This window comes from Marinobacterium nitratireducens (assembly GCF_014645375.1).
GTDB lineage: Bacteria > Pseudomonadota > Gammaproteobacteria > Pseudomonadales > Balneatricaceae > Marinobacterium_A > Marinobacterium_A nitratireducens.
On sequence record NZ_BMLT01000004.1, the window covers coordinates 171,134 to 286,476 of the forward strand.

Genomic DNA, 115,343 nt, shown 5'->3' on the forward strand with positions numbered 1-115,343 from the left:
GGAACCAGCGCGAAGTTGCGGGCGAACAGCGCCAACTCCAGGGTACCGTTCTGATGCCCCTCCGGTATCGCGGACGAGTTGGTCGAGTGGATCTTCACCTCGACGCCGACCTGACGCCACAGCTGCTCGAGAACCGCCGCCACCAGCGGCAGCTCGGGCCGGTCCGGGTAGGTGGTGAGCTCGAGCGAGAAACGTTCCCCATCGCGGGTCAGGATGCCGTCCTCGCCCGCTTTCCAGCCCAGCTCCTCGAGCAGCGCCCTGGCCGCCTTCGGGTCGTGGGCAGGCGCGGCGGCATCGGCATCGTGCCAGAGCGGCACGCTCGGCGGCAGCAGCTGATTCGCCGTGGCTTCGTAGCGCAGCACCGCAGCCGACAGACCGTCGCGGTCAATGGCCAGGCTCAGAGCCTGCCGGGCCCGGCTGTCGGCCAGATAGGGATGGGCGGCGTTCAGCTTGACGATCAGCGAACGCGGTATCGGCGCCGACAGCACCTCGACGGCGGTGCCGGCGGCGAGTCGCGCACTGCTGGCCGGATCGAGATTGAAGACAAGATCCGCATCACCGCTCTCGGCCAGCAGCGCCCGGCTCTCGGCGCGCCCCACCGCCCGGTAGCTGGCACGGCCGATACGGGCCGGCGCGCCCCAGTAGCCGTCGAAGCGCTCGACTTCGAGGCTCAACGGCGGTGTCAGCGACGTCAGACGATAGGGGCCGGTGCCGATCAGCTCCCGCACCCGGCCGTCATCGTCGTAGGACGCCGGTGCCAGTATCTGCGCGCGATACTCCGACAGGAACGCCGGCAGTACCGCCAGCGGCTCGAAAAGACGCACCACCACCGCACCGCCGGCAGCTTCGATCGACCGGATCGGCGCCTTTTCGAGCAAGCCGGGCTTGGTTCGTGCCACACGCAGTGCCCTCACCGCGGCTTCGGCGGTCAGAGCGCTGCCGTCGTGAAAGCGTACATCCGGACGGATCGGGAAGGTCCAGACCAGGCCGTCCGCCGAGACCGTCCAGTTCAAAGCCAGCCCCGGCCGCAAACGGCCGTCGAGGCCGGCGTCGATCAGGGTTTCCGCGACTCCCATGCGCTGAAACACCGTACCGGACAATACCGGATCCGGTCCCTTGATCTCGAAAGGCGCCACCACTGCAAGCCTGCGTTCAGAGGCCTGTGCAGCGCCGGCCAACACCAGACAGGCAGCGAGCGCTGCAACTAACTTTTTCATCAACTGTGTCCCGGTTCATGATGTTATGTCATAACAATCTCAATAGATTATATGTAATAACATAACACTTCAAGCCGCTCGGCAGGCCGCAATAACCGACCGCGGGCACGTACGATAGCCCTGCGGTTCCAGCCGGCTCCGTTACGGCGTCATCGCGGCCCTGCGAAACGACAGCAACCGAAAGCGCGTGCTACACTCCCGGCCTTTGTCAGCAGGAGAGAATCGGGAAAATGAAACTGGTCTCGTTCAACACCAACGGAATACGTGCCCGTCTGCACCAGCTCGAGGCGCTGATCGCGACTCAGCAGCCGGACGTCATCGGCATCCAGGAGACCAAGGTCAGCGACGGCGAGTTTCCCGTCGAGGCTATCGAGGCGATGGGCTACCACGTCGAGTATCACGGCCAGAAGGGTCATTACGGCGTCTGCCTGATGTCGAAGCAACCGCCCTCGATGCTGCAAAAGGGCTTTGCCGACGATGACGACGACGCCCAGAAGCGCCTGATCATCGGCCGCTACCCGACCGCCGACGGCCGCCAGATCACCGTCATCAACGGCTACTTCCCGCAGGGCGAGAATATCACCCACCCGACCAAGTTCCCGGCCAAGCGCAAGTTCTACGCCGACCTGCTGACCCACCTGCAGACCCGGTGCGATCCGACGGACCTGCTGGTGGTGATGGGCGACCTGAACATCTCGCCGGAAGATATCGATATCGGCATCGGCGAGCCCAACCGCAAGCGCTGGCTGCGCGACGGCAAGACCAGCTTCCAGCCCGAGGAGCGCGAATGGCTGCAGCGCCTCAAGGACTGGGGCCTGCAGGACAGCTACCGGGTACTGCGGCCGAACGACGACGAACACTTCAGCTGGTTCGACTACCGCAGCCGCGGCTTCGAGCGCGAACCCAAGCGCGGCCTGCGCATCGACACCATCCTCGCCACGGCCCCGCTGTGCGAGCTGTGCTCCGACGTCGGCATCGACTACGACGTCCGCGGCATGGAAAAACCGTCGGACCACGCGCCGGTCTGGGCGACGTTCGACGTTTGAGGTCACGGCTGAGGGGTAACGCTCTTGCAGGTTGGTCTAGCGCCGAAGGCGCGTAACCCAACACCGAAGGGGATTCGGGAACGTACATCGGCAACCGATACCCATCGATCTGAACTGCGATCGATATGATGGGGCCGCGATGCCCGAACGCCGCGTAGGCGGTTTGCCCGTGCCGCTGCATCGCTTGTCCCATCCTACCTGCGATCGATTTGACGGGTTACGCGATGCCCATGAACGGTGCCAAAGGTTCCGGCAAGAGCCATTGCATCGCTAGACCCATCCTCCAGTCATGGATACGGTCAAGGGCAGTTGCCGCGTGACAACTCACCCCTTCACCGGGCTGACGAAGCCCGGCGGCTTGACCACCAGCACGTCGCAGGCGATTTCGTCCAGCACCCGCTCGACGGTACTGCCGAGCAGCAGGCGATCGACGAAGCCCCGCGCCACTGACCCCATTACCATGACGTCGATCCCGTGCTCTTCGGCAAAGCGCGGCAGCGTCTGATGACTTTCGCCCTTGAGCAGGTGCACCTGCTCGCCTTCGGGATCCAGGACAGGCCCCAGCAGCCGGTTCAGCGCTTCGGTATGCTGTTGCGTCACCTTCTGCTTCAGCGCTTCGAAGTCGGTGACCACATGCTCGTCGAAGATCGCCGACTGCGGCAGCGTGTGATAACTGTGCACCGCGTGCAGCCGTCCGTCGGTCAGCTCGCGCAGCCAGGCGGCATGCTTGAGCAGTTCACGATCCAATTCGCCCGGCGCCTCGCCATCGTGGAAGGGGTCAACGCAGGCGGCGATGCGCGGCTGCTCATGCCACCGGTGCGCCTTGACCAGCAGTAACGGAAAGCCGCAGTCGCGCAGCAGCTGCCAGTCGTGATGCGCCAGCAGGTAGTGCCCCAGGCGACTGTGCCGGCCGACCTGATGTATCACCAGATCCGGCTCGTAGCGGATTGCCTTGCGAATGACCCCTTCGGCGTGATGCCGTTCCCAGGCCACATCGACCCCGACCTCGAATCCGCGCCCGACCAGCGTCTCGGCAATGGTGTCCAGCCGCGCCTCGATATGACGCAGGTATGCATGCTGGGCGTGCAGGCCGGCCTCGTGGTCGAACAGCCAGGCATTGCGCAGCGTCAGATTGAAACAGCAGCAGAACAGCTCGACCGCGGCGCCCGTGCGTTCGGCCAGCCAGGATGCCTTCTCCAGCGCCTGGTCGTTGCCGTGCTCCTCTTCGAGGTTGACAAGAATCTTGCGTAGCGGCTTCATACTGTCTCCACTGAGCTACAGTTGTTCCCGGTTTAGTGCCGCCTGCAGCGGCGGCGGGCCCCTCCGGCAGAACAGCTTCTCCGGCAGGAACGCCAAGTTCAGCAGGCTACCTGAGCGGGCCTGGGGCGGCGAAATACCCGGCTTTATAGATTATAAATAACCGGTTCGAACCGGTTTTGAGCGCCGCCCCAGCATCGCAGGCATAACCCCGACAGCCCGTTTAAGGATAGAACGCCCGTGCCCATAGATCTTGTTCGAATACTGATCGCGCCGCTGCTGCTGCTCGCCGGCGCCGGCCTGGTATTCGGACGCCTGACGACCCTGGCTCCCGACCTGCAGCTGCTGCTGGCGGCGTTGCCCTATCTGCTCGGCGCAACCAACCTGCTGCTGGCGTACCTGTACAACCAGAGCCGGGCCATGCTGTCGGCGCTCAACCTGCTGGCGGGCTATGCACTGATACAGCAATGCCTGCAGAGCCCGCTGGCGGAGCCGGACAACTTCGTGCTGTTCAGCCTGCTGTCGCTGCTGCTGCCATTCAACCAGCTGCTGTTCTGTCTCGCGCCCGAACGCGGGCTGCGTAACCGCCGGGCGCTGGCGATGAAGTTACTGCCCCTCGCGCCGTTCGCGCTTCTCGGGCTGCTGTGGCAGCAGCACTGGCTGGCGCCCTGGCTGTACCAGCTGCCGGCCCCCCTGCACGAACTTGCCGTCGAGGCGCGCTACCTGAGCACCGCAAGCGCCTGGTTTTGCGCCGTCGCGCTGCTGCTTGGCGCCCTGGTACTGCACTTTCGCCGCACCCATGCCGACGGCGCTATGCTCGGCGTCCTGCTGACGCTGCCGGCGCTGTTTTTCTGGTTCGACCAGCCACTGATATCACCACTGCTGTTCAGCACGATGCAGCTGGTGCTGGTGCAGGCGCTGGTGTTTCACTCCCACCAGCTCGCCTTCGTCGACGAGCTCACCGGCATCCCGGCGCGGCGCGCCCTGCAGGAACAGCTGCGCAGTCTGGGAAGGCGCTACACTATCGCGATGATGGATATCGACCACTTCAAGCGCTTCAACGACCGTTACGGCCACGACGCCGGCGATCAGGTGCTGCGTCTCGTCGCCTCGAAACTGCGCGAGGTCAGTGGCGGCGGCAGGGTCTTCCGCTACGGCGGCGAAGAGTTCACGGTGCTGTTCCGGGGCAAAAGCGAGGAAGACGCCCTGCCCCACCTCGAGCAGTTGCGCGAGGCGATCGCCGGCTATCCGCTGCAGATTCGCAGGAGCGACCGCCCCGACGATGTCGACGCGGGCCGCAGGCAACGCAGCTCCGGAGCCTCCGGCAAACCCGTGCAGGTGACGATCAGCATAGGGCTGTGCGAGCGCGGCCCGACGCACTCCGACCCCGATGCGGTTCTGCAGCAGGCAGACAAGGCGCTTTACGCCGCCAAGAAAGCCGGCCGCAACCGCACCGTGCCCAGCCGCCGGCTGCGCCAGCGCAGCCGGCGGGGCCAGTCCGACTTCGCATGAACAAAATTCACTCAACGGTTGTTTCCGGCAGCCGCTAAACTGTTGTCCGCCTTTACGGAGAGCAGCCCATGGAAATCAAGCCCAATTTCGGCCAGCAAGTCTCTGAGCTGGCGCGTTCGGACCGCAACGGCGGCATCGGCAAGACCGTATCGGCTGCGGCCCGCGACGGCAAAGTCCTGAAGGACAAGGCCATTCTCGATGCTTCCCTGAACGTCAGCATCAGCACCGGCAACCGTTCCCTCGAACTGGTCTACCGCGCCGCGGTCGACAAGCTCAACGAGCTGCTGGCCGACGACCTCGGGCCCGATGCGCTGCAATATGCCATCGACAATGGCCTCGACGTCAGCCCCGAAGCCACCGCCGGTCGCATTCTGTCGATGTCCACCGCCTTCCTGCCGGCGTATCTGGAACAGCACCCGGAGCTCGGCGAAGACGAGGGCCGCGCCCGCTTCATCGACCTGATTCGCGGCGGAATCGAGCAGGGCTTCTCGGAGGCACGCGATATTCTGCAGGGTCTTGGCGTGCTCGAAGGCGACATCGCCGCCAATATCGACACCACCTGGGAGCTGGTGCAGCAGGGACTCGACGACTATCTCGGCCACGCCGATGAGGCTTCGGACCCGTTCTGAAACAAGCGCAAATTGCGGGCGGCGGCGCCCTGCTTTAGAATCGGGATATACCCCCACGCTTTAGCAGGAGACTCCCTTGTCGCAACAGGCGTCCGCCCAGGAGCAGTCGACACCGTCGCTGGCCGAGATGAAAAGCAATGCCGCAGAAGCCGCCAGGCTGATGCGCGCCCTGAGCAACGAGAACCGGCTGCTGATTCTGTGCTACCTGCAGGGTCAGGAAATGTCGGTGGGAGAACTGAACCGCAGCCTCGATCTGAGCCAGTCGGCGCTGTCGCAGCACCTGGCGGTCCTGCGTAATGACGGCCTGGTGCAGACCCGTCGCGAGTCCCAGACCATCTTCTATTCGCTGCGCGGCGACCGCGCCACCCGAGTCATTGAAACTCTGCACTCGCTGTATTGCCCCGACGCCTGACATCGTGATCCGCCAGGCGGCGACCCAATCGAGGCGGCATAATCCTGGCGCCAGCGCCGCTTGCGGCGGCTACCCCTGCCAGCCGAAACGCGTCAGCGGTATTCGTCCCCGCACGAAGCCGATGCCTTCGTCCTCCAGACGCTCGCGCTGCATTTGCGCGCCCGGCGAGTCCGCCGGCAGCGACAGCTCGCCACGGGCATTGACGACCCGGTGCCAGGGCAGACGCGAGCCCTCCGGGAGCCGGCTCAGCACCCGCCCCACCATCCGCGCCCGGCGCGGCAGTCCGGCAAGTTCCGCCACCGTGCCGTAAGTGCACACCCGCCCCGGCGGGATCCCCGCGACCACCTGCCAGATCCGCTCGGCGTCGGACAGCTGCGCGGGTTCCGCTGTCACGAAACCCGGTCGTCCAGTTGCAGTGGCGCCGGCGCCTGCACAGGCCTCAGCATATCGATATGCAGGATACCGTCCTCGTCATAAGGCTCGGACTCGGCAATGAAGCCGTGCTGACCATAGAAGCGCTCGAGGTGCGCCTGTGCCGCCAGCGCCAGCGGTACGCCGGGCCAGTGGCAGCGACAGAAGCGCAGAATCTCCTCCACCAGGCGGTGGCCGGCACCGTCGCCGCGGGCCGAAGCCTCGACCAGAATGCGCCCGACCCGGATACGCCCCTGCTGAGGCGGAAACACCCTCGCGCAGGCCACCAGCCCGTCTTCTCCCCACCCCAGCAGATGATGCGCCTGAGGATCCAGGCCGTCGACGTCGGCATAGGCGCACTCCTGTTCCACCACGAATACCTGGGCACGCAGGCGCAGCAGCGCGTAAAGGGCGTCCACGCCCAGGTGTTCGAACGGGTACCATTCAAGTCTCATTGCGGCCTCACTGCTGCAGGCGGTACATCTGCCATTCTTCGGTCGGTTCATTGAGCATCATTTTCATGTCGACGACGTCTTCCTCCGGGTTGTAGGCGGTCTTGAATCCAAGCTTACGCGCCAGTGCCTGCATGCCTCTGTTGCTGGACAGGGTCGAGCCGTACAACTGCAGAGTGCCACGCTTGCGGCAATAGTCAACGATGCGCTGCATCAGGATGACCCCCAGCCCCTCCCCCTGCAGGTCGTCGCGAATCACGATCGAGAATTCGCTGCGCACGTTATCCGGGTCCGTGACCGCACGCACGACGCCCAAGGTTTCGTCTCCGGGCAGGCCATCGAGCCTCGGCGCCGAAACGATAAAGGCCATTTCGCGGTCGTAGTCGATCTGGGTCCAGGTGGCCAGTTCCTGATGCGTCGGCACGCCGCGGCTGTAGAAGTAGCGCAGGCGGATGGAATCGGGACTGAGGTGCTGATACAGGTCCAGGTGCGCCGGCTCGTCCTCGCCGCGGATCGGCCTGACCACCGCCGGCCGGCCGGAACCTTTCAACCGGATCGATTCGGTAAGATAGGCCGGATAGGGCGATATCGACAGACTCACCGGCGCTCCGAGCGATACCGACACATCGACCGCCAGCAGCCCCCGCTTGTTGAGCAGCAGCGGATTGATTTCCAGACAGGCCAGTTCCGGCAGATCCACCACCATCTCCGACAGGCGGATCAGCAGCTCGCACAGCTGATCGACGTCGCGTTCCACCTGGTAGCTGTTTTCGCGAATGATGTCGTAGACCCGGGAGCGCCGCACCAGGGCCTGCGCCAGCGCCAGATTCAGCGGCGGCAGCATCAGCTGACGGTCCGCCAACATGTCGACGGCATAGCCGCCGGCACCGAACAGCAGCAGCGGGCCGAACGTCGGGTCGCGGGTCACGCCGACATTGATCTGCAGCGACTGAAATCCGCGTTTCATCTGCTGCACGACAAACCCCAGCACCTCGTCGTCGCTGAAGCGCTCCCGCACCCGGTATTCGAGGCGGGTGGTGGCGTGCTTGACCTCGTTGATGGAGTACAGGTCCAGTGCAAGGTCACGCCAGCGCTGACGCACCTTGTCGTCGTAGCTGAACGGGTAAACGTTCTCGCAATGCAGCGCCCGAACCGCCACCGAGCCACCAAGGCGTTTGGCGATATCCACCACCCCCTCGACGGTATCGGCATAGTAGGAATGGGCAACCGGAATATCGTACAGATCCAGTAACTCGCAGGCCTCGGCATGATAGAGAAAATTGCGCCCCTCGCCGCGTGCCGTCGCCACAAGCTCCCGGGCCCGAACGTGATTCTGGCTGTTCTGCTCCATGTAGGGGGCCGGCGTCTGGCGCATCACCTCCTGATTGCGGCGGTACTCCACCATCTGCATGAAAGCGTCGACGGCCTCCTCCGGGGTGACGAAAGTCGCGATCCCGGCGGCGTTGAAGCGGTTGCGCGCCTCGATGGCGGTAGCCCGCCCCATCCAGCTGGTGAGCACATTGCGCGCGGTACGGCGCGCGACCTCGATTACCGCCTCCGCGGTCTCGGCACCGAACGCCATCTGCGTGGGCGCGTGTATCACCAGTACCGCATCGACGCCCGGGTCCTTGGACACCAGACTCAGCGCCTCGGCAAAGCGCTCCGGCGTGGCATCGGCATTCAGATCCACGGGATTACGCTGGTTCCAGTAGCCCGGCAACAGAGACAGCAGGGCTTCCCGTGTCGCGTCACTGAATTCGGCCAGTTGCCCCTGACGTTTGAGCAGGCGGTCGGTCGCCAGGGCATTGGGACCCATGCCGTTGCACAGGATCGCCAGCCGCTCTCCCCGCAACGGTTTCATTCGCGACAGGGTTTCCAGGGCGTTGTACAGCTCGTCGGAGGTTTCAACCCTCAGCACGCCGGCACGACGCAGCGCAGCGTCATAGACCCTGTCCTCGTCATCGACGCCGGGGGCCAGCTGCAGCTTGTGCTGGTCGTCCTGGACGATGTCGGACTTGAGCACCAGCACCAGCTTGTTGCGCGACGCCGCCCGCACTGCCGAGAGAAAGTCCCGCGCCCGCCCGGTCATGCGATCCATCTGCAACAGGATGGCATGGGTATAGGGGTCCTGGGCCAGGTAGTCGATGACCGCCGGAATCCCGACGTCGACACTGTCGCCCAGGGTCAGGAAGTGCGAAAAACCGATCTCCTGCCCATTGGCCCAGTCGATCATGGCGGTCCCGATCAGCCCCGACTGACCAATGTAAGCGACCTTGCCCTTGCGGATATTGACGTGCGCGTAGCTGGCATTCATGCGCGAGCCCGGCACCAGCAGGCCCATGCAGTCCGGACCGAGGATACGAATGCCGTAGGGGCGGGCTGCATCGAGCACTTCTTCGTGCAGCGAGCGCTCTTCCCTGCTGTTGCGGATCGACAGACCGCCGGTCAGTATCAGCGCCGCCTTGACCATGTTGGCCCCCAGCTTGCGGATGATATCGGCCACACTGCCGGGCGGCGAACAGATGATCGCGAGGTCGGGCATCTGCGGCAACTCGCTCACGCTCTTGACGCAGGGTACGCCCCGCACCTGGCCATACCCCTGGGAGTTGACGGCGATCAGCTGCCCCTCGAATCCGCCTTCCCGCAGATTCTGCAGCACCGCGCCCCCCATGCTGTCGGCACGGTCGGACGCGCCGAAGACGGCGATGGACGCAGGTTTGAAAAAACGCCTCAGGTATTTTGTCGACACTCGGCAATCCTGTTGTGTTTGAAGCCGATAACGCAGCCAGTCCCGCTGGCTGGCTAACAGTCTAGGCGATTTCGCAGCTGCGTCATTGTTTTGCGTCAGTGACTCAACTTGCGTGGTCTCTTCCCCTACAATGCCGGCAAAGAGGGATATTTCACAATCACCAAAAGGATCCAAGCATGCGCCTGCCCATCGTACTGATTCTGTTTGCCCTGCTGGCCGGCTGTGCCGGCGCTCCGCCACCGGCGCCCGTTCCGGAGCCGGTCAAGCCGACGCCCCCGGCGCCGTCGGAGCCGGTCGAGACCCGCGAAACCCGGGTCATCCCCGAGCCTGCCAACCCGACGTTGCCGTCGACCGTGGCGGACGATGCAACCCTGGCCAACGCCTTTCTCCAGACCTACCGTGAACAGTCGCTTTACAATGGCCGCCACCCGCTGCAGCTGAGCTACGACTATCGTTTCGTCGAGAACCGCTGGTCGCCCCGCCAGGACCGCCTGATAATGCTGTTCGAAAACGCCCAAGGCGACAGCGGATTCGTCGCCTGGAGCCTCAACGGCGACGCCTCCGCCACCTCATTGCGACTGGAAGACTCGCAGCTTGGCCGCCGCTTCGCGCTGATTCTGCGCCCGGCGCGACTCTGCTTCGCCGTCGACGCGGCCCGGGCACCGGCCTGGATCGGCGGCCGCTGGGTGTACGATCAGCAGCGCCCCGGCACCTTCGAGTGCAACGGCCTGACCAACCGGTCGGCATTCAAACCGGGGACGCGCCTGCCGGGGCTGATGGGCGTCTACTTCCGCGAGGGCGATGTGGTGCTGCTCTACGACACCCGCGAACAGCGCGACCTGGCCGCAGGCATACTGGCCCAGCTGTTCCCCAATCTGGTGTTCAATCCCTGAACGAAGATTTTTCAGTTTGACGGCCCGCGACGCTGTCCCGGTTCTGTTAAAGCGGCAAGAATCGGGAACTGAACCATAATAGGGAAGGAATCGGGATGAAGACCCCGGCGGGGTCTCACCCGGGACGCCGTTGCGGTGCCCGCTGCAACCCGCACGGGCCTGCGCTTGAGTGGAACTTCAGCTGTGTCGAGATCACTGTCATGAGCAAAAAACATAACAGCCAGGACCTGACCGACGATGACGACGTACTGGACTGGGACTCTGAACCGGCCGTCGAAGACGACGACAGCCCGCCCCAGCAGGAAATTCATCCGGCCGCCCGCAGGCGCATCGAGCGCCTGATGGAGGAACGGGCGCTCAGGCGTCAGATCGAGGATGTCTTCGACGACGACTACCTGGACTACTGACCCGCCCTCGCTGTCGCAGGGCTCCACACTCCGGGTCGCTCAGGCCGGTCTTTGCCAGGTCTGGGCGGCGCGGGCCTTCCTGGCGGCATCGCCCTTCAGCAGATAGATATGTTCGGCGGTGAACTCGAAACAGCAGTCGCATGCCTGGCAGACATAGAGCTCACCTTCGGCGCCATGGCCTGTGCTGACAAGATTGTGATGTGGCCTGGTGACGAAGGCCGAGCCGATCAGCTCCCGGCAATGCTTGCAAATCCCTTCCAAAACCCTGCTCCAACGTACGGCAAAAACCGCAAATTCTATCCCGACGAAGGCAATCCCCAAAGCCGCTTAAGCAGAAAAATTTTCATACCCGGCCGGCGCCTTCGAAAATATCGTCGAAGACCTGAAAATTCACTTTACCGCAGACAAAAAGCTGCTATATATTCGCCGAAAAGCGGCGTTGCCGGGCTGTCAAGTCCTTTTCACCCGCACTGTTTTCGACCGGCAGCCTGTCCCCGGCTGCCAGATGACACAACCCGAGATGTGAGAAAAGAGCCGATGGGCACCAAGATTCGTGTCGATCAAGTCCCGATGGACGATATCGAGAACTGGGACGAAGATTACGAGGAGCAGGACGCCAGCCCCCGTGGCAAGAAGGCCAGCTACAACAGCAAGAAAAGACGCCAGATAGAAGAGCGCATGGAAGAACGCCTGCTGGCGCGCCAGCTCAGCAGCGGCTACGACGACAACTGGTTCGACTGAGGCCGGCGGCCGGGCGCCGGCCGGGCGCCCGTCTGTAAAGCACGTGGCAAAAGCGGCACATAAACAGCATTTTTTCTCCCCGCTGCTGCACAACCGGCCGGCTGCGGCTACTATTGGAAGGCACGATCGCAGTTCGCGGCGCAATCGGGTCTCTCTCCAGCACATGCCCTTCAACTGTGCCGCGAAGATCGTGCTGCCCCCCCCCCGCCCGGCCGCGGACTCGCACCGTTCCCCCGCTTGACGTAGAATCCGCTCTCTTCAAATCGCTTCCGGAAGTGCCATGGAACTGAAACAGATCGAGATCCGTGCCATCAGCCGCGCCGCAGGCGACCGTCGCCAGCTGGACCCGACCGACGCCGCCGCCCAGCAGCTGTTCGAAGCCGTCAGCGGCAGCTTTGGGCGACGTTCCGCCCTCACCCACGGCGCCTTCAGCGAAGATACCCTGCAGGAGCATCCCTTCGCCGGTGCCCTGCTGGCGCTGACCGGCGATATCGACAACGCCGATCTCACAGGACTCGCCGACGCGGCGCTTGCCAGCCTGCTTAACGCCGCAGAGCCGGAACAGCCCGCCGACGAGCATGACAGCCAGCTGGTGTGCCTGCTGTATCAGAGCGACCGCTATCACTACCTGCTGCTGGCGCTGCTGGAGCACGAGCCCAGGCTGGCGCTGGACGAGTCGCTGCAACCGGTGGAAACGCGGGTACTGGCGGCGGAGCGTCTGGTGCAGGCGCTACGGGTCAACCTGACGCGCCTCGAACGCGGCCAGGACAGCTATCTCAGCTTCGTCCCGGGCAAGCGCGGCGGCAGCCCGGGCCAGGACTTCCCCGGCGCTTTCGGCTGCAGCGAGGCCGTGCCGGCCAGCCACTGTACCCGCGAACTGATCCGCGCGACCCGCGACTTCTGCAATCAGCACGCCATCCAGGAACGCAAGGATGAAGTGGTCGAGGATGTGGTCAGCTACCTCGAACGCAAGCGCGAGGACAAGCAGCACGCCTCACTTAACGAGATCGAGCGACTCTTCGACGCCTATATCCCGCCGCCGCAGGCCGAAACCGAGGGCGCGACCTTCGGCCAGTTCGCCAACACCGAGCCCTACCAGGTGACCCAGGAGTTCCAGCCCCACAGCGGCACCCTGCGCGCCCTGGCCAAGGTCAAGACCAAGTCCGACAACTGGCAGCTGGACTTTGCCCGCCGATCCCTCGGCACCAAGGACTCGGACCGGGACATCCTGTTTGACGAGGACGGCCAGACCCTGACCCTGCGCCGCCTGCCGACCCGCGTCATCCAGACCATCCGCGACGCCCTCGAGCAGGACTGAGCCTTCCGCTCGTCTGCCAGCCGATGCGGTCGCCGGCGGTTTGCGCCGGCGACCGCCTTTTGCGCAACACCTTTCCCCGCCGATAGACCCAAAGGGACCTGTTCGCAGGTTCCCTGATCGTTTTTACCTCAAAGCAATATTTTGCCTTTGGTAACAACAACTTCACGAAAAACTGGCAAAAACGGCAGCACCCGGTGCTTTTGCGCGCTGAATTTCGCTATGTTATTTTGAACACGAAATAAAAACGACCTGGACGAACGCAGTGGAATCCGATTGCGGCAACCTCCAACAACCCGCCAGGAAGGCGCCCCCTCTTTCCTCGACGCCCGTCTGGGTACCCTTCTAATCAAATCGACGAGAACCGATCCCAATGTGTGGTATCTGCGGTGAAATCCGTTTTGACCGAACTCCGGCCGATTTGACGGCCGTCTCCCGAATGAACGACAGCCTGGCCCCGCGTGGCCCCGATGGCACCGGCCTGTTCCAGATGAACAACCTGGCCGTCGGCCACCGGCGCCTCAAGATCATCGATCTCAGCGAGCACGCGCAGCAGCCGATGGTGGACAACGACCTCGAGCTCGGCATCGTGTTCAACGGCTGCATTTACAACTACCGTGCGCTGCGCAGCGAACTCGAAGGGCTCGGCTACCGCTTTTTCTCCCACGGTGACACCGAGGTCATACTCAAGGCCTTCCACGCCTGGGACAGCGACTGCGTGCACCGTCTCCAGGGCATGTTCGCCTTCACCGTCTGGCATCGCGACAGCGGCCGCGTGGTCATGGCCCGCGACCGCCTCGGGATCAAGCCGCTGTACTACAGCGAACAGGGACCGCGCCTGCGTTTCGCCTCGACTCTCCCGGCACTGCTCGCCGGCGGCGATGTCGACAAGACCCTGGACCCGGTGGCGCTTCACCACTACTTCAGCTTCCACGCCGTGGTGCCGGCCCCCCACACCATCCTTGCCGGTGTGCGCAAACTGGCCCCTGCGAGCATCCGCGAATATGACGCCCAGGGCCGCGCCAGCGAACGACGTTACTGGCAGCCCGATTACAGCCGCCGGGACGAAGACCGGAACCTCGGCTTCGAGGACTGGAAAGAACGCGTGCTCGACCAGCTGCGACTGTCGGTGAAGCGCCGTCTCGAGGCCGACGTTCCGGTCGGCGTACTGCTCTCCGGCGGGCTCGACTCCAGCCTCATCGTCGGTCTGCTCGCCGAGCAGGGCCAGAAGGGACTCAACACCTTTTCGGTCGGCTTCGAAACCGTCGGCGCCGAGATCGGCGACGAGTTCAAGTATTCCGATCTGATCGCCGAACACTTCGCCACCGAGCACCACCAGTTGTTCGTCGACAGCGCCCGTCTGCTGCCGTCGCTGCAGGACTGCGTCCGCAGCATGAGCGAGCCGATGGTCAGCCACGACGTCATCGGTTTCTACCTGCTGTCGCAGAAAGTCGCCGAGCACGTCAAGGTGGTGCAGAGCGGCCAGGGCGCCGACGAGGTATTCGGCGGCTATCACTGGTATCCGCCGCTGGCGCAGAGTCAGGATCCGGTGTCCGATTACGCACGCGTGTTCTGCGACCGCGACCACGCGGAGATGGCCAGACTGCTGGCGCCCGAGTGGCTCGGCGAAGACTACAGCCGCGCGCTGATCGAGGCCCACTTCGCGCAACCCGGCGCCGACACCCCGATCGACAAGGCGTTGCGGCTCGACAGCCACATCATGCTGGTCGACGACCCGGTCAAACGGGTCGACAACATGACCATGTCCTGGGGACTGGAAGCCCGCGTGCCCTTCCTCGATCATGAACTTGTAGAGCTCGCCGCGCGCATCCCGCCCGAGCACAAGGTCCGGGAAGACGGCAAGTACGTGCTCAAGGAGGCCGCACGCGCGGTCATCCCGAACGGGGTTATCGACCGTCCCAAGGGCTATTTCCCGGTACCGGCGCTAAAGTATATCCGCGGCGAGTATCTCGAGTTCGTGCAACAGATCCTCGGCCAGGGCGCTGCCCGCGACCGCGGCCTGGTCAGGCCCGAGTACCTGCAGACGCTGCTCAAGGCACCGGAAGACCATATCACGCCGCTGCGAGGCTCGAAGCTCTGGCAGGTGTCGCTGCTCGAGTTCTGGCTGCAGACCCACGGCATCTGAGGCAAACGCCCATGACCCAGGAACACCCACACCCCATGACGCTGGACAAGACCGATCCCGTCCGCGACGCCGTGCCCCACGACAATGTCGCCATCGACTGCGGCTGGGGGCGCCTGCTGTTCGCGCACACCTTCGAAACCGCCGATCAGCTGCTCGAGGCCATGCGCCAGGAGGCGCCGGGCAAGCGCGATATCGCCATGTACGTCACCGATCCCCATATCATGATGGCGCTGGCGCCCCAGGAGCTGTTCCTCGACCCGTCCCATGCCTTCCGCCTCGATCTCGACCGCTACCGGCCGGCGTCATCGGCTCACCCGGGATTCGTGACCCGCAAGGTCGCCAGCGCCGAGGACGCCGAAGAGGTGCACAACCTGTACCGACGCCGGCAGATGGTGCCGCCGTCACCGGAGTTCGTGCTGGCGAGCCTCGAGCGCGAGGATATCTGCTACTTCGTCGCCGAAGACGAGCACTCCGGTCGCATTATCGGCGCCGTCACCGGCGTCGATCACGTACCCGCTTTCGACGACCCCGCCAGAGGTTCCAGCCTGTGGGCGCTGGCGGTCGACGCCCAGGCCGAGTATCCCGGCGTGGGCGAGACGCTGACGCGCCAGCTGGCCGAGCACTTTCGCGCCCTGGGGCGCCACTACCTCGATCTCTCGGTGATGCACGACAACGGCAACGCCATACGCCTTTACAAGAAACTCGGCTTTCGCCGCATCGACACCTTCGCCATCAAGTACAAGAACGCCTTCAACGAGCCGCTGTTCATCGGCGAGCCGCCGGAAGAGGCGCTCAATCCCTATGCCAAGCTGATCGTGCGCGAAGCCCAGCGGCGCGGCATCGGCGTGCGGGTGATCGATGCCGCCGAGGGCTATTTCGAACTGCACCTGGGGGGACGCAGCCTGGTGTGCCGCGAGTCGCTGAGTCAGCTGACCCATGCGGTGGCGATGAGCCGCTGCGACAACAAGACCGTAACCCACCGCATCCTGCGACAGGCAGGCCTCAGGGTACCGGATCAGCTGCTGCTCAAAGCCGGGGACGAGGCGCCCGCCGACGACTTTCTGACCCGCTACGGCTCGGTGGTGGTGAAGCCGGTGCGCGGTGAACAGGGCCAGGGCATCAGCGTCGATATCCGCCAGCACCAGGCGTTGCACGATGCCATCGCGGCGGCGCGCCACTACTGCGACGATGTCATTCTGGAACAGTTCGTCGACGGCCAGGACCTGCGCATCATCGTCATCGACTTCAAGGTGGTCGCGGCGGCGGTACGCCGTCCCCCGGTGGTGACCGGCACCGGCGCCGACAGCATCCGTGCGCTGATCGACAAACAGAGTCGCCGGCGCCAGGCCGCCACCGGCGGCGAAAGCCGGATTCCGCTGGACGGCGAAACCCTGCGCTGTATCGAGGAAGCCGGCTACGGCCTCGACGACATCCTGCCCTATGGCGAGAAACTGCAGGTTCGGCGCACCGCCAACCTGCATACCGGCGGCACCATCCACGACGTTACCGCGAAGCTGCACCCCGAATTGCGCGAGGCCGCGGTGCGTGCCGCCGAAGCGATCGACATTCCGGTCACCGGGCTGGACTTCCTGGTACCGGACGTCACCGCGCCCGACTACGTCATCATCGAAGCCAACGAGCGGCCGGGGCTCGCCAACCACGAGCCGCAGCCCACCGCCGAGCGCTTCATCGACCTGTTGTTTCCGCAAACCGCTGCGAGGTCTTGAAATGGAACCATTGAAGATCGATCAGGAATACGTACTGGAAGTACTGCTGCGCCTGCTGCACACCCCGTCTCCCAGCGGCTATACCGACCGCGCCGTTCACCTGGTGTGCGAAGAGCTGGAAAAAATGGGGGTGGAGATGGAGATCACCCGACGCGGCGCCATTCGCGCATCGCTGCCGGGCGAAGCCAAGAGCCCGGACCGGGCGCTGGTGGCCCATATCGACACCCTGGGCGCCATGGTCAAGGGTCTCAAGACAAACGGCCGTCTCGAGGTGGTGCCGGTCGGGCACTGGAATGCCCGCTTCGCCGAAGGCGCCCGCTGCACCATCTTTTCCGACGACCGGCAGTTCCGTGGCACCCTGCTGCCGCTCAAGGCCTCCGGGCACACCTTCGGACCCGAGATCGACAGCCAGCCCTGCAGCTGGGACCACATCGAGGTGCGCCTCGACGAGATCTCCTATCGCCTCGACGATCTGCTCCATCTCGGTATCCACGTCGGCGACTTCATTGCCATCGACTCCGGTACCGAGATCACACCGAACGGCTTCATCAACTCGCGCCACCTCGACGACAAGGCCGGTGCAGCGGTGCTGCTGGGCGCCATCCGCGCAATCAAGCAGAGCGGCGTCACCCTGCCGGTGGATGTGCACCCGCTATTCACCATATCCGAGGAAATCGGCAGCGGCGCCTCGGCGGCGCTGCACCAGGACGTCGCCGAGATGCTCACCATCGATAACGGCACCACGGCACCGGGCCAGAATTCAAGCGAGTTCGGCGTCACCATCGCCATGGCGGACATGGTCGGTCCCTTCGACTACCACCTGACCCACCGCCTGATCCAGCTGTGCAAGGAGTTCGGCATCCCGCACCAGCGCGACATCTTCCGCTATTACCGCTCCGACAGTGCCGCCGCCATCGAGGCCGGCAATGACCTGCGGACCTCGCTGGTCACCTTTGGGATAGACGCCTCGCATGGCTGGGAACGCATCCACTGGGACGCCCTGGAATCCCTCGGCAGTCTGCTGACGGTGTACATGCAGAGCCCGCCGCTGTTCCCGCGTGACCGCCAGGACATGGGCCCGCGCACCGGCTTCCCGACCCTGCCGGCCTGAGCCCCGACGGACAACACCGAAAGGCCCGGCGCAGGGTACCGGTAAGCGCAGCGCACCAATATTCCGGTGCGCTTCGCTTCGTAGGGCAACCTGAGCGCAGCGAAGCGTGCCGCGATAGCCAATCCGGTGCAGCTCGCTCCGCTCGGTGCACCCTACGGTCGGAATCGCGGCCCGGTTGGTTATTGCAGAGGTGTCGGCGGGTCCGAAGGCACCCCGGGCACCAGCATCGGCGCGGCATCGAGGCCTTCCGCATCCATCATCTCGGCGATACGCTGCAGTGACGACAGCAGCATCAGCTGCTCCCAGCGCTGCAGCCGGGCGAAACGCTCGACGAAGGTGTCCTGCAACAGCGGCGGTGCGGTCGAGAGTATCGCCACCGCATCGTGGGTTGCCCGCACATTGACGCGACGGCGGTCGTTATCGCAACGCTCGCGAAGCACCAGCCCGCGCTGCTCCAGCCGCTTGAGAATATCGGTAATGGTGGCCTGGCTGAGGCTGACCCGGCGCGCCAGGGCGCCGGCGGTGAGCCCGTTGGACTCGATCACCGCCTTGAGCACCTGCGCCTGGGGACCGGTGAGGCCGTATTCGCTGGCGAGGCGCCGCGAGTGCATGTCGACGGCCCGGATAATCCGGCGCAACGCCACCAGCACCTCGTCGTTATGATCTGATTTTCGACTCATGGGGCTCGCATCTTTCCGGTTGCGTAACCGCTTCGCTGTCGGTTTGCGCTGAACAGGGAGTGAAGTCCGGGAGCCAAGGCACCCTACGCACTATATTAGTGCATTTTCAGGCTCCGTTCGACAGCGCCCGCTGTCGCAGGCGGCGTATCCTGGAGGCCGTCGGCGGATGACTGCGCAACAGCGCCGGAGCTGTCCCGAAGTCGTTCCGCGGCACCAGGAAGGCCCACCAGCGCCGCCCGGAGCCTTCGAGCTTCTGCAGCGCCCGGGCCAGGGCTTCGGGGTCGCCGGTCAGCTCGCTGGCATCGAGGTCGGCGCGATACTCGCGCGAGCGCGACAGCGCAAGCTGCAACAGGAAGCTGAACAGCGGCGCCATGATCAGCAGCGCAACGCCGACAAAGGAGATCGACACCAGGCCGAACAGCCAAAGCGGTATACACAATAAGAGCGCCAGCTGCGCCGACAGCGCAACGAGCTGGGTCAGGCGCGTGAAGGTATCGGCCAAGGCCATCAGGCGGACGTCCTGGTTGCGGATATGACTGACCTCGTGGGCCAGCACCCCGGAGAGTTCCGGATAATCGAGCAGACGAAACAGCCCGTCGCTCAGGGCGATCGACGCGGGTTCGCCTTCACCGCCGACGGTAAAGGCATTGGGCGCGGGATCCGGCAGCCAATACAGCCGCGGCGCCTCCGGCAAGCCGGCCCGCTCGGCCAGCCGGGCCACCAGCAGGTTCAGCTCCGGCGCCGAGCCCGGATGCAACGGTCGCGCGCCCGCGCCTTTCAAAACCCAGGCGGACGGTACCCGGGGGGCAAAGGCAAGCACCAGCAGTACCGAGAGCAGGGTCAGCCACCAGGCCGCCTCGCCCAGCAGCAACCAGGCGCAGAGCGCCAGAATCAACGACATTCCCAGCAGCAGTACCAGCGTTTGCAGCCGGTTGTGCCAGCGTTGTAATTTCAGGCTTCGGCAGGACACGCAACACTCCGCTTTGGGTCACAGAACTTCCTTCTATGACTGCAGCGGAGCCCGGGGGTTGCATCCGACTGGCGATACCGCCCTATTTGCCTGCCGAACGCTCGACCTGCAACTCGCGCTGGCGCTGCTTCATCGCCTTGCGCTCGATGATGGCTTTGGCGGCATCGTTTCCGAGGTGCGCCTCGCCCCTTTCGCGCGCCAGGCGAACCTGCAGTTCGCGCTGCTCGAAACGCTGACGTTGCTCCTCGGTGAGCTTGTCGAAGCAGTGCGGGCAACTGACGCCCTGCATGTACTTATCGCTCGCCTTGTCGTCTTCGGTGATCGGCATGCGGCAGGCGTGGCACTGATCGTAGCTGCCCTTCTCGAGCGCATGATTGACCGAAACGCGGTTGTCGAACACGAAGCACTCGCCCTGCCACAGGGACTCTTCCTGCGGCACCTCCTCGAGGTATTTGAGAATGCCGCCTTCGAGGTGGTAGACCTCGTCGAAGCCCTGCTCCTTGAGGTAGGCGGTCGACTTTTCGCAGCGAATGCCGCCGGTGCAGAACATCGCCACCTTGCGGTGCCGGGCCGGATCGAGCTGCTCCTTTACATAGTCCGGGAACTCGCGGAAGGTCTCGGTTTGCGGGTTGACCGCGTTCCTGAAGGTACCGATCTGCACCTCGTAATCGTTACGGGTATCGACCAGCAGCACCTCGGGATCCGAGATCAGATCGTTCCAGTCACGGGGCTTGACGTAGGTGCCGACCACCTGGCGCGGGTCGATGCCCTCGACGCCCATGGTGACAATCTCCTTCTTGAGCTTCACCTTGGTGCGGTAGAACGGCATCTCGTCGGTGAGGGACTCCTTCCAGGACAGCTCCGCCAGCCGGCTGTCGGAGCGTAGCCACGCCAGCAGGCGGTCGATCGCTTCGCGGCTGCCGGCCACGGTGCCATTGATGCCCTCGCGGGCCAGCAGCAGGGTGCCGCGCACGCCCTCGGCTTCCATCAACTCGAGCAGCGGCTGGCGAATCGCCTCGAAGTCGTCGAGGCTGACAAACTTGTACAGTGCACAAACAACGGTCTGGGTCATTTCGAATCCAATTTGCGGTCCGGGTCGCAAACCCGGAGCAGGTTGAACGGGCCGCGGATTATAGCAGAAAGAGTCCGGCGTGGGTTTAGCGGGCAAGGAACGTGATTGTCTCCCCAAAGCGGTGAACTTTTGTACGCCGATGCAATCTACCAATACGGATCAGCAATATCCTGGCGAGGGCGTTGCTGGTTCGGCCCAGCCGACGCCCCCGGTGCCTGTGGGACGTCGGCTGCCCTTCCCAGCCACGATCACTCCAAAGCCCCCCGCTTCTTCGATGCGCCCCAAATGATAACGGTATAATACCGGTCTCTGGTCGCCCGTGCCGCCGATCTGCTATGCTTGCTTGCTTTCTTCAACCCTTATTGATCGATGCCGCCGCCATGAGCAAGTACTGGAGCGATGCCATCCGGGAACTGGTTCCCTACGTCCCGGGTGAACAGCCAAAGGATCAGCAGTTTATCAAACTGAACACCAACGAAAGCCCCTACCCGCCGTCGCCCAAGGCGGTCGAGGCGCTGCAGGGCTTCGATACCGACCGGCTGCGGCTGTACCCGGATCCGGACGCCAGCAGGCTCAAGCAGGCGCTGGCGGACTACTACGGCGTCGAGCGCAACTGCGTGTTCGTCGGCAACGGTTCCGACGAAGTGCTGGCGCACACCTTCATGGCCTTCTTCCGCCAGCCGCAGCCGCTGCTGATGCCCGAGATCAGCTACAGCTTCTATGACGTCTACTGCAACCTCTACGCCGTGGAGCCCCGCCATATTCCGCTGCGCGAGGATTTTCGCATCGCGCTCGAGGATTACGCCCAGCCCAACGGCGGCATCATTTTCGCGAACCCCAACGCCCCCACCGGCCGCGCGGTTTCACTGCAGGAGATCGAGCAGCTGCTGCAGCGCAATACCGAATCGCTGGTCGTGGTCGACGAAGCCTATGTCGACTTCGGCGCCGAGAGCGCGGTCGCGCTCACCAGCACCTACGACAATGTCCTGGTGGTGCAGACCTTCTCCAAGTCCCGCTCCCTGGCCGGACTGCGCATCGGTTTCGCCATCGGCCACCCCGACCTGATCGAGGGGCTGGAACGGGTCAAGAACAGCTTCAACTCCTACCCGCTCGACATGCTGGCCATCAGCGCGGGCGTTGCGGCGATTGAGGACGACGTCTATTTCCGCGAAACCCGTGACCGCATCGTCGCCACCCGCGAGTGGACAGCCGGCGAGCTGGCGGCTCTGGGATTCCGCGTGCTGCCGTCCTGCACCAACTTCCTGTTCGCCAGCCATCGCTATATCGAGGCGGCTGAGCTGATGGGCTACCTGCGCACCCGAGGCCTGCTGGTGCGGCACTTCAGCCGGCCGCAGATCGACAACTATCTGCGTATCAGCATCGGTACCGATGACGAAATGCGCCGGCTGGTCGAGACTCTCGAAGAGCATCCGGAGATCGTCCGGCTCTGAGACGACGCATTGACCGCTCAGTCATACGGCGGGCCTGTGCGTTGCAGGCCGCCGTCACGCCCGAGCTCGAAACGATCGAAGTCCGCAGCCAGGTACAGCGTACCCTCATAAACGTCGCGGGCTTCGCGCTCCAGGCATTCCAGGGGTAGTCCGCGCCGCCCGCCGTGCTGGTAGCGCGGGCTGAAGTGGGTCAGGATCAGGTTGGGAACCTCGGCGGCCGCGGCAAATCCGGCCACTGCCCGGGCGCTGCTGTGCATCGGTTCCGGGCCGATACGGGCCAGGGTGTCGGCGTCGTAGGTCGCTTCGTGTACCAGCAGGTCGGCCCCGCGACAGGCCCCGGCCAGCAGTTCGGGCCGGTCGTTGTCGCCGCCGACGACCAGGCACCGCGCCCGCCACGACGGCTCGGTGTAATCCGCCGCGACGGCCCGGCTGCCGTCCGGGAGCGTCACCGCCTCACCACGCTGCAAAGCGCCCCACAGGGGTCCACGCGGTATGCCATCACGCTCCAGCCGCTGCTGGAGCAGATGTCGCGGCACGCCGCGCTCGAGGAAGCGAAAGCCGTAACTCGGCACGCGGTGAGACAGCGGCCAGGGAGTCGCGCTGGGTCCGGGAAGAGCCGCGCTCGGACTGCGCCGCGTCCTGCTCCCGCATCACCAGCAACCAGCCGGGCGCCGCGGCCGCGACGCGCAATTCGACTGTACGGGCTTGCCGCAGACCCAGCGGGCGCCACGCCGGCAGCCGCTCCGGCTGCAGTTCCAGCAACAGCGTCTGGGGTTTCGACTCGGTCTGGGCGCGATCCATGGCCACGCCGATCGCGCGGGCCATATCCGCCGGGAAAAGCCCCGACAGTGCCTGACCGGTCAGCCCCTCCGGCTGCAACCAGCCGAGTGCACCGCGGGTGCAGCGCAGGATGTGCTGCTGCGCGTTGACGAACAATACCGCCTGATCAAGGGTTGCCAGCAGTGCGTTTAGCTGAAGTGAGTCCTGCCCGTGCCGTTCCGTCATCAATCGCTCCTGTTTCCGGCAGCCCGCCGGTGATAGACACATCGACGGCCTATAGTAACCCCAAGGGTTGAATGGTGAAACAGCGATGTCTCACCATTGGCGACGGACCGTTGCGCCTTCGCGCCTCCCTTCCGGGCAGAACTGAAAGCCGTCAGACCACGTAGTACTTCAGCGGCGGAAAGCCGTTGAACTCGATGGAGCTGTAGCTGGTGGTGTAGGCGCCGGTCGAGAACCAGTAGAGACGGTCGCCGCTTTGCAGCGACAGCGGCAGGCTGTAGCGATAGTTCTCGTACATGATATCGACGCTGTCGCAGGTCGGCCCGGCCAGTATCACCTCCTCGCGGTCGGTATCATCGTCACGGTCGGTGGCCAGCGGATACTTGATCGCCTCGTCGAGGGTTTCGATCAGCCCGTTGAACTTGCCGACATCGCTGTAGACCCAGCGCTCCAGCGCCGACGACGACTTGCGCGAGATCAGCACCACTTCCGACACCAGCACGCCGGCATCCCCCACCAGCGAGCGTCCCGGCTCGAGAATGATTTCCAGCGCTTCGTCCCCGAAGTCCTCATGCAGGAAGCGGGTGATTTCCTCGACGTAGGTTTCGAACTCGTTGGTCTTCTGCAGGTAGCTGGCCGGGAAGCCGCCGCCCATGTTGATCATCCTCATGCGGATACCGAACTCCTGCTGCAGACGGTCGAAGATCACCTTGACCTTGGCGATGGCACCGTCCCAGACATCGATATCGCGCTGCTGGGAACCGACATGGAAGGAAATCCCGTAAGGCTCGAGCCCCAGCTCCCGGGCCAGCACCGCCAGCTCCACCGCCATTTCAGGATTGCAGCCGAACTTGCGCGACAGCGGCCAGTCCGCCCCCTCCGACCCTTCGGTCAGCACCCGGATATAGATCCGCGCTCCCGGTGCCTCGGCGGCAATGTTGCGAAGATCGGCCTCGGAGTCGGTGGCGAACAGCGTGACCCCCTTGTCGTGAAAGTAGCGGATGTCACGCGCCTTCTTGATGGTGTTGCCGAAGCTGATACGATCGCTGCCGACGCCGTGTCGCAGTACCTTGTCCAGCTCGTAGGTCGAGGCGATGTCGAATTTCGAGCCGAGCTCTGCCAGCAGCGCAATGACCTCGTCCGCCGGGTTCGCCTTGACGGCGTAATACACCTGGGCATAGGTGAAGCCCTGAACCAGCTGCAGGTACTTCTGGCGGATATTCTCGAGGTCGATGACGAGAAACGGCGTATCCTGGGTGTCGGCCAGCTTCTTCACCCGCTGCCACTGTTCGGGAGAGATATGTTCAGGGAGTTTCATTGCGTGCGGCACCTCGTAAAAATCGGAGGGTTGGTATGCAGGAAGCGCACTCGGGGGTGCGCTATAGCGAAGAACCCGCAGTGATCGGCTCAGTGCGGGTTCTTCAGCGAAATTGGCGCGGAGTATAGAGCAATGAGGTCAGGGCGCAATGCTTTTCGTCCCGAGATGAAAATGTTCGCTGCGATCCCCGGCACCCTCAGAGTTCGCCGCCATGGGCGACGATTTTTTCGATTTCCGCGAAGGTCTTGGCTTCGTACATGACCTCGAAACTGACCTTCAGCAGACGCGAGATGTCGCTTGCCGAAATCACGCCACGCACCCGCTTGACGCCCGCGTAGCTCTCGTCGATCACCACCACGTGCTGTTCGCCGGAGCCCTGCATGGTCAGCATCACATCGCCGATGGTGGCATTGGCCACCTGGTCGTACGTCAACGCCTGAATCCCGGCTCGCGCGGTCATGATGTGGCGCACCTGCACGTCAGCCCTGCCGATACCCTGCTGCTGGGCACAGGCCAGCACTTTGGCCCCGGCGATATCCCGGGCCGTGATGACGCCGGAGAAATGGCCCTGATCGTCGACGACGAACAGCATCCGCACGTGCTGGCTTTTCATCCACTCGAGGGCGGTGTCGACCTGCCAGCCCTGCGGCACCGTCACCGGCGCCGATTCGGTGAAGTCGGTCATCACCGTCAGCGCCGGACTGCGCAGCGTAGCCGGCGGCCTGACCTGGGATGGCGCCAGCAGGTGATCGACCCCGGCGACCTCCTGCAAATGCAGGTGACGAAATTCTTGAAACATGGGTGCTCTCTCTTTCTTTTATCGTTCTTAGCCTCCAAGGATAACGGCTTTGCAACGGGATTTCAGCCCGGCGCCGGCGACCACTGCGGCAGCATAAAACGCCCCTGACTCAGCAACCGTGCCTGGCCCTCGACCTCGACGTATTCGACACCTCCTTCCCCGATCCGGACTTCCGTCTCGATCAGGCTGGGCCGGCCCATTTCCACCCCCTGCTCGATCCGCATCCGGTAGCGCCCCTGCGCGGCGGCATCGAGCGCCAGCATGCCGGCCAGCGCCGATGCCGCCGCGCCCGTCGCCGGGTCCTCGGGAATACCGAAGCCGGGTCCGAACATCCGCGCCCGCACCCGACCGTCCGCGGGAGTGCGGCAGTACAGGTAAAGGTCCTGCGCCGCCTCGCCTGCGAGCTTCTGACGCCAGAGTGATGCATCAAGCCGGGCGTGGGCGAGGCTCTCCAGATCCACCACCTCCAGCATTTGAAACGGCGTGCCGCAGGAGGCGACGCGCGGAGCACCCGTCAGCTGTGAGGTCGCCAGCCCGACCAGGGCTGCGGCCTGGTCCTGACCGAGCGAGCTGGCGCTGACCTGTGGCGGACGCGCGGTGCGAAAGCGGGCGGCGGCTTCATCGCCCTCACCCCGCAGGGTCACGGCCACGTCCCCGACCCGCTGCGTCAGTATCAGTTCGCTGGCTACCGGCGGCTGCAGGCGGCCCAGATGCTTGAGCAACAGTGCGGTTCCGACCGTCGGATGGCCGGCAAAGGGTATTTCGCCGGCAGGCGTGAAGATGCGTACATCGAAGCGGTTGTCCTGCCCCGCTCCGGTAACGAACACCGTTTCCGACAGGTTCAGTTCGCGGGCCAGCTGCGCCATCAGCGCCTCCGGCACTGCGGCGGCATCGGGAAACACCGCCAGAGGATTGCCGGCGAACGGCCTGTCGGTAAAAACGTCCAGCGTGTAGTAATCGAGCGTGGGCATAACACCTCCCCGGCGGGGCCGCGACGCCGCCCCGCGCTACCGGTTTGCTTTCAGAGCCGCCAGAAAGGCTTGTCGCCTTCACGAATCGCATCGGCGCGGCTGATGCCGATGTCCTTGAGCATGTGATCGTCCAGCGTCAGCAGATCCAGGCGTGAGCGGCGTCGCGCAAGGGCACGGCGCAGCGCATCACGGAAACGGCGTAACAATTCGATTATCAGCATGACATCATCCTCCCAGGGTTGATGCCTGTCAGATTACGCCCGCCTGAAAAACCGCTACAGATTCAAATTGAAATATTTTTACCATGACAGATTTGCCATTTCGACAACTGTACTGCCAAAATTAACCTAATCTGTACTGAATCCTGAAACTGTATTGGATATCTGTAATGAAACTCTATGAGCAGGTCGCCGACGAGCTGCGTCAGCGCATCGACCGGGGCTACTATCGCTGCGGCGATCGCCTGCCGTCGATCCGGTCACTGAGCCGCGAGCACGGAATCAGCATCGCCACGGTGCAGGAAGCCTACCGGCTGCTGGAGGACCAGGGACTGGCCGAAGCAAGGCCAAAGTCCGGCTACTACGTCAGGCCGCGCCCGGCAACGCCGGCCATGCCGGCGATCAGCCGGCCGGCGCAACGGCCGCTGGAGGTCTCGCAGTGGGAACAGGTGCTGGACCTGCTGTGCGCCAGCGAGCAACCCGGTATTCTGGCCCTGGGACGCGGCATGCCGGATATCGACGCACCGTCGCTCAAGCCGCTTCAGCGCGCCCTCGCCAGCGGCCCGGGCACAAGCGGTCACCGTGGCCTGGCCTACGACAGCCTGCGCGGCTCGCAGGAGCTGCGTCAGCAGGTCGCACGCCTGGGCGTCGATTCGGGCTGCCGGCTGCACCCGGATGACATTGTCGTCACCACCGGCTGCCAGGAGGCGCTGTCGATCAGCCTGCGCGCCGTCACCCGTCCCGGAGACGTGGTCGCGGTCGACTCGCCGAGCTTCTACGGTACCATGCAGGCGATCAAGGCGTTCGGGCTCAAGGCCATGGAAATCCCGACCGACCCGGTGACGGGTATCAGCCTGGACGCGCTGGAGCTGGCGCTGGAGAAATGGCCGATCCGGGTGATCCAGATAACGCCGACCTGCAACAACCCGCTCGGTTACACCATGCCCGACGACCACCGCAGGCAGCTGCTGTCACTGGCGCAGCGCTTCGACGTCGCCATCATCGAGGACGATATCTACGGCGATCTCAGCTATGCATTCCCGCGCCCGCGCACCATCAAGTCGTTCGACAGCGACGGCCGGGTACTGCTGTGCAGCTCCTTTTCCAAGACCCTGGCGCCGGGCCTTCGGGTCGGCTGGGTCGCGCCGGGGCGCTACGGCGAGCAGGTGCTGCACATGAAATACGTCGGCACCGCCGCCTGCGCCACCCTGCCGCAGCTGGCGGTGGCGGACTTCATCGCCGAGGGGCACTACGAGCGCCACCTGCGCCGCATGCGCGCCCAGTACCAGCAGTCCCGTGACCAGATGATTGCCTGGGTCGAGCGCCACTTTCCCGCCGGGACCCGCATCAGCTACCCCCAGGGCGGCTTCCTGCTGTGGGCCGAACTGCCGGGCGACGCCGACAGCATTCGTCTCAACGAGCGTTTGCTGGCGCAGGGCATCAGAATCGGTCCGGGACCGCTGTTCTCGGCCTCGGGCAAGTACCGCAACTGCCTGCGCCTGAATTATTCGGACAAGCCGGACGCACGCATCGAGGCGGCGGTGCGAAAAGTCGGCGAAGAAGCCACCCGCATGCTACTCGAACTCAACCGGGTGGCGTAAAAGCAGATACCCGTGAACAGTTCACTGTGGAGCCATTACGGGTTACGGGTTACGGGTTACGGGTTACGGGTTACGGGTTACGGGTTACGGGTTACGGGTAGAATTGTAGGATGGGTCAAGCGATGCTATGGCACGGGGTATACCGGCTATCCCGGCGCCCGGGCATCGTGGACCCATCATATCGATCGTAGTGCAGATCGATTGGTCTCGGTTGGCAACGTGCCGCTTGGTTGAGGTTGGCGCAGACCGTATTCGGAGCTGTGCGGACCCTGGTGAAGCGATAATGATGTACCGAGGAAGCCGAAGCTGCTGATGGGTTACGCCGCCGTTGCAGGTTGCTCCAGCCGTTAGCTTTGTGCTTTTGGCGGCTAGACCCATCCTACGGGCCTAGCCACTGATCATATGCGTCAGCAGCGCGCGCAGCTTGCCGGGGCGCACCGGCTTGGCCAGTACCGGCAGACCGCGATCGCGAAACCTTCGCAGCGTTTCGGCGGAGCGGTCGGCGGTGATCATCGCCGCCGCCAGACCCTCTCCATAGCGCTGGCGCAGCGCCTCCACCACCTCGAGCCCGGAGCGATCCCAGTCGAGCTGATAGTCCGCCAGCACCAGATCGGGCGGGTCACCGTCCCCGGCGGCCACGGCAAGGGCGCCGCCCAGATCCCGCGCCACCCGCGCCTCGCAGCCCCACTGCTGCAGCAGGGCCTGCATGCTGATCAGTACGCTCTCGTCGTTATCGACCACCAGCACCCGGCAGCCGCAGAGTTCGTCGCCGGCCACGACAGGCGCCGGCGCGGCGGCTTCAACGCTTTCCCCACGCCCCGCCAGCGGCACCTCGACCGCGAACATGGAGCCCCTGCCCGGCCGCGATGCCACCGTCACCGGATGCTCGAGCACCCGCGCGATGCGGTCGACGATAGCAAGCCCGAGCCCCACGCCGCGGCGCTCGCCCGGGTGGTGATCCGGCAGCTGGCGGAACTCCTGAAAGATTTCTTCGAGCTTGTCCTCGGCGATGCCGTCGCCGCTGTCCCAGACCTGCAGGCTGAGGCGTTCGCCGCGACGGCGCACGCCCAGCAGCACGCCGCCCGAGCGGGTGTAACGCAGCGCATTGCTCAACAGGTTGCGCAACAGCCGCGTCAGCAGTCGGCTGTCGCTGCGAATCAGCAGCCCGGCCGGGCAGTAAAGACGCAGCCGCAGCCCCTCGCTGGCTGCCACCGGCTGCAGCTCGTCGGCAAGCGGCGCCAGTACCGCCTGCAAGCCGAATACCGACAGGTCCGGTCGCACCGCGTTCTGATCCAGCTTGGAGATGTCCAGCAGGTCGGTGAGCAGCTCTTCGGCGCCCTCGAGCGCGAGGTGAATGCGATCGGCCAGATAGCCATCCCGCCCCGGCAGCTGGCGCTCGCGCAGTGTCGACACCAGCAGCCGCGCCGCATTCAGCGGCTGTAGCAGGTCGTGGCTGGCGGCGGCCAGATACTTGTCCTTGCTGCGATTGGCCGCCTCGGCCGCGTCGCGGGCATCGCGCAGCTGGGCGTTGAGTTCGAGCAACTCTTCGGTGCGCTGCGCCACGCGCTGCTCGAGCTCGGCATTGAGCCGCTGCAGGTGCTCGCGGGCGCGCTTGCGTTCGGTCACGTCGGCGACGAAAACCTCGACCAGTTCACGATCCGACTCGCACTTGAGCAGCATCGACATTGCCACATCGACCGCGCCGCCGTCCCGGCGTCTGAGGCGGGTTTCGAAGGCGGTCAGCTGGCGCCGCTCGCGCAGCCGCTGCCGGACGTGCTCGAAGTCGTCCGGGTCGATGAACAGATCCCGCAGCGAACTGAGCCGGTCGAGGCACTCGGCCGGACCGTCATAGCCGAGAATGGCGGCGATGGCGGGATTGGCGGCGAGAATGCCGCCGTCGAGATCGGCCTGAAAAATGCCGTGCAGGGCATTCTCGAACAGCCATTTGTAGCGGTTGCGCTCCTCCTCGAGTTCGGCGACCTTGCGTTCCAGTTCCGGGTAGTAGCTCTTGCGGGCCGACTGACGGCCCAGCCCGATCAGATCCTCGAAGGTCGCCGCCGACTGCTCAGAGGGCTTCTTCATACATGACCTCGACGTCCCGCTTCGACGACTTGCGCGGGTTGGTGAGGATACAGGGGTCCTTGATCGCTTTTTCCGACAGCGACGGGATATCGGTACGGTGAACGCCGAACATGCCCAGCGACTCCTTCAGCCCCACCTCCTGCTTGAGCCCGACCACGCGCTGCATCAGGCGCTTGCGGATCTCGCTGCTGTTCAGGCCGCGCACGTCGATGCCGAGGGTTTCCGCGACCACCTTGAACTTGTCGCTGGTCTCGCGGTAATTGAAGTCGATGACGTGCTCCAGCAGCATGGCGTTGCAGAGCCCGTGGGGCAAATCGAGATAACCGCCCAGGCTGTGGGACATGGCGTGCACCGCGCCGAGGATGGCGTTGGAGAACGCCAGCCCCGCCTTCATGCTGCCGAGCATGACCTGCTCGCGCAACTGCAGGTCGTCCGGGTGCCGGATCAGGTCGGCGAGGTTGCCGTTGATCAGCCGGATGGCATCGAGGGCGTGCATGTCGGTCATGGGCCCGGAGCCGGTGGAGACGAAGGCCTCGATCGCATGCACCAGGGCGTCGACGCCGGTACAGGCGGTGAGGAAGTTGTCCATGGTGCTGGTGGTTTCGGGATCGATCAGCGAAACGTCCGGCACCACCGACTTGCTGACGATGGAAATCTTCACCCGCTCGCTTTCGTCGTTGATGATCGCGAACTGGGACACGTCGGCCGAGGTGCCGGCCGTGGTCGGGATCAGGATCAGCGGAGGAATGGGCAGCTGCAGGGTATCGACACCCTCGAACTCGAGTATGTGACGCCCGTGAGTGCTGACGATGCCGATGCCCTTGGCGCAGTCCATCGGGCTGCCCCCGCCGACCGCGACGATCAGGTTGCAGCCTTCGGCCGCGTAGAGCTCGGCGCCTTTCATCACCTGGGCCGCGCGCGGGTTGGGCGATACGTCGGTGAAGACCACGTAGTCGATCTGCGCCTCGCGCAGACTCTGTTCGACGTCGGCCACCCAGCCGGCGCGCTGTACCCCGGGATCCGAGACCAGCAGCACCTTGCGGGCGCCGAAGGTGCGGGCATAGTTGGCGACCGCCTTGCGGGCACCGCTGCCGAACAGTATTTCCGGCGCAACGAACTTGCGCAGATTGGACAGCTCGTGACTCATGGACCTTCCTTCTTATTATGACGTCCGTAGCGGCCGGCACTCCCGCCAGCGGAAGCACTGGCGGCGACGGCCTGACAGGAGCCATTATAACCGGGCGGCCACGGCCGCACAGTATGGCAGGGAAGGTATCCTACGAAGGTATTACTGTGGCTTGCGCGCAGCGACCGGGTGACGGCGTCGCCCGGTTAGCGGCTTTCCTGCTTCTGCTGGCAGCTCAGGCACAGGGGGGATTCGGGACGCACGCGCAGCCGCGCGAACGGAATCTCGGCGTCGCAGCTGCTGCAGTAGCCGAAGTCCTCGTCACCCTCGGCAATCCGGCGCAAGGCGATATGCACCTGCCGCAGGCGCCGTTCGCAGGCGGAGAGGTTGGCCTTGGCCATGCTGTTCTGCTGCAGCGCATCGCTGCGCTCGCTGGTGTCGTACTGCTTGCGCTCGCCGCTGCCGGACTCCAGCACTTCGCGCAGTCCTTCGATTTCTTCGTTCAGATCACGCTGAAGCTTGCGCAGAGCCTGCTCGACCTGCTGCAGATGTTCGTCCTGTAGGTTCTGTTCCATGGTGAAACTCTCTGTTGCGTAACGGGTGCCACCCGCCGTATTCGAAAAAAAACAAAAAAAAGGCGGGCCCGTCGGGCCCGCCTGGTGATGTCACAGTCGTGGCTTAACGGTCTGTCCGCCCGAGCGTCTGCTCTGAGGTGATACCCTCCTGCCGTGCCGGAGCGAACGCAGCGAAGGGGCGCTGCGCTCGGCCACACAGTTGCAGTCGGGACGCGTTGATGGTTCGTTGGATACCGGACATCATTGTCAAAATCATCGGGAATGTTGAGGTGTTACTCTGGCGAGTGTCACCCATTTCTCGCCCAATTACCAGATACCCGCAGCAAAGATTTTTCATAACGATCGCCGCACCCGAGGATCTCCGGCAAGGCCGTTTCCAGACCTGCCGCGCAGATCGAAAAAGCCGCGGACGGCGAACCGTCCGCGGCTTGTCGGGCGAAGCCGGTAACGCGATTACTGGCTGAGTTCGAGCAGCAGCTTGTTGAGGCGCGCCACATAGGCGGCCGGATCGTCGAGCTGCCCGCCAGCGGAAAGGCCCGCCTGATCGAAGATCACCAGCGCCAGCTCACCGAAACGATCCTCGTCGACTTCGTTGTCGAGCTTGCGGATCAGCGGGTGCTGCGGATTGATCTCGAACGTCGGCTTGGACTCCGGCACCGGCTGACCGGCCGCTTCCATGATGCGACGCATCTGCGCGCCCATATCGTAGCTGCCCAGCACCAGGCAGGCCGGGGAATCGGTCAGGCGGTGGGTGATGCGCACATCCGATACCTTGTCGCCCAGCGTGGTCTTGAGACGCTCGACCAGGCCCTCGAATTCCTTCGCGGTCTCTTCCTGGGCTTTCTTTTCCTCTTCGTTCTCGACCTCGCCGAGGTCCAGCTCGCCCTTGGTCACATCCTGGAACGACTTGCCGTCGTAGTCGAACAGGTGGCTCATCATCCACTCGTCGACGCGATCGGTCAGCAGCAGCACCTCGATGCCCTTCTTGCGGAAGATTTCCAGGTGCGGGCTGTTCTTGGCGGTGTTGTAGGAATCGGCGACGACGTAGTAGATCTTGCCCTGGCCTTCCTGCATGCGACCGATATAGTCGTCCAGGCTGACGGTCTGCTCGGCGTTGCCGGTGTGGGTCGAGGCGAAACGCAGCAGCTTGAGCACCTTTTCACGGTTGCCCTGATCTTCCGCCGGGCCTTCCTTGAGCACCTCGCCGAATTCCTTCCACACCGCCTGGTATTTCTCGGCGTCGTTCTTGGCCAGCTTGGTGAGCATGTCGAGGGCGCGCTTGGTCAGGGCCGCGCGCAGCTTGTCGACCTGCGGATCCTTCTGCAGGATCTCGCGCGAGACGTTCAGCGACAGGTTGTTGGAATCGACCACGCCCTTGATGAAGCGCAGGTACAGCGGCAGGAATTCGTCCGCCTGATCCATGATGAAGACACGCTGGATGTAGAGTTTCAGGCCCCGCGGCGCTTCGCGGTTCCACAGATCGAACGGTGCTTTCTCCGGCAGATACAGCAGCGAGGTGTATTCGAGGTTGCCCTCGACCTTGCTGTGGTTCCAGCTCAGCGGATCGCTGAAGTCGTGCGAGATGTGCTTGTAGAACTCGCGGTACTCGTCATCGCTGATTTCGTTCTTGGCGCGGCTCCAGAGCGCGGTGGCGCTGTTGACGGTCTCGTCCTGCGGCTCCGCCTTGGCCTTCTCCTCGCCCTCTTCGCCTTCGAACTCTTCCGCGTCTTTCTGCATGACCACCGGCAGCGCGATATGGTCGGAATACTTGCGCACCAGCGAACGCAGGCGCCAGCCGTTGGCGAACTCCTCTTCACCTTCTTTCAGGTGCAGCACGATACGGGTGCCGCGCTCGGGCTTGTCCAGGGTGGCGATGGTGAATTCCCCCTCGCCCGCCGAGGACCAGTGCACACCCTCGGCCGCCGGCAGGCCGGCACGACGGGTGAAGACATCGACCCGGTCGGCGACGATGAACGCCGAGTAGAAACCGACGCCGAACTGACCGATCAGCTGGCTGTCCTTCTGCTGATCGCCGGTCAGCTGCGACAGGAAGCTGGAGGTGCCGGACTTGGCGATGGTGCCCAGGTGGTCGACGACATCCTGGCGGCTCATGCCGATGCCGTTGTCTTCGATGGTGACGGTCTTCGCTTCTTCGTCGAAGCTGACGCGGATCTTGAGATCACCGTCGTTCTCGTAGAGGTCGGCGTGGGACAGCGCCTCGAAACGCAGCTTTTCCGCCGCATCGGAGGCGTTGGAAATCAGCTCGCGCAGGAAGATTTCCTTGTTCGAATACAGAGAGTGAATCATCAGGTGCAGCAGCTGCTTCACCTCTGTCTGAAAACCGAGAGTCTCTTTCTGGGTTTCGATGCTCATGGATTGCTAGGCCCTTGTTCTGCAACAGTTTCGGGGTAAAAAAAGCGTTGAAACAGAAGATGGGGCCGGCGTCGGGGAATTCAACCCCCCGACAACAGGAACCTGAAATCAGTGCGCGTCGTCAGCCTCGGCGCTCAGCATCAGCGAGTTGAGGGTCGAGGATGAAAACTCGCGCCGGTACAGCACGTAGACCACGGTGGTCGAGGCCAGCATGAACAGCCCGGGATGGATGAACCAGCCCAGCACCGCGAGACAGAAATAATAGGTGCGCAGACCGATATTGAAGTTGTTGGCCGCCAGTGAGGTCATCTTGGCGATACGGGCGGCGTGCGCCTCGAGGCGCTGGTCGGAAAAGGCCTCGCCCGGCAGCGGCGCACCGCCGACCATCACCGAGACGAAGCCGTACTGGCGCAGGCTCCAGGTGAACTTGAAGAAGGCATAGACGAACAGCACCAGCAGCAGCAGCAGCTTGAATTCCCACTCCCCCGCCCCGGTGGGATAGGCGAAGGGAATTTCGGACACGATGCTGATCGCCTTGTCCTTGGCGCTGAGCAGCGTCATCAGACCGGCCAGAATCAGCATGGTGGTGGAAGCGAAAAAGGCCACGGTGCGCTCGAGGTTGGCGATGGCGCTGGTGTCCGGAATGCGGTTCTCGCGCATCAGCATGTGTCGCATCCATTCCAGCCGGTACAGGTGCATCACGCTGGCAAGACAGGCGGTGGTCTTGCTCTTGACCCGCGAGTAGTACATGTAGCCGCGAAAACAGACCACGAACCAAACCATCGCCACCAGATGCGGCCAGTGGTCCATGACGAATCCCTGTACCATCGATTGCGTCCCTCTAGACCGGAAAGGCCGCTATTGTAGTGGAGATGAGCCGTAGGAGCGACGCCCCGTCGCGAATGCCGAAGGTGCCAACCCTATTCGCCGCGAGGCACGGCTCCTCCGCGTTTCAGGACGAACAGGTCAGACAGATGGCGCCGGCCCAGTCCGGCGGCTCGCCGGCGAAGCGCTCGAACTCCGGCAGCTCGTCAAAGGGCCGGCGCAGCAGCGTCAGCAGCGCGTTGACCGGCGAGAAGTCGCCCTGATGCGCGGCACGTATCGCCTCCTCGGCCATATAGTTGCGCAGCAGGTACTTCGGGTTGACGCCGCGCATCCGCGCCCGACGCTGCGCGAAGTCGACAGTTTCCCGTGAAAGCCGCTCGCGGTACTGCAGCAGCCAGTCGGTAAGGCGCGACGGATCCGGCCACAGCTCCATCAGCACGGCGATCGAGGCATCACCGCCGTCGAAGTCGCACAGGCGACGGAAAAAGCGCGTCATATCGATGCGCTGCTCGGCGAGCAGGGATTTGAGACTGTCCACCAGCGCGGCATCCCCTGCCTCGACCTGTGCCAGGCCTAGACGGTCGCGAAAGCGTGCCAGCTCATGGCTTTCGTAGAGCGAGGTGAAACGCTGCAGCTCGGCCTCCAGCGCTTCACGCTCGACCAGCGGCAGCAGCGCCTGGCCGAGGCACGCCAGATTCCAGAGAACGACCCCGGGCTGGCCTCGGAAGACATAGCGCCCTTCGTGGTCGTTCTGATTGCTGACATAGTCCGGGCGGTACTGGTCGAGGAAGGTGTAGGGACCGTAGTCGAAGGTTTCCCCGAGCAGCGACATGTTGTCGGTGTTCAGCACGCCATGCACGAAGCCGTAGGCCTGCCACCGCGCCACCAGTGCGGCGGTGGTGTCGATCACCCGGGCGAACATCGCCCGGTAGGGGTTCTCTTCGCCGGCCAGATCCGGAAAGTAACGCTCGATGCAGTAGTCCGCCAGCAGCCTTAGGTCGTCATGCATGTTGCGATAGTAGAAGTGCTCGAAATGGCCGAAGCGAATATGACAGCGACTGACCCGCAGCAGCATGGCGCAGGGCTCCATGCCCTCGCGCATGGTGTAGTCGTCGCTGCCCACCAGGCAGAGACCGCGGGTGGTGGCGATTCCCAGCCCGTGCATCGCCTCTCCGGCCAGGTACTCCCGAATACTGGAGCGCAGTACCGCGCGACCGTCGCCGAAGCGGGAAAAGGCAGTTTTGCCGGCCCCCTTCAGATGCAGATCCCAGCGCTCGCCGGCATCGTTCACCACCTCTCCGAGCAGCAGCCCGCGGCCGTCGCCTAGGGCCGGATTGTAGACGCCGAACTGGTGCCCGGTGTATTTCATCGCCAGCGGCTCGCTTCCGGGCAGCAGCTCACTGCCGCCGAAGTAGCGCGCCAGCGCCTCGGGCTGCACGGCGCAGGGATCGAGGTCGAGCAGCGCCGCCACCTCCGGATTGAAGCTGATCAGGTGCGCCCCTTTCAGCGCGCGGGGCTCGACCCGCTGGTAGAAATGCTCCGGCAGACGGGTATAGCTGTTGTCGAAGTTGAGGGATTCCAGGGTACGCATGGGAGACTCGCTCGGGTACGGGTTGAACAACCCCTATACCCTAGCATTTTAATCAACTATAGACAGCAGTCTGCAGTGGTAAGTGGTAAGTCACCGCCAGGGATGGTGGCTGTGCTGGCAACGCAGGAGCGGTTGTCAGTAGGTAAGTGGTAAGTGGTAAGTGGTAAGTGGTAAGTGGTAAGTGGTAAACGATATGATAGCCGGCTTACGACTCACGACTTACCACTTACCCATGTACTTCGACCTCAAGGATCTTTTTTGGCTCAGCCTGATCGTGCTGATCGGGCTGCACTGGTGGCAGGGACAGCGGGTCAAGGAAGTCGCGCTGCGCGCTACCCGCCGCCACTGCGAGGAACTGGACCTGCAGCTGCTCGACGACAGCATCGGCCTGCGTGCCATCTGGCTGAAGCGGGACGCCTCCGGCCGCCTGCGCTGGTGGCGGTCGTACAACTTCGAGTTCACCTCCAGCGGCGACGACCGCTACCGTGGCCGTGTCGTCACGCTCGGCGATCGGGTAGAATCCATACTGGTACCACCGCACCGCATCTGACCTCACTTCCGTTACGGTTTCAGTCCTCACCATGCAGATTTCCGAGCCCGGCCAGCGCCAGTACGGCGATGGCGACACATCATTTCTCGCCGCCGGCGGCGAGGCCGGCATCGCCCGTCTGGCGGATGCCTTTTACGACCAGATGGAGCGTTTGCCGGAGGCAGCGGCCATTCGCGCCATGCACCCGGAGGACCTCAGCGAGTCCCGCGACAAGCTGAGCCGCTTTCTCTGCGGCTGGCTCGGGGGCCCGCGCCGCTATCGCGAAAAATACGGGCCGATCAGCATTCCGGCGGCCCACGCCCATCTGGCCATCGGCAGCAGCGAGCGCGACGCCTGGCTGCTGTGCATGCGCAGGGCCCTCGAGCAGCAGCCCTGGCCCCAGGACTTCAGGGATTACCTGCTGCGGGCGCTCAGCGTCCCGGCCGAGCGGTGCCGCAATCGTGAATGAAACGACCGCCGGCCGCCGCGGACCGTCGCTGCGCCGGCACTGGCCGACCGGCAGCCTCGCCGGATGGCTGTTACTGTTCACCGCTCTTTTTTCACTGCTCAGTGCCCTGACCGGCCTGGTGCCGGCGCTCGTGCCCGGCGTGCTGGCCTGGGCTGCCGGAGCGCTGCTGTTTCGCCGCATATCCAGACTGCAGCGGGTACAGGTCGGCGTGATGCTTGCCGTCGGCCTCAGCGGCCTTATGGCCGCCGGATTCGAGGGAGATGGTCAGAATTTCGTCCTGAACGCCGTCGGCGGCAGCCAGAACCTGATTGCGATGCTGGTCGCGGTGGGTTTCCTGCGTCTGATCGCCGAAGCCGACAACAGCCTGACGCGCGCGTTGCCCCGGGGCCGCAGGGCGCTGTGGCAAACCCTGCTGGGTACCCATCTGTTCGGCGCCGCCATCAACTTTTCCGCGCTGACCATTATCGGCGACCGGCTGCACGCCGCACGCCCACTGCAGCAGGCGCAGGCGCTGGTGCTGTCGCGCGGATTCGGGCTGGCCTCGCTCTGGTCACCGATGTTCATCGCCATGGGTCTGGCGCTGACGCTCGCCCCCAGCGCCGGCCTGTTGCCGGTCAGCCTCGGCGGCCTTGCAGTGGCCGTGCCGGCCGTACTGCTGACGGGCCTGTTACTCGGACATAACGGCAAGAGCGATACCTTCGCCGGCTACCCGATGCGTAGCGATGCCCTGAAGCTGCCGCTACTGCTGGTAGCAATCGTGCTGACCGGGCATTTGCTGGCCCCGGGGCTTGCGATCACGACGCTGATTACCCTGAGTGCGCTTTCGCTGCCACTGCTGGCGCTGTCAAAACGCCAGGGCGTCGAAGCGGCCGGGAACCGCTACCGCCGGCATATCGAGCTCGCGTTGCCCGGGATGGCCGGCGAACTGCTGCTGTTCCTCGCGGCCGGCGTGCTCACCGCCGGCATCGCGGCCTGGGTCGAGATCAGTGGATTCGAGTTGCACCTGGCGCACTTCGGCGCCACCGAGGCGGCGGGGCTGGTCGCGCTGAGCGGCATCGCCGCCGTCATAGGCGTGCACCCGCTGATTACGCTCAGCAGCTGCGCCGGCATGCTGCTGCCGGTCGCCGACAGCCCGGAGCTGCTGGCGCTGGCCTGCCTGATGAGCTGGTCGCTCGGCGTGATCGTATCGCCCTGCTCCGGCATGCACCTGGCCATGCAGGGACGTTTCAGTATCAGCGGCTATCGGTTGATGGCGTGGAACTGGCGCTTCTGCCTGCTGCTGTTCGTGCTCGACGTCGCGGTACTGCAGCTGTTCGAGCGCTTGCTGTAACGGAGCGCCTCAGTCGTCCCAGTCGATAGAGTCGTTTATCAGCTGCAGGCGCCTGCCGGGATCTTCGCAGGCCAGCAGCTCCTGCTTGTCGTCGGCGCTGAATGGCAGCCAGTCGGCAAGGCGGAAGCCCAGGCTGACCGCGTTGCAGATTTCCTCTTCGCCGGCCAGCGGCTTGAGCGCCGGATGCTTGAGCATCTCGCGCAGCAGCATCTGCAGCGGCTCGAAACGCGGCGGCACCGCTTCGGCCTGCTCGTCCGCCAGCCAGTCGCAGCGCCCCATCAGCAGGTTGTCCGCCTCGGCCTGCACCTCGCCGATCCGCACTCTGCGCAACCCCTGCACCACGATCCCGAGCCGGTCGTTGGGCAGCGGACTGAAGTCGACGATTTCGCCGTAACCGCCGACATCGTAAAACGGTGTCTGACCGTCGACGGCCTCTTCATCCTGCCGGGTCTGCACGATCACGAAACCCTGTCCCTGCTTGAAGGCATCGGAGACCATGCGCAGATAGCGTGGCTCGAATATCTGCAGCGGCATGCGGGTGCCGGGGAAAAGCACAACAGGCAGCGGAAACAGTGGCAGGCTGACCATGGGGTTCTCCGAATAGGCCGGGACGTCAACTATCAACATAGCGCAGCCAGATCCGGCTGCAATTGCGCGCAAAGCGCACGCGGACACTGACCCGGTACGCAGCAGGGGCAGGAACGGTTCGCTACCCCTGTGACCTGGTGTACCGACAGACGGTACAAGCGGAGAAACCATCAGCCCGTTATGAAGCGCGATGCATTGGCACTTCACCACCCAGCAGGCTGACATTGATCCTGTCGATGATGTCGTCGCTGTGCTGGTTGATAAAGAAATGCCCGCCGTCGTAAAGACGAATCCCGTCAGTTTCCACAAAGAGCTCGCGCCAGGCCAGCAGCTCGTCCCGCGTGACCAGGGTGTCCGCGTTCCCACCGAGAATCAGCAGACGCGACGAGAGTGGCGACTCGAACCTGCCTGCATAGCTCTCGACCAGTTTGAAGTCGGCCTTGAGGATCGGCAGAACAAAGGCCATCAGCTCCTCGTTCTCCAGCACCTGCCGGGGCACCCCGGACAGCTCGCGGATCTTCTCTTTGAAGAGAGCATCCGGCAGCCTGTGAACGGGAGCACCGCGCCGCGGCAGGCAGGGCGAGCCGCTGCCGGAGGCGACAAACAGCTCCGGCAGCGGCAACTGTTCGCGCTGCAGTCGCTTCGCCAGCTCGTAGGCGATCTTGCCGCCCATGCTGTGGCCAAAGAACGCGAACGGCTTGTCGAGCCGGGAGAGCATGTTGCCGAACAGCTCGTCCACCAGCAGGTCCATCCGGGCAAAGGGCCGCTCCCGGGCACGCTGACCGCGCCCCGGAAGCTGCACGATGACCAGCTCCAGCTGCGGATCCAGCCGGGACAGCCAGGGCAGATAGGCATTGATATCCCCGCCGGCGAAGGGGAAGCAGATCAAGCGGGCCCTCGCGGCCGGTCGGGCCTCGGGCGTGACGAAGAGCGAAGCGCTGCTCATGTTACTGCGCCTCCATTGCCACTGCGCCACGACCTTGCTGGCGGGGCTTCAGCAGCAACAGAATCGCGGGCATGAAGAAGAGATCGAACAGCAGGGCAACGAAAATCGTCAGCGCCGCCATCGTGCCCATCCACGCATTGATCTGGAAACCGGAGAACGCCAGGCACAGGAAACCGGCCGCCAGCGACAGCGTCATCGTCACCAGGCCCGGCCCGACCGATTCGAAGGTGGCGCGCACCGCCTCTGCGCTGCTCGCCCCCCTGTCCCGCCGCATGCGCACGAAACCGCAGAGCATGTGGATGGTCGCATCCACCACGACACCGAAGGTCACGGAGGCCACCGTCGCCACCGCCATGCCCACTTCGCCGTTGATCAGCGCCCAGATGCCGAGCGTTGCCAGACAGGGAATGAAGTTGGCGAAAGTGCCGATCAGGCTCAGCGCCAGCGAACGGAAAGCGACCAGGAAAATGACCCAGACCACCAGCACGCCCATGGCGATGCCCTGCAGCATTTCCTGAATATTGCGGTTGCCGATATGGGCGAAGAGCAGCGATGTTCCGGTGGCCCTGGCCGATGCGGCGACCAGCGTCGTATTGTCCGCCGCCCAGGCTTCGGCGCGCGCCTGCAGATCGGTCATGTCCCGGGTGGAGATATCGTTGAGGCTGACCGAAAGCCGACTGTAGCGCTTGTCGGCCGTGAGCTGATTGCGCAGGTCCGTACCGAACGGCAGCGACATCTCGTACAGGGCCAGGTACTGCGCCGCCAGATCGCGATTGCCCGGCAAGGCATAGGCATTGGCGTCGCCGCCCTGCATGGCCCGGTTTACCGTTTTCATGATGTCGGGCAGCCCGTGCACATGCGTCACGCCCGGCTGCTGCCGCAGCCAGCCTGCGAAGGCGTCCACCTCCTGCAGGTACTGCGGCGTCGCGATGCCGCCCTCCTCGCGGGAGTCGAGCGAAAACTCGAGGATATAAAAGCCGCCAAGATCTTCGTTCATGCGGTCTGTGGCTTCCCGAAAGCTGAAACTCTGATCGAAGTAACGCACGTAACGGTCATCCAGCACATTGGTGAATGCCAGCGAGCAGAGCACGACGGCGACGGCGCTGATGCCGGCCAGCAGGCGCCGCGGATTCGCCAGCACGATGCGGGCCACAGCGCCACTGAAGCGCTCTGCCGGCACGGAGCTGTCCTTGCCGCGCCAGGGCAGCACACAGAGCAGCGCAGGAAAGAAGCTCACGGACAGGAACCAGGCCATGAGCGAACCGATCGCAACGATGATACCGAGGTGGGCGAAAGGCGGTACGGCGCTGAAGGAGAGCGTCAGGAAGCCGATCGACGTGGTAAGGGTGGTCAAGGTGACCGGCCACCAGCATTCGAGCAGCGCCATTTTGACGGCCTCCGGCCGGCCGAGGCCACTGCGGCGGTGACGCATCATGCCGGCACAGATATGGATACAATCACAGGTCGCCAGGGTGAGAATGATATTGGGTGCGATAACGCTCGGCGAGGACAACGGGATTCCCAGCATCGCGGAGAGACCGAGCGCGCACAGCGTGCTCAGCATGATCACCAGGAAGGTCGCAACCGCACCGACGACCGAGCGCAACGCCACCACGATGATCAGCAGCAGTATCACCAGCATAATGGGCAGCAACACCGAGCTGTCGTAGGTGCTCGCCTCGACAAAGGCGTGATCCAGCGCCACCGAGCCCGACAGCCCCAGCTCCAGGTCCGGGTACTGCAGCGCAAACCGATCGAGAGTTTTCTGACCCGCCGCCATGGCCACTTCAGACTGAGCCGAAGCGGTATCGGCCTGGAAGCTGAACTGCACCACCACCAGACCCAGAGTGCCATCCCGCGACAGCAGGCGGTCGATCAACAGCGGCTCCAGTACCGAGTCCGCTTTCAGCTGGCGCGCCTGCGCCGCCGTCAGGGAATCGCCGGAGCGTGCCAGGTGGTCGATCTCGATGTCGTCGCCAACCGCGCGGACCCGCTGAAAGTTGGTCACCGAGTCGACTCGTTTGACATCCGGCAGCGCCCAGGCGGCGTCGGTGATTTCATTGATCGCGTTCAGGCGTTCGGGGGTAAACAGATCCCCCTCCCGGGCCTTGACCACGTAGATCAGGTTGTCATCCCGGCCGTATAGCTGTTCAAACCTCTCCAGTTGCTGCAGCTCGGGATTGTCGTCGGCGAAGAACACCCGGTTGTCGCTGCGAAATGTCAGCTGCGACATGCCGGCCATAAGCAGAGCCGCCAACACCATGGAACCGATCAGCACCTTGACCGGATTCGCGGTGACAAAGGTGAGGTACCGCTCGACAAACCCTTTCACCGCTCCCAAACCGCAACGCTCCCGGCGGCCCGTGCGCAAACTACCCATCGCAAAATCTCCCTGACTGATCAGGCCGCTTGGCAGGCTCCGGATGAGCGCGTCAGCTGTTGTATTCAGCCAACGGTATCGCCCGGGCGTCCGCGCGACCCGCCTTTTTCACTTACGCCTGCCGGAAAGCCGGCTCAAAAATACCAGGCCCAACTGAGCCTGGCGCGCTGATCGTTTTCGTAACCCTGCAATGCCCTGTCCCCGTCGACGGACAGCGGCGCCAGCAGCTGCAGCTCGAGGGTCTGCTGCCGCCCGATTCGTCGCGACGCGCGAATATCGACCAGATTGGAATGAAACTCCAGGTCATGGGTCAGGCGCACGTCGAGCAAAGAGTCATAGACATCGTTGCGGTTATATCGGGCGCCGATATAGATATCCCGTTGAAACGGCGTCAACGCAGCCTGATCGCCGCGCCCGTCGTAATACCCCTCCAGGTACAGCGTGATCGAGTCGAAGCCGTCGGTCAGCTGATTGAAGGTCGTCTCGGAGCCAATGCCGGCGCCGGCGAAATCGTCCGAGTCGGCACTGCGATAGATCACCTCGCCCTTGAGCACGCTGTCGCCGATCACGTACGACAATTCAACGCCCGTCTGAGCGATGCGCTCGTACACCTCATCGAAGCCGACCAGCCCCTCCGGGCCGGTGACCGGCCGGTATATGGGCTCCCTGGCATGGCCATCGAAGTAGGACAGCGCCAGGTCGAAGTCGCCCAACCGGTGCTGCCCCCTCAACGCGACGCCGCTGCGACCCTGCCCTGCCTCGAACTCGGTGTCCCGGACCGGGACGGGCAGGTTTCGCAGGCGGTCTTCACCCTCGGCAATGCGCCGCTCGCGGCTGTAGGGCAGCACCAAAGCGGACAGCACCCAGTCGCTGTAGCGGGTCGTGGCGGTCACGCCCGGCTGCCCCAGCTTGGCGTCACCCTGGTAGTCCTCCACCAGATCACGCTGGTTGACGATATCCACCGGGTTCCAGGCCTCGAGCACACTCCAGTTTTCCTGCACCACGCCGGCCTTGAAGTCGGTACCGGCCACCCGGAAGCGCAGCAGGCTTTCCCTGATATCGCCGAACAGCCGGTCTCGCGCGTAGGGATTGACCCGGCCGTTGGCGCTAAAATCGAACCGCAGGTCCCTGGACAGGCGGGCTGTCCAGTCGATACTGGCCGACAGGCTCGGCTGCAGCCGACTGTCGTTCTGATCGCCGAACAGCGGAGCGTCCGGGTAGGCAGCGACATCCAGCGCCAGGTTCCCTCGAGGCCCGCCCGCGCCGGCATTCATCGAGAGCAACAGTGCTGCGGTCTGCAGCACTGTTGCGGCAACGCCTAATCTCATCGAGACCAGTACTCCAGGCGGGTATCGGTCAGATCAGCTTCGCTCAGGCCCGTTTTGAAGCGGTAATCTTCCCAGACGATTTCCGAGTGCGAGCCGTCTCGCATATTGGTCATGACCATGCGGCCCGGACGCCAATGCTTGTTTTCGTACTCTTCGTAATCGAAAAACTCGAGTTTTTTCAGCTCGCGGCCCTGGCGGTCAAAGTAGACGATTCGCACCGGCTGCCAGATGCGCGGATCGATGGTCTCGACGAGCTTCTGATAACCCGAGTGTTCGTATTTGGGAATGTTGGCGATGGTGTGGCAGGTGGTTGCCGGCTCGCCGCAGGGCTCATCCTGGATGAACTTGTAGTCGTAGTTGGAGAGTTCCCAGGTGGCGATATCCTCGTAGGAGAACTCGGACCCTGCAAAGGAGCCAGTTTTGTCCCGCGAGGCCAGCCGCTTGGAGCGATTGGTCGCCGGCAGGTAGATCCACTGATCGTCCGGCGCGTTGGGGTGGGTGTAGGTCAGGGATACGAAGCCGGCCAGGTCGCGCGGCTGTGAAAATACCACCAGACGCTTGTCGCCATCGTCTCGCAGCTCCAGGGTGTTCATCTCGAACACCCGCGAGGCGCTCACGCCACCGGGGCGGTTGACGGTCATTTTCCCGACCACGACATAGTCTTCAAAACCCGCGTCATTGCGATCGACGCTCTGGGCGATTTCGCGACCGCGCTCATCGGAGACCATGGCCGGCGTATTGGCCAGGGCGATATTCGCGGCCATCAGCGAGACAACCGTCAGGGGAAGATACCGGGCTTTTAACATGTCGATCTCCTTAATTGGTTTTATCTGAACCGGCGATTTCAGTGGCAATGAGCCGTAACATTCGGGCCATCATCTCCTGCGTGTGATCGGCACTGATAAAGCAGCGCAGGCGGGCCGCCTCGCGCGGCACCACCGGGTGCATGACGGCATGGGAGATAAAGCGCTGCTCGAGCAGCGAGGACATCAGATGCAGCGCCTTGTCGTCGTCGATCATCAGCGGCACGATGGGTACGCCGGGCACGCTGGTGCGGCAATCCAGGCCCTCGGCCTCGGCCAGCTGCTTGAAGGTGCGCGCATTGTTCTGCAGACGCTGGACGCGCTCGGGCTCGGCTCTGGCAATTTCCACAGCGGCCAGCGCCGCCGCGGTGTTCGCCGGGCTGATCCCGGTGCTGTAGAGCAGCAGACCGGGACAGAAGTGATGCAGCAATTCGATCAATTCCCGGGAGCCGGCCAGAAAGCCCCCGCAACTGGCAAAACTTTTCGACAACGTGCCAACGATGAGCTCCACCTCGGAGGTGGGCACGCCAAAATGCTCGCAGACGCCACGACCGGTTGCGCCAACGGTGCCGCAGGAGTGGGCTTCGTCGATCATCAGCCAGGCGCCGAACTCCTTTTTCAGCTCGATCAGGCGAGGCAGGTCGACCAGGTCGCCATCCATGCTGTAGGCGCCCTCGACCAGGATGACCGTCTTGCGATGCTGCTTGCGATTCTCGCCGAGCAGGCGCTTGAGCGCGCCCATATCATTGTGCGGGAATGCGATGCGCCGCGCCCCTGACATGACGGCCCCCATGACACCACTGTTGTGCATGTACTCGTCGTGCAGGATCAGGTCGCGCTTGTCGAGCAGATAGCCCACCGCGGAGACGTTGGTGCTGTACCCCCCCACCCCGACCGTGGCGGCTTCAAAGCCGGTGAAATCAGCCAGCGCACGCTCGAGCTCCCGGTGCAGCTCGCACTCCCCGCCCACCATGCGGGCGGCGCCGGCATGGGTACCGTACCGATGAATGGCGGCGCATGCCGCCTCTTTAACGCGTTCGTCGTTGGAAAGGCCGAGATAGTTGTAGTTGGAGAAGGTGACATACTCCTCCTGTTCGATCTCCAGCACCCCGGAGACGGTGCCGCTGCGGGGTAGAAAGTAGGGGTTACGCAGCGTCGAACCGTTGCCGTAGAGCGAGTGAATGCGCTCGAGCATTGCATGCTCGGGGTAATCCCGGGCCTGCAACGGCGCGTGCTCCTGGGCCGGCGAGGCATCGGGAGTCTGAATTTTTGCCCGGATCTGGTTGAGCAAACTGTCCATGGATGACATCTGTGTGGTCACGGGAATAAGGTCCATTTAAACGATGAATCAAGGCGCTGCGAGTCCCGGTTTTCGCAAGGTCCGGCGATGGCGGTCCCGGTCGGTGCAGCTGGGCACCGACCGGAACCCGGCAGGCAGCGGATACGCTTGTTGATGCTGTGAACTGGGTTCGGGCTAGGCTGCGGTGATCTCGGCAAAGGCCTTGTCGACCAGAGCGTTGATCGTCGCGTGCCCCAGCAGCTCGACAACCGAGTAGCCGATGCCGATGGCCTGATCGAGATTGATCTGGATCTCGGTGGACATCAGCGAGTCGACGCCGAACGCATCGAACGCGAGGTCCGGCTTGAGCCGCTCGGGCGAAGTTTTCAGAACCATGGCGATCACGTCCGCGATCAGGTTCTGCAACACCGCCCTGCCCTCCGCCTCGGAGCTGGATTTCACCGCCTGGTGCAGCTGCGCGACCAGCGAAGCGTCGCCATTAGCGGCATCGCGGCTCTCAGCCACCAGCTTGCTGAATGCCGGCGAGTCGCCGCCCACGGTTTCGTACGCGGCCCAGCGTTCCCAGGCGATCTGCTCGGCGATGGCCACCTGTGTCTGGCCCTGCACCAGGGCTCGCCCCAGGCCCCGCAGTGCGGTGCCGACGTGCAGTGGCGCCAGACCGATCTGCGTCAGATGCTGACCGATACGGGCGTCCTCTTCGAGCATGCCAACAGCGGCAATGGCGCCAAAGTTCACGCTCAGCGCCGGCAGCCCCCGGGTCCGCCGCAGGTGCGCCAGACCATCCAGGAAGCCGTTGGCGGCGCAGTAGTTGGCCTGGCGGCTGTTGCCCACCAGGTTGGCGATGGACGAGAACAGCACGAAATGCTCCAGCTCCACCGACAGCGATTCCAGCGCCCGGTGCAGGCTAAGCGCACCGCCCGCTTTCACCGCCATCACTCGCGCCAGCGACTCGGGCGGCATATCCACCAGCAGCTGATCGTCCAGCACCCCGGCGGCGTGGAATACGCCCTTCAGCGGCGCGGCGTCACGACAGAGGGACCGAATAAGCTCCGCCACCGCATCGGCCCGGGCCATATCGACCGCGTGGGTGCTGACGCTGGCGCCGGCCTGCTCCAGGTCGCGAATCAACAGGTCGGCACCGGGCGTAGCGCCGCCGCGGCGGCTCACCAGCGCGATATGGCCCGCGCCATGCGCTGCCAGCCAGCGCGCCACCTCGGCGCCCAGGCCGCCAAAGCCGCCGGTAATCAGGTAGCTGCCATCGGCCGAAAAAGCCGGCAAATCCGGCCCCATGGCCGAGAAAGGCGCCTGCCCGGCGCAGAGCAGCAGTTCCTGCCACCCACCCGGGTCCGACTCTGCCGCGCCCTGCTCGAGCAGCGCCTGCAGGCCCCACTCGGTGGTCTTCGGCAGCCGGCCCTCGCTCGCCTCTCGGATAATGTCCTCCAGAGCCCTGGCATAGGCTTGCGACTTCCTGAGGCCGGACAAGTCGGTGACCGCCCTGACCAGGCCGCCACAGTGCGACGGCAGGGCGAATGGCTGCGGCTCCGGGCTCAGGTCGACCAGTTGCCCTTCGTGCGCCAGGCTGCTGAAACCGAGGCTTCGGCTCCACTGAGCCAGCGGACCTGCGATCAGATCGAAGCGCTGCGCGGCGGCGGCATCGAACTGATCGAATCGGGTTACGCGCGCCCCGGCCCGCTCGAAGCGCCGGCCGAGCGCGCCGCCCAGGGCGCTGTCATCCACCAGCACCTCGGCGCCTGCCATCGCGGCACAGGCGTGCTCGAGCAGCAACGCCTGTACCTCGACGATGGCGTGGCTGGCCTGAAGGGCCTCCGGAGCGGCCGCGGCTGCCGACACCAGCAGCGCCTCGGACTCCGATACCACCTGCCGGGAGTCGAGACGGTAAGGCAGAACCCCTGCGACGCGCTCGCCGACGCTGAACCGGGTCGCGCCGGCGCCACACTCGAGCACGGTCGCGCAAACGGCCATCATCGTCTCGTTGCCGTGCTGGCGGGCCAGCCGGTCGATGCGGATGCGGTATTCGCTCACACCCAGGCGCGGGCTGGCCGTCATCACACGGGCGCTGATTTCGTTGCCCGCAACCGCCAGGCTGACCGGGGTCGCAGAGACGTCGTCGACCAGCACCGTGCTGGCGGACTCGAGCACCTTGGACCGGACCAGCTCGACCGCATAGCGGCGGCTGTCGCGAATGGCGACCTCATCGATCCTGGCCGCATTGATGATCTCGACGAACAGGCTTTGCGCCTGGGCCATGGTCTCGTCGGCCGAGACCCGGTCGATATCGATAATGACGATATCCTGCGCCTCCAGCTCGTTGCGGGCGACACGGGCGAAGCCGGCGATGGCGGTTTGCCCGGGTATGACCTGATCGCCTTCGACCACCGTCGACGACAACCGCGTGACCACGCGCAGCTTGCCGTTGCAGCCGGCGCCATTGAGGCCCTGCAGCAGCGTCAGCAGTTCAGCGGCGTTGCCCTGCCCGGTCGGGTCCCAGTCAGGCTCGAGGCCCGACCACGCGATGTAGGCGATATGCGAGGCCGACGCCAGTACCGAAGGATCCTGCAGGTCCTCCATGGCGTAGCGCTGACACGGAATGCCGACCGAAGCGCCTACCTCGAGCAGGACATCGGCCAGCGGCTCCATCGGGCCTGCGATGATGGCCAGGGCGGTCACATTCGGGTCGACGCTTTCAAGCGCCGGCTGCTCGTTCCAGCGTCGCTGGTAGTCGCCCTTCGGGAAACGGTCGGGTTCGCAGGCGCCGCGTAACGCCGCATAGGTAAGGCGCTTCACCATCGCGAACACCGCACCGCTCTCGTCGGCCAGTTCAAAATCGACCACGATCTGCGCCGCGCTCTTTTCCACGATACTGACCTTGCAGAGCATCCGTTCGGGTGCGGTATCGAATACCTGCAGTGCGTCGATCGACACCGGCAGGTAAGCGCCGTCGGCGGGCTCCAGCAACGCGATCGCCGACTGGAAGCAGCCATCCAGCAGCGACGGATGCAGGACATACATCGAGCTGTCCTCGCCCGCCGTCTCGGGACGCTCCAGCAGCACCAGCGCTTCGCCCTGCGCCCGGTCGCGCTTGAGGCCGACGATCGACTGGAAGGCAGGGCCGTATTGCAGCGACAGCTCACCCAGTTCCCGGTACAGCCGGGCGGCATCGACCGCTTCGCCGTCGAAGTCCTCGAAAGCGCGCTCACCGAGCTGCGCAACCGCCTTGATCCTTAGCGGAAACAGCTGCGCCCGCGCATGCACCACCGCGTCGCGCTCCGACAGGCTGTCGCTGGCCAGCAGTTTGGCCTCGCTGGTGAATTCGTCGAAGATGACGTTGAGGTTTAGCGCGCGCTCCCGGTCGAGAATCAGCGCCTCCAGAATGTCGATATTGCGCAGGCTCCAGCCACTGCGTGCATCCAGTTGCGGCCAGCGTTCCCGCGCCGACTCGCACAAGGCCTCGAGAAAGCCTGCAGCCGGCATGATGGCGACACCGTCCACCTTGTGGTCGTCGAGGTAGTTGAGCCGGCTCAGATTGAGATCGGCACCGTCGTGGCCGTACAGCGGATCGAGCTGCTCGCGAGTCCGGTCGCTCGCCTGCCACAGGGACTCGCGCCACAAGGGCTTGCGCTGCCACGGGTATGCGGGCAGATTGACCAGGCGACCGCCGCCTTCGCGGCTCTGCCAGTCGAGGCCGCCGCCCGCCGTATAGATATCGGCCACCGCCTGCTGCACCGAGAGGCCTTCGGGCTTGTTCATCCAGAGCGTGGCGACTTCCCGTGCATCGGCGCCCTCCTCCTGGAACACCTCCTCGATTGCGCGGCGCAGTACCGGGTGCGGGCCGATCTCGACAAAGGTCGTGTAGCCGTCGGCCAGCATGCTGCGAATCGCCGCGGCGAAATGGACAGGCTCGCGCACGTTGTCGCACCAGTATTCGGCATCGAAGCGACGGGCCTCTGCCGCGTCACCCACAGTGCCGCCGGTCACGGTCGAATACAGCGCAGTGCGGGCACACGCCGGGGCCAGCATCGCCAGCTGCCTGCGCAGTTCGGGCTTGAGCTGTTCCATTACCGGGCTGTGATAGGGCACCGCCACATCGAGCATACGGGCAAAGAGGCTTTGCTCGGTTGCGGACGCCAGGATAGCGTCCAGGCAGGCGGCATCGCCGGCAACGGTGACACTGGCCGGCGAATTGATTGCCGCCAGCGAAACCTTGCCCGCGTAAGGCGCGATCAGCTCGGTGGCAGCGGCCTCCCCGACGCCCAGCGCCAGCATTTTGCCCTGCCCGGCCGTGGTCGCCTGAATACGGCTGCGCTGGCAGCTCACCAGCAGGGTTTCTTCAAGGGTCAGCATGCCCGACGCCCAGGCCGAGGCCACCTCGCCAACCGAGTGACCGACCACCGCATCGGGGGTTACCCCTTCGGCCGCCAGCACCGCGGTCAGGCCCAGCTGGACCATCAGGTTGGCCGGCTGAGCATACTCGGTACGCTTGATTTCGGAGTGTTCCTCGTCCTTGAGCATTTCCTCGAGGATGGAGAATCCGGCGATTTTGCTGAATACCGCGTCAGCGTCCTGCAGCGTGCGGCGAAAGACCTCATTGTGCTCGTAGAGCTCGCGCCCCATTCCGTGCCACTGCGGCCCCATTCCGGTGTAAACGAAGGCAATACGCTTGTCGGCGGAGCTCGCGCGCACGTTCTGGGAAGCCCCCGGCGGCAGCTCGCCATCGAGGTACTGCTGCAACGCCGCTCGCAGCGACTGCCTGGAATCACCCCAGACCGCCAGGCGGTGCGACAGCTGGGCACGCCTGTTAGAGGCGGTGAAGAGAACGTCGTCCAGCGCAACCTCGTCCGAGGCCAGCAGAGCCACGAACTGCGAGGCCCGGGCCCGCAAGGCGTCGGCATCGCGCGCGGAAACCGGCAGCAACCGCTGGCCTTCGCGCAGGACGCCCTTCTCACCGTCGCGGGTGTTAAATTCAGGCCGACCGGACAGGATGAGGTGCGCATTGGTGCCGCCATAGCCAAAGGAGTTGATGGCGATCCTGGCCGACTGACCGTCGGCCACCAGGGGCACCGGCGAGCGCGGCAGGAAAATACGTTCCGGTATCGCGGGGTTGACGGTTTCCAGCCCCGCGACCGGCGGTACCCTATTGTTGCGCAACATCATCACGGACTTGATGACACTGGCAATGCCGGCGGCGGCTTCGAGGTGCCCGATACTGGCCTTGACCGAACCGACACAGCAGTCGTTGTCACGCCCGTAAACCTCGGCGATCGCCCTGGTCTCGAGCGGATCGCCCACCCCTGTACCGGTGCCATGCGCCTCGACATAGTTGACCTCGGCAGCATCGCAGCCACTGGTCGACAACACCTTTTTCATGAGGTCGCGCTGTGCGCTGGGATTAGGCACGGTGATGCCGCTGGTGCGACCATCCTGATTGACGCCGACGCCCTCCACCACCGCCAGAACGGAATCGCCGTCACGCTCCGCGGCGGCCAGGCTCTTCAGCACCACTACACCGCCGCCTTCGCCGCGACCGTAGCCGTCGGCACGGGAGTCGAAACTCTTGGAGCGGCCATCTTTGGCCAGGAAGCGGCCTTTCGACATGGCGATGGTGTACTCAGGACGCAGCATGAAATTGACACCACCCACCAGCGCCGCTTCACACTGGCCGGATTCAATCGACGAGACCGCCTGAGCAAAGGCCACCAGCGATGAGGAGCAGGCGGTATCCAGCGAGAAGCTGGGGCCATGGAAGTCGAATGCGTAGGAAATTCGGTTGGACAGCATGGTGAGAGTGGCGCCGGCAGCGCTATGGGAAGCAATGGTGTCCCTGGCGCCCGCACCCAGTTGGTTGAGCAGATGGTCGACGGTGAAACCGCCGACAAAGACCCCGGTATCAGAACCGGCCATCTGCTCCGGATCGAGCCCGGCGGACTCCAGCGCCTCCCAGCTCAGCTCCAGGAGCATCCGTTGCTGCGGGTCGAGGAATTCCACTTCACGTGGCGAAAGGTTGAAGAATTCAGCATCGAAGCCACGGTAGTCGTAGTCGTGCAGGAAGTGGCCAGACTCGACATACGCCTTGCCCGCGGAGTCGCTGGCGTTGCTGAATTTTTCCAGAGACCAGCGATCCATGGGGACCTTGCTGGCATAGTTTCTCCCGGAAAGGAGGTTTTTAAAGAACAGCTCTGGATTGTTAGATCCGCCTGGAAATTTACACGCAGCGCCAACAACCGCGACTTTGACTTGCTCATAATCGCTAGTAGCGCCATCAGCATTTTCCATGACCGAACTCCTTTCACCTAAAGTTTTTATCCATAGAGGCCGCCACTTCTGACGGCCAATTCTGAGCGCAACAACTCAACCCGACAGCTGTCATCGGGGAGCCAAAAGGATCCCCCGCGACGGCCGGAATGGAAGCGCTTATTGCATAGCTGAATATTACCGAAATGCCCGAAAGGCATTATTCAGACACACAGGAAAACGGCAAAAAGCGTATAGCCGTCAGTCGATATCAAGACAGCGCAACATTAAATCGCCAGACAAGAACGCCCACACACGCTTTAGATGACCTATAGCGATAGCTTGAATTCCTGCTGCACGATAACGTTCACATATTGCGCTTTGGTGACATGAAAATCGAAATTTTCATTCTGATTGATACCTTCCCTGGTTATTCTTCTATTACACAAAAATTACATAAAGCTCCGTCTTATGCTGTTCCGCAACCCGCATGTAGCGCTAGTCCACAGCCCTCTAAAGGGCGCATTTCGCAATTTTCCGAAACAGCACAGAAGCCTGCGTATTATTCAAACCCCGGGGAATCTATCGCATCCACAAACATCTTTCAAACATTTGTTTTATATTAAGCATCCCTAATCAAGTGCGCCCAACGGACCTATAATCCAATGGGCGCCAGGCTATCACTTTAAATGTCTCCACACAGCGACAATTAAGAGAATGCGAATATTATTGAGCCGCGCCGACCGATAGAACATCCGGTGGAAGGTTTTCAAGGAGTATCCTGGTTGGCCCGGTACCAGTCGAGGGTTTCCCTGATCGCTATTTCATGGGGTGTGCTATCGTTGCCGAATCGGTCTTCGTATTTGCTGTGATCGACGATGTACTGCTGATCCCACTCGTACATCATCTCCTTCATCTCTTTCAGCATGGGATTGAACAGCCCCAGGAAGGAGACCATATGCTTTCCCGCAGCCCGCACCCTGACCGGCCTCTGCAGCTGCTCTTCGACAAGTGAAACCAGCTGCCGCGTGCTGACAGTCGGCGGGTTGGCGACATGCCACACCTGGCCAAAGGCATCGTCCTGGTCGCTCAGCCTGACCAATGCTCTGGCAAAGTCCTTTATGTAGGTATAGGTATGCGGCAGATCAACATTGCCCAGCAAATTAGCCGGCTTACCGGACAGCGCTGCCTTGAAAAACATATCGCCAAAGGCGGAATTGGTGACCAGTGGACCATAAAAATCAGATCCCCTTGCAATTACGACCTTCAAGTCGGCCTCGCTCAACAGCATCTCTGCCATTCTCGCCCGCACTTTTCCCTTGCGGGCTGTCGCTCTGCTGGGAAGCGACTCTGTTATCGGCAAGCCACCGGTATCACCATAACCATAGAGATTATCGGCATAAACCAATTTGCAGCCTGCCCGTTTCGCTCCCTCCAGAATTCCTCTGGTCAGTGACGGAAATTTCTCAGGCCACTGCGTATAAGGTGGCATTGCACAATGAAACACGACATCCGCGCCTTTGCAGATCTGATAAACCTTTTCGGAATCGCTGGCATCTGCGGCCATGAACTCGACCTGACCTGAAATCTCATGGGCAATTTTTCCGCTGCGACTCACGACCGCGACCTGCTTGCTTTGCTCAACCAGCATTTGAGCAACCCATAGTCCTAGTGGACCTGCACCGAAAACGATATTTCTTTGATTTTTCATGGATATCCTTGTAGTTGAAACCAGAGAAGCACTATCAGGCAAAGACCCTTTAAAGTAAGCGCGAGTCAATAAAGAATACAGAAGGTGACAGCCGCCATTATTTCAGCATCGCTAAAAAATCGAAAGTCGGCTATATCCCGAAAACGCGATTTTTCCGATGCAGCACACCGGAATCCTGGCACAGGATCGCCGATGAACTCGCGGTAAGCGTTCGTTTCATAATGATAGGAGCAGTTTTATGAAAGCGGACTATCGCGCCGCCGACCGGTAGAATCACCTGCCGCCGACGCGGGCCTACGACAGGCCTGCAAACGCAGGCCCCGGCCCGACAAGCGCCCTCAGGCTTCCAGCCATTTATACATGACCAGGGCGTCGACATAGCCCCTGGCGGGATGACGGAAGGCCTTCGGCAGCCGGCCGACGGTGGCGAATCCAAGCCGTGACCAGAGCCGCACCGCGCCCTCGTTGCTCGACGCCACGAAGTTGAACTGCATGGCCTTGTAACCGAGATCACGGGCGACCTGCTGCGAGTGTTCGCACATCGCGCTGGCAAGCCCCCTTCCTCTGGCCGATGACGCCACCATGTAGCCGCAATTGCAGACATGATCGCCCGGGCCTGCCTGATTGGTCTTGATGTAATAGGTGCCGAGAATCTGACCGCCCTCTTCGGCCACGAAGGTCTTTCGGGGCGACTCGATCCAGAGCGCCCGGGCGGCCTCCTTCCCGATATCGCGCGGGTAGGCGTAGGTATCGCCGGCTCTGGCAATCTCGTGAAAGATCGGCCAGATGCGGTCGAAGTCTTTCGGCGTGGCTTCGCGAATATTCATGGCATCCGGTAAGCGTAAGTTGGATGGGGGAAACATCGCGAGTTTAGTACAGGGAGAGGGCCTGACTGAAGAGAACCGGGCAATGCCCGCGTGTACGGAGCGCGGCGACGCCGGCCGCTGTCGCCGGCGCGTTTTCGCCCCTTGCATGTCGGAACCAGACAATTCCGGGGATCAAACCGGCCCTAGAATAGCGGACCTTTTAAGCTGATTATCTGGAGCTGACATGTCCGATTTCATCACCGTTCTGCGCGAAACCTGCCCGACTCCGGTCGTAGACGCCACCAAGTGGACGCGCATCGGCGGCGACCCGCACACCGTGAACCTCAACGCCTACGTTTCCAACGACGGCAGCAAGATCATGGGTACCTGGATCTGCACTCCCGGGAAGTTCGAAGTGAACTACGACAAGTGGGAATTCTGCCACTTCCTCGATGGCTACTGCATCATCACCCCGGAAGGCGAGGAACCCAAGCACCTGAAAGCCGGTGATGTCTTCGTGATCGAGCCCGGCATGAAAGGCACCTGGGAAGTGGTCGAGACCGTACGCAAATATTTCGTATTCGCCTGATTCCCAATCCCGGCAGGTTGGGCCTCCCCGGGGCCCGACCGCTTCAACAACCGGATGAAGATATTTAATAACCTGCCGATTGATCAGCAGGTATTTCCTGCTGATCTACGAAAATCAGCTCAGAGGTATCAAAGCCAAGCTCGGACGAAACCCGCTTGAACCTTTCGATCACGTCGTCATCCAGCCTGGGGGTTCGCGAAAGCAGCCACAGGTAGCTCGTATCCGGACCTGAAACGAATGCATACTCGTAGCCGGTCTGCTCCAGCTCAAAAACCACATAGGACCCATAAAACGGACCGAAGAAGGAAACCTTGAGATAGCCTTTATCCGAACCCTCGACAAAGTATGCTTTTCCCTGCGCCACTTTCCATGCCTCGTCCTCGGTGGAGTAGCCTCGATTGACCACCGCAACGCCACCATCATCACGCATCGAATATTCCGCAGTCACTCGTTCCAGGCCCCTTTCGAAGGAGTGATCCAGACGCGCGATTTCGTACCATTTCCCCAGGTAGCGATCCAGCTCGAAGTTATCCACCGGCGTGACCTTGTCCGGCATTCCAACACAACCCGTCAAAAGCAGAATGAATACAATATAACCAACTCTCATCGTCATACCTTCTGTGCTCGTCCAGGTTAGCCAGCCACCCTATTGCGACCGCTTCTCTTTGCCTTGTACAGCATACTGTCGGACAAACCTATGAGAACGCGCTCATCCTGGGCGATGTCCGGAATCACCGTTGACAAGCCAATGCTGGCCGTGACATGACCTCCCAAAGACGAGTGCTTGTTCTCAATTTTCAATCCCTCGATCTTCTTGAGTAACTTATCCGCAAGTAACCGGCTTTGCTCCCGGGTGGTATCCCCCCAAACCAGAGCAAATTCTTCACCGCCATACCGGGCACAGATATCTCCTGGTCTGGCCGCGAGCTCCTTAAGCACACCGGCAACCTTTACCAGGCATTCGTCCCCAGCCTGGTGGCCGTACGTATCGTTTAGTAACTTAAAATAATCCAGATCGACCATCGCCAGGCTGATCGGCTTTTTGAGCCTGCGGCATCGTCGCCACTCCAGGCTAAGAAACTCATCGAAAGCACGACGATTGTAAATCTGCGTAAGACCGTCTCTTCTGGCCAGGTTTTCAACCTCCTTCTCAGCCAGTTTTCTCTCGGTTATATTCTGATGCGATATTACAAAAAACTCATCTCCGTCTGACTCGAATGCTGTGACACGCATCATAAACCAGCGCTTTTCATCGAGGCTATGACAGGGGTACTCGAAGTAGAATTCCTCTCTTCGGTGATCCATCACCTCTCTTATACCGCTTCCAGCACAAGCACCAAATTCATCACCCATAGACGCTGCTTTGTCGCACTCAGCCAGATAATTTACTCCAATCCAGTCATCACCCAGCAGACAGGCATTTTTATTACCGAAATACGACCAGCTCCTATTGGCAAACCGTATGGCGCCTGTCGTATCAATTACCACCAAATGCTCGGTTATTGAGTCAAGCGTTCTTTTCAGAAACTCAATTGAGTTTTTCATTCAATAAAACCTTAAATTTCATACCGCGCCCCTTGTTATGGTTATTGACGTCGCCAAAGGCTTCAGTATCGCCCAGCCCCAAGGGGTTTCAAGTAACCGCCTGAAAAACTGAAGGCACTTCTACGTCAACCGCCATGCCGGTGCTTGTGGTGAGCGCCATGTCCCCCGTCACGGTATCCTCTCAGGGCCACGTACCTGTTGATCTGGTGTTTGTCGAAAAGCGTCTGGGTGTCGGCTCGCTGCACGCTGCACGCTGCTGAGACCCAGCTCGGCGGCAAGTTCAAACCTTCCTTTATATCTCTTCGAAAGGGGCCCGCCAGGCACTTCCCAGCTCCTCCTTCATGGTTATCGTGAGGCGATACGCCGGTTGCTGCAGGAATTCGAGCGGCAGCATATCTTGGGATATGGCTTCACCGGGAATAAGGCTGGAGAACTCTATCATTGCCTTCTTCACGGAATCACCTTCTACAAGGCTCAAGCGTCCAAAGAACAATTCCTGATAGCGGGTTCTGGCTTTATAAAAATCCTCGATGGATTCCGTAGTCGCCATGGTGGACGCAGCTGCAGAGGTTTCCAGAAACATCTGCAGCTTGGTATTCCAGAAGGTGGTGTAGAACTCTTTCTCTTTGGTATCGGTATAGGTGTGATATGCCCAAATCGCCGCAATCAATGCACCGACCAGCGTAAGCCCCTTGATCGACAGATCCATTGTCTTGTAGGGGTCCGATTTCATTTCGTGTTTCTCCATGACCGCAATCTGTTATCTCGGGGCATCTTCGGGAAATCGCTGCAAACAGACTCTGACACCGCAGAGCCCACAAAAAACTTCAGTATAAGAGCCAGCGGGCACTTCAGCGAGCCGACTGATGACATCGGCTTCCCTATTCTCACCAAAGTTCGCCGAAACGGTCGCGATGACACAGGTAAAGTCGCAGATCGAATTCCAGCTGATGGTAGTCCGGTTCCATGTAACAGCAGAGCTTGTAAAAAGCCTTGTCGTGATTCTTCTCGCGTAAATGAGCCAGTTCGTGAACCAGGATCATTCGCAGAAAGGGTTCCGGCACCCTGCGAAACAGCGACGAGATCCGGATCTCGTTTTTCGCTTTCAGCTTGCTCCCCTGCACCCGCGAGACATAGGTATGCAGCCCCAGCGCATTGTTGATGACATGAATCCTGTCGTCGTAGACCACCTTGCTGATCGGCGATGAACTGCGCATAAAGCAGCTTTTGATCTGCTGGGCGCAATCGTACAAGGCCCGCTCCGACCCCAGCCCATGCACCTGCGGATACTTCTTCAACAGCCAGGCACCGGACTTTTCGCTATCCAGCAGCCGCTGCGCCTGCTGCTGGATCTCCGGACTGTAACAGCTGAGGTAGTTGGACGTTTTGGACGAGCTCATGGCGGGCAAGGAACCGTAATGAAAGAAATTACGGGGACAGTATACCGGTTTCCGGCTGCCATCTCGCACTGCCGACAAAACAGCAAAGCTGCCGCCCGAAGCAGGTCTCGTGAAACGCCCCCGGCAACCGTTGCGACTCATCCACTGCCTGGTTCAGCCTGCGCAGCCGGGAAAGCTTAATACCGCATAACTCGACCAGCTCCCGGGTCAGCCCTAAACCACCCGGATGAAGGCTGTCGAGCGGCAGCACTCCCGATTCGACCAGGGCCTCGAGGGAAGGCTTGTCAGTCAGGTTCATGAGCATCGTATAGGTGGAAATTCAGGCTCCCTTGGAAAGCGATTATCATCTGGCTAGTCCCGGATCCTGACGTACCAGACGCCCCCAGGCGTCGAAGACCGGACATGAACAGCTTGCACCTGCCGGCAATACCTGTCCCAGGCGACAGACGCCAAAACCGGTTTGGCAAGCATAGGCCGGAGGAGGCTGAGATATGCGAGGCTGACGCTCTGTGAAATCAAACCTGCTAGACCAATTACCGCCACAGTTTGTAAAACCTGTTCGAACCGCATGGTGGCGCTGTTGCCATCCCGGGTGGGTGGGTGCGGGATATGCCGCGATAGCACGCAGGGAATTTTCGATCTGTTGGGTACTTCCCCCTACTCTTGCCAATGCACAGCCTGCCCACGCATCCGCCTTCAGCTCACGCGACCAGGAATTGTTCATCCAGGCTGGCGTCGAATGAAAGTCTATATGGTGACCGAACTCATGGGCGAGGATTCCGAAAGTCGCTCCACCGCCATAGCGGTTAGCAATATCATTCATAAAATCGGGGTTGTAGGCGATTTTTGATTCTCCCGGCGCAATTGCCTGTGCCATTGCATTTGGGGTGCTATGATTACTTGTCAGGAAGTACCTGCCGCAACCTGTTGGACACAGAGCCCGGTATATTGTATCCAGCTCAGAAGAAGCTCTCTGACCTGGCCGCTGGTCATAGTTTGGATTGTACTGCTGGCCGGGTGAGACGCCGAGGCTACACATAAGCCGGGCATTGGCATCAACGACAAAAAAGACCCCGAAAATAAAAACCAGCGCTTTGGCAAACGAGCTCATAGACCTTTCCTCTGTCTTTTACAGGCCTTTAGTGGGTACCTGGCAGTCGAGTGGCCGCATCCCACCCCGAGCAACCAGTCCGACAGAGATCACTTGTCTCCCTCGCGCATTCTGACCGGATATCGAATATCTGTACTCAGGCCAGATCGCGGATCTCGTTCAAGACCTTGGTAAGTGAAGGCTCCATCAGCGGTAAGTCTAGGCGTTTTAACCGGCAGCATTTCTTTCCCTTGCCACAAACCGGGTTCGGCACTGCCCCACACCGTTGAGATAGGGTTTCAGCTTTCAACGTGCCGTCCTCAAGAGCTGAAGGCGGAGCATGGAGCATACCAGGCCTTAATCGCCAGCCCTGCCCGGCGCTTGTGTCACCGGTGGTCGGGTAAACGACCACTTCGCAAGCTTCCAGAATGCCAGTGCGATCGCGACAGGGAAGAGAAAAGTGCTCAAAAAGAACACGACAATCAGTTCAATCGTGTCTTTTGCCGTCTCTTTCAGCGCCTCCGAGTAGCGTTCGATATCAACAGCCGACGCGGCCCTGTTCCTGGCATCGCCAGCCCAGCTCTTTACAGCGTTCCAGGCACCCTCGTCCGATTCGTCCGAGAGGCTCACCCCTCTTTCCTCGTTAATTGACTGAACACTCTGTGATGCCTGGGTAATGCCCTTCTCGGCCTCGATATGACGGGACTGCAGGAAGCCGGAATACATCCACTCCGAACCCACAAGGGCAACGGGCAGAAGAAAACGCAGGATTGCCAGCATCCAAAAGGCTTTCCAGAGATACTGCTTCCAGTACCCAGGCACGGCTCCCGGCATCATCCTGGAAGCAACGGCAGCAAGACCGATGGCCACGAGGAAAACCGAGTACGGCAGCCAGCTTGAGATCTCCAGCAGAACCTTCTGCGTGCCCAGCGCCACCGAGCTGACCAGCATGAACCCGGAGAATCGCTCCACCAGATCGTTGAGGGGATCGAGGACCTCTCCGGGAGCCAGCGTAACGCCCATACCCATTGGGGTAACACTGACTTCCGTTCCCTGAGCGACCGAAATAACCGCGTTGAGACTCCTCGCGACACCAAAAGTCACGAGTGAGCGCTTCAGCGCTGCCTCCACGGACTCTTCGGCATCGGCGTCGAATACGCCGGAGAACGCCCCAACCGCAATGATCAGGGTGACCAGTAACGGCCCGACGACTTTCTTGAGCAGGCTTTTACTCATAAGATCCCCACGACTCCACCAACCCTCTACCACCTCAGGTCTATCCTGCTGTCCGGCCGATACCCCTGTGTGCCCGGATCATCCGCTACGTAATTCGAAGAACCTCTCGCCACATTCAGACAACTTCAAGAATGCTGTCAATAACGCTGCTGGTTCGGCCATCCATTTTGACGGTCGATGGCAGACAGACGCAAAGCTCCTCCTCCAGACGCCTGCCTTTCAGCGGGGTAAACGCCAGCAATCCGTCGTTCACCTCACGTTCGATGTCATACCAGGTCATGAAACTCACACCGACGCCCTCCAGAACCAGCTTTCTCAGCAAGTCGAATGAATTACTGCTAGCAACAATTTCAAAACTGCTTTTCTGCCGGAGAATTTCAGAATATAGACGGGTATGAACGGAAAGATCAATATCCGGAATACAGAGCGGCCATTTCAAACAATCATGCAGTTCTATGGATTGAGTGTCTTTATCCAGCAATCCCGGAAGATGGACCAGGCCTATTTTACTTTTTTCGCGAGCCACAAAGCGGATTTTTTCATCTCTTGCGACATTAAAGGCAATGATAAAGTCAAGCTGATTTTCCAGCAGCAGATCCGTCAGTGTCTGGGTATCACCGATTTTAAAGTCGATCCGTATATTTCCAAATCGTGATGAGAGTTTTTTGTACAGTCGCGGAAGAACACTGCTGCTCAGGCACTCGACCGCACCTATCCGCAACTGAACCAGATGCTGCCCGTGTTCTTCCTTGATGCTTCTGCGAAAACGGTTCTCTTCCGCGATCCACAGCCGCGCCTGCCTGTACAGCGCCTCGCCCTGCTCCGTAAGCTCAATTCCCCTGGGCAATCGCAAAAACAGCTGTGTGCCGAAATCTTCTTCGAGAATACTCATCTGCCGACTGAGTGCCGATGCCGCAATATGCATCTTATCAGCGGCTTTACGAAGGGACTTCTCACTCGCGATAACGACAAATGATCGAATTTCTTTGGTTAGAGCGGACATACCCAACGCCTGCAAATGACATTGTTCTAATTTTTAGCACACAGCTAACTAAACGTTCTAATTTAAACATGGCTGGCGCTTTTTTATAGTGGCCTCAAGGTAGCCATCATCCACGGATACAGACAGCAGGAGTTGCCGGTGAACAACGACATCAATCACCTGAAGACCACGATCGAACTGGCCAAGACAAGCGTGAAGGACGGCAACCATCCTTTCGGCGCCATGCTGGTTGGCCCGGACGGCGACATTCTGATCACGTCCGGCAATAGCTACAGGGAAGACAAAGGTGTTGGCCATGCAGAAGCCAACGTCGCCCGTCTCGCATCCCGCAAATACGACCCGGAATTCCTGGCGCAATGCACCCTGGTCACGTCCGTCGAGCCGTGCTGCATGTGCGCCGGTTCCGTTTACTGGGCCGGTATTGGCAGCGTCGTCTTTGGTCTGACCGAAAAGCGCCTGGCCGAACTGACCGGTGACAATCCGGAAAACCTGACGCTGGATCTGGCCTGCCGTGAGGTTTTCGCAGCCGGTCAGCGCAAGGTCGAAGTGCGCGGTCCCTACAGCGAACTGGAAGACGCCATTGCCGCTGACCACATTGGATTCTGGTAAGCCCTAATTGCTGAACGGGCTGGACAGGAAGCTCGAGCTTTAAGTCCGCTCTGCAAAGTACGCTTCAAGGCCGGCCAGTCCGGTCTTGTTGGTACAGGAACACGGTTAACGTGCGAGCACAGTATGTACACCGTGCACAACCGGACCGGGGCAAAGTCAAGGCTTTGCCCCGGTCTCCAGTTATCCGCGTTTACAGGAACCACAGCCCGGCAAGAGTCTGTCCGTAGAGGACAACTCCGGTCATTCCGTGGGCGTAAACCAGATCGGTGAAGTCCAGGCGCGCTCCTGAATACTCACCGGCAGATCCTCCGGCCGCTTCAGATTGTTGCGCGCCGCATCGTAGGTGGACCAGCGCGGTGTCGGAATCTGCAGTACGCGTGCGTAATACACCGCAGGTTGCGTCGCATCGAAATCGGGATCGGTCCAGGTGACCATCAGCTGAGGGTCGCCGATGCTGTTGGTATAGGTGGCATCCTGCTCGTTCACCGTATCTCCGACCGGCGGGATCTTGCCGTCCGCGCCGGGCTTGCGGTCGCCGGACAGGGCAACATCGTAGATATGGGACTGCTGCTCGCCGTTGGCATCCACCCAGCCTTTCACGATCTGAATGCGGTCAAGGTTGGCGCCGTCGGCTTCCTTCATGGCATGCACGATAAAGGTCGGTGCCTTGTCACCGGCCGCCGGCAGGTCGCCGCCCATGGGAACGCCGTTAGCATAGGCCTGGGTCAGGCCGTCTTCCGAGCCAAGGGACACGCCGCCGAGGTCATAGCCGCCAAAGAAGCGCACCTTCAGACGCGGGCCGGAGGTGGCATAGGTCTCCTTGCGCCTAATCGCATCGAAAATGCCGTCTCGGGTATTGGCATGCGCCCAGACCGCGGCGACACCGCCGCTGCTGAAGCTGCGGACCTGCTTCGCCCCTGCAGCGTCAACGCCCGGAGGGCCCTCGAGCCTGTGCTTGGGGTCTATCTCGAAGCCGAACTTGCCGGTGTAGTTGTCTTCCTCGATCGCCGCTGCACCGTTGTGGGTGTCGGAATCGCCGATGAAGCCGTACTTGAAGGGGTTGCCGTTACCTTCGCTCTCGAGTTTCAAGCCGCGGATGAGGGCCTCGCGTACGTAGCCGCCTTTCTTGTGTTCGGGCGGCGTCGCGGTGGGAGCCAGGGTGTAGTCCCAGAGCTCGAAACCGCCGAACTCATCGTTCGGGAACAGCTCGGGATGGGTCTCGGACGTGCCCTTGATCTGGGTGATTTCATACACCGGTTCGTTGCGCATGCGCGTTTCGGCATATTTGCTGTCCAGCGGATTGCCGCGAAAGGATTCCCCGACCGGGAACATGATGCCGTCACTGGCATTGCCGTTGTGCGGCACCGCGAGCAAGTCGTTGCCGGAGTCGCGCTGGGCGTCCATCCACTTCCACAGGTCTTCCGGTGCGCTGGAATCCAGCGCCGAGAAAGGCGCGTCGGGGACCTTTGCGCTATCGCGGAAGATCACGATCCTGTGTATGTTTCGCCAGTCCGGGGCCGATGTCCATTCGTAGCCCGGCATGGTGGTGAATTTGCCCGGCTCGTAATGCCGGTCTGCAATTTCCACTGCCCGGGACCACACCGACCTTGCCAGATCCTTGTCGCCAAGCATCGGGTCCACGTCCGGCGGGTCGGAATACATGCCATCGCTGATCTTGCCGTAGGCATCGAAGGATTTCTTGGGATCGTCCCCTGTGATGTCGGCGGCGAGCGGGTGCTTGCTGATCGGGCTGTCCGGGTCTTCCATCAAAGGCAGTGCACCGAGGTATTCCGCATGATCCGACACGATGTACCAGTCCAGCGGAGTGCCGATCTTGAGAGCCACGCCCTGTTCGCCACCGGGGATCTCCTCCCCTTTGGCCCAGCGGTAGGCACCGTCTGGATCAACCCAGGCGCTATTGATGTAGGCATCAAAAGACCAGCGGGTATGCACGTGCAGATTACCGAAATACACATCGCGGTTGGGGTTCGATGGTACCGCGTCACCGGCCTTTGCTGCCTGGGGCTCGCTGGCGCCGTCCGCAGCCTTGTCATCCGCGTATATAGCGTTGGCGGATAGCAGTGTCGTCAGCAACAGAGGAAAGCAGGCTGAACGCATGAGTCGGCCCTCTTCTAATGGGTGAATTGTGTCGGGGATACAGCGCCCATATGAGGATAGCCGACAGGACGCCGGTTTGCGTTCGGTCGGCACCGGCAGGAATATACTTCAGCCCCTGCCTGCACCGCCTGCGGAGGCAGATTCGTCCAACCGTTACAGCCTGTTCAGATTTCGATGCTGCCGGTACAGCAGATACCCACCCCAGCAGAAGCTCAGCAGCATCAATACCACCCCGGTACCGAAGGAAAGCCCTGCGTACAGGCCCGCCCTGTGCAAGCTGCCGGTCATCGCCAGCAGATTGCCCCAGTCATGGGCATCCTCCCCCATGCCCATAATCAGCGGCAGCGCACGGTAAGGCGCATCGGCGATATAGGGGGACACATCGATGAAGTTCTGGCCGGACCACCACAGCATGATCGAGGCGGCAAAGGTGTCGCGCCGCTGGAGGATAAACGCCAGCATCAGCCCCAGCGGCATCATTACCTGGAACAGGCTGCCGCCCAGTATCGTCATGAAGCGGCCAAGGGGCCGGAACAGCACATGGCCGAACTCGTGAAAAGGCAGATTTGCGTTGTGCAGGAAGGAACCGCCGATCGAACGCCAGTCGATACCGCCGAGGATAAAGGACCAGCCCCAGATGAAGAATGCGATAAACAGCGCCACCCGGCCCCAGAACGCCATCGAGTCCACCGTGTCCGGCACTTCGAGCAGCCGGTACAGAACGCGCTTGGACAAGGGCTCCAGTGGTTCGATACTGAAATTCTCGGGTTCGGACGGCGGCGACCGTTCCTGCGCCGAGACCGGGCTCTTTTTCCATTTCGAGTAGGCGATACCGCATTGCGGGCAGATGCCCGCCATCACATGGCTGTCCTGTTCTTGGCGCTGATAGCCGCAATTCGGACACTTCAAGGGGGTTTCTCCCGTAACGGCATTCTTGCGGAGCGCCCGATCAGGAAAAGCGCCCCCGAAAGTACCAGGCCGCTATTCAATAGCGGCCCATGCCATGGAACATCCCGCCAAATATGCCCATGAACACACTGAATATTACGGAAATGATGATGAACGCCGGTATGGATGCGATAGCAAACTTCACCATAAATACCACCATGGACATAAATGGCATTTTGATATCGACAACCGTTACTTCCTGTTTTCCATTTTCATCTGGCATAAGGGACACTCCTACTATTAACCTGGCATGCAAATAGGCTCCCCTGTCTATTTGCATGTTACGCCGAAACTCAGACCAGACGGCGGGTCTCGTCCAGAACCTTTGCGTACGCATCGGCCTGGCCGGGCTCGGCGATCATCGCCCGCAGGCAGGCCGCAGTCGCGGCCAGTTGCAGCGTGCGCATCGCGTCCTGATGACTGGCCGTGCTGATCTCGTCGAGCGTAGCCTGCATCGCCCCGGCAGCGTTGCGTACCGCGAAGGTGAAATCGCCGGCACTGTCGAGCACGCTGCGCAGGTTCAACTTCACCGCGTCGAACACCTGCTGACCTGCCCCTGCGGACTCGCGGACGGTAGCGCGGCAGCACTGGCGTTGAACTGGTCATCCCCCCCGATAACCACTGGCGCCACCGGTTCCTGGCGAAGTGCAAGGAGGCTGCATCTATACTGTGGTTTATTTAGGGACTTTAACCGGGAGGTTAAACTATGAGCACCGGCCTATCCGATGCCCTGCGCATTCTGATCCAGTGGCAGTGCACGCCCAACCAGGCGCTCGCTATCCTCAAGCTCGACCCTGACCAGCCCTTTCCCGAGGTGCTCAGTGACGAGCAGTGCGAGCGCGTGACCTTCGTTCTCAATATCCATTCGGATCTCGGCACCGTCTTCGACGACCCCGAGGACGTCTACGGTTACATGTCACGCCCTCATGACGACCCCTATTACGAAGGGAAATCGCCCCTGGAACTGATCAGTACCGGGGATGTAACCCTGTTCGAACGCGTCTGCTGGCATATCGATTCGATGAGAGTACTGTGAAGGTACCGGCGAGAGTCTGATCTAACGGGATTACTCCAGCGGGATCAGGGTCCGGCATGGCAGGGGCCCGCCCCCGGTATAGGCGGCATTCAGGTCAAGAGCGATTAGTTATCGTTTGAAATAATTTGATTGACGACCTCATCCATTGAATTCCCGAATATTTCAGGCTTTTTGTACAGTGGATTGTAAGGCGCACCCGAGCGATCGATATAGGCGGCCTTCAAACCGGCACAAAGGGCACCATGCGTATCCCAATCATGGGCTGCAACCAATCTGAGTTGACCTGATGGTTTACCGAGCTTCGCTGATACAAACTGATAAGCTCTCTCGCTTGGTTTGAACGTACCGGCCTCTTCGACCGAAACAATGTCGGAAAAGTAGTCATTTAAACCAGCATTTTTTATCTGCTCTGCAATTAATCCAAGTGACGAATTTGAAAAGGCCACTGTACGAAAACCCTGCTCTCGTAGTTTCGAAAGCGCAGGCTTTATATCGGAGTGAGCAGGAAGGCTGGAAAACCCACCGAGTACATCAGCCACTTGAACGTCGGACAGTTTAATTTTATAACGAGCAGCCAGGGCTTGAAGGGTGATTTTAGCCAGAGTAGCAAAATCTGTTTTAACGCCGGTGGTCATCGATACCGTAGAGGCATGAAGCAACATGGAAAACCAGGTATCGGTGTAGAATTCATCGCCGAACAACGATGCGAATTTCGGTCTCAAGACGCTCAAACTCAAAACCGTTTCGTTTATATCGAACAATATCACGCTGTTCTTCAAGACAATTCCTCCAGCTTAGCGAAACTGAACATCCTGACAAAGCCAGGTCTTGCTTTTTGCCTTTCTTGCGAGAGACAAGAGCAAAAGGCAAGACCTGCCCCCAACTCGCGACAAAAAGAAGACCCCTGGCGGAGCCTTCTTTATTAGACTTAATCGAGCCGCTTAGATTAGAACCTGGTCAATACACCGATGGAAAACAGATCAACGTCATTGTCAATATCATACCACTCCCACTCACCGACAATGCCGAACTGGTCAGTGAACATGTATTGAGCACCGATGCCATATATAAGGTCGGTACCATCGTCGTCAATGCCGGAAGCAGCACCGCCCCCTTCGACATCCCACATGATCATGCCGAGCTTGCCGAAGACGTCGAACTGCTGGTTGAGCGGCAGCATGCCCTTCCCAGCGAGTGTCCACCCGTCTGTTTCGGCGCTGACTGCCGAACCGCCTATGGTTCCACTGATCTCACCCAAATCCACCCAAGCGGCCTCGATGGCGATATTTCGATTCAGCTCCCAACCGCCGAAGATCTTCCAGCTGGTGTCGTCATCATCGCAACTGGTGACACCGTCGCACGCATCAATGGTAGCCTGCCCGATGCTCGCACCCGCATAGAAGCCATTCTGTGCGAGGGCAGTACCCGTCATACCCAACGTCAACAAAATTGCACCAATAAGTTTCGTTTTATTCATGATCTGCTCCTGCCTGATAGTAACCCTACGAGAACACTCCGGACGAACTTTCTATACCTTCACCTTCCGTTGCACCGGTACTGCGAGTATCGGCACCCTCTGGCCGCCGGGCACCTGACCCCGTTAGCCCCTAAAAATCAACGACTTGTATTCTTTTAGGGTCAACTTGTTAATCCTTGGCGAATAACTTTTGGAACAGCCGCTCTGACTCCTTTAGACCGTTCTCAGTGAAAAGGACAGACTTTGCCTTACCAACCGGACTCCCAATGAGACCCTTTTCATGTAGTCTGTTCATGGCTTCCCAATCAAAGGATTTCCACGCCCGGGCGCCATCATGCAAAGTCAGATACAGCAAAGCCAGAACGGCCTCGTCGATCTTATCTTCATCAATGTCCATGGTTAATCCTCTGAATTGCTAGCCCTCGTATCGCCTGAAGTCCCTTACTGAATCATATCTTGCCTTTTGCATTCTAGAGCAAAAGGCAAGACATAACCCGGTTAGCCCTCGCGTTAACCCTGGCGCTTATCCGCATCCGACGTAGCGCCTTGCTAGATCCCAATGCCTTCACTCCGCCTTGGCGTCGGTCCCATGCTCAGACAGCTGAGCTCCGAACCAGCGATGAATAGCTGTAATCAAATGAAGATCACTGGTTTCAAACGTGATTTCAGCGCCCGCCGGGAGCGCCGCATACGAAACCTTAATGTCTGAGGAGCCTGCTTGAAGAGCCCTGAGTCCGGGCATATCTGCGCCATGTAGCGTCGCAGGATCCGAATAATCGCCATGCTGAAACCGCTGGGCCTCATGCCTGAGATGCTGTTGAATGAGTGCAATCTGATCTTGGGCATCTGCGTCTTTCGCAATGACCCGTTGCACGCCTCCCGACTGGGTCATTTTGAAAATATGTAGAGTCTTTTTAATGTCAAAGGGCATCACACTATGTGCCATCTGATGCACATGTTCTTGTTTGGATTGGGAAAATACCGTCGAGCTGCCAACCAGCAGGAGGATGCCGACCACCTTGGAAAACCAGAATACGCCAGGCCTGTACAGGTTCATGAAATCACCCCTCTATTCCGGGGACAGTATACTTAACTCCAGCTAGACCTTTGCCCTCGGCCCGGGTCGTCCCGGGACCAGCACCTTATCGGTAATAGCTTCCAGGTGCCTAACGAAGCCGTCACCTCCCAAAGGTCTACCGGTTCTCGTATGCTGCTGTATCGCCTGCGTTTCTTCGACATTTCCAGAAGAGAGATAAGTGCCCCAATCACTCACCCGATCCAACATCGGCCTTACCCGTACCAGACCGTCATCTTGAGTCACGGACGGGGTCAGGTCTTGCCTTTTGCCTTACTGATAATCCGGCTTATCCGCGAGTAGTGCAGACCGAAATACTCGCCGAGTTCTTTCATACTGTACCGCCACTGGCATGCGCTTTTACTATCGCTTCATTCCGCGACGAAGTCATCTGGACGTAGTCATCGAGAGGTTTGGAAAGTGGCCGCCGCTGGGCCGATGGGATTTCGAGCAAGCGGTCTGCATCGTCAACTCGCTTTTGCATCTCATCGACAAACTGCTCGCTGCCAAGGTATACCTGATTGCGAAGCCGGCTCCAGGGCGAGGGTTGATGCTTGCCCTCTGCGACGAAACGCTCATAGCACGCTATCGCCCGGCCACGCTGATTGTCGAATACCAGTAGAATCCCATCAGTGAAAAGCGCGTTCAGGTCAGGTTCGCAGCCGACTGTTGCCCGATAACTGCTCCAGGGCCATTCGACGGCACTGCGGACCATCTCAGCCCGAACAGGATTGAGCACGATATAGCGGGCCAGCTCCAGCAGATACGCTTCTTTCTCAACCAGAATCGCCTTGTAGCGCCCCTGTAAAAGATGACCTACCCGGCCATGCCGCCGGTTGAAGCTTTGTGTATAGACCCCATTGAGCTGCCGCATCCCGTGGCACAGATTGCCTTCCGGCGTCTCGATCAACAGATGGTAATGATTGCCCATCAGGCAATAGGCATGGCATATCCAGTTGAACGTCTCACAGACGTCGTCAAGCACGCCGAGGAACAGCCGCCTGTCATCATCGCTCTCATAGATCGCTTCGCGCCTGTTACCCCGAGAGGTCACGTGGTACAGCGCACCCGCGAACTCCAATCGTAACGGTCTGGCCATCCTTGGCTCCTTACCGGGTCAAGACTAACGAGTATAGGACTCAAACGAATGCTCAGAGCACCGAGCCGATAAACTGGGGGCAAAAGGCAAGACCTGACCCCGTTGGGTCCTGTAAAAGATGACCTACCCGGCCATGCCGCCGGTTGAAGCTTTGTGTATAGACCCCATTGAGCTGCCGCATCCCGTGGCACAGATTGCCTTCCGGCGTCTCGATCAACAGATGGTAATGATTGCCCATCAGGCAATAGGCATGGCATATCCAGTTGAACGTCTCACAGACGTCGTCTAGCACACCAAGGAACAGCCGCCTGTCGTCATCGCTCTCATAGATCGATTCGCGCCTGTTACCCCGAGAGGTCACGTGGTACAGCGCACCCGCGAACTCCAACCGTAACGGTCTGGCCATCCTTGGCTCCTTACCGGGAATTGATTATCGAGTATAAGATTCATACGAAGCCTCAGCGAATCGAGCCGACAGGCTGGGGGGCAAAAGGCAAGACCTGACCCCTTTAGCCTGCGGCAGTGATAATCATTAAAAAAATAGTAGGAATATGAATGGTCATATGGCCGCCATAGTGAATTGAATAGGGTATAATACTTCACGCTTGAATACTTCAATTCGTCTAAACTTCATATGATTAACTTAAGTTAATCTTGCAAAAGTCGGCAATGGGTTAGCCCTTAAATTCAGTTCAATTGCTTATTTATTCGCCGCTATATTGATTAAAGCATAACGTTGCCAACAGCGGCCGAGCGTAGCGAGGTCCAGCGCACGAAGTGCGCGATGCTGCTTGGCCTTGTTAGTGATCATACATCCACACCTAAAAAGTCCTTGAACGCTATTTCCCCCTCGGTAATATAATCTTTATCTTTCATTTCTCTGAACCAATTTAACAGCGCTTGGTTTTGAATAGACTGAGGCTGATTCTTTACAGGGAGCATATGCTTTATCCAAAGCGAAATATGCTCTTCGACACAATTCTGCTTTCTTGAGAATATATCAGCTGTTCTTAGTATCCCCGCAGCAAGGTCTTTATCTACTACTTCTTCGGGGGAAGACCAGTGGGCAGAACCCAAACAGTCTGTATATAGCGCCACCTGCTTCAATTGATCCAAGATCGTTGGATGATCTTGGATCAGCAACCTTTGAAAGATCGCTTAAACTCTTAGCCCCTTCAAGCATCATATCGACTGCAATCCAATGCGTATTCTTGTCTTTATGGGATCTGTACTTTCTCCAGCCCTCCTTGAGTTCTTTGCCATCATGTGCTAATGAAAGTGACCGAAGGATAAAGGCCTTTCCTGACTCCTCAATCGAAAGAATCGCCAGGGCAAGAGCGCTTGGATATCTAGCGCTTTCGAAAAGCATCTTGGCATCCTCGTAGAGCCTTCTAGAGTTCTTAATGGCAACATTAATTCCAGATGCAACTTGGGATGCATTTAATCTGCCTTTGTATTGCTTTAAACCTTTGGTCATTTTTATTCTCAAGCTTGGACACTAACGCCTAATTTAGGGGCCTGAGCTGCGTAGCAGTGAAGGCCCAGCCCGCTTGCGGGCGACTACAATCTCTTGTTATGGGCATATTATTTGATACATACCTGTTTTTTCTAAAAAACCAGTTCCTATCAGGTATGGCCTATGATACCCAGCTTTGGAATTTTCTTCTTTGTTTGGATCTATAAGCATTATGCACTTATGGGCAGGATGCTCACCGCGATTAAAAAGGAGGTCTGCATGTGCCTCCGCAGTACAATCTAAAATTGTACCATCAGTCAGTGTTAACCAAACATGGGCTTTAATATCTCCACCCATGCTCGGATTTTTAAGCTCTCTCTCAATAGAATCTTTAGACATTTCACAGTAAACGTAATCATCCCAAAATCGATCACCAACCGTAATGAAACTATCAAGATTCATGTCATTCTTCAGATGATGCTGTAGAATCAAATGAACAGGCGTACATTTACTAGCCAGATCGGATGATGTTTGATAGCCATAATGATATAACGCATCACCACATAATTGAAAAATATCCTGCATCATTCTACTTTCAATTTTATCACCTAGAGGCAATGGGCATTTTTCAATTTCCAGACCCAAACTAAGGGTATAATTAACCGCTTCTGTCAATCTATCTTTATAACTCAATTTTTAAATTCTTTTTCTTAGGGCAACATTCTGAAATCAAAAACCTATAACGTCCGCGTAATGGGCTGGTTTGGAGCGCCAGCGGAAAACCAGTCCCAATGGATGCGCTTGTTAAATTTCTGCGATTTGTATAAAAACCAAACATCATTAAACGTTAGTTTCCAATGCTTTTCCTATTACACATTAATTCTATCCAGGTAGACTCGTGACTCTGACGTAGTCAATATTGAGATAATCCCAGCCTTCTTCAATCAACTCACGAAGTGCGTGCAGATATACGTCAGCCAAATCATGACCGCCAAAATGTTGGTGAGGCGTTTCTAGGTCTAATGCAGCGCTATCTGGAACCAAGTGGAAAAATTCACGCCTGGGATTTACTCGGTGCCCTCTCATGACTTCATGAGCCGCGTCTTCTGCCAACTTCATATTTGGCACATGCCACACATATTGAAAGTACATGGGCATTGCGGTACCTGATGAGTGTAATTGTTTTACCCTTGCGACAGGGTTGACCGAAAGCCCTATCTTAATTTCATTCGGGTTTGTGCTATTAACAAGAATGTAAATATACCCCGGCCCTTTAGGTGACTTTCCAGCCATAAAATCAAACCTCTATATATGTGCCATTAAAAGCATATGGGATTTAAAAACATCCCTCTATCGATGCTGATTGAAATTGAACGCCGCGTTAATGGGCCAAAAAAAGCCGCAGGCTTTTGGAGGTCCGAGCCAGCTTGCTGGCTGAAGTTGAACGATTTGTTAGCGGTTTTGACGTAATTCATAGTATTCTTCATCTGATATTTCTTTATCGTCATACTCGAATTGGTCGTTTACAACGATTTTAGGCAATACGCTTTCAACTCTATGTTTGGGGGCAACCAACAATGAGTTCGGAATGAAAATGTGCTTTATAAGGGGCTTTTCTTCCCACTCTTTTTTGATGTACATCTCACCAGGAATGCAGAAGTACCATGGTTGAGTGCCGAAAGCTGCAAACTGAATATTTACTATATCTTGAATTAAATGAATAGCTTCGAGAGCAAGATCCTTGTCGTTATGATCTGTTTCTGGGTTGAAATGAATAGCATGATTTCTTTTTTCGTTTAGATCTCTAAATTTATCTGCCGCTTCAGGTAGCAACTCTCCCCAAGACTCTAATGCGTCAATAGCCAAGGGCCAATAGTCAAACGATTGCTTGCGATACAGCTTTTTATATTCAGGTGCGTCTTTATGGTAGTCGCGGAGAAGTTACACCATATGATTTAATATCCGCTCTCCTAGAGCGCACGCTCCAGTTAATGCGGGATAGTAGCTTCCTACCACATAAGAATTTCTGATTTGCTCTAGGAACTTATTGTGGAAGGCTGCCACCGAAAAAGGTTTGAACTTGAGGTCAACAAAGTTATTTACTTTTATATCAAGGTTTTGCTCACCGAATTGGGCTGCAAGTCCCTTGATGGTATTTTCCCTATTTTGGGCATGCAACTCTTTAACTTTATCTTCCCATTGCTCTTGTATGGGCTCTAAGCTGCTTGCTCGAGAATCGAAGTCAAACGAAAAAATTCGGTATCGCTTCATAGCTTCCTTGTACCGCTAACGTGGCGTTAAAGGGCCGAAAAAGCGTAGCTTTTAAGGTCCCAGTGAGCAAAGCGAACGGTTTTGAACGCTTTGTTAGAAACTCACTTCTCAAACTGCCTAAAGCAAAGGTTTTTGCTACGTTCGCACATAAACCAATTTATTGACTTTCCAGATATACGAAGATCGAATTTCTGACCGTTTTGTCTAATATCTAATTTGTCTTTGTTTTCAATTAGATACGCACGAGGCACACGGATATAGTGGAAATCTTCAGCTTTATCCTTGTTCTGTAGCAAAAAGGCTATGGTCCTACCTTTATCGCCATCAAGATAGCTAATAGGACAAGTAAAATACCATATATCACAATCATAAAAGTATTTCGATGATTTTATATAGTCATGCCTGTCTTCAGGATAATTCTTCTTGAGCCAATTCAGTGCCAAATTTCTAGTGTCAGACATATGATTAATCCATAATTTCTAACAGTCTGTTAATGAGGCCTTCGGCCTCATAATAATTATTAGAAGGTATACCTTTTACGTCACTTACGCTAAACGTTAGCGATATGTAACGTATTGACTATAATTAGAAAAACAAACCAGCCCCGAATTCGAATGCGTATTAGAAGGTACTTTACCTCGACGCCGTCCCAACCAAAGGCTATAAGTATAGATTCTTCTGAACATTTCACGGACGAGGTGTTGAAGATGGCGAAGTATCCCTTCACCGTCACAAGAGACAGAAATGGCAAACAAATCACTAAGCCTTTTTACTTATTCACCCACTATACCCAAACACCGCCTCGGCCCCATTTTCAATAATCTTATTGATAATACCCTTGGTCGCTTCCGTATCGTTTACCTGCGGAAAATCCGTATCAGGCACAGGCATCTCCAGGAACTCACAAAGAGGCCCCCAGCCGTCCTTCACCTCAAACACCAGCAGCCTCGATGCCGGAATGGATGCCCGCACTTCCGCAATATGCTCGTTGAAGCGGCGGATCAGGTGCTCCTTATCGTGCATTCGGTCCTGAAGGTAATCGTTGATGGTCGCCTGGATGAACTCGCCCATCTCGACGGTCCTTAGGTACTCGATCCAATGGGGCGCAAAGATCGTTTCCTGGGTGGACTCGAACCAGCGCTCGGGATCGCGGACGGTCAGGACGACCTTGGCATCGGGGTAGTAGTCCGCGAGCGCCTTGTAGCTGGTGCTGGCCGGAAAGTCGACGGTGGACGCGAAGCCGTCGAAGATCGAGTCCCAGTCGGGATGACCCTTGGCCGCATCGGTCCACTTCTGCCAGTGCTCGGGCCCTCGCGGCAGGCACTCGACCATATGGTAGCAGGGGCCCAGGCCCAGCTGCTCCAGTGCGGCCTTCATGCTCATGGTTCCCGTACGTCCGAAACCTGCACCTATCACCTTTAGTGTCATTGTTATCTCCTAACAGGTTCTTGAAAACCTATCTGCGTTGCCGAATGCTGCGTCAAGAACAGGCTCAAAATGCTCATTTAGTGTACTAAACTGCGCGTTTTCGCCTGTTTTTTCCTTGCCTCGACGGCCTCGAAAACGCTTTTCAACATCCTGTTAAGGTCGTATTTGACCAAAGCGCTTGATTAAGGCTGCAACGCATTTATCTGGCATGCCGCGACCTACAGGCGGAAAGCCCGGCGCCAAGATTGAGCGTAGTGCGTGAAACGGGCTTTCGCTTCGCCCGCGGAGCGGGCTCCTACAGGAATCCGGACCGGTGTCTGCACCCGATCACCGGAACCAGGCACGCTACCGCCCATCCGTGCGGTCCTGCGGAAAGCCGATAACAAAGGATAGCGTTCAGGAATGACTATGGAGGCAAAGAAGGCGCCCGCCCTGCCCTGTCAGGGCCGATGGACGAAAAGGACGGAAAGAACGACGGGCAGCTTTATGTTCGACAAACATCAGGTCGACACTGCGGTTCCGGTCCTTGGTGGGGGATGCATTCCTTGCACGATAGCCGCTGCCGGAAAGAGTAACGGCGATTGGCTGCGGGGTAAACCTTTATGGGGGATGAATGGAAGCGGTTAGGCGTGAGGGGTAAGGCGTTAGGTATTTATCATCAGTGTCCGAAACACTTCCAGAGCATATAAGCCGGCACCGGGATCCCTTTAGTCGCCGACGAGCACTGGGAGTCTTTTTCGAAGAGGCCCGTCAGGGGCGAGGCATGGATGCCGAGCCGCAGATCCGGCACAGGGACGTGCCGTGAGCTGCGCCCGGAAAAGACTTCCAGCGCGCAGTGAAGCCGAAGGCCGGGATCTTAGGGCGTCGTCTTGTTGTAGAGAGCCTTTGCTTACTTTTCTTTTCACGCAAAAGAAAAGTAAGTCGCCGAGAGGCGAAAAAGAAGCGATCCGGTTAGCACTCTGTGGACGGAAACCAATCGATCTGCAATACGATCGATATTGCGGGTTGCGGCGCATTTCAGTCCGTGCGTTCGATCAGCGATGACAGTGATTACACCGCGTATTCGGTCGGGTCATTGAATTCCCGTTTGTGTCCCTCGAAGGCGTCGAAGAGCCGGCGGTGTGCGCGAAGGCCGTATTCGTCATCGCGCGTTTCGTAGGTACTTACCCAGTTGATGAGATTTTCGAGATGCTCATCCTGCGCCGCACTGGAGGCGAATTTCTCGGGTTCCCAGGGGCGAGCGCGGCAGTGAGCGACGCAGGTTTCGACACCGGGGTTGAGGAATACCAGCTCGTCGCACAGCGGCAGCACCGGTTCGAGAATATCCGCGTAGCAGCCTTCGATGATCCCGTGCCCGTTTGCCGCAATAAACCGCCGCACGTCCGCGACGCTGTCGTGCAGCGGGCGCCGCTCGATACCGCCGTCGAACGCGACCTCGTCCAGGGACAGGCGCGCCGCGGGATGGCGGGCGAGCAACCGGCGGGTGTAGGTGGTCTTGCCGGAACCGGCGTTGCCGAGAATGATGAGTTTCATGGATACCCGTTTTGTTATTTTGGGTTCGGTTGGGCCGGCAGAATATTCAAGGCCGTAGAAAAGCCCCGGAAAGGATAGCAGAGGGTTTGGGAATATCGGGGCGGGCTCGCTCGCAGTCAGGATCACGGATCCTCTGAAGGCTTGCCACAAAGCCGTCCGTAGCATTTCCAGAGCGCTTAAACAGCCACCCGGGTCCCGTTGGATGCCGACGAGCACTGGCAGTCTTATTTTGAACAGGCTAGCCAGCGGGCCCGACAGAGGCGAGGCATGGATGCCGAGCCTCAGATCCGGCACAGGGACGTGCCGTGAGCTGTGCCCGGAAAAGGCTACCAGCGCACAATGAAGCCGAAGGCCGGCATCTTAGGGCGTCGTCTTGTTGTAGAGAGCCTTTGCTTATTTTTCCTTTCACGCAAAAGAAATGTAAGTCGCCAAGAGGCGAAAAAGAAGCGATCCGGTTAGCACTCTGTGGACGGAAACCAATCGATCTGCAATACGATCGATATTGCGGGTTGCGGCGCATCTGAGCCCGCGTAGATCGTGAAGGTCGGTGGCATTGCGCCTCCACCACCCTCCCCTTCGTGCATTCGATCATCGGCATAGGGTCGGAGGGTGGTTTGTATCCACCTACGTGCCCGCCGAATTCGCCCGGAGACCGGGCTCCTACGGGACAGCGGTATCGATCAGGCATGCGATTGGCGTTGCGGGTTACGGCGTGGTTTGGGTCTGCGGTAAACGTAAAGATCGTTGCAATTGCGCCTTCATCCACCCTCCGGTTCGTGCGTTCGATCAGCAGCCGAGGGGCGATTGAGTTTTATATCAGCAACGTGCAGGCCACATTCGCCCCGGGGACGGCGCTCCCACAAGAGCAACAGCCCCTCCCCTCACGCCTACGCGTCACCCGTCACCCGTCACAACGTAACCCCCAACAACGAAAAAAGGCAGCCGAGGCTGCCTTTTCGATTACCCGAAAAAAATCGGGCGATATTACTTCACTTCCCAGCCGGTCAGTTCGGCCAGTGCCTTGCCGATGTCGGCCAGGGAGCGGACGGTCTTGACGCCTGCGTCTTCCAGGGCTGCGAATTTCTCGGCAGCGGTGCCTTTACCGCCGGAGATGATCGCGCCTGCGTGACCCATGCGCTTGCCAGCCGGAGCGGTGACGCCTGCGATGTAGGAGACGACCGGCTTGGTGACGTTGGCCTTGATGTAGGCAGCCGCTTCTTCCTCGGCGGAGCCGCCGATTTCACCGATCATGACGATGGCTTCGGTCTGCGGGTCCTTCTCGAACATCTCCAGGATGTCGATGAAGTTGGAGCCCGGGATCGGGTCGCCGCCGATGCCGACGCAGGTGGACTGGCCGAAGCCGGCGTCGGTGGTCTGCTTGACCGCTTCGTAGGTCAGGGTACCGGAACGGGATACGATACCGACCTTGCCCGGCAGGTGGATGTGACCCGGCATGATGCCGATCTTGCACTCGCCCGGAGTGATGACGCCCGGGCAGTTCGGGCCGATCAGGCGCACGCCCAGCTCGTCGCACTTCACCTTGCACTGCAGCATGTCCATCACCGGGATGTGCTCGGTGATGCAGACGATCAGCTTGATGCCGGCGTTGGCGGCTTCCAGGATGGAGTCCTTGCAGAACGGAGCCGGAACGTAGATCACGGACGCTTCCGCGCCGGTGGCTTCCACGGCTTCCTTGACGGTGTTGAACACCGGCAGGCCCAGGTGCTCGGTACCGCCCTTGCCCGGCGTGACACCGCCGACCATCTTGGTGCCGTACGCGATCGCCTGTTCGGAGTGGAAGGTACCCTGACCACCGGTGAAACCCTGGCAGATAACCTTGGTGTCTTTGTTGATCAGAATCGACATTATTTACCCTCCGCTGCCTTGACTGCCTGCTGGGCGCCGTCGGTCAGGCTCTTAGCTGCAATGATATCCAGGCCGGATTCGGCCAGACGCTGAGCACCCAGCTCTGCGTTGTTGCCTTCCAGACGCACCACGACCGGTACGTCGACGCCAACTTCCTTAACGGCACCGATGATGCCGTCGGCGATCAGGTCGCAGCGAACGATGCCGCCGAAGATGTTGACGAAAACGGCCTTGACGGCAGAATCGGAGAGGATGATCTTGAACGCTTCGGTGACGCGCTCTTTGGTCGCGCCACCGCCTACGTCGAGGAAGTTGGCCGGCTGGCCGCCGTGCAGCTTGACGATGTCCATGGTGCCCATGGCCAGGCCTGCGCCGTTGACCATGCAGCCGATGTTGCCGTCCAGCGCGACGTAGTTCAGGTCCCACTCGGCCGCCCGGGCTTCACGGGCGTCGTCCTGGGACGGATCGTGCATTTCCTGCAGATCCTTGTGACGGTACAGGGCGTTGCTATCCAGTACCACCTTGGCGTCCAGGCAGTGCAGGTTGCCGGCGTCGGTGATGACCAGCGGGTTGATTTCCAGCAGCGCCAGGTCCTTCTCTTCGAACATCTTGGCAAGGCCGAGGAAGATGTTGACGAACTGCTTGATCTGGTCGCCCTGCAGGCCCAGCTGGAACGCCAGCTCGCGGCCCTGGTACGGCTGTGCGCCGGTCAGCGGGTCGATGGTGGCCTTGAGGATTTTTTCCGGAGTCTCTTCGGCAACCTTCTCGATCTCGACGCCACCTTCGGTGGACGCCATGAACACGATACGACGGGAAGAGCGATCGACGACCGCGCCCAGGTACAGTTCCTGAGCGATATCGGTGCAGGTCTCAACCAGGATCTTGGAAACCGGCTGACCGTTCTCGTCTGTCTGGTAGGTCACCAGGTTCTTGCCCAGCCACTGCTCGGCGAAAGCCTTGGCTTCGTCCGGAGAGGAGATCAGCTTGACGCCACCCGCCTTGCCGCGGCCGCCGGCGTGAACCTGGGCCTTGACGACCCACTGGCTTCCGCCGATCTTCTTCGCCGCTTCAGCAGCTTCTTCCGGAGTATCTACCGCGAATCCCTTGGATACCGGCAGACCATAGGCGGCAAACAGCTGTTTGCCCTGGTACTCGTGAAGGTTCATGCTCTTGTCCGTTGTCTCATCAATGTTGGATTCTGTGCCCGATTAGCGAGCATACAGAAAGCCTTGTGACGCTGTAATTCGACAAGCGTCTAATGTGGGTGACCGGATCTGTGCCCGGTCACCCGAAAGCCGGGATCGCCGGCTTACCTTTTTTTACGGTTGGCAATGTGGATCGCGTGGTTGTCGACCGCGAGCGCCGCTTCGTGCACGGCTTCACTGACGGTCGGGTGCGCGAACATGGTCATCTGCAGGTCTTCGGCGCTGGAGCAGAACTCCATCGCGATGACGCCCTGGGCGATCAGCTCGGAGGCGATGCCGCCGACCATGTGCACACCCAGGATGCGATCGGTTTCTTCATCGGCAATGACCTTGACGAAGCCGTCGGTGTCGTTGGACGCCATGGCACGACCGGAGGCCGCGAACGGGAACTTGCCGGTCTTGTACTTGACGCCGGCGTTCTTCAGTTCCTGCTCGGTCTTGCCGACCCAGGCCAGTTCCGGATGGGTGTAGATGATGTTCGGCACCACATCGTAGTTCACCTGGGCCTTGTGGCCGGCGATGATGTCGGCAACCATGATGCCCTCTTCCGAGGCCTTGTGCGCCAGCATCGGGCCGCGTACCGAGTCGCCGATGGCGAATACGCCCGGCATGTCGGTGCGGCACTGCTCGTCGACCTTGATGAAGCCGCGCTCGTCCAGCTCGACGCCGCTGTCGCCGGCCAGCAGGCCGTTGGTCAGCGGACGACGGCCAACGGCCACGATCAGCTTGTCGACGACGATTTCTTTCTCGCCTTCGGAATCGCTAAACTGGACCTTCACTTCCTTGCCGTCGATCACTTCGGTGCCGGTGACGCGGGCGCCCAGACGGATGTCCAGGTTCTGCTTCTTGAACAGCTTGGCGGCTTCCTTGGCGACGTCCTGGTCGGCCAGGGCCAGGAAGCTGTCCATGGCTTCGAGCACGGTGACTTCGGAGCCCAGACGCGCCCAGACGGAGCCCATCTCGAGGCCGATGACGCCGGCGCCGATGACGCCCAGACGCTTCGGCGTCTCGTCGATGTTCAGCGCACCGGCGTTGTCCAGGATCAGGCCTTCGGTCAGCGGCGCCGGCGGGATTTCGACCGGCACGGAGCCGGACGCCAGGATGACGTTCTCGGCGGCGTGGACGCTGACGGAACCGTCGGCAGCGGTCACTTCGACCTGCTTGCCGGACAGCAGCTTGCCGGCGCCCTGCAGCAGGGTCACGCCGTTGGCCTTGAACAGACCGCCGATGCCGCCGGTCAGGTTTTTGACGATGGTGTCCTTGCGGGCGACCATCTTCTTGACGTCCATCTGGACGTCAGCCGCAGCGATGCCGTGATCCTTGGCGTGGGCTTTCATGTCGTGGAACTTGTGAGTGGACTCCAGCAGCGCCTTGGAGGGGATGCAGCCCACGTTGAGGCAGGTGCCGCCCAGTACCGGCGCGCCCTTGCCGTCTACCCACTTCTCGACACAGGCGGTTTTCAGACCCAGCTGCGCAGCACGAATCGCCGCCACGTAGCCGCCGGGGCCGGCACCAATCACTATCACGTCAAATTTGTCAGACATCGATTTTCCTATCCTTTAATGCACTCGTCGAATTGCAGTGGGCTGCTTTATTACACATCCAGGAGCATACGGGCCGGATCTTCCAGCAACTCCTTGATGGTGACCAGGAACTGTACAGCCTCTTTGCCATCGATCATACGATGGTCGTATGACAGGGCGAGGTACATCATCGGCAGGATCACCACCTCGCCGTTGACCGCCATCGGGCGTTCCTGGATTTTGTGCATACCGAGAATGGCGGTCTGCGGCGGGTTCAGGATCGGCGTCGACATCAGCGAGCCGAACACACCGCCGTTGGTTATGGTGAAGGTGCCGCCCTGCATGTCTTCCATGCCCAGCTTGCCGTCACGGCCACGCTTGCCGAAGTCGGCGATGGTGGACTCGACGTCCGCCAGGCTCATGGCGTCGGTGTCACGCAGTACCGGCACCATCAGACCACGGTCGGTGGAAACGGCAACGCCGATATCCTGGTAGCCGTGGTAGACCATGTCGTTGCCGTCGATGGAGGCGTTCACCGCCGGGAAACGCTTCAGCGCTTCGGTCGCGGCCTTGACGAAGAAGGACATGAACCCCAGGCGGGTGCCGCCGTGCACCTTCTCGAACAGGTCCTTGTACTGCTTGCGCAGCTCCATGACCGGCTTCATGTTGACTTCGTTGTAGGTGGTCAGCATCGCCGCGTTCTGCTGCGCCTCGACCAGACGCTTGGCGATGGTGGCGCGCAGACGGGTCATCGGCACGCGCTTCTCGGTGCGCTCGCCGGCCGGAACGTTGACGGCGGCAGCCGCCGGTGCCGGAGCCGGAGCGGCCTTGGCTGCGGCGGGCGCCGGAGCCGGTGCCTGGGCGCCGGACTTGAGGAAGTTCTGCACGTCTTCCTTGGTGATGCCACCGCCCTTGCCGGTGCCCGGGATCTTGCTGGCGTCGAGGTTGTTTTCCTCGATCAGCTTGCGCGCGGCCGGGCCGACCTTGTCGGCGTCGCCGGCCGGTGCGGCTTCAGCGCTGGCAGCCGGTGCTTCGGCTGCGGTGCCGGCGGCGCCCTGCTCGAAGTGCGCGATGACCTCGTCGCTGAGGACGGTTTCGCCCTCGCCCTTGAGGATTTCCTTGATGACACCGTCGGCCGGTGCGACGACTTCCAGCACCACCTTGTCGGTTTCGATATCCACGATCAGCTCGTCAGCGGCGCAGGCCTCGCCCGGCTGCTTGTGCCAGGTGGTGACAGTACCGTCCGCGACGGATTCCGGAAAAGTCGGGGCTTTGATTTCGATGGACATGTGTTTTCCTTTGTGCTCCGCAAAGGCCGTATCCCGCGATACGGCCTCGTCATTAACCGTTGAGTGCTTCGTTGACCAGCGCTTCTTGCTGCTCGAGGTGTACCGAGATGTAACCGACCGCCGGCGCCGCTGCGTGCGGACGTCCGATGCCGTGCAGGTGCAGCGCCGGGTTATGGCGGTGCAGCACGTTGCGCATATGGTGCTGGCTGCAGTACCAGGCACCCTGGTTCATCGGCTCTTCCTGACACCAGACCACGGATTCGAGGTTGGTGTACTGGGCGATGGTCTCTTCGAGGATCGCCTCCGGGAAGGGGTACAGCTGCTCGATGCGCACGATGGCGACATTTTCCAGGCCGAGCTCGGCGCGACGGTTGTACAGGTCGTAGTAGACCTTGCCGCCACAGAGCACCAGGCGATTGACCTTGCCCGGATCGAGCTGATCGACTTCCGGGATGACCGGCTGGAACGAACCCTGCGCCAGTTCCTCGAGGGTCGAGGTCGCCTGCTTGTGACGCAGCAGACTCTTCGGCGACATCACCACCAGCGGCTTACGCAGCGGGCGGGCCACCTGACGGCGCAGCAGGTGGAAGATCTGGGCCGGGGTGGTCGGCGTGCAGACCTGGATGTTGTGCTCGGCGCAGAGCTGCAGGAAGCGTTCGAGACGGGCGGAGGAGTGCTCCGGGCCCTGGCCTTCGAAGCCGTGCGGCAGCAGCATGGTCAGGCCGCACAGACGGCCCCACTTCTGCTCGCCGCTGGTAATGAACTGGTCGATCACCACCTGGGCGCCGTTGGCGAAATCGCCGAACTGGGCTTCCCAGATCACCAGCGCATTCGGGATGGTGGTGGCATAGCCGTATTCGAACGCCAGTACCGCCTCTTCCGAGAGGTAGGAGTCGAAGATGGTCATGCGCGGCTGATCGTCTGCCAGATTCTGCAGCGGCACGTAGCAGCGAGCGGTTTTCTGGTCGTGCAGCACCGCGTGACGGTGGGAGAAGGTGCCGCGGCCGACGTCCTGACCGGTCAGACGCACCGGGTAGCCTTCGGCCAGCAGCGTGGCGTAGGCCATGGTTTCGGCGAAGCCCCAGTTGACCTCCATGGCGCCGGCGGCCATGCGGCGACGGTCTTCGTAGATCTTCTGCACCTGGCGCTGAACGGCGAAACCTTCAGGCACCTCGTTGACCTTGACCGCCAGCTCCTGCAGCAGCTTGAGATCGACACCGGTATCGCACTCGAACGACCACTCGTGGCCCAGGTACGGGCGCCAGTCGACGAACAGTTCGGTGTTGGGCTCGCGCACCAGCGACTTGGCAACGTGCTCGCCGCTTTCCAGCGCCGCACGGTACTCTTTCTCCATCTCCTTGCTCTGGGCTTCGGTGATGACCGATGCCTCGACCAGGCGCTTGGCGTAGAGCTCGCGGGTGGACTTCTGTTTCTTGATCTGGGCGTACATCAGCGGCTGGGTGCCGGACGGTTCGTCGGCTTCGTTATGGCCCCGGCGACGGTAACACACCAGGTCGATAACGACGTCTTTCTTGAACTCGTTGCGGTAGTCCAGCGCGACCTGGGTCACGAAACGAACCGCTTCGGGATCGTCCCCGTTGACGTGCAGGATCGGCGCCTGAACCATTTTCGCCACATCGGTGCAGTACTCGGAGGAACGCGAGTCTTCCTTGCGGGAAGTCGTGAAGCCTACCTGGTTGTTGATCACGATGTGGATGGTGCCGCCGGTCTTGTAAGCCCGGGTCTGGGACATCTGGAAGGTTTCCATCACCACGCCCTGCCCCGCGAAGGCGGCGTCGCCGTGGATGGAGACCGGTACGACGGTGCTGCCGACCGGGTCTTCGCGGCGGTCCTGGCGGGCGCGTACCGAGCCCTCGACCACCGGCGAAACGATTTCCAGGTGAGACGGGTTGAACGCCATCGCCAGGTGGACTTCGCCGCCGGCGGTCATGACGTTGGACGAGAAGCCCTGGTGATATTTGACGTCACCGGAGGACTCGATCAGTTTCTTGCCCTCGAACTCGCCGAACAGCTCGGCGGGATTCTTGCCGAAGATGTTGACCAGCACGTTCAGGCGGCCGCGGTGCGCCATGCCGATGACCACTTCCCTGGCACCGTCGCGACCGGCGCGCTGGATCAGTTCGTCCATCAGCGGAATCAGGGACTCGCCGCCCTCGAGGCCGAAGCGCTTGGCGCCGGCATAGCGGGATCCCAGGTATTTCTCCAGACCTTCGGCCGCGGTCAGACGTTCGAGGATGTGACTGCGTTCCTCGGCGCCCAGTACCGGATGGCAGCGCACCGGCTCCAGGCGCGACTGGAGCCAGCGCTTTTCCTGGGTGTCGACGATGTGCATATATTCGGCACCGACGGTGCTGCAGTAAGTCTGCTTGAGATCCTCGACGATCTCTTTCAGCGGTGCCTCTTCCGGTCCGAAGAACAGCGAGCCCAGCTGGAACACCGTGTCGTTGTCGGCCTCGGAGAGACCGTGGAAACGCAGGTCCAGGTCAGGTACCGGCTCGCGCTTGAGCAGATTCAGCGGGTCGATGTCGGCGACCTGATGTCCACGCACGCGATAGGCGTTGATCATGCGGAGCACGAGCACCTGCTTTTTCTCGTGCTCGGACGAGACGCTGGAGACTTCTACCGGACGGGAGCGGTTCTGGTTCTTGGAGAGATAGCGGAAGTGTTCACGGATCGTGGAGTGGGGGATATCCTGGGATATCTGTTCACCGACCTTGGGCAGCCGGTCGAATTCGTCGCGCCATTCCTCGGGAACGGCATTCGGATCCATGAGGTAAGTTTCGTAAAGTTGTTCAACGTATGAAAGATTCCCCCCGTATAGGTGGGCGTTCTTCCATAACTGCTCCATTACGCCTTCTTGCATTCTATTGATCACCCTGGCTCAAGAGGTTAACCAGCACGAAAGGATGCACCAATTCCTTTCGTAACACCCGCTGGGTGTCCTCTCTTTGTTACCGTTTTGTGTGGCCACGCACTTCACGGACAAAGCACGCAAACGCGGGCCACATTGTACGCCTTTTGTCACGGGCTTTACACAGTCCTTCGTTCCGTCCGTAACAAAATCAGGCGTGTTTTCGATGTAAAAAATTCGCCCTATTGATTAGATGAGCTCATCTATAAGGGTCAGGTTACGCAGCTATAAGGGCCAGGTTACGCATGACGCGTTACAGCTGAGACCTTACCGCCGCCGGCAACCCTGCCGGCTTCCCTCTCCTGCCTCGACATTCCGCGCCAACCTGTCCCCTGCCTCGACGCAGGGCACCTGGAGCGTAGCGAAAAGTGCCGCGCTCATGGGTTCCCGCGTTCGCGGGAATGACGCCGTACATCCTGTACATAACCCTGCTCCTCGGCTCTGGCATCCTGCTTCGCGCTAACTCCTGCATCCCTGCAGTCGTGCGCATCCATGCGCTCGAAGGATAAGCACATCCCTGTGCAGCACCTCTCCTGCGCATCCCTGCGCCCGCGGCATACTGTACATCCTGTACATAAAAAAACGGCACCGAAGGTGCCGTTTTCTGTTTCGCCGTCAGGTCGCCTGCGAGAGCAGCATGTTGCGGATCTTGCCGATCGCCTTGGTGGGGTTGAGCCCCTTGGGACAGACATTGACGCAGTTCATGATGCCGTGGCAGCGGAAGACGCTGAACGGGTCGTCGAGTTCCGCCAGACGTTCGCGGGTCGCGGTGTCGCGGCTGTCCGCCAGGAAGCGGTAGGCCTGCAGCAGGCCGGACGGGCCGACGAACTTGTCCGGGTTCCACCAGAACGACGGGCAGGCAGTCGAACAGCAGGCGCAGAGAATACACTCGTACAGACCGTCGAGCTCGGCGCGGTCTTCCGGCGACTGCAGTCGCTCGATAGCCGGCGCCGGCGTGTCGTTGATCAGGTACGGCTTGATCTTCTCGTACTGCTTGTAGAACTGGGTCATGTCGACCACCAGGTCACGGATGACCGGCAGGCCCGGCAGCGGGCGCAGCACCAGCTTGTCCTTCTCGACCACCGCCGACAGCGGGGTGATGCAGGCCAGGCCGTTGGTGCCGTTCATGTTCATGCCGTCGGAACCGCACACGCCTTCGCGGCAGGAGCGACGGTAGCCCAGCGACGGATCCTTGTCCTTCAGCAGCTGGAGCAGGTCCAGCACCATGATGTCCTTGCCGCCCGGGATATCGATGTGGATATCCTGCATGTACGGGGCGTCGTCGGTTTCGGGATTGTAGCGATATACACTTACCAGCATCGTAACGGCCCCTTAGTAGGTACGAATTTTCGGCGGGAAGGCATCGACCGTCTTCGGTGCGAAGTTGACCGCACGCTTGGTGATGCGCTTCTCTCCCGGAATGAACAGGGAGTGGCACAGCCAGTTTTCGTCGTCACGCTCGGTGAAGTCGTTACGGGCGTGAGCACCGCGGGACTCCTTGCGCACCTCGGCCGCGATAGCGGTGGCTTCGGCAACCTCCATGAGGTTCTCCAGCTCCAGCGCTTCGATACGGGCAGTGTTGAACGCCTTGGACTTGTCTTCCAGGTGCAGATTTTCGATCTTGCCGCGCAGTTCCTTGAGCAGACCCAGACCCTTCTGCATGCTTTCGCCGTCACGGAATACGCCGAAGTACAGCTGCATGGTGCTCTGCAGCTCCTTGCGCACCTCGGAAACCCGCTCGCCACCGGTGCTGTCGTTGAGGCGGTTGAGACGCGCCATGGCGGCATCGAGGTCGGACTCGGTCGCGTCCTGGCACTCGTAGCCTTCCTTGAGCTGCTTCTCGATGTGCAGACCGGCGGCGCGGCCGAATACCACCAGGTCGAGCAGCGAGTTGCCACCCAGACGGTTGGCGCCGTGTACGGATACGCAGGCAACCTCGCCGCAGGCGAACAGGCCGTCGATGATCTGGTCGTTGCCCTGGGCATCCAGGCCGATAGCCTGACCGCCGATGTTGGTGGCGACACCACCCATCATGTAGTGACAGGTCGGTACGACCGGGATCGGCTCCTTGACCGGGTCCGTGGCGGCGAAGGTCTTCGCCAGCTCGCAGATACCCGGCAGACGGGAGTGCAGCACTTCCTCGCCCAGGTGGTCGAGCTTCAGGAAGACGTGATCGCCTTCCGGACCGCAGCCGCGGCCATCGAGGATCTCGAGAATCATGGAGCGTGCGACGACGTCACGACCGGCAAGGTCCTTGGCGTTCGGCGCGTAACGCTCCATGAAGCGCTCGCCGTCCTTGTTGACCAGGTAGCCACCCTCGCCACGGCAGCCCTCGGTCACGAGAACGCCGGCGCCGGCGATGCCGGTCGGGTGGAACTGCCACATTTCCATGTCCTGAGCCGGAACGCCGGCACGCATGGCCATGCCCATGCCGTCGCCGGTGTTGATCAGGGCGTTAGTGGTGGACGCGTAGATACGGCCGGCACCGCCGGTCGCCAGTACGGTGGCCTTGGCCTTGATGTAGACGGTCTCGCCGGTCTCGATGCAGATGGCGATACAGCCGACGATGGCGCCCTGGGCGTTCTTGACCAGGTCCACGGCGTACCATTCGTTGAGGAAGGTGGTACCGGCTTTCAGGTTGCCCTGATACAGGGTGTGCAGCAGCGCGTGACCGGTACGGTCGGCTGCGGCGCAGGTACGGGCAGCCTGACCGCCCTCACCGAAGTTCTTGGACTGACCGCCGAACGGGCGCTGGTAGATGCGGCCGGTTTCGGTACGGGAGAACGGCAGACCCATGTGGTCCAGCTCGAACACGGCCTGCGGACCGACCGAGCACATGTACTCGATAGCGTCCTGGTCACCGATGTAATCGGAGCCCTTGACGGTATCGTACATGTGCCAGCGCCAGTCATCGTTCGGATCGGCACTGGCGATGGCGCAGGTGATACCGCCCTGAGCGGACACGGTGTGTGAACGTGTCGGGAAGACCTTGGTGACGCAAGCGGTGTTCAAACCGGACTGGGCCAGCTGCAGCGCGGCGCGCATACCGGCACCGCCGCCACCGACCACGATAGCGTCGAAAGAAAGCGTGCGCAGTTTAGACATTGATTAGATACCCCACAGAATCTGAATGCCCCAGACGACATAGATGAAGGTCAGCAGACCGCAAACGGACTGGAACACGAAACGCGCGCCAGTGGGCTTGATGTAGTCGGTCGATACGGACCAGAGGCCGATCCAGGCGTGCGCTGCCATCGACAGCAGAGCCAGCAGGGTGAAAATGCGCATCGCCGTACCTTCGAACAGGCCTTTCCACTGTTCGTAGGTCGGCACGTCGCCGAAGGCGAGATAACAGACCATAAAGACGGTGTAGGCAACCAGAACGAGAGCGGTTACCCGCTGAATCATCCAGTCGTACAGACCGCTACGGCCAAAGCTAGTGATACTGGTTACCATACCCATACTCCCGCAAGAAGGACTGCCACAGCGCCGGCTATCAGAGTCACTTTCGCCGCCAAACGACCGGTCTCCAGTTCCTCACAGTAGCCCGCATCCATTACCAGGTGCTTGATACCGGCCAGGCAGTGGTAGCCCAGCGCGGAGATCAGTCCCCAGGCAATCAGCTTTGCAAAGAAGCTACCTTCGAACATGGCAACTGCTTCGTTAAATCCAGCCTCGGATTCCAGAGACAGGCCCAATGCATAAAGCATAAAGATAGCGCCGAAGAACAACGCTACACCTGTTATGCGATGCAAAATGGACGAAATCGCCGGAAGGGGCTGTTTTATAGTTCGCAGATCTAGGTTTACAGGTCTTTTTTTGTTCACGGCTCTTGTTCACACTTTGCTGTCCTATTGCAGGACAGGGTTGCTAGGAAGTGCGCAGAGAGTAAATACCCCTGTCGTCGCAGTTGCGAAAACGGCCGATTAATCATCGGCAGCCCCCGCCACTTCGGTGCGAGAGTATAAGCACTTGGTCTACATATTACAATCAAGGCCCAGTGGCCAGACACCGCAAGAATAAAGGATTTCCCGCAAAAATTGCGCGTTATACGACTAATGATCTAGAAACGGATCTAACCGGAATTTGACATAACAGCGCTTTGCTGCACTGCAATGAACGGGCCTTCCATCCAATTGACAATCCTGCTCCAATCTCTATATTGGGTGGGTCCTAATTGGGGCCCAAACATTACAGTTACGACACGCCACGAGCGTGTTGCGCCAATCCCTACGACAAAGATAGGAGCCGCTAATGGCTGACAAGAAAGCACGGTTGACAGTCGACGGTCTGGATGAAGCTATCGAGCTACCCGTTTATTCCGGCACTGAAGGCCCTGACGTGATCGACGTTCGCCCGCTGACCGGCAAAGGCCTGTTCACGTACGATCCCGGCTTCGTCTCCACAGCTGCCTGCGAGTCGAAAATCACCTATATCGACGGCGAAAAGGGCATCCTACTGCACGGGGGCTACCCGATCGAACAACTGGCAGAGCACTCCGACTACCTGGAGACCTGCTACCTGCTGCTCAACGGCGAACTGCCAAACGCGGAAGAAAAGGAAAAGTTCGTCAGCATCGTCAAGAACCACACCATGGTTCACGAGCAGATGAGCCACTTCTTCAACGGTTTCCGCCGCGACGCTCACCCGATGGCCATCATGGTCGCCTGCGTCGGCGCCCTGTCCGCGTTCTACCACGACTCGCTGGACATCAACGATGCCCACCATCGTGAAGTCTGCGCCTTCCGCCTGATCGCAAAAATGCCCACCCTGGCAGCCATGTGCTACAAGTACTCGATCGGCCAGCCGTTCATGTACCCGCGCAACGAACTGGGCTACGCTGAGAACTTCCTGCACATGATGTTCGGCACCCCGTGCGAAGAGTACAAGCCGAGCCCGGTTCTGGCCAAGGCAATGGACCGCATCTTCCTGCTGCACGCCGACCACGAGCAGAACGCCTCCACCTCCACGGTACGCCTGGCGGGCTCCTCCGGTGCCAACCCCTTCGCCTGTATTTCCTCCGGCATTGCTGCCCTCTGGGGACCGGCACACGGCGGCGCCAACGAAGCGGTACTGACCATGCTCGAGGAGATCGGCGACGAAGCCAACATCCCCGAGTTCATCGAACGCGCCAAGGATCCGGAAGACCCCTTCCGCCTGATGGGCTTCGGCCACCGCGTCTACCGCAACTTCGACCCGCGCGCCAAGGTCATGAAGGCCACCTGCGACCAGGTACTGGCCGAGCTCGGCGTCGAGGACGAGCCGCTGCTGAAGATCGCCAAGCGTCTGGAGCAGATCGCGCTGGAAGACGAATACTTCGTCGAGCGCAAGCTGTACCCGAACGTCGACTTCTACTCCGGCATCATCCTCAAGGCCATCGGCATTCCGACCAGCATGTTCACCGTGATCTTCGCGCTGTCGCGCACCATCGGCTGGATCTCACACTGGAACGAATTCCACAGCAGCCCGAACCGCATCGGCCGTCCGCGCCAGCTCTACACCGGTCCGCAGAAACGCGATTATCCGGCTTAAGCCAGGCAACGAACCGCAGGCAACAAAAAGGGCGTCCCTCTCGGGCGCCCTTTTTTGTTGCTCGCACTGTCGTTAAGTTAATGTGTAGGGTGCCGGTAAGCGAAGCGCACCGAACCGAACCGAACCGTCGAGAATGGTGCGCATCGCTGCGCTCAGCAGCACCCTACGCGAAGCGAACTGCGCCGAATGGCACGGCACGTTTCGCTGCGCTCAAGGTGCCCTACGCGAACTGCGCCAAGCTTCGCGGCGGGGCGCCGCTCCTACGGGTGTGTCGGGGCCCGGTGGCGTTCGTAGTCGCGCACCCAAACTTACGGGCACTGCCCCGCGACGAACAACCTGCCGCGAATGCCCCGTCGCGAGTTACTCGATAGAGGTGGCTTCGATGCGGTGGATGCTGAGGTCGGCGCCGTTGAATTCCTCTTCCTGGCTCAGGCGCAGGCCGGCCAGCACCTTGATACCGCCGTACACGACCAGACCGCCAATCAACGCCACCAGAATCCCCGCCAGGGTGCCGATCAGCTGCGAGGTCAGGCTGACGCCGCCGAGACCGCCGAGCGCCTCGCTGCCGAAGATACCGGCGGCGATACCGCCCCAGGCACCACAGACGCCGTGCAACGGCCAGACACCCAGCACATCGTCGATCTTCCAGCGATTCTGCATCAGCGTGAACAGCCAGACGAAAATGGCGCCGGCGATACCGCCTACCGCCAATGCACCGATCGGGTGCAGCACATCGGAGCCCGCGCAGACGGCGACCAGCCCGGCCAGCGGACCGTTATGGATAAAGCCGGGGTCGTTACGGCCCAGAACCAGCGCGACAACGATCCCCCCCACCATCGCCATCAGGCTGTTGACCGCGACCAGACCGGAAATGCCGTCCAGTGTCTGCGCCGACATGACGTTGAAGCCGAACCAGCCGATACAGAGCACCCAGGCGCCCAGGGCCAGAAACGGAATGTTCGACGGCGGAAAAGCCACCAACCGGTCACCGCGATAGCGACCGTTGCGGTTGCCGAGCAGCAGAACCGCCACCAGCGCGATCCAGCCGCCGACACCGTGCACCACGACGGAACCGGCAAAATCGTGAAAACCGGCGCCGAAACTCGACTCCAGCCAGGACTGGAAGCCGAAATTGCCGTTCCAGATCAAGCCTTCGAAAAACGGGTATACCAGCGCCACGCAGAGTGCCGAGGCGCTAAGCATCGGCCAGAAGCGCGCGCGCTCGGCGATGCCGCCGGAGATGATCGCCGGAATGGCCGCGGCAAAGGTCATCAGGAAGAAGAACTTCACCAGCGCGTAGCCGTTGTTGGCCGCGAGCGTCGCGGCATCGTCGAAAAAGGTGATGCCGTAGGCGATCCAGTAGCCGACGAAGAAATAGGCCACCGCCGAGAAACCGAAGTCGGTCATGATCTTGACCAGGGCATTGACCTGATTCTTGTGCCGGACGGTACCGACCTCGAGAAAGGCAAAACCCGCGTGCATGGCAAAGACCATGATCGCACCCAGCAATATAAATAGCGTATTCGAACTCTGTACCAGAGTTTCCACTGCGCTGTTGACTGCTTCCACAGACCCTCTCCTTCAATGGCTCTTACTGCACACTAACAGTGCATTTTATTATTCAGAGTTTCATTCTGGTGCATTTTTGGCCAGTACGCACAAGCGAAGCCGCCCCGATTCAAGACAGGCCCGATCGGTCCGGAACACCAACGTGATACTGGCTTCGGCGCTCGATACTGCAACAGTCACAGCACCTGTTTGGCGCACACCAGCCACTAAGACCCCAAGTTAGTGCAGAATCCGTGCCATTTATTGAGGCACAGCCGCAACTGGCAGTGCCTGAGGAGGGAAGCAGAACGACCGCCGGCGTTATCCAGCCGGCGGGCGACTACATGAAGCAGAGGTGCTTGAGCATTGACCGCAGGACAATGCGAGCTCCACAGAAGCCCGCACATCCATGCACTTGCGCCCGCTGTTGCGGGGGACTGGCAAACAGGCAGGGAACCTGTTTGCCAGCCAGGTCAAAACGTGGGCGCACCCGCTCAACCGCGGTGGCGAATCTCGAAGCAGACGTGAATACCGCTGCTGCGCTTGAAGTCCGGGTCCAGGGTTTGGGCGGTGATATCGCGAATATCGAACTCGGCCAGGGCCTCGTAATCGAGACTGAAGCGACGGTAATTATTGGAAAAGATCAGCAGGCCGCCGGGGCGCAGCCGCGCCATGGCCCCTCGCACCAGAGCAACGTGGTCGCGCTGAATATCCAGCACATCCGCCATGCGCTTGGAGTTGGAGAAGGTCGGCGGATCCATGAAAATCAGGTCATAGCGCTGCGGGTGTCGCTCCTGCAGCCAGCGCGTGCAGTCTGCCTGGATAAAGTGATGCGGCCCGCCGCCAAAGCCGTTCAGCGACATGTTCTTCATCGCCCAGGCCAGATAGGTCGCAGACATGTCGACACTGGTGGTGGAGGCGGCGCCGCCTACCGCCGCGTGCACTGTCGCGGCGCCGGTGTAGCAGAACAGATTCAGCACGTCCTTGCCCGAGGCCTGCGCCTGTATCATGCGCCGCACCGGGCGGTGATCCAGAAACAGGCCGGTATCGAGATAGTCGTGCAGGTTCACACGCAGCCGGCAGCCGTGTTCCTGCACCTCGAAGAAGTAGTCGCTCTGCCCCTGGCGCTCGTACTGACTGCTGCCCTGCTGGCGCTTGCGCTGCTTGAGCACCACCCGCTCCGGCGGCACTTCCAGCACCTGCGACACCGCCGCGACCGCGTCCTGCAGCCGGTCGAAGGCCTTCAGCGGATCGACCGAGCGCGGCGGCGCGTATTCCTGCACCTGCACCCAGTCGCCGTAACGGTCCACCGCCACCGCGTACTCCGGCATATCGGCATCGTACAGGCGATAGCACTCGATACCTTCGCGCCGCACCCACTTCGACAGCGCCTTGATGTTCTTCTTGAGCCGGTTGGCGAACATCTGCGCCTGCTCGTTCAGCTGGACAACGCCCTCCTCCGGCAGCGGACGGTCGCGCTCGGCATAAAGGGTGTAGAGGAACAGGCGACACTCGATGGCGCCGTTGTACAGCTTGTACTGACGATCTGCCTTGAGACCGATGGCGCGACACTGATCCGGATTGCCGCTGAACACCGCCACCTGCCAGCCGCCGAAGCTGCGCTTGAGCCGCTCGCCCATCTGGCGATACATGAACATCAGCTCGGAGTGCTCGCCGATACGCTCGGCGTACGGAGGGTTGGTCACCAGCAGCCCCGGACCCTCGAGCGGCGGCGACAGCTCCACCATATCCTGCTCGCGCCAGTCGATCAGCTCTCCGATACCCGCGCGTGCGGCATTGTCCTGCGCCCGCTGCAACACTTCCGGATCGCGATCGCGGCCGAAGAACTTCACCTGCAACGCCTCGAGTCCCCTTTCACGCCGCTCCCCGGCCTCCTGCAGCAGCGGTTTCCAGATCGACTTGTCGTGACCGAGCCAGCGGCTGAAGCCGAAGCGCTGACGCAGCAGCCCCGGGGCGATGTCGGCCGCCATCAGTACCGCCTCTATCAGCAGCGTGCCGGAGCCGCACATGGGATCGAGCAGCTGCGGATGGCTCTGCGCCAGCTGCGGCCAGCCGGCCCGGTACAGTACCGCTGCCGCCAGGTTCTCCTTCATCGGCGCCAGCCCCGCCTGCTTGCGATAGCCGCGCCGGTGCAGGCTTTCGCCCGACAGGTCCAGCGCGACGCTGAGTTTGCCCCGGCCCAAGTGCACGCTGATGCGCAGGTCGGGCTGACGCCGGTCGACTGCCGGCCGGCTGCCGGTCTTTTCCCGCACCTGGTCGACGATGGCGTCCTTGACGCGCTGCGCACCGAAGTGGGTGTTGACGATTTTGCTCGAGCGGCCGGTGAAGTCCACCATCAGCGTGCCCGCCGGACGCAGGTGCTCCAGCCAGTCGACCTGCTGCACCGCCCGATAGAGGTCGTCGGCACTGTCGACATCGGCCTCCGCCAGCGGCAGCAGCACCCGGTTCGCCAGCCGCGACCAGAGGCAGATGCGATAGGCATCCTCCAGGCCGCCTTCGACCGACACCCCAGCCGGCGTTTCCTTGGTCACCGCGACGCCCAGCGCCGACAATTCCTCCCGAAGCAGGCCTTCGATGCCCTTCGGGCAGGTTACAAACAGATTCATCCGTTTCGCTCTTGAGTTGACGTCAGACCGCCGCTGCGCGGGCGCCGGCCTTTAACAATAGTTTCATTCAAAGGTAACTGTTTTTTAATGAAAACTTTTCAGCCACCGCCTGCTGCTTGCGACACCGTTATAAGCCTTTGATTAAATAGCGCTTTCTGTTTCTTATAACCGAAAGCTCTATGGCAGCCCGGCAGTCAATAGCTTTTTTGGATCGTAAGCGCGCCCGATTTCCGATATCAATGAAGACTGTGGTTGCCGAAAGGCAGTCCACGGCTTCGGGGGTCGGCTCGAGAGCACCGGCCCCGAAAGAGAATTATAGAGAGGCGTACTATGAGAAGACAGAAACGCGACAAAACCTCTACTCTGTTCAATCGCGGTTTCCAGGCTGGTTTGGAAGGAAAGTCCATGAGTAGTTGTCCTGTCAGCGAAACTGACATGCGCAGCCACTGGATGAGCGGATGGCGCGAGGGACGGGATGCCCACTGGAGCGGCCAATCCGGCGTCTCGGCCATACAGGCCAATCCCTCCTTTCACTGACTCTCGACCCGGTCTCACACCCTGACCGGTTAAGGCAAGGCTCCCAAAAGGGAGCCTTTTGCGTTTCAGGGCTAGGCGTCAGGGTCCGGTGCGCTGCCTCAGCGCCCCTGCGTTTTCATCTGACGAATCGCTTCCACCGACTCGGCCACCAGCTCCGGCCCACGGTAGATGAAGCCGGTGTAGATCTGCACCAGACTCGCCCCCGCCTCGATCTTCTCCGCCGCATCGAAGCCCTCGGTGATGCCGCCAACGCCGATGATCGGCAGGGCACCGTCAAGCTCGCTCGCCAGCTGGCGGATGGTGCGGGTGGAACGGTTGCGTACCGGCGCACCGCTCAGCCCCCCCTCCTCGCGCCGCAGCGGCGAGTCCTCGACCCCGTCCCGGGACAGGGTGGTGTTGGTGGCGATCACGGCGTCCATCTCGTAGGTCTTGAGCGCCTTGGCCACCATCGCGATCTCTTCTTCGTTCATGTCCGGCGCGATCTTGACCGCTATCGGCACGTATTTGTCGTGCAGACGCGCAAGCCTCGCCTGCTCGCCCTTGAGCCGGTTGAGCAGACTGTTGAGCGAATCGCCAAACTGCAGACTGCGCAGACCGGGGGTATTGGGCGAGGAAATATTGACGGTGATGTAGCTGGCGCGGGGATAGACCTTGCGCATGCAGTAGACGTAATCCTCGTCGGCCTTCTCGTTGGGGGTATCCTTGTTCTTGCCGATATTGATACCCAGCACTCCGGTATAGCGGGTGCGCTCGAGATTTTTCAGCAGCTGATCGACGCCCTGGTTATTGAACCCCATACGGTTGATGATCGCCGAGTGCTCCGGGATACGGAACAGGCGGGGTTTGGGGTTGCCCGTTTGTGGCCGCGGCGTGACGGTGCCCACCTCGATGAAACCGAAGCCCATCGCCGCGAGTCCGTCGATGGCGCTGCCGTTCTTGTCCAGGCCCGCCGCCAGTCCGACCGGGTTGGGAAAGCGAATACCCATGACCTCCACCGGAAAGCTCTCGGCGCGAGCGCCGAACATGCGGTGCAGTCCCAGGTTCGCCACCAGGTTCATGCCGCCGAGCGCCAGCTCGTGCGACAGCTCCGGTTCCAGTCTGAACATCGAGTAACGTGCGAGCTGATACAACATCGATTATCCATAGGGTTGCAGAAATAAGGCGGCATTATAGGCGACGTAACAGTATCTGAACACCCGAAGACAGCCGTCTTAACGCAGTTGCACAATATGCCGGAAACGCCCCTGGTCGTCGAAGTCGATCCTAAAACGGCCGTGAACGCCCTGGTGCAGCACGAATGGCTGCAGGATTCGGGCCGGAAAGCGCACACGGCGCCCGTCGCTGGCCACCGCCAGTACCTGGGTTTCGCGGCCGTTGCGGTAATACTGCAGATAGCGTTCCCGGTCGATGTTCAGCTCGACCACTATGCTTTGCGTCATCGGAATCCGGTCTGTATTCAGGCCCCGCTGTAACTGCTGTTCCGGGCCAGGTCGAAGAGCTCGCGAATCGCCACCGTGTACATCGAGTACTCGGTCCGCCCGGCACTGCGCAGTTCGGTCAGCAGGTAACGCCAGCGCTCGACCTGGGCGCGGTTTCGCTCCAGCCAGTCCGCCAGCAGCTTCGCCATCGGCTGGCCGGGCCGGGAGCCCGCCAGCAGCGACGATACCAGCGCCCGGTGCTGCCAGTCCAGATCGTCCCGAAACGCCTCCCGCGCCAGCGCCTGCCAGTAATTTTCGACACTCAGGCCCTCGAGCAGCCCGGCGAACCAGTGCAGCTCCAGCTCCTGACCCAGGGCATAGTAGGCGCGCACCACCCTGCCCATCTTGAGCCCGTGCTCGCCCGCCACCTCGGTCAATCCCAGTATGGCGGAAAGACTGCGGCTGGCGGCGATGAGCGACGCCAGCCGCACCGGTACGCCGGCATCCGTGTAATGCACCCGGGCCGCTTCCCAGGCCTCGCGCGGAGGGCCCACCATCAGATCGCCGAGCTTGGTCGCGGTGCGCATCACCTGGTTGCCGAAGGCTCCGGCTTCGCTGGCGCAGTCCAGGGTGCCGCGGCGGTTGCGAACGAACCAGCGGGTCGCGCGCCGCGCCAGATGCTGCAGGTCATGCATCATGGCGATCTGGACATCTCCGCTGACCTGGTGGTCGAGTGCCTCGATCTGCTGCCACAGGCTCTCCAGATCGTATAGTTTGCGCACCAGAACATAGGCTCGCGCGATGGTCTCGACATCGGCGCCGGTGGACGCCTGCAGGCGATCGACGAAGTTGACCCCCATCAGGTTGACCACCTGATTGGCCAGCTGAGTGGCGATGATTTCACGCCGCAGCCGGTGCAGCCGGTACAGCGGTCCCCTGAAACGCCGCACCAGCCGGTCGGGAAAGGCGGTTTCCAGCTCGGGCTGCATAAAAGGGTCGTCCGGCAACGTCGAGCCGAGCAACCGCTCCTGCAGTTCCGACTTGCTGTAGGACACCAGCAGCGACAGCTCGGGCCGGGTCAGCCCCTGCCCGGCGCTGTGACGCTCGGCGAGCGCCTCGTCGTCCGGCAGGAACTCCAGCCGGCGATCGAGGCGGTGACTGCTTTCCAGGTACGTCATAAAGCGCCGGAACTCGGCCATCGACTCGGCCGAACGTACCTCCATCAGACTGATCGACTGCACCTGGCGGTAGTTGTTCTGCAGTACCCGGGCCGCGACTTCGGCGGTCATGCCCTTTAGCAGCCGGTTGCGATGCTTCAGGGTCAGATCCCCGGACGTCACCAGCTCGTTCAGCAGTATCTTGATATTGACCTCGTGGTCGGAACAGTCGACGCCGCCGGCGTTATCGATGAAATCGGTATTGAGCCTGCCGCCGCCGAGCGCGTATTCGACCCGGGCCCGCTGGGTCAGTCCCAGGTTGCCGCCCTCGCCAATCACACGGCAACGCAGTTCGCAGGCATCGACACGCAGCGCATCGTTGGCCTTGTCGCCGACCTCCAGGTGCGTTTCGTCGCTGGCCTTGACGTAGGTGCCGATACCGCCGTTCCAGAGCAGGTCGACCTCGGCCTTCAAAAGCTCCGAAATCAGCTCCGCCGGGGTCAGTCGCTCGCGCCCGCAGCCCAGAAGGCTCTGTATCTGCGGACTCAGGTGCACGGATTTGGCACTGCGGTCGAAGACCCCGCCCCCCGGGGAGATCAGCGCGCTGTCATAGTCGCGCCAGCTCGAGCGCGGCAGCGCGAACAGCCGCTCGCGCTCTTTGAAGCTGGCGACCGGATCCGGCTCCGGATCGATGAAGATGTGCAGATGGTTGAACGCCGCGACCAGCATCAGGTTCTGCGACAGCAGCATGCCATTGCCGAACACATCTCCGGACATGTCGCCGATGCCCAGCACCCGGATCGGCTCGCGCTCGATATTTCGCCCCATCTCGCGAAAATGACGCTCCACCGAGACCCAGGCGCCGCGCGCGGTAATGCCCATTTTCTTGTGATCGTACCCCTGACTGCCGCCGGATGCGAAGGCATCGCCCAGCCAGTAACCGTAGGACGCGGCAATCTCGTTGGCGATATCGGAGAAGCTGGCGGTGCCCTTGTCGGCCGCCACCACCAGATAGCTGTCGGCGTCATCGTGGCAACGGACCTGCGGCGGCGCCACCGGGCGGCCCCCGACGAGGTTGTCGGTGAGATCGAGCAGGCCGCTGACGAACTGGCGATAGCAGGCAACGCCTTCGGCAAAGCGCTGCTCGCGGTCCATGTCCCCGTGAAGGCGCCTGGCGACGAAGCCACCTTTGGCACCGACCGGCACGATGACCGCGTTCTTCACCTGCTGAGCCTTGACCAGACCGAGCACCTCGGTGCGGTAGTCCTCGGGTCGCTCCGACCAGCGCAGCCCGCCACGCGCGACCTTGCCAAGGCGCAGGTGCACCCCCTCGACCCGCGGCGAATGGACGAAGATCTCGTACAGCGGGCGCGGCAGCGGCGTCTGCGGAATTTCCCGCGGCGACAGCTTCAGCGCCAGGTAGGGCCTGGCGGCGGCACCGCTGCTGTAGAAATTGACCCGTTGCGTCGCCCGGATCAGCGCCAGGTATTGCCGGATAACCCGGTCTTCGGTCAGGCTGGGCACCTGCTCGAGCCCTTCCTCTATGGACTGGATCAGAGTCGCGCCCCCGTCGCCTGCCGTGCGGGCGGGATCGAAGCGGGCGTGGAACAGCTGCACCAGCCGGCTGCACAGTTCCACCTGGTGACAGAAGGTGGCACTGATCGCATCCGCGCCGATGTTGTAATTGAGCTGTTTCAGGTAAGCGGCGTAGGCGCGCAGCACCGCCACTTCGCGATACTTGAGCTGTGCCGCCAGCACCAGACGGTTGAAGTCGTCATTTTCGGCGCGCCCGTCCCAGATCGCCAGGAAGGCATCCTGAAAATCCTCCTGCAGGTCGGGCAGACTCACCACGCGGCAGCCGACGAGCTCGAGACTGAAATCGTGTATCCAGGTGGAATCGCCGTCCAGCCGCACCTCGTAGGGGCGCTCGCCAATCACCCTCAGCCCCAGGTTTTCCAGCACCGGCAACACGTTGGACAGCGGCAGCGACTGGTGCAGATGGAACAGCTTGAAGCTGAGCGTTTCCCCCTCGCTTTCGAGGTCACGGTAAAAGCCCAGGGTCAGCGGCCGGTCATCGCCCAGCGTCATCATGTGCTGTATATCGGCAACGGCGGTACGGGCGCGAAAATCGGCGCGATAGCCCGCGGGAAAGCCCCTGCCGTATCGGCCGAACGCGCGCGTGCCCCCCTCCTCGCCGAGGGTTTCGATCAGCGCATCGTAGAGATCGTCGGTCCAGGAGCGGGCTGCCTGACACACCGCCGCCTCGACTGCCTCGACATCATAGCTATCGGTGACAAAACCGGACGCAGGACGCAGCAAGAACTGCGTTCGCGCCAGCACCGACTCGGAGAAACGGGTGTTGAAGTCGGAGCGGGTACAGCCGAGCTCGCGCAGCAGCACCGCCTCCACCCGCAGGCGATAGTCGGTACTGTAGATATCCCGCGGTGAATACACGAGGCAGGAGAAAAAGCGCCCGCAGCTGTCGCGGCGCACAAAGACGCGAATCTGACGTCGCTCCTGCATCTGCAGAATGGCGATCGCGGTACGGCACAGCTCATCCTGGCCGATCTGGAAGAGCTCGTCGCGCGGGTAGGTTTCGAGAATCTGCAACAGGGCTTTCCAGTCGTGTCCGCGGGGCAGCAGACGCGAGTGCTGCAGCACCGCCTCCACCTTGCGCCGCACCAGCGGTATTCGCCGCACACTCTGGATATAGACCGAGGAGGTATAAAGGCCGAGAAAGTGCACCTCGCCGGTCAGCTGCCCGCCGGCATCGAACTGGCGCACGCCGATAATATCCGGGAAACCGGGGCGATGTATCAACGACTCGACCAGCGCTTTCGAAATCGAAAGCGGGCCCGGATCCCGACCCGGCACCACAGGCGTCTGCCCGCCGGCCAAACCCTGAGCGGCACCTTCGCGGTAAAGCCCCAGACCGCTGGCGGCAACGGCCTCGAGCCGGGCTTCGCCGGCCTCGGCGCGCAGACGATATTCCCGGTAGCCGAGCAAGACGAAATGACGCTTGAGCCAATGGAGGAATTCGGCCGCTTCCTGTTCCTCTGCCGCGCTCTTGTCCTGCGCCGCCAGGCGTTCGCGCTGGCGTTCGACAGCAGCCTGCATGGCGTCGAAGTCGTCGACCAGGGTACGAATCTGCCCCATCAGTCCGACCAGCGCCCGTTCCAGCCGCTTCAGCCGCTGCGTATCGCTGTGCCGGTCCACCTCGAGAATCACCAGCGTTTCGCGGCGCCGTCCGCGTGCTCTGGTGTCGGGAGCGAACAGTCGCTGCAGGCGATGCTCGCCATCACGCCGAATCGACAGCACCGCGTTGTGAATCGCCTTGATGGTGAGCCCGTCCCGGTCGAGCAGCATTCTCACCGAGTCGACGATAAACGGCATATCGTCGCTCAGCAGCGCAATCACCGTATGGGGCGACTGCCAGCCATGCTCCTCGACGGTGGGATTGAAGGCCCTGACTTTGGCCTCCCCGCCCGGATAATCCTGCAGAAAACGCCAGCAGGCGACGGTAGCGCCGTAAAGGTCGTCCAGACGCCATTCCCTGAGATCGGTCTGGGATGCCGAGGCATAGAAAAGCTGTGCGAATTCCACCAGCCGGGAGCGGGCTGACGCCGGCTGACGGCTGCGCAGCGTCTGGTACAGCAACGACAACTGGCGTTCAGAATCATCGCTCATGCGGTTCCCCGGGCCGGAATTGGACATTCTCGAGTCGTTTCAGGAGTATAGCAACGCGGTACGATACAGACGGGGTTAGCAACCTGTTGCCTTGAAGCGACGCCCCTCGTCGGCCTAAACTGTTTTCACTGGCACCGTTGACGTGCAACAAGTCATTGATATGGCATGGGTGTTACCCGATAATGGCCGGATACGCGAACCCTTTAGGTGTACTTACGGGCGACCGGAACCGCCGTGAAGGCCATTTCGCTCGCGGCCCGGACCGGGCCTTCCACAGCCGGCTGAACTCAGGGCGATATGCGAAAGCTGCCGTTACTATTGAACCTGATCTGTCTGCCCGTCTTCGCTGACGTGACGGCTTCACTTGATCGCCGCACGATAACCGTTCAGGATCGCGTGCGCCTGACCCTCGAAACCGACGAACGCGCCCCGCAATCCCTCGACTTCTCGCCGCTGTATCAGGATTTCCAGTTTCTCGGCAGCAGGCAGCTCAGACTGTCGAGCCATGCCAGCGGCGACAGCCGCTACCGCACCCGCTGGGAGATTCTGCTGCGCCCAAAGTCCCCGGGGGACATCGAAGTCCCGCGCCTGCAGGTCGGCACGCAGTCCAGCCGCCCGCTAAGCCTGCACGTTCTGCCGTCGGAAGCCAGCAACAGCGGCACGGAAGGCGAGCCGTTGTTCATCGAGGCCGAGCTTGACCGCCGGGAAGCCTACGTCGACAGCCAGCTGATCTACAGCGTACGCCTGTACCACGCACAGGAGCTGGCCCCCGGATCGCAGTTGAGTCCGCCACACCTGAACGGCGGCCTGATCAAGCCGCTCGGCGAGCAGCAACGCTATAACCGCCAGGTCAGCGGTCGGCAATACGAGGTCATCGAGCAACGCTTCGCCATTTTCCCGTCCAAAAGCGGTGAGCAGAGCCTCGAAGGTCCCATCTTCGAAGGCCGCAGCGCGCTCGACGGACGCCGTCTGGAACTACAGGCGCCGGCCCGGGAAATCAGCATTGCCGAGCCGGCCTACCGGAGCGCCCGCGGCTACTGGCTGCCGGCCCGCGCCGTCACGCTCGAGGACAGCGACATCCCCGAGGCGGTGATCGAGCCCAACCAGCCACTCGCCTACAGCATTACGCTGACCGCCACCGGGCTGCCCGCCGTTCGGCTACCCGACCTGGCCCCGCCGGGCACTGCGGCACTGGACGTGCAGGTCGACAGCATCGAGCTCGACGAGGAGGTCGGCGACCAGGGGCTGGTGAGCCGTCGCACCGAGCACCTGAGCCTTATTCCCCGCAGTACCGGCACCCTGGAACTGCCGCCGGTGGATCTCACCTGGTGGGACCTCTCTGCCGGGCAGGCCCGCAACGTCAGTCTGCCGGGTCGCCAGCTCCTGGTCCGCAGCGCCGGCAGCGAGCCCCCCCGGCAGGCATTCTCGGGACTTGGCTTCGAACAGGCCAGCCTGGGGCCGGGGCTGCAACAGGCACTGGACAAGAGCCGCCTGCTGATCGCACTGCTGACCCTGACCAGCCTGGTATCGTCACTGGGCTGGCTCTATACCTTCAACCATCTGCGTCTGTTGCGCCGCGAAAGCCGCCGGCAGGCACAGGAAGAAGAATTGCGCCGCCACCGCAAGCTGCTGATGGCACACCAGATGGCGGAAAAGAACACCTTTCAGGCCCTGGCGATGGCCTGCCAGCAAAACAACCCCGAGGTGGCCAAGCTGCGTCTGATCGAATGGGCGCAGAACTTCTGGCCCGACCAGCAGATTTTCAGCGGCGAGGACATCAGCGACGCGGCCCGCAGCCAGGCTCTGGATTTCCTGATTCTTGACCTCGAGCAGCACCTCTATCTCGAGGACGACATGTGGCACGGCGACCTTTTGCTCGAGGCCATCGGCAAACTCCGCGCCCGCCGGCCAGAGGGCTATGAAGACCGCCCCGCGGTCGAACTGCCCTTCGCCTCCTGAGTAGAGAGAAACCAGCCGATGACCAGAAAAGCCCACCACAGACTGGTCCGCACCCTAGGGCTCGGCGGCGTCGACCCACAGGAAAACAGCGCTGCCAGAAAGCTGGGGGCCTGGCTCGAGTGGCCGATGATTCTGGCGGCGCTGTGGATACTGGTCGACTGGTATCTGGCCAGCCAGCGCGGCAGCAGCGGCACTTACAGCCGCTATACCGATCCGCTGGTGTGGAGCTTCTTTCTGGTGGAACTGGTGTCCCTGACGCTGCTGGTCGACGACAGGCGCCGTCACCTGCGCCGCAACTGGCTCAATGTGCTGATCGTACTGGGCGGCATACCCGTCCTTATGGGGGTCGACGTCTTCTATGCCGGTCTGCTGCGCTCGCTGCGACTACTGCTGATGCTGGGTATCTTCGTGCGCGTATCGGACGACGTATACGCTATCCTCAACCGCCACAACCTCGGCACCACCCTGGCGATCGGCTTTGTCCTGCTGCTCATCGCCGGCGTGCTGATTTCCGGTATAGACCCGGCGTTCAAATCGCCGCTGGACGGTATCTGGTGGGCCTGGGTCACGGTCACCACCGTGGGCTACGGCGACCTGGTACCCACCACGACCGAAGGGCGTATCTTCGGGGCGCTGCTGATCCTGATGGGGATCGGACTGTTCTCGATGCTCACCGCCAGCTTTTCGGCCTTCTTCATCGAGCAGGACGAGAAGGCCCTCAGCCGTCGCGAGGCCGAGAACATCAAGCGCATCAGTGGCCTGGAAAACCGCCTCGAACATATCGAAAAGCAACTCGAGCACGCGGTCGCCGCACTCGAACGGATCGAGAACCGAAGCCCAAGCGACGACAACCGGAACGGGGATAAATAAGATTCATCGCGCCTTAGCGGTAAAAAGCGTCATCGAATGGGTGGAACGGCGCCTGGGCACGGTATTTCGGAATCTGACACGGTTGGGGCGCCGTGCAACCCATCTTGAAGTGTTGAGGCATTACCTCGGAAACCTGAGTGATTGATGGGTTACGCCGCCACAGCAAAGGCTGCCAAACGCAAATGCAGAGTCGCCGGCGGCTCCACCCATCCTCCTACAACAGCCCCACGCTACAGGCTTGCGCGCAGCGCCTGTTCGAGCTCGGTGTAGCGGAACTGGTACCCGGCGTCGAGCAGCCGGCGGGGATAGGCGCGCTGCCCCGAGACCAGCAATTCGCTGGCCTCGCCGAGCAGCAGCTTCATGGCGATCTCGGGCACACGCATGAAGGCGGGACGCTTCAGAACCTTCGCCAGCGCCCGGGTGAACTCGGCGTTGGTTGCCGCTTCCGGTGCACAGGCGTTGAAGGCGCCCCGCAACGTCTTCTGCTCGATCAGATAGCGAATGATGCCGACCTCGTCGGCCAGCTGCACCCAGGCCATCCACTGACGGCCGCTGGCGATCGGTCCGCCCATGCCAAGACGAAATGCCGGCAGCATCTTCGCCAGGGCACCCCCCTTCCCCAGCACGATTCCGGTTCGCAGCAGGCAGACCCGCACACCCAGCTTCTCCGCCTGCAGGGCCGCCGCCTCCCAGTCCGCGCACAGCTGATGGGGGAAACCGGGCACGAAGTCGTCGGACTCTTCGGTCAGCAGATGGTCGTTGTCCTGACTGCCGTAGTAACCCACGGCGGATCCGCTGACCAGGACCTCGGGACGCCGGTCCAGCCGCTCGATCAGCCGTAACAGATCCTGTGTCGTGTCGAGCCTGCTTGAGCGCAGCAGCCGCTTGCGCGAGTCCGTCCAGCGCCGGTCGACAATCGGCGCCCCAGCCAGGTTGACGATGGCGTCGATGCTCTCGTCCCTGGAAATCGCGCCGAGCCCCTCGATCGGCCGCACAGGACCGCCCAGTTTGGCCGCGGCGCGGCTGACCGAGCGGGTCAGCACGAGCACCTCGCACCCGTCCTCGAGCAGCGAACGGCAGAGCGCCTGGCCGATAAACCCGGTACCGCCGGTTATCAGTACTTTCATCCCATCTCCTTCATTGACACCCCTGGCGCGTCTCCTTAACCTTGGGCACCGATCCTCTTGGCAGAAGTGAAATCCCATGTTTACCGGTATTGTCCAGGGCAAGGCCCGGGTCCTTGACCTGGAACGTCACCCACAGTTTATGCGACTCACCGTGGAATTGCCGCCCGCACGCGCGGAGCGACTGGAACAGGGTGCCAGCATCGCCCTCAACGGCACCTGCCTCACCGTCACCGGCTTCACCGGCAACCGCGTCAGCTTCGACCTCATCGTCGAAACGCTCAGGGTCACCAACCTTGGCGACCTGAAGGTGGGGGATGAAGTGAATTTCGAGCGCGCCGCTCGCTTCGGGGATGAAATCGGCGGCCACAGCCTCTCAGGCCACGTGCACGCCACGGTCGAGATCCTGGACATCGAGCGCAGCGAGCACAACTGCGTGGTCTGGTTCGCGCTGCCGGACGAGCAGGGCAAATACATTCTGCCCAAGGGCTTTGTCGCGCTGAACGGTTGCAGCCTCACCATCGGCGAAGTGCGACAGGACCGCTTCAACGTCTACCTGATTCCGGAAACCCTTGCGGTCACGGGCTTCGGTACGGCCGCAGTCGGCGAGCGGATCAATCTCGAGGTCGACTCTCAGACCCAGGCAACGGTGGATACCGTGGAACGCCTGCTGCAGCAGCGCGGACTGGTCTGACAGCCGTAACATCGACGCAGGCATTCTCGCCGACCATTCGCAGGAGCGGCGTACCCAAACTTACGGGCACTTCCCCGCCGCGAACCATGGCCAGGCTTCAGAAAAGTATTCCCGGCGGGCGCCGGTCCTACGGGTTTGAGGCGCCCGGCCGCTTTTGTAGGAGCCGCGCCCCGCGGCGAACAGGGTAGGCTCTACGTCGGGTTCTGCGCGGCGGGGCAAGACCGGTGCAAATCGACTGAACAGCGCCCGCGGCGGACTAGGCTTTCATATCCCGAACCAGCTCGCGGTAGAGATCGAGATACTCTTCGGAACGGTTTTCGCCGAAAAGCGGGTCCTCGTTTTTCGGCAGCTGCTCGTCCAGTTCTTCCCAGTCACCCGGCTGCGCCGCACGTTCGAGCGCGGGAAAGACTTCCGCCTCCTCGAAGTCCAGATGCCCTTTCTGCTCGCCGATATAGGCTTCCAGCCGGTCGATGAACTCGTTCATGGGCATCGGCGTGTCGTTGAGAATGCTGTCGATGGCGTCGCTCAGCTCGTGCGATGCCGCATGCAGCCGGCGGTGCTGCGCCGAACACTTCTCCATCAGCGCGTCGAGCCCGGGATCGCGCTCCTTGAAGAAAGCGAACATCTGATCTTCGATCGGATGGTGGTGACGGTCGGCGTAGTCGCTGACGTAATCCACGGCGTCCGCGAGCAGCCTGAAATTCGGCCGGGTACCGGCCCGGAGCTTGCCAACCTTGGCGCGCAGTATGTCCAGCAGCCGCGTCAGGTTGATATGGTCCTTGTGAAGTTCGGCCAGAATCGCCATCTTGAGCCTCCGCGAGCAATGAATGCGAATGGACCCCGAAAGAGGTCCCGGTTGTCATTACTATAGACAACCGATTGGGAGGTCTGTTGATATCGATCAATCGCAGCTGTTTCAGCCCGTCTCCAGCAGACGATGCAGCTCGGCAAGACTTTGCACTCGCAGGTCGGTCAGCTCCGGCCAGTCACGGTCGGGCCGGGCATCGACATGCACCGTGCCGGTGCCGGCATTGCGGCCAGCCTCGAGATCGTAGCGGAAGTCGCCCACCATCAGCGCTTCGTCGGGCCGCGCGCGCCAGAGCGAAAGTAGCCGCTGCAGGCCACCGGGATCGGGCTTGGGTCGCGCCTCGTCACGACCCAGCACGAAGTCGGGATCGAAATACTCCGCCGCGCCGATCGCCTTCAGCGACAGCAGCGCCAGCTCTCGGGTATTGCGCGTCAGAATGCCGCAGCGGCAGCCGCGTCGTGACAGGCCCTGCAACAGCGCGTGCACGCCTTCCGCAGGCCGGGCGTGGCCGGCGTAGTGCCGCTCCAGCGCGTCCAGGCGCAGGTGCCGTTCGGAGCGCAGCGGTTCGGGCATCGCCGCCAGCGCATCGAGAATATCGTCCTGCGGCGCGATGCCGAGCTCGCGCCGGATATGGGCAAAGTCGTGCACCGGCAGCGTCAGGGTGCCATCGAGATCGAATACCCAGTAGCGACGCGCGCCCAGCCCGCCCCGTTCAACCTTCACCACCGCTCTCTCCGCCTATGTTTTCGAGCATGCCCGCCAGCTTGTCTTCGATTTCCTTGAGCAGACGCTGGTAGCGCCGACTGCCTGCGCCCTCGCCGAGCAGACGCTCGAGATTGCCGATGCTTTCCTGGCTGTCACGCACCGCCTGCAGCATATTGCGCGAACGCTTCTTGTTGCTGTCGGTAAGCTGGTCTATACGGCCCAGAGTACGCTTGAGCTGATCGTCCAGATCATGGATATGCTCGCTGACATGGAGCAGCCCGTCGCTGAGCGAGTGACTGATACCGCCGATCTGGTGCTCGAGCCGATACACTGCATTGCGAAAACGGGACAGAAACTGCTCGCCTTCGCGGTCCATGAAAATCGACAGCAGCTCTTCGGGGTAGAGCGCGCGGTTGCGGCCATCGGCCCGCATCATGTACTGCCCGCTCTGGGTGCAGTAGGGCTTGGAGTGCCCCGAGGGTATTTCGATGCGCAGTATGGGTTTGGCGGCGAGGTTCTCGATGTAGATCTCGACATCGATATTGGGATAGCAGCCGGTGGCCTTGTTGACCAGACTGAGGCGGGCGCTGTCGTCGACATCGCAGCCGACCACCCGCCCGCGCTGCACGCCATCGGCGCTGGTGTATTCGTCAATGCCGATCAGCAGCGTGCCGCCGGTGGCGGTATTGGCAAACGCCACAAGATCACCGGCGTGGACCGCCGAGGTCTCGCGCTTGAAGTCGACATTGACGCCTTCCGGCATTTCCAGCAGACGGCGGGTGCGCTCGGTGATCCGCCGATATTCGCGTTTCATCGCTCACCCCGCCTCTGCGGCATTGCGCCGGCGTCAGCCGTAGATGGCGTCGTCGAACGGATCGAGCGGGTGCTCCAGCATCTTGTCGTCGCGGAAATACAGGATCCGGCCCTCGAACTTGAGGCCCTTGGAGGCAAACCAGCGGTCGGTGTCCTCGCAGCCCTCTTCCGCCTTGCCGCTTTGCATGCGAGCCACGGCGAGACGATAAAAATACATACCGAACAGTGCGGCGGCGGCGCCGAGGAAAAAGTCGGACGCCAGCGCGAACAGCAGTGCCACCAGCCCCGCAACCCAGACCCGGCTGGCCTTGGCGTTCTGCATGTCGCGCACCGCCTCCTCCTGCTGGTCGCGGAATTTAAGGTAGCGACGGTAGTTCTGCTGCAGATCGAACTTGTCGTGGCTTGAAAGCAATGTCTCCATCGAATGCATCCCTGTAGGTATTTCTGTTTCTGTCACGGTCGATGCCCACTCAGAGGCAGTATAACCAAAGTTGTGTTGCGAGGTCCCCTCCCGCGGAGGGGACCTCGTCGGTCAGGCCAGGCTTTTGCTGACGACCTCGTAAACGTCCTTCGAAAGCTCGCCGCTGTCGAGTATCCGCCGTAGCTGAGACTGCATCAGCGCCTGGCGTGCGGCATCGTATTTGCGCCAGCGGGTCAGCGGCGTCAGCAGGCGCGACGCCATCTGCGGGTTGCGGCGGTTCATATCGATGATGCGTTCGGCGAGGAAATCGTAGCCGCTGCCGTCGGCGGCATGGAAGTTCACCGCATTGAGATTGCAGAACACCGAAATCAGCGAACGCACCTTGTTGGGGTTTCGCAGATCGAAGGCTTCGTGCTGCATCAGCTCCTTTACACGATCGAGCGCGCCGGGCCGCGGGTCGCCGGCCTGCACCGACAGCCACTGATTGACCACCAGAGTCTGGTCGGCATAGCGGCGGTAAAAATCGTCCAGCACCGCAGCGGCAGCATCGGTTGCCCCGGAGTGGGCGATCAGGCTCAGCGCACTCTGACGGTCGGTCATGTTGTCGGCCGAATCGTACTGCGCCTGCGCCAAGGCCAGATACTCGGGGGTTTCCAGCGCCACCAGGTAGGACAGGCAGAGATTGCGCAGGCTGCGACGCGCCACCTGGGCTGCGTCCGGCGCATAAGCCTGCTGCGGCGCCAGCGCCCGGTAGCGCCGTTCGAAGCGTTCGGCCAGCGCCTGCGCCAGAGCCTTTTTGGCGAACTGCCGTGCCGCGTGAATGGCGTCGACATCGATGCAGTCGGCCAGTTCGCTCAGGTAGGCTTCTGAAGGCAGCGTCAGCACCTTGGCCACCATCGCCGGATCCAGCGATTCGTCGTCCAGCACCGCGGCAAAGGCATCGGTCAGGGCCGCATCCAGGCGCATCGGTTCGCCGGCATTGTGCTGCGCCATCAGCTCGCCGATCACGTCGATCGCCAGCCGCTGCCCCGCATCCCAGCGGTTGAAACCGTCGCTGTCGTGGCTCATCAGGAACACCAGGGTCTGGCGGTCCAGCGGATACTGCAGTTTCACCGGCGCCGAGAAGCCGCGCAGCAGCGACGGCACCGGCCGTGCCGCGATACCCTCGAAGGTGAAGGTCTGGCTGCTGTCGGTCAGCTCCAGCACGCAGCTGGTATCGCCGTTGTCGAGTATCAGGTCCCTGCCGTCCGGCCCCAGCAGGCCCAGGGTGACAGGGATGTGAAACGGCAGCTTCTGCTCCTGACCCGGCGTCGCCGGACAGCTCTGCGCCAGGTGCAGCCGGTAGCGACCGCTGTCGGCATCGTAGTCGTCGCTGACCTCGAGCCGCGGCGTGCCGGCCTGATCGTACCAGCGCCGGAACTGGGTCAGGTCGCGCCCGGACACCTCCTCCATGGCGCGAACGAAGTCGTCGGTGGTCACCGCCTGGCCGTCATGGCGCTCGAAGTACAGGTCCGAGCCCTTGCGGAACAGCTCCGGCCCCAGCAGCGTATGGATCATGCGCACCACTTCCGCGCCCTTCTCGTAAACGGTCAGGGTGTAGAAGTTGGAGATCTCGATGAACGACGCCGGGCGCACCGGATGGGCCATGGGGCCCGCGTCCTCGGCGAACTGGGCCGTGCGCAGCAGGGTCACGTCCTCGACGCGCTTGACCGTACGCGAGTTCATGTCGGCGGAGAACTCGGCGTCGCGGAACACGGTGAAGCCTTCCTTGAGGCTGAGCTGGAACCAGTCACGGCAGGTGACGCGGTTGCCCGACCAGTTATGGAAATACTCGTGCGCGACCACGCCCTCGACACGCTGAAAGGCCCCGTCGGTGGTGGTTTCGGGGCTGGCCAGCACGCAGGAGGTGTTGAAGATATTGAGCCCCTTGTTCTCCATCGCCCCCATGTTGAAGAAGTCGACCGCGACGATCATGTAGATATCGAGATCGTACTCGCGACCGTACACCTCCTCGTCCCAGCGCATCGCCTTGACCAGGGAGTCCATGGCATGATCGAGCTTGTCGAGATCCTTGCGCTCGGCGTAAATGCGCAGCATCACCTCGCGTCCAGAGGCAGTGCTGTAGGGCCGTTCGATATGGGCGAGATCACCGGCCACCAGCGCGAACAGATACGCCGGTTTCGGGAACGGGTCCTGCCAGGTCACCCAATGACGCCCCTTATCCTCGTCGCTGCCGCGCGCCACCGGGTTGCCGTTGGACAGCAGTACCGGATACCTGGCGGCATCCGCCTCGACGGTGGTGGTGAAGACCGACATCACATCGGGGCGGTCGAGGTAGAAGGTAATGCGGCGAAAGCCCTCGGCTTCGCACTGGGTGCAGTACATGCCGTCGGACAGATAGAGTCCTTCCAGCGCCGTGTTGTCCCGGGGACGAATACGGGTCAGGCATTCGAGGGTGAACGCCTCCGGAACCTGATCGATGCCGAGGGTCTCGTCCTCACGGCGGTAGTCGCCGGCCCCGAGTTCGCGGCCGTCGATCGCCAGACGGCACAACTCCAGGCTCTCGTGGCCGTGAAGCTCGAGCGCGGCACTGGACGCGGTCGATTCCGGATTGCGGCGCATTTTCAGCACCGAGCGGACCTCGGTATGGTCCTCGCCGAGGCTGAAGTGCAGCTCGGTTTCGTCGATCAGGTACGCCGGTACCTGGTAGTCCTTCAAATAGATCGCCTGGGGTTGTTCGGCCATTGATGCTTCACCTTATTCGGTACTGAATTCCACCTGGTAGGCGGTAAACTTGCGCAGGTTGATCACCCCGCCGTCGAGTATCAGATACTGCCCCTTGATGCCCTGGAGCTCGCCTTCGACTTCGGGCTGCTTGTCCAGATTGAAAGAGCTGACTTTGAGCGGAAAGTTCAGTACCGGATACTCGATTCGCACCTCTTCGGCGTCGATGCGCTGGATCGCCTGCAGGCCGAACTCGCGCTCGACCTCGGCCAGCGGGCCGGCGATGGCGTCGAGCAGACGGTCCCGCTCGGCCCGCAGGTCGAGTACGTCAACGTCATTCTTGAGCATCCGGCGCCAGTTGGTCTTGTCCGCCACCTCGGCCTTGAACAGATGCTCCACGAGCCCCGACTGGTAGCGTGAGTCGACCCGCAGGATCGGCAACGCCTGCACCGCGCCCTGATCGATCCAGCGCGTCGGCACCTGTGTGCCGCGGGTGATGCCGACCTTGAGGCCGGAGGAGTTGGCGAGGTAGACGATATGGGACTGGAAACAGTACTGCTCGCCCCAGGCCGGATCACGGCAGGTGCCGAGGTGAAAATGGCACTTTTCCGGACTGACGATGCAGCTGTCGCATTCCGCCAGCTTGGTGAAACAGGGATAGCAGTAGCCCTGATTGAAGCTCTTTTTGGTCTTGCGGCCACAGTGCACGCAGTTGATCTCGCCCAGATAGCGCAGTTTGATCCGGCTACCGAGGAGGTCATTCATCGGCAGCTCGTTGTCGCCGCAACGCAATCGGTATCGTGCGCTGGAACCCTCGAGATCCACCGCCATCTTGCGCAGAGCGCCTTCCAGTCGTACCTGCATGGATCAACCCCGATCGAGTATTTTCAGGGTTTGAGGCGCCAGCGGGTCCTGGCCATGCTGTGTGCCGTCGGGGCGCGTCCGGTCGATAAAGCCGGTACGCTCGGCCTCCGGAAGGCGCTGGTCATAGGTGATCACGGCCCGCAGACAAATGCTGCGCTGTTCTTCGCTCAACCGCTCGCCGTTGGGCCACTTGCCAAGTTCCACCGCACGCTTGAGTGCACGGTGCATATCGGGCGTCATGGCCTCGATCAGCTGTTCGTACGTCATCTTGCTCTCTTCAGTTCGACTACGCGGCGGGCCGGCACGGCACCGGCCATTCCAGGCTCGCAGTGTACCAGACTCTTTTGCGACGGCCGAACTTCAAGCAGGCAAGAACGGTCAGCGACGCACCCTGCCGCGCCACAGAAACGCCCAGACCAGACCGGCGCCAAGGCCCGCCAGATGAGCGGTGTTGGCGATGGAGCCAAACCCTAAGGATTCCAGCACACCGGTGAAACCCAGCGCCAGCCAGAGCAGCATCAGGCCCATCAGCGCCGGCGGCAGTCCTATCGCCGGGCGTCCCCCGCGACGATCCCACAGCCAGGCATAGCCGAGCAGTGCGAAGACCACGCCCGACATGCCCCCGAACATTGGCCCGCTGACCCAGAACTGCGCCAGATTCGACACCACCGCCGACAGCACCACCAGGCCGACCAGTGCCCAGCGCCCGTGTAGCGCCTCGATCGCACGGCCGGCGACCCAGACCCAGAGCAGGTTGAACAGCAGGTGCGGCATGTTGAAGTGCATGAACGCCGGCGTCAGGAACCGCCACCACTGACCATCGGCCAGGGTCTGCCCGAGGCTGGCGTAGTAGACATGATCGCCGCGCAGCTGGAACTCGACGATGGAAAACCGCCGCATCCAGTCCAGATTCTCGCCGAAACCCATCAGCAGCGAGACCAGCACGCTGAAGCCGATCAGCAGCAGACTCAGCCAGGTACGGCGCAACACCGCCGGCGCAAAGGGGCCACCGCCGGAAGCCCTGGCGCGCCGCAGACCACTGATATCGCCTCCGGCACGCCAATGCTGGTAAAGCGCCAGCACCTGCTCGGCGTCGACCTGAGGCGCGACCCAGAGCTCCTGGGTGGTTTCCCTCTCCACTACCCGGTGCGGCACCTGCTGCTGCCAGAGCACGTCGGTGAAGCCACTGAGATCCTCCGTCAGCGGGACTTCCAGCACCTTGATCATGAAGGTCCACCGCTATAGGACACCGGCACCTCGCGGGCCACGTCGACCCAGACGAACTTGGCCGGATCGATGATCTTTTCATGGTCGAAACGGTAGGCCACCAGCTTGCCCCACTTCACGGCGCTGTAGTCGAGGCAGGCGATGTTGTCGGTAATCGGGCCAGGCTTGCCTTCGCGCCAGTAGTGACCGATGAAGAGCGGCTTCTCGTCCGGTCCATAGCGCAGCAGGGCGGCGCGGTCACCGGGCCGCAAACGCCGACGCGCGACATGCTCCGGCAACGGGTCCGGCTGGAACACCACATCGGCGTAATACTCCGGTCGCTCGGCCCAGAACTTGGTGCGAAAGAAACGCCGGCGAAAACCGTCCTTGCTGATGATTTCCTCGCCATCCGGCAGCTTGAGATGGGTGCCTCGCAGAGCCCTGTCCATCAACTCGAATTCGAACGAGCCGGTCTCGACCGAACGGTGAAGAAAGTCGGCATCGATGCGGTTGCCGCCGTATTCGGCACGAAAACGATCGATCAGCGCCTGCGGCCAGCAGGCGTGAATCACGCGAAAGTCGTCCAGCTCCAGAAACAGCGGCATCTGCAGGATCCAGTCGAGCACCTCCTGACGTTCCTGCGGATGATTCTCGTACTCGCCGAGGGTTTCCCTGATGATGCGATGGTGCCGTGGCGTATGACTGCGCAGATAGTCCATGCCAGAACCCGGCCGGCCCGGCGTACAGTAACACAGCAGGTTGTATTCGTGATTTCCCATAACGATCCGGGCAGCCCCGGCGTC

103 protein-coding genes and 1 pseudogene (2 of these 104 running past the window's edge) are annotated in these 115,343 nt (G+C 61.2%); 24 read left to right on the forward strand and 80 right to left on the reverse strand.

Features of this window, described 5'->3' with window-relative positions; genetic code table 11:
• Positions 1-1,217 carry the 5' portion of an ABC transporter substrate-binding protein gene (locus IEX85_RS09075; protein ID WP_188860270.1) on the reverse strand. 289 nt of this gene lie to the left of the window's left edge, so only the first 1,217 of its 1,506 coding nucleotides appear in the window; the start codon lies at positions 1,215-1,217; its stop codon lies off the left edge, out of view.
• Between the two features lie 230 nt (positions 1,218-1,447).
• Here IEX85_RS09075 and xthA point away from each other — a divergent pair, with 230 nt between their 5' ends.
• The gene (gene xthA, locus IEX85_RS09080; protein WP_188860271.1) at positions 1,448-2,263 is read left to right on the forward strand and encodes an exodeoxyribonuclease III; all 816 of its coding nucleotides are present in this window, start codon (positions 1,448-1,450) and stop codon (positions 2,261-2,263) included.
• Positions 2,264-2,587: 324 nt separating this feature from the next.
• Here the strand turns inward: xthA and IEX85_RS09085 are convergent, their stop codons facing one another.
• Entirely contained in the window at positions 2,588-3,523 is a 936-nt protein-coding gene (locus IEX85_RS09085) for a universal stress protein (protein WP_188860272.1), read from the reverse strand.
• 237 nt (positions 3,524-3,760) lie between these two features.
• Between IEX85_RS09085 and IEX85_RS09090 the strand changes: the two genes are divergently transcribed.
• From IEX85_RS09090 to IEX85_RS09100, 3 genes are all read left to right on the forward strand, one after another.
• The gene (locus IEX85_RS09090; RefSeq protein ID WP_188860273.1) at positions 3,761-5,032 is read left to right on the forward strand and encodes a GGDEF domain-containing protein; all 1,272 of its coding nucleotides are present in this window, start codon (positions 3,761-3,763) and stop codon (positions 5,030-5,032) included.
• A 68-nt stretch (positions 5,033-5,100) separates the two neighbouring features.
• A complete protein-coding gene (locus IEX85_RS09095; RefSeq protein ID WP_188860274.1) occupies positions 5,101-5,661 on the forward strand; it encodes a DUF5610 domain-containing protein in 561 nt (186 codons plus the stop codon).
• A gap of 127 nt (positions 5,662-5,788) precedes the next feature.
• Positions 5,789-6,073 (forward strand): ArsR/SmtB family transcription factor, encoded by a 285-nt coding sequence (locus tag IEX85_RS09100; RefSeq protein ID WP_188860529.1) that lies wholly within the window; start codon positions 5,789-5,791, stop codon positions 6,071-6,073.
• A 69-nt stretch (positions 6,074-6,142) separates the two neighbouring features.
• On the opposite strand, the gene IEX85_RS09105 is transcribed toward IEX85_RS09100, so the two are convergent.
• Genes IEX85_RS09105 through IEX85_RS09115 form a run of 3 tightly spaced genes read right to left on the reverse strand, consistent with a single transcriptional unit; the run spans position 6,143 to position 9,685 of the window.
• The gene (locus IEX85_RS09105) at positions 6,143-6,466 is read right to left on the reverse strand and encodes an MGMT family protein (RefSeq protein ID WP_229721855.1); all 324 of its coding nucleotides are present in this window, start codon (positions 6,464-6,466) and stop codon (positions 6,143-6,145) included.
• Positions 6,463-6,939 (reverse strand): GNAT family N-acetyltransferase, encoded by a 477-nt coding sequence (locus IEX85_RS09110; RefSeq protein WP_188860275.1) that lies wholly within the window; start codon positions 6,937-6,939, stop codon positions 6,463-6,465. The genes IEX85_RS09105 and IEX85_RS09110 overlap by 4 nt, the downstream gene beginning before the upstream one ends.
• A gap of 7 nt (positions 6,940-6,946) precedes the next feature.
• Positions 6,947-9,685 carry a bifunctional acetate--CoA ligase family protein/GNAT family N-acetyltransferase gene (locus IEX85_RS09115; protein ID WP_188860276.1) on the reverse strand — a complete coding sequence of 913 codons (2,739 nt, stop codon included), beginning with the start codon at positions 9,683-9,685 and terminating at the stop codon, positions 6,947-6,949.
• Positions 9,686-9,861: 176 nt separating this feature from the next.
• Here IEX85_RS09115 and IEX85_RS09120 point away from each other — a divergent pair, with 176 nt between their 5' ends.
• A complete protein-coding gene (locus IEX85_RS09120; protein ID WP_188860277.1) occupies positions 9,862-10,578 on the forward strand; it encodes a hypothetical protein in 717 nt (238 codons plus the stop codon).
• A gap of 200 nt (positions 10,579-10,778) precedes the next feature.
• Positions 10,779-10,985: a PA3496 family putative envelope integrity protein gene (locus tag IEX85_RS09125; protein ID WP_188860278.1), complete on the forward strand. Its 207-nt coding sequence runs from the start codon at positions 10,779-10,781 to the stop codon at positions 10,983-10,985.
• Positions 10,986-11,024: 39 nt separating this feature from the next.
• Here IEX85_RS09125 and IEX85_RS09130 read toward each other — a convergent pair whose 3' ends face one another.
• Positions 11,025-11,246 (reverse strand): hypothetical protein, encoded by a 222-nt coding sequence (locus tag IEX85_RS09130; RefSeq protein WP_188860279.1) that lies wholly within the window; start codon positions 11,244-11,246, stop codon positions 11,025-11,027.
• A gap of 276 nt (positions 11,247-11,522) precedes the next feature.
• Here IEX85_RS09130 and IEX85_RS09135 point away from each other — a divergent pair, with 276 nt between their 5' ends.
• The 5 genes from IEX85_RS09135 to IEX85_RS09155 all read left to right on the forward strand — a co-directional run bounded on the left by IEX85_RS09135 (position 11,523) and on the right by IEX85_RS09155 (position 18,025).
• Positions 11,523-11,726: a PA3496 family putative envelope integrity protein gene (locus tag IEX85_RS09135; RefSeq protein WP_188860280.1), complete on the forward strand. Its 204-nt coding sequence runs from the start codon at positions 11,523-11,525 to the stop codon at positions 11,724-11,726.
• 280 nt (positions 11,727-12,006) lie between these two features.
• Positions 12,007-13,044 (forward strand): nucleoid-associated protein, encoded by a 1,038-nt coding sequence (locus IEX85_RS09140; protein ID WP_188860281.1) that lies wholly within the window; start codon positions 12,007-12,009, stop codon positions 13,042-13,044.
• Between the two features lie 370 nt (positions 13,045-13,414).
• Positions 13,415-15,187 (forward strand): N-acetylglutaminylglutamine amidotransferase, encoded by a 1,773-nt coding sequence (locus tag IEX85_RS09145; protein ID WP_188860282.1) that lies wholly within the window; start codon positions 13,415-13,417, stop codon positions 15,185-15,187.
• Positions 15,188-15,198: 11 nt separating this feature from the next.
• A complete protein-coding gene (gene ngg, locus IEX85_RS09150) occupies positions 15,199-16,914 on the forward strand; it encodes an N-acetylglutaminylglutamine synthetase (protein WP_188860283.1) in 1,716 nt (571 codons plus the stop codon).
• A 1-nt stretch (position 16,915) separates the two neighbouring features.
• Complete coding sequence (locus tag IEX85_RS09155) at positions 16,916-18,025, forward strand: osmoprotectant NAGGN system M42 family peptidase (protein WP_188860284.1); 1,110 nt, start codon at positions 16,916-16,918, stop codon at positions 18,023-18,025.
• A 179-nt stretch (positions 18,026-18,204) separates the two neighbouring features.
• Here IEX85_RS09155 and IEX85_RS09160 read toward each other — a convergent pair whose 3' ends face one another.
• The 3 genes from IEX85_RS09160 to trhO form a co-directional block, all read right to left on the reverse strand.
• On the reverse strand, positions 18,205-18,705 hold the full coding sequence (locus IEX85_RS09160) for a MarR family winged helix-turn-helix transcriptional regulator (RefSeq protein WP_188860285.1): 501 nt from the start codon (positions 18,703-18,705) through the stop codon (positions 18,205-18,207).
• A gap of 106 nt (positions 18,706-18,811) precedes the next feature.
• Positions 18,812-19,675 (reverse strand): zinc metalloprotease HtpX, encoded by an 864-nt coding sequence (locus IEX85_RS09165; protein ID WP_188860286.1) that lies wholly within the window; start codon positions 19,673-19,675, stop codon positions 18,812-18,814.
• Positions 19,676-19,757: 82 nt separating this feature from the next.
• Complete coding sequence (gene trhO, locus IEX85_RS09170) at positions 19,758-20,747, reverse strand: oxygen-dependent tRNA uridine(34) hydroxylase TrhO (protein ID WP_188860287.1); 990 nt, start codon at positions 20,745-20,747, stop codon at positions 19,758-19,760.
• Between the two features lie 380 nt (positions 20,748-21,127).
• Here trhO and hisC point away from each other — a divergent pair, with 380 nt between their 5' ends.
• Entirely contained in the window at positions 21,128-22,198 is a 1,071-nt protein-coding gene (hisC, locus tag IEX85_RS09175; RefSeq protein ID WP_188860288.1) for a histidinol-phosphate transaminase, read from the forward strand.
• Between the two features lie 17 nt (positions 22,199-22,215).
• Here the strand turns inward: hisC and IEX85_RS09180 are convergent, their stop codons facing one another.
• The 6 genes from IEX85_RS09180 to IEX85_RS09205 form a co-directional block, all read right to left on the reverse strand.
• On the reverse strand, positions 22,216-22,734 hold the full coding sequence (locus IEX85_RS09180) for an MBL fold metallo-hydrolase (protein WP_188860289.1): 519 nt from the start codon (positions 22,732-22,734) through the stop codon (positions 22,216-22,218).
• Positions 22,697-23,203 (reverse strand): hypothetical protein, encoded by a 507-nt coding sequence (locus IEX85_RS09185; RefSeq protein ID WP_188860290.1) that lies wholly within the window; start codon positions 23,201-23,203, stop codon positions 22,697-22,699. The genes IEX85_RS09180 and IEX85_RS09185 overlap by 38 nt, the downstream gene beginning before the upstream one ends.
• A 151-nt stretch (positions 23,204-23,354) precedes the next feature.
• A complete protein-coding gene (locus IEX85_RS09190) occupies positions 23,355-24,518 on the reverse strand; it encodes a type III PLP-dependent enzyme (RefSeq protein WP_188860291.1) in 1,164 nt (387 codons plus the stop codon).
• A gap of 196 nt (positions 24,519-24,714) precedes the next feature.
• Positions 24,715-25,317 (reverse strand): CBS domain-containing protein, encoded by a 603-nt coding sequence (locus tag IEX85_RS09195; protein ID WP_188860292.1) that lies wholly within the window; start codon positions 25,315-25,317, stop codon positions 24,715-24,717.
• 62 nt (positions 25,318-25,379) lie between these two features.
• Positions 25,380-26,288, reverse strand: a complete 909-nt coding sequence (locus IEX85_RS09200; RefSeq protein ID WP_188860293.1) for a PhzF family phenazine biosynthesis protein — start codon at positions 26,286-26,288, stop codon at positions 25,380-25,382.
• A 50-nt stretch (positions 26,289-26,338) separates the two neighbouring features.
• The gene (locus IEX85_RS09205; protein ID WP_188860294.1) at positions 26,339-26,509 is read right to left on the reverse strand and encodes a DUF1127 domain-containing protein; all 171 of its coding nucleotides are present in this window, start codon (positions 26,507-26,509) and stop codon (positions 26,339-26,341) included.
• Between the two features lie 167 nt (positions 26,510-26,676).
• Between IEX85_RS09205 and IEX85_RS09210 the strand changes: the two genes are divergently transcribed.
• Positions 26,677-28,107 (forward strand): aminotransferase-like domain-containing protein, encoded by a 1,431-nt coding sequence (locus IEX85_RS09210; RefSeq protein WP_188860295.1) that lies wholly within the window; start codon positions 26,677-26,679, stop codon positions 28,105-28,107.
• A 387-nt stretch (positions 28,108-28,494) separates the two neighbouring features.
• Here the strand turns inward: IEX85_RS09210 and IEX85_RS09215 are convergent, their stop codons facing one another.
• The 6 genes from IEX85_RS09215 to IEX85_RS09240 form a co-directional block, all read right to left on the reverse strand.
• Positions 28,495-30,189, reverse strand: a complete 1,695-nt coding sequence (locus IEX85_RS09215; protein WP_188860296.1) for a hybrid sensor histidine kinase/response regulator — start codon at positions 30,187-30,189, stop codon at positions 28,495-28,497.
• Positions 30,173-31,336 (reverse strand): alcohol dehydrogenase-like regulatory protein ErcA, encoded by a 1,164-nt coding sequence (ercA, locus tag IEX85_RS09220; RefSeq protein WP_188860297.1) that lies wholly within the window; start codon positions 31,334-31,336, stop codon positions 30,173-30,175. Before ercA ends, IEX85_RS09215 begins: the two co-directional genes overlap by 17 nt.
• A 185-nt stretch (positions 31,337-31,521) precedes the next feature.
• On the reverse strand, positions 31,522-31,890 hold the full coding sequence (locus tag IEX85_RS09225; protein WP_188860298.1) for a TraR/DksA family transcriptional regulator: 369 nt from the start codon (positions 31,888-31,890) through the stop codon (positions 31,522-31,524).
• A 453-nt stretch (positions 31,891-32,343) separates the two neighbouring features.
• Positions 32,344-34,263 (reverse strand): molecular chaperone HtpG, encoded by a 1,920-nt coding sequence (gene htpG / locus IEX85_RS09230; RefSeq protein WP_188860299.1) that lies wholly within the window; start codon positions 34,261-34,263, stop codon positions 32,344-32,346.
• Positions 34,264-34,371: 108 nt separating this feature from the next.
• Positions 34,372-35,091, reverse strand: coding sequence for a DUF599 domain-containing protein (locus IEX85_RS09235; protein ID WP_188860300.1), 720 nt, complete (start codon positions 35,089-35,091; stop codon positions 34,372-34,374).
• A 124-nt stretch (positions 35,092-35,215) separates the two neighbouring features.
• Positions 35,216-36,679: a protein adenylyltransferase SelO gene (locus tag IEX85_RS09240; RefSeq protein ID WP_188860301.1), complete on the reverse strand. Its 1,464-nt coding sequence runs from the start codon at positions 36,677-36,679 to the stop codon at positions 35,216-35,218.
• A gap of 232 nt (positions 36,680-36,911) precedes the next feature.
• Here IEX85_RS09240 and IEX85_RS09245 point away from each other — a divergent pair, with 232 nt between their 5' ends.
• The 3 genes from IEX85_RS09245 to IEX85_RS09255 are packed head-to-tail and all read left to right on the forward strand — an operon-like array spanning position 36,912 to position 39,007.
• Positions 36,912-37,229, forward strand: a complete 318-nt coding sequence (locus tag IEX85_RS09245) for a DUF3301 domain-containing protein (RefSeq protein ID WP_188860302.1) — start codon at positions 36,912-36,914, stop codon at positions 37,227-37,229.
• Between the two features lie 31 nt (positions 37,230-37,260).
• The gene (locus tag IEX85_RS09250) at positions 37,261-37,677 is read left to right on the forward strand and encodes a group II truncated hemoglobin (RefSeq protein WP_188860303.1); all 417 of its coding nucleotides are present in this window, start codon (positions 37,261-37,263) and stop codon (positions 37,675-37,677) included.
• Positions 37,670-39,007, forward strand: coding sequence for a hypothetical protein (locus tag IEX85_RS09255; protein WP_188860304.1), 1,338 nt, complete (start codon positions 37,670-37,672; stop codon positions 39,005-39,007). The genes IEX85_RS09250 and IEX85_RS09255 overlap by 8 nt, the downstream gene beginning before the upstream one ends.
• Before the next feature lie 9 nt (positions 39,008-39,016).
• On the opposite strand, the gene IEX85_RS09260 is transcribed toward IEX85_RS09255, so the two are convergent.
• The 9 genes from IEX85_RS09260 to IEX85_RS09300 form a co-directional block, all read right to left on the reverse strand.
• Entirely contained in the window at positions 39,017-39,595 is a 579-nt protein-coding gene (locus IEX85_RS09260; RefSeq protein WP_188860305.1) for an LON peptidase substrate-binding domain-containing protein, read from the reverse strand.
• A gap of 178 nt (positions 39,596-39,773) precedes the next feature.
• Entirely contained in the window at positions 39,774-40,541 is a 768-nt protein-coding gene (locus IEX85_RS09265) for a thioesterase II family protein (RefSeq protein WP_188860306.1), read from the reverse strand.
• A 1-nt stretch (position 40,542) separates the two neighbouring features.
• Positions 40,543-42,921 (reverse strand): efflux RND transporter permease subunit, encoded by a 2,379-nt coding sequence (locus tag IEX85_RS09270; protein ID WP_188860307.1) that lies wholly within the window; start codon positions 42,919-42,921, stop codon positions 40,543-40,545.
• A gap of 134 nt (positions 42,922-43,055) precedes the next feature.
• Positions 43,056-44,249: a hypothetical protein gene (locus IEX85_RS09275; RefSeq protein WP_188860308.1), complete on the reverse strand. Its 1,194-nt coding sequence runs from the start codon at positions 44,247-44,249 to the stop codon at positions 43,056-43,058.
• Positions 44,246-45,055, reverse strand: a complete 810-nt coding sequence (locus IEX85_RS09280) for an outer membrane lipoprotein-sorting protein (protein WP_188860309.1) — start codon at positions 45,053-45,055, stop codon at positions 44,246-44,248. Before IEX85_RS09280 ends, IEX85_RS09275 begins: the two co-directional genes overlap by 4 nt.
• Positions 45,056-45,065: 10 nt before the next feature.
• Positions 45,066-46,352, reverse strand: a complete 1,287-nt coding sequence (locus tag IEX85_RS09285; protein ID WP_188860310.1) for an aminotransferase class I/II-fold pyridoxal phosphate-dependent enzyme — start codon at positions 46,350-46,352, stop codon at positions 45,066-45,068.
• Between the two features lie 174 nt (positions 46,353-46,526).
• A complete protein-coding gene (locus IEX85_RS09290) occupies positions 46,527-52,643 on the reverse strand; it encodes a type I polyketide synthase (protein WP_188860311.1) in 6,117 nt (2,038 codons plus the stop codon).
• A gap of 727 nt (positions 52,644-53,370) precedes the next feature.
• Complete coding sequence (locus IEX85_RS09295) at positions 53,371-54,312, reverse strand: SDR family oxidoreductase (RefSeq protein ID WP_188860312.1); 942 nt, start codon at positions 54,310-54,312, stop codon at positions 53,371-53,373.
• A gap of 338 nt (positions 54,313-54,650) precedes the next feature.
• Positions 54,651-55,139, reverse strand: a complete 489-nt coding sequence (locus IEX85_RS09300) for a GNAT family N-acetyltransferase (RefSeq protein ID WP_188860313.1) — start codon at positions 55,137-55,139, stop codon at positions 54,651-54,653.
• A 223-nt stretch (positions 55,140-55,362) separates the two neighbouring features.
• Here IEX85_RS09300 and IEX85_RS09305 point away from each other — a divergent pair, with 223 nt between their 5' ends.
• Positions 55,363-55,707, forward strand: a complete 345-nt coding sequence (locus IEX85_RS09305) for a cupin domain-containing protein (protein ID WP_188860314.1) — start codon at positions 55,363-55,365, stop codon at positions 55,705-55,707.
• Between the two features lie 64 nt (positions 55,708-55,771).
• On the opposite strand, the gene IEX85_RS09310 is transcribed toward IEX85_RS09305, so the two are convergent.
• From IEX85_RS09310 to IEX85_RS09345, 8 genes are all read right to left on the reverse strand, one after another.
• Positions 55,772-56,320, reverse strand: a complete 549-nt coding sequence (locus IEX85_RS09310) for a lipocalin family protein (RefSeq protein WP_229721856.1) — start codon at positions 56,318-56,320, stop codon at positions 55,772-55,774.
• A 20-nt stretch (positions 56,321-56,340) separates the two neighbouring features.
• A complete protein-coding gene (locus IEX85_RS09315; RefSeq protein WP_188860315.1) occupies positions 56,341-57,252 on the reverse strand; it encodes a sensor domain-containing diguanylate cyclase in 912 nt (303 codons plus the stop codon).
• Positions 57,253-57,544: 292 nt separating this feature from the next.
• Positions 57,545-58,000: a hypothetical protein gene (locus IEX85_RS09320; protein WP_188860316.1), complete on the reverse strand. Its 456-nt coding sequence runs from the start codon at positions 57,998-58,000 to the stop codon at positions 57,545-57,547.
• A gap of 139 nt (positions 58,001-58,139) precedes the next feature.
• On the reverse strand, positions 58,140-58,652 hold the full coding sequence (locus IEX85_RS09325) for a YgjP-like metallopeptidase domain-containing protein (RefSeq protein WP_188860317.1): 513 nt from the start codon (positions 58,650-58,652) through the stop codon (positions 58,140-58,142).
• A 28-nt stretch (positions 58,653-58,680) separates the two neighbouring features.
• Positions 58,681-58,950 (reverse strand): hypothetical protein, encoded by a 270-nt coding sequence (locus IEX85_RS09330; protein ID WP_188860318.1) that lies wholly within the window; start codon positions 58,948-58,950, stop codon positions 58,681-58,683.
• Between the two features lie 45 nt (positions 58,951-58,995).
• On the reverse strand, positions 58,996-59,763 hold the full coding sequence (locus IEX85_RS09335) for a hypothetical protein (RefSeq protein WP_188860319.1): 768 nt from the start codon (positions 59,761-59,763) through the stop codon (positions 58,996-58,998).
• Positions 59,764-60,099: 336 nt separating this feature from the next.
• Positions 60,100-60,978 (reverse strand): hypothetical protein, encoded by an 879-nt coding sequence (locus IEX85_RS09340; RefSeq protein ID WP_188860320.1) that lies wholly within the window; start codon positions 60,976-60,978, stop codon positions 60,100-60,102.
• Between the two features lie 115 nt (positions 60,979-61,093).
• Complete coding sequence (locus tag IEX85_RS09345) at positions 61,094-61,981, reverse strand: LysR family transcriptional regulator (protein WP_188860321.1); 888 nt, start codon at positions 61,979-61,981, stop codon at positions 61,094-61,096.
• A gap of 138 nt (positions 61,982-62,119) precedes the next feature.
• Between IEX85_RS09345 and IEX85_RS09350 the strand changes: the two genes are divergently transcribed.
• On the forward strand, positions 62,120-62,590 hold the full coding sequence (locus tag IEX85_RS09350; RefSeq protein WP_188860322.1) for a nucleoside deaminase: 471 nt from the start codon (positions 62,120-62,122) through the stop codon (positions 62,588-62,590).
• Positions 62,591-62,830: 240 nt separating this feature from the next.
• Here IEX85_RS09350 and IEX85_RS09355 read toward each other — a convergent pair whose 3' ends face one another.
• The 4 genes from IEX85_RS09355 to IEX85_RS09370 all read right to left on the reverse strand — a co-directional run bounded on the left by IEX85_RS09355 (position 62,831) and on the right by IEX85_RS09370 (position 66,198).
• On the reverse strand, positions 62,831-64,708 hold the full coding sequence (locus IEX85_RS09355; RefSeq protein ID WP_188860323.1) for a DUF3604 domain-containing protein: 1,878 nt from the start codon (positions 64,706-64,708) through the stop codon (positions 62,831-62,833).
• A gap of 153 nt (positions 64,709-64,861) precedes the next feature.
• A complete protein-coding gene (locus IEX85_RS09360; protein ID WP_229721857.1) occupies positions 64,862-65,617 on the reverse strand; it encodes a hypothetical protein in 756 nt (251 codons plus the stop codon).
• Between the two features lie 76 nt (positions 65,618-65,693).
• A complete protein-coding gene (locus tag IEX85_RS09365; RefSeq protein WP_188860324.1) occupies positions 65,694-65,879 on the reverse strand; it encodes a hypothetical protein in 186 nt (61 codons plus the stop codon).
• A gap of 70 nt (positions 65,880-65,949) precedes the next feature.
• Positions 65,950-66,198 (reverse strand): hypothetical protein, encoded by a 249-nt coding sequence (locus tag IEX85_RS09370; protein ID WP_188860325.1) that lies wholly within the window; start codon positions 66,196-66,198, stop codon positions 65,950-65,952.
• Positions 66,199-66,362: 164 nt separating this feature from the next.
• On the opposite strand from IEX85_RS09370, the gene IEX85_RS09375 reads away from it, so the two are divergent.
• Entirely contained in the window at positions 66,363-66,692 is a 330-nt protein-coding gene (locus IEX85_RS09375) for a hypothetical protein (RefSeq protein ID WP_188860326.1), read from the forward strand.
• 104 nt (positions 66,693-66,796) lie between these two features.
• On the opposite strand, the gene IEX85_RS09380 is transcribed toward IEX85_RS09375, so the two are convergent.
• From IEX85_RS09380 to sdhC, 23 genes and pseudogenes are all read right to left on the reverse strand, one after another.
• Entirely contained in the window at positions 66,797-67,471 is a 675-nt protein-coding gene (locus IEX85_RS09380) for a haloacid dehalogenase type II (protein ID WP_188860327.1), read from the reverse strand.
• Positions 67,472-67,638: 167 nt separating this feature from the next.
• Positions 67,639-68,169, reverse strand: coding sequence for an outer membrane beta-barrel protein (locus IEX85_RS09385; protein WP_188860328.1), 531 nt, complete (start codon positions 68,167-68,169; stop codon positions 67,639-67,641).
• Positions 68,170-68,338: 169 nt separating this feature from the next.
• Positions 68,339-68,566, reverse strand: coding sequence for a DUF6429 family protein (locus IEX85_RS09390; RefSeq protein ID WP_188860329.1), 228 nt, complete (start codon positions 68,564-68,566; stop codon positions 68,339-68,341).
• A 168-nt stretch (positions 68,567-68,734) separates the two neighbouring features.
• Complete coding sequence (locus IEX85_RS09395) at positions 68,735-69,226, reverse strand: hypothetical protein (RefSeq protein WP_229721858.1); 492 nt, start codon at positions 69,224-69,226, stop codon at positions 68,735-68,737.
• Between the two features lie 349 nt (positions 69,227-69,575).
• Positions 69,576-70,343: a transposase gene (locus IEX85_RS09400; protein WP_229721859.1), complete on the reverse strand. Its 768-nt coding sequence runs from the start codon at positions 70,341-70,343 to the stop codon at positions 69,576-69,578.
• A 52-nt stretch (positions 70,344-70,395) separates the two neighbouring features.
• Positions 70,396-70,749 (reverse strand): transposase, encoded by a 354-nt coding sequence (locus IEX85_RS09405; protein ID WP_229721860.1) that lies wholly within the window; start codon positions 70,747-70,749, stop codon positions 70,396-70,398.
• A 401-nt stretch (positions 70,750-71,150) separates the two neighbouring features.
• Positions 71,151-71,820 (reverse strand): annotated as a pseudogene (locus IEX85_RS09415) (AbiV family abortive infection protein).
• Positions 71,821-71,916: 96 nt separating this feature from the next.
• Positions 71,917-72,492 (reverse strand): hypothetical protein, encoded by a 576-nt coding sequence (locus IEX85_RS09420; protein ID WP_188860332.1) that lies wholly within the window; start codon positions 72,490-72,492, stop codon positions 71,917-71,919.
• A gap of 189 nt (positions 72,493-72,681) precedes the next feature.
• A complete protein-coding gene (locus IEX85_RS09425; RefSeq protein ID WP_188860333.1) occupies positions 72,682-73,092 on the reverse strand; it encodes a GIY-YIG nuclease family protein in 411 nt (136 codons plus the stop codon).
• Positions 73,093-73,251: 159 nt separating this feature from the next.
• On the reverse strand, positions 73,252-73,665 hold the full coding sequence (locus IEX85_RS09430) for a hypothetical protein (RefSeq protein ID WP_188860334.1): 414 nt from the start codon (positions 73,663-73,665) through the stop codon (positions 73,252-73,254).
• A 75-nt stretch (positions 73,666-73,740) separates the two neighbouring features.
• Complete coding sequence (locus tag IEX85_RS09435) at positions 73,741-74,070, reverse strand: hypothetical protein (protein WP_188860335.1); 330 nt, start codon at positions 74,068-74,070, stop codon at positions 73,741-73,743.
• 101 nt (positions 74,071-74,171) lie between these two features.
• Complete coding sequence (locus IEX85_RS09440) at positions 74,172-74,531, reverse strand: hypothetical protein (RefSeq protein WP_188860336.1); 360 nt, start codon at positions 74,529-74,531, stop codon at positions 74,172-74,174.
• Positions 74,532-74,847: 316 nt separating this feature from the next.
• Positions 74,848-75,498, reverse strand: a complete 651-nt coding sequence (locus tag IEX85_RS09445) for a sulfotransferase family protein (protein WP_188860337.1) — start codon at positions 75,496-75,498, stop codon at positions 74,848-74,850.
• Between the two features lie 1,050 nt (positions 75,499-76,548).
• Positions 76,549-77,031, reverse strand: coding sequence for a P-loop NTPase family protein (locus IEX85_RS09450; protein ID WP_188860338.1), 483 nt, complete (start codon positions 77,029-77,031; stop codon positions 76,549-76,551).
• 984 nt (positions 77,032-78,015) lie between these two features.
• Entirely contained in the window at positions 78,016-78,897 is an 882-nt protein-coding gene (gene sucD, locus IEX85_RS09455; RefSeq protein WP_188860339.1) for a succinate--CoA ligase subunit alpha, read from the reverse strand.
• Entirely contained in the window at positions 78,897-80,063 is a 1,167-nt protein-coding gene (sucC, locus tag IEX85_RS09460; RefSeq protein ID WP_188860340.1) for an ADP-forming succinate--CoA ligase subunit beta, read from the reverse strand. Before sucC ends, sucD begins: the two co-directional genes overlap by 1 nt.
• A gap of 143 nt (positions 80,064-80,206) precedes the next feature.
• Positions 80,207-81,646 carry a dihydrolipoyl dehydrogenase gene (gene lpdA / locus IEX85_RS09465; RefSeq protein WP_188860341.1) on the reverse strand — a complete coding sequence of 480 codons (1,440 nt, stop codon included), beginning with the start codon at positions 81,644-81,646 and terminating at the stop codon, positions 80,207-80,209.
• 50 nt (positions 81,647-81,696) lie between these two features.
• On the reverse strand, positions 81,697-82,914 hold the full coding sequence (odhB, locus tag IEX85_RS09470; protein ID WP_188860342.1) for a 2-oxoglutarate dehydrogenase complex dihydrolipoyllysine-residue succinyltransferase: 1,218 nt from the start codon (positions 82,912-82,914) through the stop codon (positions 81,697-81,699).
• Between the two features lie 52 nt (positions 82,915-82,966).
• Positions 82,967-85,798 carry a 2-oxoglutarate dehydrogenase E1 component gene (locus IEX85_RS09475; protein WP_188860343.1) on the reverse strand — a complete coding sequence of 944 codons (2,832 nt, stop codon included), beginning with the start codon at positions 85,796-85,798 and terminating at the stop codon, positions 82,967-82,969.
• Between the two features lie 663 nt (positions 85,799-86,461).
• Positions 86,462-87,166: a succinate dehydrogenase iron-sulfur subunit gene (locus tag IEX85_RS09480; protein ID WP_188860344.1), complete on the reverse strand. Its 705-nt coding sequence runs from the start codon at positions 87,164-87,166 to the stop codon at positions 86,462-86,464.
• A 12-nt stretch (positions 87,167-87,178) separates the two neighbouring features.
• On the reverse strand, positions 87,179-88,951 hold the full coding sequence (sdhA, locus tag IEX85_RS09485; RefSeq protein ID WP_188860345.1) for a succinate dehydrogenase flavoprotein subunit: 1,773 nt from the start codon (positions 88,949-88,951) through the stop codon (positions 87,179-87,181).
• Between the two features lie 3 nt (positions 88,952-88,954).
• Positions 88,955-89,302 carry a succinate dehydrogenase, hydrophobic membrane anchor protein gene (gene sdhD, locus IEX85_RS09490; RefSeq protein ID WP_188860346.1) on the reverse strand — a complete coding sequence of 116 codons (348 nt, stop codon included), beginning with the start codon at positions 89,300-89,302 and terminating at the stop codon, positions 88,955-88,957.
• Positions 89,296-89,673 (reverse strand): succinate dehydrogenase, cytochrome b556 subunit, encoded by a 378-nt coding sequence (gene sdhC, locus IEX85_RS09495; protein ID WP_188860347.1) that lies wholly within the window; start codon positions 89,671-89,673, stop codon positions 89,296-89,298. Before sdhC ends, sdhD begins: the two co-directional genes overlap by 7 nt.
• A gap of 427 nt (positions 89,674-90,100) precedes the next feature.
• On the opposite strand from sdhC, the gene gltA reads away from it, so the two are divergent.
• Positions 90,101-91,378 (forward strand): citrate synthase, encoded by a 1,278-nt coding sequence (gene gltA, locus IEX85_RS09500; protein WP_188860348.1) that lies wholly within the window; start codon positions 90,101-90,103, stop codon positions 91,376-91,378.
• Positions 91,379-91,738: 360 nt separating this feature from the next.
• Here the strand turns inward: gltA and IEX85_RS09505 are convergent, their stop codons facing one another.
• Both IEX85_RS09505 and rlmKL read right to left on the reverse strand, forming a co-directional pair.
• Positions 91,739-92,947 (reverse strand): ammonium transporter, encoded by a 1,209-nt coding sequence (locus IEX85_RS09505; RefSeq protein WP_188860349.1) that lies wholly within the window; start codon positions 92,945-92,947, stop codon positions 91,739-91,741.
• 473 nt (positions 92,948-93,420) lie between these two features.
• Positions 93,421-95,553 carry a bifunctional 23S rRNA (guanine(2069)-N(7))-methyltransferase RlmK/23S rRNA (guanine(2445)-N(2))-methyltransferase RlmL gene (rlmKL, locus tag IEX85_RS09510; protein WP_188860350.1) on the reverse strand — a complete coding sequence of 711 codons (2,133 nt, stop codon included), beginning with the start codon at positions 95,551-95,553 and terminating at the stop codon, positions 93,421-93,423.
• A 330-nt stretch (positions 95,554-95,883) separates the two neighbouring features.
• Between rlmKL and rmf the strand changes: the two genes are divergently transcribed.
• Positions 95,884-96,090, forward strand: coding sequence for a ribosome modulation factor (gene rmf, locus IEX85_RS09515; protein WP_188860351.1), 207 nt, complete (start codon positions 95,884-95,886; stop codon positions 96,088-96,090).
• A gap of 98 nt (positions 96,091-96,188) precedes the next feature.
• Here the strand turns inward: rmf and IEX85_RS09520 are convergent, their stop codons facing one another.
• The 3 genes from IEX85_RS09520 to IEX85_RS09530 form a co-directional block, all read right to left on the reverse strand.
• Positions 96,189-97,223 carry a quinone-dependent dihydroorotate dehydrogenase gene (locus tag IEX85_RS09520; RefSeq protein WP_229721862.1) on the reverse strand — a complete coding sequence of 345 codons (1,035 nt, stop codon included), beginning with the start codon at positions 97,221-97,223 and terminating at the stop codon, positions 96,189-96,191.
• Between the two features lie 78 nt (positions 97,224-97,301).
• Positions 97,302-97,529: a DUF2835 domain-containing protein gene (locus tag IEX85_RS09525; RefSeq protein ID WP_188860352.1), complete on the reverse strand. Its 228-nt coding sequence runs from the start codon at positions 97,527-97,529 to the stop codon at positions 97,302-97,304.
• A 17-nt stretch (positions 97,530-97,546) separates the two neighbouring features.
• Complete coding sequence (locus IEX85_RS09530) at positions 97,547-102,352, reverse strand: NAD-glutamate dehydrogenase (RefSeq protein WP_188860353.1); 4,806 nt, start codon at positions 102,350-102,352, stop codon at positions 97,547-97,549.
• 351 nt (positions 102,353-102,703) lie between these two features.
• On the opposite strand from IEX85_RS09530, the gene IEX85_RS09535 reads away from it, so the two are divergent.
• Both IEX85_RS09535 and IEX85_RS09540 read left to right on the forward strand, forming a co-directional pair.
• Positions 102,704-104,311, forward strand: a complete 1,608-nt coding sequence (locus IEX85_RS09535; RefSeq protein WP_188860354.1) for a BatD family protein — start codon at positions 102,704-102,706, stop codon at positions 104,309-104,311.
• 18 nt (positions 104,312-104,329) lie between these two features.
• Positions 104,330-105,181: a potassium channel family protein gene (locus tag IEX85_RS09540; RefSeq protein WP_188860355.1), complete on the forward strand. Its 852-nt coding sequence runs from the start codon at positions 104,330-104,332 to the stop codon at positions 105,179-105,181.
• Positions 105,182-105,411: 230 nt separating this feature from the next.
• On the opposite strand, the gene IEX85_RS09545 is transcribed toward IEX85_RS09540, so the two are convergent.
• Entirely contained in the window at positions 105,412-106,308 is an 897-nt protein-coding gene (locus IEX85_RS09545; RefSeq protein WP_188860356.1) for a TIGR01777 family oxidoreductase, read from the reverse strand.
• Between the two features lie 76 nt (positions 106,309-106,384).
• Between IEX85_RS09545 and IEX85_RS09550 the strand changes: the two genes are divergently transcribed.
• On the forward strand, positions 106,385-106,999 hold the full coding sequence (locus IEX85_RS09550) for a riboflavin synthase subunit alpha (RefSeq protein ID WP_188860357.1): 615 nt from the start codon (positions 106,385-106,387) through the stop codon (positions 106,997-106,999).
• A 256-nt stretch (positions 107,000-107,255) separates the two neighbouring features.
• Here IEX85_RS09550 and IEX85_RS09555 read toward each other — a convergent pair whose 3' ends face one another.
• The 9 genes from IEX85_RS09555 to IEX85_RS09595 all read right to left on the reverse strand — a co-directional run.
• On the reverse strand, positions 107,256-107,804 hold the full coding sequence (locus IEX85_RS09555; RefSeq protein ID WP_188860358.1) for a hemerythrin domain-containing protein: 549 nt from the start codon (positions 107,802-107,804) through the stop codon (positions 107,256-107,258).
• A gap of 111 nt (positions 107,805-107,915) precedes the next feature.
• The gene (locus IEX85_RS09560) at positions 107,916-108,530 is read right to left on the reverse strand and encodes an HAD family hydrolase (RefSeq protein WP_229721863.1); all 615 of its coding nucleotides are present in this window, start codon (positions 108,528-108,530) and stop codon (positions 107,916-107,918) included.
• Positions 108,520-109,326 (reverse strand): AlbA family DNA-binding domain-containing protein, encoded by an 807-nt coding sequence (locus IEX85_RS09565; RefSeq protein ID WP_188860359.1) that lies wholly within the window; start codon positions 109,324-109,326, stop codon positions 108,520-108,522. The genes IEX85_RS09560 and IEX85_RS09565 overlap by 11 nt, the downstream gene beginning before the upstream one ends.
• 33 nt (positions 109,327-109,359) lie before the next feature.
• Entirely contained in the window at positions 109,360-109,746 is a 387-nt protein-coding gene (locus tag IEX85_RS09570) for a hypothetical protein (protein ID WP_188860360.1), read from the reverse strand.
• Positions 109,747-109,857: 111 nt separating this feature from the next.
• Positions 109,858-112,491, reverse strand: a complete 2,634-nt coding sequence (pepN, locus tag IEX85_RS09575) for an aminopeptidase N (protein WP_188860361.1) — start codon at positions 112,489-112,491, stop codon at positions 109,858-109,860.
• Positions 112,492-112,503: 12 nt separating this feature from the next.
• Complete coding sequence (locus IEX85_RS09580; protein ID WP_188860362.1) at positions 112,504-113,334, reverse strand: DUF2797 domain-containing protein; 831 nt, start codon at positions 113,332-113,334, stop codon at positions 112,504-112,506.
• 3 nt (positions 113,335-113,337) lie between these two features.
• On the reverse strand, positions 113,338-113,601 hold the full coding sequence (locus tag IEX85_RS09585; RefSeq protein ID WP_188860363.1) for a YeaC family protein: 264 nt from the start codon (positions 113,599-113,601) through the stop codon (positions 113,338-113,340).
• 111 nt (positions 113,602-113,712) lie between these two features.
• Positions 113,713-114,561 carry a rhomboid family intramembrane serine protease gene (locus IEX85_RS09590; RefSeq protein WP_188860364.1) on the reverse strand — a complete coding sequence of 283 codons (849 nt, stop codon included), beginning with the start codon at positions 114,559-114,561 and terminating at the stop codon, positions 113,713-113,715.
• A protein-coding gene (locus IEX85_RS09595) for a metallophosphoesterase (protein WP_188860365.1) crosses the window boundary here: on the reverse strand, positions 114,558-115,343 show its 3' portion. It continues 207 nt past the right edge of the window; 786 of the gene's 993 nt are visible here — the last part of the coding sequence; its start codon lies beyond the right edge, outside the window; the stop codon is at positions 114,558-114,560. The genes IEX85_RS09590 and IEX85_RS09595 overlap by 4 nt, the downstream gene beginning before the upstream one ends.

Bases quoted from the DNA above. Each gene is read 5' to 3' on its own strand.
- xthA (WP_188860271.1), top strand. From the start codon at position 1,448: ATGAAACTGGTCTCGTTCAACACCAACGGAATACGTGCCCGTCTGCAC.
- IEX85_RS09085 (WP_188860272.1), bottom strand. From the start codon at position 3,523: ATGAAGCCGCTACGCAAGATTCTTGTCAACCTCGAAGAGGAGCACGGC.
- IEX85_RS09095 (WP_188860274.1), top strand. From the start codon at position 5,101: ATGGAAATCAAGCCCAATTTCGGCCAGCAAGTCTCTGAGCTGGCGCGT.
- IEX85_RS09100 (WP_188860529.1), top strand. From the start codon at position 5,789: ATGAAAAGCAATGCCGCAGAAGCCGCCAGGCTGATGCGCGCCCTGAGC.
- IEX85_RS09110 (WP_188860275.1), bottom strand. From the start codon at position 6,939: ATGAGACTTGAATGGTACCCGTTCGAACACCTGGGCGTGGACGCCCTT.
- IEX85_RS09120 (WP_188860277.1), top strand. From the start codon at position 9,862: ATGCGCCTGCCCATCGTACTGATTCTGTTTGCCCTGCTGGCCGGCTGT.
- IEX85_RS09125 (WP_188860278.1), top strand. From the start codon at position 10,779: ATGAGCAAAAAACATAACAGCCAGGACCTGACCGACGATGACGACGTA.
- IEX85_RS09135 (WP_188860280.1), top strand. From the start codon at position 11,523: ATGGGCACCAAGATTCGTGTCGATCAAGTCCCGATGGACGATATCGAG.
- IEX85_RS09140 (WP_188860281.1), top strand. From the start codon at position 12,007: ATGGAACTGAAACAGATCGAGATCCGTGCCATCAGCCGCGCCGCAGGC.
- IEX85_RS09145 (WP_188860282.1), top strand. From the start codon at position 13,415: ATGTGTGGTATCTGCGGTGAAATCCGTTTTGACCGAACTCCGGCCGAT.
- ngg (WP_188860283.1), top strand. From the start codon at position 15,199: ATGACCCAGGAACACCCACACCCCATGACGCTGGACAAGACCGATCCC.
- IEX85_RS09155 (WP_188860284.1), top strand. From the start codon at position 16,916: ATGGAACCATTGAAGATCGATCAGGAATACGTACTGGAAGTACTGCTG.
- IEX85_RS09160 (WP_188860285.1), bottom strand. From the start codon at position 18,705: ATGAGTCGAAAATCAGATCATAACGACGAGGTGCTGGTGGCGTTGCGC.
- trhO (WP_188860287.1), bottom strand. From the start codon at position 20,747: ATGACCCAGACCGTTGTTTGTGCACTGTACAAGTTTGTCAGCCTCGAC.
- hisC (WP_188860288.1), top strand. From the start codon at position 21,128: ATGAGCAAGTACTGGAGCGATGCCATCCGGGAACTGGTTCCCTACGTC.
- IEX85_RS09185 (WP_188860290.1), bottom strand. From the start codon at position 23,203: ATGACGGAACGGCACGGGCAGGACTCACTTCAGCTAAACGCACTGCTG.
- IEX85_RS09190 (WP_188860291.1), bottom strand. From the start codon at position 24,518: ATGAAACTCCCTGAACATATCTCTCCCGAACAGTGGCAGCGGGTGAAG.
- IEX85_RS09195 (WP_188860292.1), bottom strand. From the start codon at position 25,317: ATGTTTCAAGAATTTCGTCACCTGCATTTGCAGGAGGTCGCCGGGGTC.
- IEX85_RS09200 (WP_188860293.1), bottom strand. From the start codon at position 26,288: ATGCCCACGCTCGATTACTACACGCTGGACGTTTTTACCGACAGGCCG.
- IEX85_RS09205 (WP_188860294.1), bottom strand. From the start codon at position 26,509: ATGCTGATAATCGAATTGTTACGCCGTTTCCGTGATGCGCTGCGCCGT.
- IEX85_RS09210 (WP_188860295.1), top strand. From the start codon at position 26,677: ATGAAACTCTATGAGCAGGTCGCCGACGAGCTGCGTCAGCGCATCGAC.
- IEX85_RS09215 (WP_188860296.1), bottom strand. From the start codon at position 30,189: ATGAAGAAGCCCTCTGAGCAGTCGGCGGCGACCTTCGAGGATCTGATC.
- ercA (WP_188860297.1), bottom strand. From the start codon at position 31,336: ATGAGTCACGAGCTGTCCAATCTGCGCAAGTTCGTTGCGCCGGAAATA.
- IEX85_RS09225 (WP_188860298.1), bottom strand. From the start codon at position 31,890: ATGGAACAGAACCTACAGGACGAACATCTGCAGCAGGTCGAGCAGGCT.
- htpG (WP_188860299.1), bottom strand. From the start codon at position 34,263: ATGAGCATCGAAACCCAGAAAGAGACTCTCGGTTTTCAGACAGAGGTG.
- IEX85_RS09235 (WP_188860300.1), bottom strand. From the start codon at position 35,091: ATGGTACAGGGATTCGTCATGGACCACTGGCCGCATCTGGTGGCGATG.
- IEX85_RS09240 (WP_188860301.1), bottom strand. From the start codon at position 36,679: ATGCGTACCCTGGAATCCCTCAACTTCGACAACAGCTATACCCGTCTG.
- IEX85_RS09245 (WP_188860302.1), top strand. From the start codon at position 36,912: ATGTACTTCGACCTCAAGGATCTTTTTTGGCTCAGCCTGATCGTGCTG.
- IEX85_RS09250 (WP_188860303.1), top strand. From the start codon at position 37,261: ATGCAGATTTCCGAGCCCGGCCAGCGCCAGTACGGCGATGGCGACACA.
- IEX85_RS09260 (WP_188860305.1), bottom strand. From the start codon at position 39,595: ATGGTCAGCCTGCCACTGTTTCCGCTGCCTGTTGTGCTTTTCCCCGGC.
- IEX85_RS09265 (WP_188860306.1), bottom strand. From the start codon at position 40,541: ATGAGCAGCGCTTCGCTCTTCGTCACGCCCGAGGCCCGACCGGCCGCG.
- IEX85_RS09270 (WP_188860307.1), bottom strand. From the start codon at position 42,921: ATGGGTAGTTTGCGCACGGGCCGCCGGGAGCGTTGCGGTTTGGGAGCG.
- IEX85_RS09275 (WP_188860308.1), bottom strand. From the start codon at position 44,249: ATGAGATTAGGCGTTGCCGCAACAGTGCTGCAGACCGCAGCACTGTTG.
- IEX85_RS09280 (WP_188860309.1), bottom strand. From the start codon at position 45,055: ATGTTAAAAGCCCGGTATCTTCCCCTGACGGTTGTCTCGCTGATGGCC.
- IEX85_RS09285 (WP_188860310.1), bottom strand. From the start codon at position 46,352: ATGGACAGTTTGCTCAACCAGATCCGGGCAAAAATTCAGACTCCCGAT.
- IEX85_RS09290 (WP_188860311.1), bottom strand. From the start codon at position 52,643: ATGGAAAATGCTGATGGCGCTACTAGCGATTATGAGCAAGTCAAAGTC.
- IEX85_RS09295 (WP_188860312.1), bottom strand. From the start codon at position 54,312: ATGAAAAATCAAAGAAATATCGTTTTCGGTGCAGGTCCACTAGGACTA.
- IEX85_RS09300 (WP_188860313.1), bottom strand. From the start codon at position 55,139: ATGAATATTCGCGAAGCCACGCCGAAAGACTTCGACCGCATCTGGCCG.
- IEX85_RS09305 (WP_188860314.1), top strand. From the start codon at position 55,363: ATGTCCGATTTCATCACCGTTCTGCGCGAAACCTGCCCGACTCCGGTC.
- IEX85_RS09310 (WP_229721856.1), bottom strand. From the start codon at position 56,320: ATGACGATGAGAGTTGGTTATATTGTATTCATTCTGCTTTTGACGGGT.
- IEX85_RS09315 (WP_188860315.1), bottom strand. From the start codon at position 57,252: ATGAAAAACTCAATTGAGTTTCTGAAAAGAACGCTTGACTCAATAACC.
- IEX85_RS09320 (WP_188860316.1), bottom strand. From the start codon at position 58,000: ATGGAGAAACACGAAATGAAATCGGACCCCTACAAGACAATGGATCTG.
- IEX85_RS09325 (WP_188860317.1), bottom strand. From the start codon at position 58,652: ATGAGCTCGTCCAAAACGTCCAACTACCTCAGCTGTTACAGTCCGGAG.
- IEX85_RS09330 (WP_188860318.1), bottom strand. From the start codon at position 58,950: ATGAACCTGACTGACAAGCCTTCCCTCGAGGCCCTGGTCGAATCGGGA.
- IEX85_RS09335 (WP_188860319.1), bottom strand. From the start codon at position 59,763: ATGAGCTCGTTTGCCAAAGCGCTGGTTTTTATTTTCGGGGTCTTTTTT.
- IEX85_RS09340 (WP_188860320.1), bottom strand. From the start codon at position 60,978: ATGAGTAAAAGCCTGCTCAAGAAAGTCGTCGGGCCGTTACTGGTCACC.
- IEX85_RS09345 (WP_188860321.1), bottom strand. From the start codon at position 61,981: ATGTCCGCTCTAACCAAAGAAATTCGATCATTTGTCGTTATCGCGAGT.
- IEX85_RS09355 (WP_188860323.1), bottom strand. From the start codon at position 64,708: ATGCGTTCAGCCTGCTTTCCTCTGTTGCTGACGACACTGCTATCCGCC.
- IEX85_RS09365 (WP_188860324.1), bottom strand. From the start codon at position 65,879: ATGCCAGATGAAAATGGAAAACAGGAAGTAACGGTTGTCGATATCAAA.
- IEX85_RS09375 (WP_188860326.1), top strand. From the start codon at position 66,363: ATGAGCACCGGCCTATCCGATGCCCTGCGCATTCTGATCCAGTGGCAG.
- IEX85_RS09385 (WP_188860328.1), bottom strand. From the start codon at position 68,169: ATGAATAAAACGAAACTTATTGGTGCAATTTTGTTGACGTTGGGTATG.
- IEX85_RS09390 (WP_188860329.1), bottom strand. From the start codon at position 68,566: ATGGACATTGATGAAGATAAGATCGACGAGGCCGTTCTGGCTTTGCTG.
- IEX85_RS09395 (WP_229721858.1), bottom strand. From the start codon at position 69,226: ATGAACCTGTACAGGCCTGGCGTATTCTGGTTTTCCAAGGTGGTCGGC.
- IEX85_RS09400 (WP_229721859.1), bottom strand. From the start codon at position 70,343: ATGGCCAGACCGTTACGATTGGAGTTCGCGGGTGCGCTGTACCACGTG.
- IEX85_RS09405 (WP_229721860.1), bottom strand. From the start codon at position 70,749: ATGGCCAGACCGTTACGGTTGGAGTTCGCGGGTGCGCTGTACCACGTG.
- IEX85_RS09425 (WP_188860333.1), bottom strand. From the start codon at position 73,092: ATGGCTGGAAAGTCACCTAAAGGGCCGGGGTATATTTACATTCTTGTT.
- IEX85_RS09435 (WP_188860335.1), bottom strand. From the start codon at position 74,070: ATGAAGCGATACCGAATTTTTTCGTTTGACTTCGATTCTCGAGCAAGC.
- IEX85_RS09440 (WP_188860336.1), bottom strand. From the start codon at position 74,531: ATGTCTGACACTAGAAATTTGGCACTGAATTGGCTCAAGAAGAATTAT.
- IEX85_RS09445 (WP_188860337.1), bottom strand. From the start codon at position 75,498: ATGACACTAAAGGTGATAGGTGCAGGTTTCGGACGTACGGGAACCATG.
- IEX85_RS09450 (WP_188860338.1), bottom strand. From the start codon at position 77,031: ATGAAACTCATCATTCTCGGCAACGCCGGTTCCGGCAAGACCACCTAC.
- sucD (WP_188860339.1), bottom strand. From the start codon at position 78,897: ATGTCGATTCTGATCAACAAAGACACCAAGGTTATCTGCCAGGGTTTC.
- sucC (WP_188860340.1), bottom strand. From the start codon at position 80,063: ATGAACCTTCACGAGTACCAGGGCAAACAGCTGTTTGCCGCCTATGGT.
- lpdA (WP_188860341.1), bottom strand. From the start codon at position 81,646: ATGTCTGACAAATTTGACGTGATAGTGATTGGTGCCGGCCCCGGCGGC.
- odhB (WP_188860342.1), bottom strand. From the start codon at position 82,914: ATGTCCATCGAAATCAAAGCCCCGACTTTTCCGGAATCCGTCGCGGAC.
- IEX85_RS09475 (WP_188860343.1), bottom strand. From the start codon at position 85,798: ATGCAAGAAGGCGTAATGGAGCAGTTATGGAAGAACGCCCACCTATAC.
- IEX85_RS09480 (WP_188860344.1), bottom strand. From the start codon at position 87,166: ATGCTGGTAAGTGTATATCGCTACAATCCCGAAACCGACGACGCCCCG.
- sdhA (WP_188860345.1), bottom strand. From the start codon at position 88,951: ATGTCTAAACTGCGCACGCTTTCTTTCGACGCTATCGTGGTCGGTGGC.
- sdhD (WP_188860346.1), bottom strand. From the start codon at position 89,302: ATGGTAACCAGTATCACTAGCTTTGGCCGTAGCGGTCTGTACGACTGG.
- gltA (WP_188860348.1), top strand. From the start codon at position 90,101: ATGGCTGACAAGAAAGCACGGTTGACAGTCGACGGTCTGGATGAAGCT.
- rlmKL (WP_188860350.1), bottom strand. From the start codon at position 95,553: ATGAATCTGTTTGTAACCTGCCCGAAGGGCATCGAAGGCCTGCTTCGG.
- rmf (WP_188860351.1), top strand. From the start codon at position 95,884: ATGAGAAGACAGAAACGCGACAAAACCTCTACTCTGTTCAATCGCGGT.
- IEX85_RS09520 (WP_229721862.1), bottom strand. From the start codon at position 97,223: ATGTTGTATCAGCTCGCACGTTACTCGATGTTCAGACTGGAACCGGAG.
- IEX85_RS09525 (WP_188860352.1), bottom strand. From the start codon at position 97,529: ATGACGCAAAGCATAGTGGTCGAGCTGAACATCGACCGGGAACGCTAT.
- IEX85_RS09530 (WP_188860353.1), bottom strand. From the start codon at position 102,352: ATGAGCGATGATTCTGAACGCCAGTTGTCGTTGCTGTACCAGACGCTG.
- IEX85_RS09540 (WP_188860355.1), top strand. From the start codon at position 104,330: ATGACCAGAAAAGCCCACCACAGACTGGTCCGCACCCTAGGGCTCGGC.
- IEX85_RS09545 (WP_188860356.1), bottom strand. From the start codon at position 106,308: ATGAAAGTACTGATAACCGGCGGTACCGGGTTTATCGGCCAGGCGCTC.
- IEX85_RS09550 (WP_188860357.1), top strand. From the start codon at position 106,385: ATGTTTACCGGTATTGTCCAGGGCAAGGCCCGGGTCCTTGACCTGGAA.
- IEX85_RS09555 (WP_188860358.1), bottom strand. From the start codon at position 107,804: ATGGCGATTCTGGCCGAACTTCACAAGGACCATATCAACCTGACGCGG.
- IEX85_RS09565 (WP_188860359.1), bottom strand. From the start codon at position 109,326: ATGAAACGCGAATATCGGCGGATCACCGAGCGCACCCGCCGTCTGCTG.
- IEX85_RS09570 (WP_188860360.1), bottom strand. From the start codon at position 109,746: ATGGAGACATTGCTTTCAAGCCACGACAAGTTCGATCTGCAGCAGAAC.
- pepN (WP_188860361.1), bottom strand. From the start codon at position 112,491: ATGGCCGAACAACCCCAGGCGATCTATTTGAAGGACTACCAGGTACCG.
- IEX85_RS09580 (WP_188860362.1), bottom strand. From the start codon at position 113,334: ATGCAGGTACGACTGGAAGGCGCTCTGCGCAAGATGGCGGTGGATCTC.
- IEX85_RS09585 (WP_188860363.1), bottom strand. From the start codon at position 113,601: ATGACGTACGAACAGCTGATCGAGGCCATGACGCCCGATATGCACCGT.
- IEX85_RS09590 (WP_188860364.1), bottom strand. From the start codon at position 114,561: ATGATCAAGGTGCTGGAAGTCCCGCTGACGGAGGATCTCAGTGGCTTC.